We start from the raw sequence: 109251 nt of genomic DNA on the forward strand, positions 1-109251 counted from the left end.
CCAGTTCACCAGCCGCTTGTCGCGGTACAGCAGCCCCTGCCGATGCAGCTCGACGAACACCTTCAGCACCGCCTTGCTGAAGCCCTCGTCCATCGTGAACCGCTCGTTGGCCCAGTCCATCGAACAGCCGAGCCGGCGCAGCTGGCGCGTGATCTCGCCGCCGCTCTCGGCCTTCCAGTCCCACACCTTCGCGACGAACGCCTCGCGCGCGAGGTCGGTGCGCTTCTCGCCCCTTGACGCCATCTGCCGCTCGACGACCATCTGCGTCGCGATGCCGGCGTGATCGGTCCCGACCACCCACAGCGCGTCCTTGCCCTTCAGCCGCGCATGCCGCGTCAGGATATCCTGCAGCGTGTTGTCGAGCGCATGGCCGATGTGCAGCGAGCCGGTGACGTTGGGCGGCGGGTTGACGATCGTCCACGGCTCCGCCCCCGGCCGGTCGGGGCGGAACAGCCCCTGCGTTTCCCAATGGTCGTACCAGCGGGTCTCGATAGCGGCGGGGTCGAAGGTCTTGGCGAGCTCGGTCATGCCCGCCCCTTAGCGGGGGTGCGTGCGGTTCGTCACCCCCCGCGCACGGATCACTTCGCGCCGGTCCAGCGGTCCATCCAGCCGAGCACCTCGCCATACCATTGGCGCGAGTTGCGCGGCTTCAGCACCCAGTGGTTCTCGTTGGGATTGACTAGCAACCGCGACGGAATGCCACGGCGCTGGAGCGCGGTGAAGGTCGCCAGCCCCTGCGTATAGGGAATGCGGAAGTCCTTTTCGCCGGTGATGACCAGCATCGGCGTCTTCCAGTCCTGGACGTAGTTGACCGGGTTCCACTTTTCGTACGCCGCGGGGTCCTCGAAATAGGCCTTGCCGCCATGTTCCCATTCGTCGAACCACAATTCCTCGGTTTCGTACGCCATCGCGCGGGCATCGAAGACGCCGTCGTGCTGGACGATGCACCTGAAGCGGTCGGGCCAGCGCCCCTCGATCCAGTTCATCATATAGCCGCCGTAGGAGGCGCCGAGCGCGCAGGCGCGGTTGCCGTCGAGCCAGCCGAACTTGTCCGTCGCCGCCTTCAACCCCGCCTTCAGGTCGTCGAGCGGCCAGCCGCCCCAATTGTTGCTGATCGCGTCGGTGAACGCCTGGCCGTAGCCGGTGCTGCCGTGGAAATCGACCGCGACCAGGCCATAGCCCGCGCCGGCGAACACCGCCGGGTTCCAGCGGTACGACCAGCTGTTGTCGCTCGATCCCTGCGGGCCGCCATGGACCATGAAGGCGACCGGCACCTTGCCGGTGCTGCCCGCCGGCTTTACCGCATAGCCCCAGACGGTATCGTTGTTGGCGCCGGTGAAGCTGAACCGCGTCACTGCCGGCATGTCGATCCCGGCGAGCCTGGCGGCGTTGACCTGCGTCAGCCGCGCGGGCCTGCCCCTGGCCGTCACGGCGTAGAAATCATCGGGCGCGGTCAGGCTGTTGAGCGCGACGATCGCGCCCTTCGGCGTCGGCGCCACCGCCGACACATGCCCCAGCTGCGTGAGTCGCGTCACCTTGCCGCTCGTCGGGTCGACCGCGAACAGCGGGTTTTCCTGCACATCCTGCGCGGTGACGTAGATGCGCTTCGAATCGGGCGACCAGGCGATCGAGCCGACCGACCGGTCCCACCCCTCGGTCAGCGCACGGACGCGGCCGCTGGCAAGGTCGCGCAGCATCAGCACCTGCCGGTCGGCTTCGAAGCCGGGCCGCTTCATCGCGAACCAGGCGAGGCTGCGCCCGTCCGGCGACACGGTCGGCAGATTGTCGGTCGCGCGGTTGGCGGGGGTCAGGTTCACCGGCGCTGCCGACCCGTCGGCGGGCGCCGACCAGATGTCGAGGTTGGTCGACAGCGGCTCGGTCGTGCCGGCGACGCGCAGCGCGAAATAGACCGTCCGGCCGTCCGCGCTCCACGACACCTCCTCGCCGCCGCCGAACGGGCGCGAGGGGGCATCGCCGTCGAGCCCGTGGCCGATCGCGACGCCGTCGCCCGGCGCGCCCGCCGCGGTCAGCGGCAGCACGAACAGCTGCGAATGCGTGCCGTCGACCCAGCGATCCCAGTGTCGCACGAACAGCTTGTCGTAGACGCGCCCCTCGCCGGCGTTCGGGTCCTTCTTGTCCAGTGCGGGCGCGAGCGTCGGTGCATTCGGCCGGCGGTCCGCCCAGACGAGGATCCGGTCCGCGGTCGGCGCGACCTTGAACCCGCCGAAGCCGCCCTGGAAGCCGGTGAGCTTGCGCGGTTCGCCACCCGTGACGGGAATCGACCAGATCGCGTCGTCCCCGCCCTTGTCGGATGAAAAATAGATCGTCGATCCGACGACCTGCGGATCGTTCTCGTTGACGTCGGCCTCGTTCAGGAGCGGCTCGGGCTTCGCACCCCGGCGCGACAGGTCGAGCCGCCAGAGGTCATAGCGGCCGCGATTGGCGGCAAGATCGGTTTCGCGTTGCGCCCATACCAGCCATCGGCCGTCCGCGGATACGGCGGGCGCACCGACGCGGCTCAGCATGGTCACGTCGTCGATGGTCAGCTGGCGGGCGGCGGCGGGGGCGGCGATCGCCGCGACGGTGGCGAGCAGGCTCGCGGCAAGGATGTGCTTCATGGGCCGAGGATAAGCAGATCGCATGCGCGGCGGCAACGGCGACGCGCCCTATCGCGCCGGGGTTGGGGGCGCGGTGCGCGCGCCCCCCCCCCCGCGGCGTCAGCGCATCTGCGACGTGATCTTGGCGATCTCGCGCGCGACCATCGTCTCGACCATCTCGGGCAGATGCGCGTCGAGCCATTCGCGCAGCATCGGCCGCAACATTTCGCGGACCAGTCCTTCCAGCGTCCCGTCGCTGTCGGGCTCAGGCCGGACGAGCAGCTTGCTCAACGTTTCCAGCGAGCCGAGGCTGGCGGCGGCGGTACGTTGCGACAGGATCGGTTCCTCGGTCATCGCGGGTTGGGCGGGCGCCGGACGCGCCGGCTGCGGCTGGGGTGGCATTGGCCGCTGCGGCGGCTGGGGCTGGGGCTGCATCCGCGGTTGGGTTTGGGGTTGGGGTTGCGGCTCGGGCTGGGCCTGTGCGGTCGGTTGCGGCTCGGGCGCGGGCTGGAACGCCGCGGGCTGCGGTGCCGGCACGGGTGCAGGCTCCGGTGCGACCGGCATCGGATCGCTCAGTTCGAGCACCTCTTCGGGTCCCGGTTCGATCGGCGGCGGCGCGGATCGGGTGCGACGGCCACGCGCCTGCGTGCTCTCACCTTCCTCGGCGATGATCCGTTTGATCGACGACAGGATTTCCTCCATCGACGGTTCGACGCTCATATCCCCCATAATTCCGACGCCCCTGCCCTGATTCCCGGCCTGCCGTCATCACTGACGGCTCGGCGCAGATGCACCTGTGGTTAACGCCGGGCTCCTGTCAACCGGCGTATCGAGCATCGGATCGCTCGGACGCGCGACGGCCGCGGTCTGCGGCGGCGTCTGCGCGGTCGTCACCGCCGTCGGCACGGGCTCCGAATCGCTGTCGAAATCGTTGATCCGGTTGCGCACGCGCTTGTAGTTGACCGCGGGATCGTACAGCACACCGCCGTCCAGACCCAGGTCGCGCGCCTCGGCATTGCCCATCGCCGCCAGCAGCGCGAAGCCCGCGACATAGGCATCGCGCCGCGCGGTCACCAGCGTCACCTGGCTGTTCAGCAATTCCTGCTCGGCGTTGAGGATGTCGAGGATGGTACGCGTGCCGACGCTGTTCTCGGCGCGCACGCCCTCCAGGCTCAGCTTGTTGGCGTTGACCGCGGTTTCGGACGAGGCGATCACCTGTTGCGAGGATTGCCAGATCGCATAGGCGGAGCGCGCCTGCGAGATGACGGCGCGCTCGGTCGCGGTCACGTTCTCCAGCGCCTGACTGCGCTGCGCCTGCGCCTGGCGGACCTGCGCGGCGGGGCGCCCGCCCTGGAACAGCGGCAGCGAGAATTGCAGCCCGGCCTGCGCCGCGGTGCCCGAATTGTTGATCCCCTGGTTGAGGCTGGCGGGGGGCAGCGATCCCAGATAGTTGAAATAGGTGCCGCCGGTCACCGCCGAGACGCGCGGCAGCCGGTTGGCGCGGGCGACGCCGACGTCGTAGCGGGTCGCATCCGCCTGCCGCCGCGCGGCGATCAGGTTCGGGTTGTTTTCCAGCGCGACGCTGACCGCGGTGGTCGGCGAATTGGGCAGATTGGGCAGCAGCGGCGGCTGTTCGAGCGCGACCGGCGGCGAGCCCACCACCGCGATATAATTCTCGCGGCTCGAGATCAGCTGCGCCTCCGCCTGCTGCAGCTGCGCACGGGCGAGCGCGAGTCGCGCCTCGGACTGGGCGACGTCGGTGCGGGTCAGGTCGCCGACCTGGAACCGGTCGCGGCTGGCGCGCAGGTTGACGTCGAGCACGCGCACGTTCTGCTGGTTGAGCGAGGTGATCGCCTCGTCGCGGATCACGTTCATATAGGCCGCGACGACGTTGGTGAACGTGGTCGCCTCCGTCCCGCGCAGCTGTGCGCGGCCGGCATCGACGCGCGTCTCGGCGGCGCGCACGGCATTCTTTACCGCACCCCCCTGGAACAGCGGCACCGTCAGGTTGAGCTGGCCGTTGCCGGAGCGTTCGGGATTGAGGAAATTGTTGTTCGCCTGCAACAGATTGTCGGTGACCGATCCGGTCGCGGCGACGCCAGGCAGCCCGCTGGCGCGCGCGATCGGCACGCCCTCGTCGACCGCGCGCTGCGCGGCGCGCTGCCCGGTGATCGTCGGGTTGGAGGCATAGGCCTTGGCCAGCGCCTCGCGCAGCGTCTCGGCCCCCGCCGGCGCGGCACAGCACGCCAGCATCGCCCCGCCCAGCAACAATCCCCGCATCGTCCCCCCGTTACGCATGACTAAAACCTGAAACCCTGCGGCGTGGCGAAGCCCGGCAGGACGACGCAATCGCTGTCCATGAACGGCGACAGGCCGAACCCGCCGTCGGTCTTGCGACCGCTTGCCAGCCGCGTCACGCCGCGCTCCACCAGTCCGGCGACGACACGCCCGCCGGCCCTGACCTGATGCACCAGCGCGTCGGGGACATGCTCGATCGCGCCGTCGACGATCAGCACGTCATAGGGCGCGCCGCCGGGATGGCCCGCGGCGAGCGGCCCGTCGACCAGCGTGACGTTCGGCGTCGCGCCGAGGGCGCCGCGCGCGAGGGCGACGAGCGCCGCATCCTCCTCGACCGCGACCACCTCTGCGGCGATCTGCGCCAGGATCGCGGCGGTGTAGCCGCCCGCCGCACCGATCAGCAGGACGCGGTCCTTGCGTTCCAGATAGGCTTCGGTGAGCAGCCGGCCGGTGACCATCGGCAGGTTGATCGCCCGCCCGCCCGCCACCGGCAGCGCGGTGTCGCGATAGGCGATGTCGCGCACGTCGGCGGGCACGAACGCCTCGCGCGGCAGCGTGTTCATCGCCACCAGCACGCGCTGGTCGCTGACCGCATTGGTGCGCAACTGGCTGGCGACCATCGCGTGGCGCATCGCTTCCGTCGTAGGACGCTGATTATCGAGGCTGATGTTCATGATACCCCTCTCGCACAACCGTATTAGCTGCGCCATACACTAACTGTCAGACCGGCTTGTACCGTGCACGGCCGCCCGCGCCAAGCAGCGGAACGCGGCGGCCGTCGCGTTTCGCCGATTGGCCTCGACCGCATCGGGCGCCTATGGACGCGCGATGATCCCCGGCACCTATCACAAGTTCATCGACTGGATCGGCGACGGCACCGGCCTGCCCGACACGATCCTCCACATCCACGCCGGCATGGCGGTGCTGATGCTCGGCCGCGTGCTGACCCGGCGCTCGCTCGGCAGTTTCGTCCCATGGTCGCTGGTGGTGCTCGCCGAGGCGTTCAACGAGGTGATGGACCGGCTGCACTTCGGCTCATGGCGCTGGCCCGACACGACCGCCGACATCGTCAACACGCTGTTCTGGCCGACGGTCATCTGCATCGGCATCCGCCTGCGCCCCATGCTCCTTCCCCGCGACGCCGCCCGCGTCGAAACGCGCGCGCCGGCCGTGGTGGTGGAGGATCACGGCGCGGCGTGACGCCTTGCGTGACGGCGCGATACCGTCGACGCGCGTTCAGCACGGCATGCCGGCGCGCGCGGGATTGTAACGTCCGCTATTGCGTGGCCGCCTACGCCCGAAAGCCGCCGACCCGGGTCACGGGGCGGCGGCTTCTTGAAGCCCGACAAGGGAAAAGCGGGCGACGATCGTCAGGCTGCGTACTTTACCGTCGTCGTAACGGTCTTCTGGCGGCGGCGCATCGCAAAGCCGACAGCGCCCATGCCCAGGATCATCATCGCCCACGTCGCAGGCTCTGGCACGGCGCTCGGCGCGGCTGCAACCGTGCCGGAAACGCGCAAGCCAACCTTCAGATAGTCGAAGAAGTTTGCCCCACGGTTTTCGAACGAGCTCGATGTATGTTGCGCATATTCGGCCAGCGGCGACGGAGCGCCCCCTCGCCAGTTGCCGCTAATGTTAGCGTCGGGCGCGAACGACAGCCAATAGCTGCCGGCAGTGACATTCCAGTCGAGATTGCTGACGCCGTACCAATTGTCCGCAGCACCTGCCGCCAGGCTGAAGGACTTCGAAAAGAGCAGGGCACCCGGCACGTTGCCGCCATCACTGAACAACTGGGCGGTAACCGTGCCTGTTTCACCATAGGAATTGCTGAAGTAGCCCGAGACGCTGTCGATCTGATACGCCTTGCTGACAGCAAATTCCCCAGCAAAATACTGGAAGCTTCCGAAGCTCCACTGCGTACCGCTGGATGAGGCACCAGTATCCACGATCACGTCAGCAGAAGCGCTGCCGACAGACATTGGACCGGCGACGATCAACATTGCCGAAGCTACAAGAAACCTCAATTTCATGTTTGATTCCCACGCTCTGCCACGCACCAAAGCGGGGCTGACGTCGTGTTAATTGACTATTCATCTGAATCACAACATGAAATAATGGTTAAAAGGGACGTGTATTGTAATGGCGCATTAACTGTATTATTGACGCCTAAGAGTATGGAAAGCGGGAAGAGTATCTTTCTCCCACTAACGGCGCCGTGGCTCGGGTATTATGCCGGATGACGGCCTATGGCGAAGTAGACAGGACCATCCACGGATATGGGAGGGGCCGGTCGATTATCGCGCGACGATGCTCGACGACGTTGAAACCGCCCGGGGATGGTGGATCGACCGCAAGCGAATGGCCGAAAATCCCCAGATCAGGACGACAGGCCCGACCGGGCAGCCGTGAAGACCTTCAAGAGCCCGGTCTTCCGATTAGCCGCGTGCCCGCGCCATTTCCGCGTTGCGCCATCCGCTGGAGGCCCGACCGGGAATCGAACCCGGGTGCAAGGATTTGCAGTCCTCTGCGTCACCACTCCGCCATCGGGCCTCGATGCGGGAGCGGCGCAGATGGTCGGTTTTGGCCGACCCGTCAACCGTCGAATCCATCCAGACGGCACAGCATCGCTACCAGCGGGACGTCGGCGGGCGGCATCGGCAACGCCGCCATATCCGCCGGACGGACCCAGGCGAGCGCACTCGCCTCGAGCGGCTGCGGCGTGCCCTGCCACGCCCGCACCACGTAGAGCAGCAGTAACAGGTGCCGGTCGCCCAGCCCGGCGCTGGCGAAGGTGACCGCGGTCAGCGCGGCCGGGTCGACGCGGATCGCCAGTTCCTCCGCCAGCTCGCGGACCAGCGCGGCCTCCGGCGTCTCGCCCGGCTCGACCTTGCCGCCCGGAAACTCCCACAGGTCCGCCAGCTGCTTGCCGGGCGGGCGACGCTGCAACAGCACGCGCCCCGCGGCGTCGACCAGCGCGCCCGCCACCACCGGCATCAGCGCGACATGGGGCGCGTTCGCGACGGTCGGATCGTCAGCCATTCCTTAAGCCTTCTTGTCTACGCCGTCCGGCATGATCCTGCGTCCGCACCTCCGCCGCCTCGCCGGCCGGTTGAAGCCCCTCGCGCGCAACGCGCGCGGCGCCACCGCCGTGGAATATGGGTTGATCGTGGCGCTCATCGTCATCGTCATGGTGGTCGCGTTGAAGCAGGTCGCCAACGCCAACACCAACATGTGGCGCAACGTCAGCGACAAGGTCGTCGCCGCATCCTGACCGCGCACCGCCGGTCGCCGCAGAATTCGCCATCCGGCTTAAATCTTTAGCAACCTTGCCCCCGTACATCTGCCGTCGCTGCTCCGGGTCACCGGTTCAGCCGGGTGACTGAAGTATCGAACATGGAGACCGGAATGCAGACCATTCGCAAGTTCATCAAGAACAGCAAGGGCGCGACCGCGATCGAGTACGGCCTGATCGCCGCGCTGATCGCCGTTGCCGCCATCGCCGCCATGCAGGGCCTGGGCAACAAGCTCAAGACCACCTTCAACAACGTCTCGTCGAACATGACCGCGTCGTAAGACGACCGCAGTTCGACGTGAAGACGAAGCGGGCGGCGGGACCATGGTTCCGCCGCCCTTTTCGCGCCGCCTAGAGCCGCCCCATCGCCAGGAACTTCTCGCGACGATCCCGCCGCAGCGTGGCACCGTCACGATGCCCGAGCGACTCGAGCGCAGCTGCCAAAGCGTCACCCAGCGCCACGATCGCCCCCGCGGGATCGCGATGCGCGCCGCCCAGCGGTTCGGGGACGATCGTATCGATGACGCCGAACGCCTTCAGGTCCTGCGCGGTGACGCGCATCGCTTCCGCCGCATCGGCCGCCTTGTCGGCGGTGCGCCACAGGATCGAGGCGCAGCCTTCCGGGCTGATGACCGAATAGATCGCGTGTTCGAACATCAGCACGCGATTGCCCGCCGCCAGCGCCACCGCGCCGCCCGAGCCGCCCTCGCCGACGATCGCGGCGACGACGGGCACGCCGGCTGCGAGGCACGCCTCGGTCGAGCGCGCGATCGCCTCGGCCTGGCCGCGCTCCTCCGCCTCGATGCCGGGGAAGGCGCCCATCGTGTCGACCAAAGTGACGACCGGCAGTCCGAAACGATCGGCCAGTTCGACCAGCCGGATCGCCTTGCGATAGCCCTCGGGCTTGCCCATGCCGAAATTGTGACGCAGCCGCGTCGCCGTGTCCGAGCCCTTTTCGTGGCCGAGCACCATGACCTTGCGGCCGCGGAACGTCGCGAAGCCGCCCATGATCGCCTGGTCGTCGGCGAAGGCACGGTCGCCCGCCAGCGGCACGAATTCGTCGAACAGGCCGGCGACGTAATCCTTGAAATGGGGCCGTTCGGGATGTCGCGCGACCTGCGTCTTCTGCCACGGCGTCAGCCTGGCGAACGTATCGCGCAGCAGCTTGTCGGACTTGGCCTGCAACCGCGCCAGATCGGCCGCGATGTCGATCGTGCCGTCCGCGGCGGTCGCCCGCAGTTCGTCGATGCGGCCTTGCAGTTCGGCAATGGGTTTTTCGAATTCGAGGAAGCTCGCCATGGCCGCGGGTTACGGGCGGAGGCGCGGTACGTCAACGCGGTGGCGTATGGCCGCGATGCGGGTCGGCGAGCGGATGGCGGGTGTTGACCAGCTCGACCAGCCGGCTGGCATCGACATGCGTGTAGATCTCGGTGGTCGCGATATCGGCATGGCCCAGCATGGCCTGGAGGGCGCGCAGGTCCGCTCCCCCCGCCAGCAGGTGCGTCGCAAAGGCATGGCGCAGCACGTGCGGACTAACCCGGTCGGGCGGGATCCCCGCCTCCGCCGCCAGCGCCTTGACGAGCTGGTACAGGCGGATCCGTGACAAATGCGTGCGGCCCGACGGGAACAGCCAGGCTCGGTCCGCGGCGACATGCGCGCGCCACGCCGCCACCGCCGCGCGCGCGCGGTCGGACACGGGCACCAGCCGTTCGCGCCCGCCCTTGCCCTTCAGGATCAGGTACGGCCGGTCGGCCTGCACCGCGTTGCGCGGAAGGCCGACCAGCTCGGTCGCGCGCAGCCCGGACCCATAGAGCAGCTCGACGAGCGCCGCGAGCCTGAGGTCGTTGGGCAACGGCCGCTCGATCGCGCAGCGGTCCGCGATCGCCGCGAACAGCCGATCGACGTCGGCGATGCCGAGCACCTTGGGCAGCGCGCGCGCCGTACCGGGACGGGGCAGCACCGGACCCGGGTCGTCCTGCCGGTGCCCCTCGTCCGCAAGGAAGGCGTAGAAGCGCCGCAGCGCCGCGGACTTGCGCGCGACGGTGCTGCGCGCGAGCGACTGCCATCCGGCGGCGAGCGCCTGCAACCGGTCGGCCGTGGCGGTCACCAGCGCGCCGTCGAGCGCCGCGGAGGCGAGCGTCAGGTCGCTGCGATAGGCGGCGAGCGTGTTGGCCGCCGCCCCCGCCTCCGCCGACAGCATTTCGAGGAAGCGGTCGATCAGCGCGCGATCCTGCCCGCCAGCCATCGTCAGACGCGCGCCAGCGCCTCGGCCGCGATCATGCGGGCTTCGCCTTCCAGCCCGACCGCGCGCAGCGCGCTAACGATGCGATAGAGCATCGCCGGCGGCACGCCGCGCCAGTTCGGCGTCTGCATGCCAATCGCGGCGAGCACGACCACGGTGCCGCGCTGTCCGTCGGCGGCGGCGCGCTCGATCGCGCGGGTCCAGCTGTTCTGCATGCCGATCCGCACGTCCAGCGCCTGCGCGGCGCGTTCGATATCCTCGGGCGACAACCGGCCGAGACCGGCGAGGCCGGCGAAGAACAGCCGCTGCTTCAGCGCCGCATCGCCGCGACCAGTGTAGGACGACAGCTGGCGATAGCTCATCCGGCCGCCCATGTCGGGATCGGCGAGCGCGATCATCGCCCAGGCGTCGCCGCCCTCCTCCACCGCATTGCGCCAGCGCGCGGCGCTGCGGTCGAGCCCGGCGGTCAGCATCGATGCGACGAGGAAGCGCGCATCCTCGACCCCGAGCCGCGCCGGCAGCCGCGCCGCCGCGCGCGACGTCAGCACCAGCCGCCCGACCGATGGCGCCTTGTCCGCGTCGTTGCGCGCATTGCCCCACAGGCTGCGCATCGCCGACAGCCGCGCCTCCGCGTCGCCGCCGACATAGGCGGTGCGCAGGTCGTTGGCGGTCGCGGTGGCGGCGCCCGGCATGTCGCTGGCGGCGTCGACCGCGCCATAGACGTCGATCAGGGCGGCGGCGGACAGGACGCCCTGCCCCGCCGCGATCTCGGCCGACGGCAGCCGGTCGGCAAGCGGGATACCCGGCGACTGCGCGTACCACGACCGCGCCTGCGGCCCGACCGTTGCGAACAGCGGATCGGGAATGGGGACGCCGGTCGCGGTCGCAAGGCCGAACCGCCAGGCGGTGAGGTCGCCGACCCCCGCCCATTCGATCGTCACCGCCTGGCCGCCGCCCGGCCCCGCGCCGACGACCTTCTGCGCCAGTTGCAGGTCGATACCGGTGGCGACGTTGCGTCGCCGCGCCGCCGTCACCAGCGCCTTGGCGCGCGCGGGCTCCGCGGACAGGCCGGCGCACATCGCCTGCGCCAGCGTCCAGCCGCGCTCGCGCGTCGTGGCGAGGCCGGCGTCGGCGATCGGGCACAGGGCGGCGGGATCGCCGGTCGCCAGTGCCGCGTTCATCGCGACCTGATACAATTTGGGGGTGTAATTGGCGTTGTCGACGCTTTGCACCAACGCCCGCGCCGCGACCGATTCGCCCATCCGGAGCAGCAGCCACGCGCGCTCCGCGGCGAAATCGGCGCCGTTGACGTGGCCGGGCGTATCGACCTGCGCGACCAGCGCGCGCCGCAGCACGATCGACAGCCACCGCGACGGGAGCGGCGCGGCGACGCGCCGCATCAGCGCCTCGACATAGGGACCGTCGGCGCCGGCAAAGGCGTCCGCACCGAACGCGCCCTCGCGCGGGCCCGCCGGGCCGACGCTGGCCAGCGAGCGGCGCGCGGACGCTGGCATCTCATATTGCGCGAGGACGGCCGGATCGATCGTCGGCGTCGCGGTCGGCGTCGCGCTGGCCAGCGGCGTCGGGGTGGACGACGGCAAGGGCTGGACCATCTCGCCCGACGTCGCGGCGGTCGGGGCCGCGCCGGGCGTCGTCGCTGCGGCGGTCGTGCCGGGTCGGGGCGTCGCGGTCGCGCGCGGAGAAGGCTGTGCGGCGGGTTCGCCGAACCCCGGCGGCAGAATCGACTCCGGGCGCTCCTGCCCGGTCGCGGGACCGTAGGCGGTCAGCGCCGCGACCGCCGCCAGCGTCACGCCGGCGCCGATCCGCGCGGCCAGCAGGCGCCGCGACCCCTTAGCTGAGGTTGGCAAGCGTCACGGCCTTCTCGACATGGGTCTGCGGCCGCTCCGACGCCCGGCCGGCGAGCAGGAACAGGCCGCCGACCACCACCACGAGGAGCACGATGACGGAGAGCAGCAAGCGGGACATAGCGGACCTTGAGAAACCTAAACGCGCAGCGGAGCTTTTGCCCTGCCCTGACCCGCTGTATAGCGGCCCCGCCCATGTTGCAAAGCGCTCATCCCCAGACGCCCGGTCCAGACGGGTCCGAAACCGGTCGTGCCGCGGGCCCGCGTCCGATCGTGCTCGTCGGCCTGATGGGCGTCGGCAAGTCCACCGTCGGTCGCCGCCTCGCCAGCCGGCTGCGGCTGCCCTTCGTCGATGCCGACCACGCGATCGAGGAAGCCGCCGGCATGACCGTGGCGGAGATCTTCGACCGGTTCGGCGAACCCTATTTCCGCGACGGCGAGCGCCGTGTGATCGCGCGGCTGATGGACGGCACGCCGAAGGTCATCGCGACCGGCGGCGGCGCGTTCATCAATGCCGACACGCGCGCGCTGATCCTCGCGGAATCGGTCGCGATCTGGCTCGACGCCAATCCCGATGTCCTCGCCGAGCGCGTCGGCCGTCGCGACACCCGCCCATTGTTGCGCGGCCGCAATCCGCGGCAGGTGCTCGCCGAACTCGCCACCATCCGCAATCCGATCTACGCCGAGGCGCATATCCACATCACCAGCAACAAATCGCCGCACGAAACCACGGTCAACGCCATCCTGAAGGCGATCGGGCGGGGCCGGGCGGACGCATGACGACGCGCATCACGGTCGCGCTGGGCGACAGGAGCTACCCGATCCTGATCGAGGCAGGGCTGCTCGACCGGGCGGCGGATCACCTCGCGCCGCTCGCGCGGGGGCGGACGCTCGCGATCGTCACCGACGCCAACGTGGAAGGGCATGCGACGGCGCTCCATGAGACGCTGGCCGCGGCGGGGGTGCGCAGCGAGGCGATCGTTCTGCCGCCGGGCGAGTCGACGAAGAGCTGGGACCAGCTCGCCGCCCTGTGCGACCGGCTGCTCGCGCTGGGCGTCGAGCGCGGCGACCATGTCGTCGCGCTGGGCGGCGGCGTGATCGGCGACGTGGTCGGCTTCGCCTGCGCGATCCTGAAGCGCGGTTGCCATTTCGTGCAGATCCCGACGACGCTGCTCGCGCAGGTCGACAGCTCGGTCGGTGGCAAGACCGCGATCAACACGCGCGCCGGCAAGAATCTGATCGGCGCGTTCCACCAGCCGGCACTGGTATTGATCGACCCCGACGTGCTCGACACGCTGCCCGACCGCGAGTTGCGCGCGGGCTATGCGGAGGTCGTCAAATACGGCCTAATCGACGATCCCGCCTTCTTCGCCTGGTGCGAGGCGCATGGCGATGCGTTGATCGCGGGCGACCGCGACGCGAGGCTGTACGCGATCGCGCATGCGGTCGCGGCGAAGGCGCGGATCGTCGCCGCCGACGAGCATGAGACGAACGGCACCCGCGCGTTGCTCAACCTCGGCCACACCTTCGGCCACGCGCTGGAGGCGGAGGCGGGCTTCTCCGGCGCGCTGATCCATGGCGAGGGCGTCGCCGCCGGCTGCGCGCTGGCCTTCGCCTTTTCCGCCGCGCACGGGCTTTGCCCGACGGAGGATGCCGCGCGGGTCGCCGTCCACTGGCGCAGCGTCGGCCTGCCCGACGGGCTCGCCGCCGCCGGCATCGGCGCATCGGGCGCGCGGCTGGTCGACCACATGCGGCACGACAAGAAGATGGCGGCGGGAACGCTGCCGTTCCTGCTCGCGCGCGGGATCGGCGCGACGTTCCTCGACAGGACGGTCGACCTCGCCGATGTCGCCGCCTTCCTCGACGCGCAGCCGCGCTGATGCCCAACGGCGTCGCCAAGCAGAACCTGCCCACCAAGGTCTGCCCCGCCTGCGACCGGCCGTTCGCCTGGCGCAAGAAATGGGCGCGGGACTGGGACAGCGTCGTCTATTGCTCGGACGCCTGCCGCAAGAAACGCTAGGCCCGGCGCGCGACGAACGGATGCGGACCCGATCCCCGCCGCGCTATTCGTGCTGCGATCCCGCATCGCGGGTGTAGGCCAGCCGCGGGCGCCCCGCCCCGAAGGACAGCGCGATGGCCAAAAGCCAGCAGAAGTCGAACAAGGAAGTCCGCAAACCCAAGGCGGAAAAGGTCAAGACGATCGCCGCCAACGCATCGACCAAGGACAATCCCGTGGCGATGGTCACGCTGCGCAAGTGACGCATGGCGGGCCGCGATCCGGCACGATGCCGGTCACGGCCCGCTCTTACAAAGCGGCGCGATCCCCGCTATATGAGGCGCATCGCGGACAACCGATCGTAGGCGCCCGTGACTGAGAGACCCAGTGTGCTCCCGCTTACAGCAGGGAGCGTCGTCATGGACCCCAAGTATCTGTCCCGCCGCCCGTCGCTCGCGGCGGCCATGCGTCACGCTTCGAAGGCACGCGTGCTTTGAGCGACGAGACCGAGTTGGCGCCTGCCGCTCCCGCGGACGAAGCGCAGCCTGCCCCCAAGCGTGGCCGGACCTTCCGCAAGTCGCGCCCGCCGATGCTGCAGGCGGCCGCCGCACGCCAGGCGCGCATTGCCTCGCTTGCGTGGACGACGCTGGGCAACCGCGAACGCGTGATGGCGTTCCTGAACGCCGATCACGCCGAACTCGGCGCGCGCCCCCTCGATCTCGCGATCGCGAGCGATGCCGGCCTCGCCCGCGTCGAACATGTCCTGCTCGCGATGGCCGACGCGCCCCGGTCCGAGGGCTGACCCGAGATGACGACGGCAGACGCGGCGACGGCGACGCAATCGCTGGTCCGCGAGCGGCGGCGATGAGCGGGCCGTTCCCGGTCGCCGAGGTCCATCGTCGCTGGACCCAGGGCGACATTACCGCGCTGCGGACGGCAACCGGAGCAGGCGAGACGCTGGACGGCATCGCCGTCGCGCTCGACCGCTCACCCGAGGCGGTCACGATGATGATGAACCGTTTGCGCCTGCGCTGCGGCTGACCGCCGGCCGGTGCCTCAGCCGCGCATCGACCAGGCGAGCCACAGCCAGCCGGCGATCAGCGCGGCCCCGCCGATCGGCGTGATCGCGCCCAGCCAGCGCGGCGCACCGATCGCCATCAGGTAGAGCGTCGCGGCGAACAGGCCGCCGCCCGCCACGAACAGCCACGCAGGCCCGCGCGCCTCCATCCGCAGCGCGACCAGCGCCGCGACCGCATGGATCAGCTGATAGTGCGCGCCGGTCTTGAGCCATTCGATCGCCGGGCCGCTCGCGCCGTGCGCACCGAATGCGCCCGCGGCGACCGCGATCGCACCCGACAGCGCGGCGAGGATGGCAAGGATCATCGCGGGTCGTTCCCCCAGGGCTGTTGCTCCGCCACCATCGTGCGGGCGGCGCGAATGTCGCCCGCCTCGATCTGGATGCGCAGCCGCTCCTTGTCGCGCGAGCGATAGCTGTCCTCCGCCCGGTCGATGTCGGCGCCGGCGATGCCGAGGTCGCGCATCGCGGTCCGTGCCATCTTCACCGCGGATTCGAGCACCTCGCGCACGACATAGACCGCCGAGGACTTCTTCAGCTTGACGAGCGCGCGCCGGTCATAGGCGCGGACGTAGAGCGCGGCGTTCGGAAACGCCTCGTGCACCCCCTCAAGCGTATCGGGCTCGATCTGGTCGCCGTCGATGCAGAACAGGATCAGCTCCGCCTCCGCCGCGCCCGCCTGTCGCAACAGGTCGATGCGCGTGCCGTCGCCGTAATAGACCTTGGCGCCGAATTCGCCGGCGATGTCGATCATCTCGATATCGGTGTCGATCAGCGTCACCGGGATGTTCTGCGCCAGCAGCATCTGCCCGACCGTCTGGCCGAACCGTCCGTAGCCGACGATGATGGCGTTCGCGCCGTCCGCCTGCGGCCCGGCGCGCGCCTGGTTCTTGGCGACCGGTTCCTCGCGGAAGCGGCGGGTCGCGCCCATCAGGAACGGCGTCGTCGCCATCGACACGGTGATGATCGCACCGAACAGGCTCGCCGCCTCGGGCGCGACGAGGAATCCGGACTGCGCCTGCGCGAACAGCACGAAGCCGAACTCGCCGCCCTGGCTCAGCAGCAGGCCGAGCGCGAGCGCGCTGCGCCACGTCATGCGGAAGGCGAGTCCGATCAGCGTGATGACCAGCGTCTTGGTCGCGATCAGCGCGAGCGCCATACCCGCGACGAACAGCGGGCGCTCGGCGATCGCATGCAGGTTGAGCATCATGCCCACCGCGAGGAAGAACAGGCCGAGCAGGATCGACCGGAACGGCTCGACGTCCGCCTCCAGCTCGTGGCGATAGGGGCTGTCCGCCAGCATCACGCCGGCGATGAACGCGCCCAGCGCGGTCGACAGGCCCAGATATTCCATGATCGCCGCGCTGGCGATGACGGTGAACAGCGCCGCGAACACGAACATCTCGCGCTCGCCGAGGTTGCCGATCAGCCGGAACAGCGGGCGCAGCAGGAACCGCCCGGCAAGGATCAGCCCCGCCACCGCGATCACGGTATAGACCGCCAGCAGCCACCCCGGCGGACCGTTGGCGTCGGCGGGGTTGCGGCTCATCGCCGCGACGATCGTGATGAGCGGGACGATCGACAGATCCTGGAAGAGCAGGATCGAAAATGCCCGTTCGCCGAACGGCGTGCGCATCCGCCCGGAGGATTGCAGCATCGGCAGCACCTGCGCGGTGGACGACAGCGCCAGCGGCAACCCGAGCGCGAAGGCGGCGGGGACGGAGAAGCCGGCGATGCCCCACACCACCGCGGTGATGGCCAGGCCGCAGGCGACGACCTGGATCAGCCCCAGTCCGAATATCTCCTGCTTCATCCGCCACAGGCGCGTCGGGTTGAGCTCCAGCCCGACCACGAACAGCAGCAGGGTGATCCCCAGCTCGGCGATCCCCATCTTCGATTCGGCATCGCCGACCAGCCCGAGCAGATGCGGCCCCACGACCGCACCGGCGACGAGGAACCCCAGCGTTGCGCCGAGCCCCAGCTTGCGGAACAGCAGCACGAACGCCAGGCCGGAGCCGAGCAGGATCATCCCGTCGCGCAGCATCGACACGCCCTCTGCGGCGTCATGCATGGGCGCGCGCCTCGCGGGCGGCGAACGCCGCCTCGGCCGCGGCCTCGAACGCCAGCCGGATCGACGGATGCCGCGCGGTATAGCCGAGGGCCGGCTCGAACACCGTCATTCCGGGCCAGTCGGGCGCCGCCCCCTCCCCCGCCAGCCATGCCGTCAGCGCGTCGCGCGCCGCCGCCAGCTGCTCGGGCGTCTTGCCGAGGATGTCGGCGGCGAGCAGCGATGCGGACGCCTGCCCCAGCGCGCAGGCGCGGACCAGCAGCCCGACCTCGTGCACCCGGCCATCGTCGTCCATGCCGACGTCCACCGTCACCCGGCTGCCGCAGACCGGCGAGCGCTTCTCCGCGGTGGCGGCGGCATGGTCGAGCCGCGCGTGGTGGGGGATCGACGCGGCGAGTCGCAGGATCTCGGCATTGTACAGGGGGGCGTTCATCGGCTGTTACTCATGGTGTCGCGCTGGTCGTCGTCCGGTCGATCCAAGGCGGATCGCGACCCGAACACGGGCTGGCCGCGGCGGCGGCGATCGACGAAGTCGGCGATGCCGGCGCTGGTGGCGTTGAGCAGCGGATAGGTGCGCGATGTCGTCATCCAGTCCGGACGCCGCGCCGGTCCGCCTCGCGCGGTATCGACCAGCAACGCCGCGACCAGAAAGCCGAGGCTGGCGATGATGAGCCCCTTCAGCGCGCCGAAGCCCAGCCCCAGCGCGCGGTCGATCGGGCCCAGGATCGATTGGCGCGTCCGCTTGCCGATCGCATTGGCGACCAGCTTGCCGCCGGCATAGGTGCCGCCGGCGATCACCACGAACGCCGCCACGGCGGCGCCCGACGGCGTGCCGATCACCGTCGACAGCTTGGCGGCGAGCGCGACGTGGAACAGCTTCAGCATCGCGACGATCGCGATCCAGGCGAACAGCGACAATACCTCGGTGACGAAGCCACGCTTCAGTCCGAGCAGCGCCGCGCCGATCACGGCGACGAGTACGATGGTGTCGAGTGCGGTCAGCGCCATGTCAGGGGGAATAGGGATGCACGGCCCCCGCCGCTAGTGGCACGTGCGCAGATCGCCGCCGCGGTGCACGTCACCCCCGCCCCAGCATATGGTCGACGAACTGCCCCAGCGTCCGAAATCCCGTCAGGCGCAACGGGCTGTCGTCCTTCGCCACCGCCGCGGGGACCAGCGCGCGTTCGAACCCCAGCTTCGCCGCCTCCTTCAGCCGCAGCGCGCCGTGCGCGACCGGCCGCACCTCGCCCGACAGCGCGACCTCGCCGAACGCCACCGCGTCGACCGGTACCGGCCGTTCCGACAGCGCCGATACCAGCGCCGCCGCCACCGCCATGTCCGCCGCCGGATCCTGCACGCGATAGCCGCCGGCGATGTTCAGATACACTTCCGCACTGGAAAAGCTGAGCCCGCACCGCGCCTCCAGCACGGCGAGGATCATCGCCAGCCGGCCGCTGTCCCAGCCGACGACCGCGCGCCGCGGCGTCGCGCCGCTCGCCAGCCGCACCACCAGCGCCTGGATTTCGACCAGCACCGGCCGCGTCCCCTCCAGCGCGGGGAACACCGTCGTGCCGGTTACGCCCTCGTCGCGCTGGGTCAGGAACAGCGCGGACGGGTTGGCGACCTCTTCCAGCCCCTCGCTCTGCATCGAGAAGACGCCGATCTCGTCGGTGCCGCCGAACCGGTTCTTGATCGCGCGCAGGATGCGATACTGGTGGCTGCGCTCGCCCTCGAACGCCAGCACGGTATCGACCATATGTTCGAGCACGCGCGGCCCGGCGATCGATCCGTCCTTGGTGACGTGGCCGACCAGCACCAGCGCGGTGCCGCGCTCCTTGGCGAAGCGAATCAGCTCCTGGCTCGACGCGCGCACCTGGCTGACGGTGCCGGGCGCGCCCTCGATCAGGTCGGAATGCATCGTCTGAATCGAATCGATTACCAGCAACGCCGGCGGCGGCCCCAGCGACAGCGTCGTCAGGATGTCGCGCGTCGAGGTCGCCGCCGCCAGCTGCACCGGCGCATTGCCAAGCCCCAGCCGGCGCGCGCGCAGCCGCACCTGATCGGCCGCCTCCTCGCCCGAGACATAGGCGACACTGCGCCCCGCCAGCGCCAGCTTCGCCGCCGCCTGCAGCAGCAAGGTCGACTTGCCGATCCCCGGATCGCCGCCGATCAGCGTCGCCGACCCCTCGACGAAGCCGCCGCCCAGCGCGCGGTCGAGTTCGGCGATGCCGGTCGCCATCCGTTCGGGCAGGACGATGTCTGCGTCGAGCCCGACCAGCTGCACCGACCGGCCGCCGGTACGCAGGTCGTGCTTCGCCTGGAACGGCGTGACGACCGCCGCCGTCTCCTCGACCAGCGTGTTCCATTCGGCGCAATCGCCGCATTGTCCCGCCCAGCGGTGCGAGACGGATCCGCACGCCTGACACACGTAACGCTTCTGGGGTTTCGCCATGCCGGCCACCCTAGCGACGTCGGAACGATTGGGGAACAAAAATCCTGGCGCGTACCGGGCGGGATCAGGCGGGGATCGTCAACCCGCGCTGCACCGCCGGCCGCGCCAGACCCCGCTCCAGCCATGCGCGCACGTTGGCGAACCGGTCGAACCCGACGAGGTCGCCCGCGCCATAGAAGCCGACGAGGGCGTTGACCCAGCCGACCATCGCGATGTCGGCGATCGTATAGTCTTCGCCAAGGAACCACGGCCCCTTCGCCAGTGCGGCATCCATCACGCCGAGCAACCGCACGGCCTCGGCGACGTAGCGGTCGCGCGGCCGCTTGTCCTCATAGTCGCGCCCGGCGAACTTGTGGAAGAAGCCGAGCTGCCCGAACATCGGGCCGACGCCGCCCATCTGGAACATCACCCACTGGATCGCCTGCCAGCGGCCGACCGGATCGGCGGGTACGAACCGCCCCGTCTTGTCGGCGAGGTAGAGCAGGATCGCGCCGCTTTCGAACAGGCCGAGCGGCCGGCCGCCGGGGCCGGCGGGATCGATGATCGCGGGGATCTTGCCATTGGGGTTGAGCGACAGGAACTCCGGCGACTTCTGGTCCTCGCGCGCGAAATCGATCCGGTGCGCCTCATAGGGCAGGCCGGTTTCCTCCAGCATGATCGACACCTTGACGCCATTGGGAGTCGGCATCGAATAGAGTTGCAGCCGGTCGGGATGTTCGGCCGGCCAGCGGCGGGCGATCGGAAAGGCGGCTAGGTCGGTCACGGTCAAACCTCCGTCGTTGGGCCCCGCGACATAGTCACGCCGCATTCGCGACGCTATGGCCGCGCCAGCATGCGTCCCACCCAGCTCCGTGTCGCCCTGTTCAGTGGCAACTACAATTACACGCGCGACGGCGCCAATCAGGCGCTGAACCTTCTCGTCCGCCATCTGCTCGACCATGGCGTCGCGGTACGTATCTATTCGCCGACCACCGCGCGCCCCGCCTTCGCGCCGACCGGCGATCTGGTGCCGGTGCCCGCGATCCCGTTGCCGGGCGGACGCGACGAATATCGCGTCGCGCGCTATCTTCCCGCCGCGACGCGCGCCGATCTCGAGGCGTTCGCGCCGAACATCGTGCACGTTTCCGCGCCCGAATTCCTGAACCACGGCGCGGTCAGCTGGGCGCGCCGCCATGGCGTCCCCAGCGTCGCCTCGTTCCACACCCGGTTCGAAACCTATTTCCGCTATTATCGCATCGGCTTCGTCGAACCGGTCATCAAGGCGATCATGACGCGCTTCTACAACCGGGTCGATCGCGTCATGCCGCCCAGCCCCAGCATGGGGGCGCTGCTGCGCGAATGGGGCGTCACCACGCCGATCACGATCTGGTCGCGCGGCATCGACCACGACCGCTTCCGCCCCGATCGCCGCAGCCTCGCGTGGCGGCGCAGCCTCGGCATCGCCGATCACGAGGTCGCGATCGGCTTCCTCGGCCGGCTGGTGAAGGAAAAGGGGCTCGACGTCTTCGCCGACGTCGTCAAGGAACTGACCCGGCGCGGCGTGCCGCACAAGGTGCTCGTCGTCGGCAAGGGGCCGGCGCAGGACTGGTTTGCCGCGCAGGCCCCCGGCGCGATCTTCGCCGGCTTCCAGTCGGGGGACGACCTCGGCCGTGCGGTCGCGTCGATGGACGTGTTCTTCAATCCGTCGATCACCGAGACCTTTGGCAACGTGACGACCGAGGCGATGGCGGCCGGCGTGCCGGTCGTCGCGGCGCGGGCGACCGGCGCGGTCGATCTGGTCGAGGACGGCGTCACCGGCTTCCTCGTCGAACCGACCGACGTCGCCGGCTATGCCGATGCGATCGCGCGCATCGTCGCCGATCCGGCGCTGCGTGCGGCGATGGCGGAGGCGGGCGTCGACCGCGCCGCCGCCTATCGCTGGGATACCGCGAACCAGGCCGTGCTGGACACCTATTTGGACCTGCACGCCGACGGCTAGCCCAGCCACTCAAGCGGGACGGTCCCCCACCTCGGCGTCACCCCGGAGAGACATCGGCCCGCCGTCTCGCCGCCCGGTGGATCCCGGAGCCAGTCCGGAATGACGATGTGCATGGGGCTCTCTCCTCTTCCTGCGCCCATGCAGAAAGCCTGACCGTTTACCGGTCCTGTCCCCCTTATCCCGCCTGCCAGTCGAACGTCAGCGGTGCCTCGCGGAACGCGAAACGGTCGAGGTGGCTGGCCACCACGCCGCGCATCCGTTCCGCGTCTTCGCCTTCCGGCACCGTCAGGACGACGTCGAGCGTCTCGCTGTCCGCCTTCATCTCCAGCACCGATCCATTCGGGAACGCGATGCGTCCCGATTCGGCGGTATAGTCGACCGTCATCTTGTGGCTCCAGTGCTTGGCGAGCTGCTGGAGATACCGGCTCGCCGACGCGGTCGGCACGCGTGCGACCGAGACGCTCACTTCAGGCGCTCCACCTTCTGCGCCGCCTCGTCGATCAGCGCGACGATGCGATACAGCGCGTCCTCGTCGAGGTCGCCGTGCATCACCCGGTTCTGGACGGCATGGCGCAGGTTGTGCATCGCGCGGCGAACCGGTGCGTGATCGCCACGGTTGCGCTCCACCCCCAGCCCGGTCAGCCGCGCGACCAGCGCCGCCACCGCTTCGGCATGCTCGGCAAGATGGGCCTGCCCCGGCGCGGTGATCGCAAACCGCTTGCGCGCGCCTTCGCTCGCCTGTTCCTCGATCAGCTCCATGTCGTTGAGCATCGTCAGCGCCGGATACACCATGCCCGGGCTCGGCGCATAGGCGCCGCCGGTCAGTTCCTCGATCGCCTTGATGAGCTCGTAGCCGTGGCGCGGTTCGTCCGCGATCAGCCTGAGCAGCACCAGCCGCAACTCGCTGCCGTCGAACATGCGCCGCCGGCCGCCGCCGCCGCGCTGCGCCTCGTCCCAGCGGCCGGCGAACGCCTCGGCGAACTGGTCCCAGCCGCCCCGCGGTCCGCGCGGACCGCATCCCCGCTCGCCGCCATGCCGTCCGTGACGGCCGTGCATCTGTCCAAACATCGTCGTCTCCATTTCCTCGATGCGCTCAAGATATATCTTGGTCGCCGAACGATCAAGATGCCTTGAGATATATCTTGGCGAGGCACTCATTGTGGGGCTTTTGTGACCTTCCGGCCGTGACGCAGCCGCCCGCGCGCCCTATCTAGACAGGATGGCAGACCTGCTGACCGGGCTCGAACCGGAGCCGACCCCTTCCGTGCCCGGCCCGGACGCCCCGCTGGCCGACCGCCTGCGCCCGGCGGTGCTGACCGACGTCGTCGGGCAGGAACATCTGACGGGCGCGGACGGCGCGATCGGGCGGATGGTCGCGGCCGGGCGGCTGTCGTCGATGATCCTGTGGGGGCCGCCGGGCACCGGCAAGACGACGATCGCCCGCCTGCTCGCCGCCGCGGTCGACCTGCGCTTCGTGGCGATCTCGGCGGTGTTCTCGGGCGTCGCGGAGTTGAAGAAGGCGTTCGCCGAGGCGCGCGATCATGCCCGCATCGGCCAGCGCACGTTGCTGTTCGTCGACGAGATCCATCGCTTCAATCGCGCACAGCAGGACGGCTTCCTGCCCTATGTCGAGGACGGAACGGTGACGCTCGTCGGCGCGACCACCGAGAATCCGTCGTTCGAACTCAACGCCGCGCTGCTCAGCCGCGCGCGGGTGCTGATCCTCGAACGCCTCGGCCGCAGCGCGCTGGAACGGCTGATGGACCGCGCGGAGGCGCTGGAGGCGCGGCCGCTGCCGCTCACCCCGCCTGCCCGCGACGCGCTGATCGCCAGTGCCGACGGCGACGGGCGCTTTCTGCTCAACCAGGCGGAGACGTTGTTTTCGGTCGACCTGCCCGAACCGCTCGATCCTGCCGGGCTGTCGCGCTTTCTCCAGCGGCGCGTCGCGGTCTACGACAAGGACCGCGAGGGCCATTACAATCTCATCAGCGCGCTGCACAAATCGATCCGCGGCTCCGACCCGCAGGCGGCGCTCTACTATCTCGCGCGGATGCTGACCGCGGGGGAGGAACCGCTCTACCTGTTGCGCCGGCTGACACGCGCCGCGGTCGAGGATATCGGCCTCGCCGACCCGCAGGCGCTGGTGCAGTGCATCGCCGCCAAGGACACCTACGACTTCCTCGGATCGCCCGAGGGCGAACTGGCGATCGCGCAGGCGTGCCTGTACCTCGCCACCGCCCCCAAATCGAACGCCGCCTATATGGCGCAGAAAAAGGCATGGCGCACGGCGAAGGAGACGGGGTCGCTGATGCCGCCCGCCAACATCCTCAACGCGCCGACGAAGCTCATGAAACAGATCGGCTATGGCGCCGACTACGCCTATGACCACGATGCCGAGGGCGCGTTTTCCGGCGCGAATTACTGGCCGGACGAGCTGCCCCCGCAGACCTTCTACGAGCCGACGGGCCGCGGGTTCGAGGCGCGGCTGGCGGAGCGGCTGGCGCATTGGGACGCGCTGCGCCGCGACCGCCGCGGCTGACCCCTCTGGACTAGCCGGCCAAGCTGTCGCATGGGGGCGCGACGCCGGTTTAGCTCAGCTGGTAGAGCAGCGGTTTTGTAAACCGAAGGTCGCGGGTTCGATTCCTGCAACCGGCACCACATATTCCGTCACAATCTCGCGCTGTCCGCGACCTGACGCGCCGCCGCCACGCTGCGATCGTAATAATGCAGCGCCGGTGCCTCGTAGGTGACGAGGTACAGCCGGCCGCCGACGATCGCGCCGCGTGCCTCGCCGCGACGGTGCAGCGTCTCGTTCTGCCGGACGAAGTCATAGGTGAAGCGCACGCCCCTCGCTCCCGCGAAGCTCGCCGGCTCGACTGTGCCGATCGCCATCGTCGCGGTGCCGAGCGCGATGCGATAACTGTTTTCCAGCAGCACCGGAATGTCGGTGACCAGCATCGTCGCGGCGACACGGGGCAGCGGCCGGTCCTTCTTCGACACCTCGCGGAACAGCGGCTTGCCGCTCTCGATCCCGCCGTAGAAGGTCAGGTCGTTGAGGCCGTCGCCGTCCAGCGTCCAGGTTTCGGCGTTGCGGCCCGGCCGGGCGCTCAGCCGATTCCATTCGCTGTCGGGCTGGACGGTCAGCGCCGATTTGGCGACCGAAATGCGCTGGCCGGGCACGATCAGCGCGTTGCCGGCGAACGCGGGCGCGGCGATCAGCAGCGCGAACATGGCGAAGCGGGGCACGAACATGGCGGTCCTCATGGGGCTGCGAGGGTGGAGATCAGCGCGGCATCGCCGGCATCGGGCTTGCGGCGCAGATAGTCGCGCAGCGCGGTCCTGCCGGCGTCGACCTGCTGCCCCCGCAGCAGTGCGAGGCCGAGGCCACGGTGCGCCTCGGGCGGCGCGTCGCCGCGCGCGATCGCCGCCTGATAGAAACCGGCGGCGCTGGTGAGATCGCGGGGATTGCCGCGCTCGCGGTACAGTTCGCCGCGCGCGAACAGCAGCGGCGTGCTCCAGCCCGTCGCCGCCAGCTGGCCGAGCAGGTATTCGCTGCCGCCGAAGTCGTTCAACTTCATCTGGTCGGCGAGAAAGGTCGGCAGCCATGGCGCCAGCGCCGCGCGATAGCGCTCGCCCTCCCCCGACCCGCCGTCGCCGACCGCATCCGCGAAGCTGCGCAGATAGGTGGCGCGCGCGAGGCTGGTGGGGTGGCTGGCGAAGAACCCCGCCGTGTATCTCTGGTCCGCCTTGCGGCGCCGGCCGATCGCGGTGGCGTCCGCCTCGCCCATCATCCGGTCCCAGACGTCGGCGGCGCTCGACGACGGATAGGCAGACGCCGCGAGATAGCGTGCGCCGATCATGTCGGCGGCGCGCTCCTGCTCGCGATCGAAGCGATAGAGGCCGCCGAGGATGTCGACCTGCAGCGCCGTGCTGTTGGCGATCAGCACCGACGCCCATGTCATCACGTCGCTGCCGCTGCGCCGGTTGCGGAAGCCCGCGAGCGTATGGCGCAGCTCGAAATGACCGAATTCATGCCCCAGCACGGCGCCGAGCTCCGCCTCGTCGCGCAGGCGCAGCAGCGCACCGGACCAGATCGTCATCGTGCCGTTGGCGGTCATCGTCGCGTTGAAGGCGGGGATGTGGAGGATGTAGAGCCGCACCGCCTTGCAGCGATCCTCGCCGACGGTGCGGCACAGCACGCCGCGGACATAAGCGTTGAGCGCGGGATCGCGGATCACCTCCGGCGCATCGCGCAGATGGCGCTCGCTCTCGTCCGCCATCATCCACGCGCCGCGTTCGTCGACGCCCGTCGGCTGGTAGGCGGCGACATAGGGCGGCAACGGCGACGGCCTTTCCGCCAGCGGAGCCGCGGCGGCCGCGAGCGCGACGAGGAACGGCAGCACGTCAGCGTGCCGCGGTGGCGACCGTCGCCGCGCCCGCGGGTTCCGCCGGCTTGCCGGGGAACCCTTCGAGCAATTGCCGCACGCGCTTGTCCGCGCCCTCGGCGTCGCGCACGTCGCCGCCCATCTGGAGGTCGGCGTTGAGCCAGACGAGTTCCCCGGTGCGCAGGTCGACCAGCCCGGCGAACCCCTTGTGGACGCCGGCGACGACGGGAACGCGGGCGAGCGCCGCAAAGATCTGCAAGACCTTGCGCCCGGTCGATCCGAAATGATCCTCGGTCGTGACGAACAGCGCGTAATCGGCGTCGGCAAGGCCGGGCACGCGCGCGATCCCGTCGCCCAGCCCCCATTCGAACTGGCCCTTGCGCTTCTTGGTGGGCAGGCGATTGCCGGGGAAGAACTGGAATTCGATCACCGATTGCGCGACGGCGTCGAACAGATCCTGATATTCCGCAAGTTGCGGCGCAGAGACGCCCGCCGGCTCGACATAGTCGACGACCCTGTTGCCGAGGCCGGCCTGCGCCCGGGCAAGCGACCGGCCGATGTTCTCGCGCGCCTGCTGCGTCCAGTCGGCGTTGGGCTCGAACATCCCGGCCGTCGATTGCGCACCGACCTTTATCGACGGGCGCAGCAAGACGATGCGGGCGGTGCCGGGACCGAGCGTAAAGCCCGGCTTGATGCCCGTCTTCTCCTGCGCCTGTGCACTGCCCGCGCCGATCAGGGCCAACAACAGCATCGCGAGAAGCGAACGCACGATCGCAACCATGAATATCCCCCCGTCGGATGCCCCCATCCGATTCGCGGGCGACGATATCACAAACCGGTCCGCTGCCAAGCCGCGCCGCGCCGACCATTACTGTACCACGACTTCGGCCGCCCGGGTCGCCGTGCCACCTGTTCTCTGGGCACATGCTGCGACGGGTGACGGCACCAAATCGCGCGGACGGGCGTTACGCCGTCGCAATGGTTTCTCGCCCCCTCAAGGTCGCCAGCTATAACATCCACAAGGGGATCGGCCTCGACCGCCGGCGCAACCCCGAGCGCGTGCTGGAAGTGCTGCGCGAGCTGGATGCGGATATCATCGCCCTGCAGGAGGCCGACCGCCGCTTCGGCACGCGCGAACCGGTCCTGCCCGCGCACCTGATCGAGGAGCACAGCGACTGGAAGCCGGTGGATTTCGGCATCCGGGCGCTGTCGATGGGCTGGCACGGCAACGTCATCCTCGTGCGCAAATCGGCGCGGGTCGTCGACCGCGGGCCGATCCACCTGCCCTCGCTCGAACCGCGCGGCGCGGTGATGGCCGATGTCGAGACCGATGCCGGCGCCATCCGTGTCGTCGGCATGCACCTCGACCTGTCCGGACTGTGGCGGCGGCGACAGGCGGCGGCCGTGATCGCCCATGTCGACGCGTCGACACGGCGCCTGCCGACGGTCCTGATGGGCGACCTCAACGAATGGACCGCGGCGGCCGGGTGCCTGCGCGATTTCGGCCGCGACTATCGCATGGCCGCGACCGGCCCCAGCTTCCATTCGCGCCGGCCGGTCGGGCGACTCGACCGGATCATGGTGTCGCAGGACCTGACCGTCGCCGATTGCGGCGTCCACGCCACGCCGGCGGCGCGCAAGACGTCGGACCATCTGCCGATCTGGGCATCGCTGAGCGCGGCATGACGGCGCCGGACCCCGCCGCCTGATGCGCGAGAAGGAGCTGCGCCTCGCGCTGGTCTGCTACGGCGGGATCAGCCTTGCCGTCTACATGCACGGCATCACCAAGGAGGTGTGGCGGCTGGTCCGGGCCAGCCGCGCCTATCACGCCGGCGAACCCGATGACGGCGGCAGCCAGGGCGTCTATCGCGCGCTGATCGGCGAGATCGAGGCGCTGGCCGGGCTGCGCGTGCGCGTGCTCGCCGACATCGTCGCCGGCGCATCGGCGGGCGGCATCAACGGCATCTTCCTGGCGCAGGCTATCACCACCGGGCAGAGCCTGGAGCCGCTCACCGACCTGTGGCTGGCATCCGCCGACGTCGAGGCGCTGATCGATCCGGACGCCGCGCCGTCGAGCCGCTTTTCGAAGATGTGGGCGTTGCCGCTCGCCTGGGTCGCCGCGGGGCGCAGCGCGGAGAAGGTGGAGGCGCTCGACGAGGCGACGCGGGACGAGGTGCGCGCGAAGCTGTCGCACTTCGTCCGCTCGCGCTGGTTCGAACCGCCGTTCGGCGGCGCGACCTTCACCGGCATGCTGCTCGACGCGTTCGACGCCATGGCGGCGAGCGAGACGGGTCCGCGCCTGTTGCCGGACGGCCAGCCGCTCGACCTGTTCGTCACCGTCACCGACTTCACGGGCCATCCCGAACGGCTGCGCCTCAATTCGCCGCCGGAAGTGCTGGAGACGGAGCATCGCATCGTGCTGGGCTTCTCCGATCACGGGGCGGACGGGCGGCTGGGCGCGATCCCCGACCTCGCCTTCGCGGCGCGCGCCACGTCGAGCTTTCCCGGCGCCTTCCCGCCGTTCACCGTGGGCGAGCTGGACGAGGTGCTGCGCACGCGCGGGATCGCCTGGCCCGAACGCGCCGGCTTCCTGCGGCGGGCGCTGCCGCGCCAGTTCGCCGCGAACCAGGCGGACAAGGCGGTGCTGATCGACGGATCGGTGCTCGCCAACGCGCCCTTCCGCCCGGCGATCGAGGCGCTGAAGGAGCGCCCGGCTCGGCGCGAGGTCGACCGTCGGTTCGTCTACATCGATCCATCGCCCGGCACCAAGATCCGGCTGGGATCGGGCGCGGACAAGCCGGGCTTCTTCCAGACGATCCTCGGCGCGCTCAGCGACCTGCCACGCCAGCAGCCGATCCGCGACAATCTGGAGGCGATCGCCGAACGTTCCGCACGCATCGACCGGATGCAGGCCATCGTGACCGCGCTGCGCCCCGCGGTGGAGGAGGAGATCGGCCAGCTGTTCGGACACACGCTGTTCCTCGATCGGCCGACGCCGTCGCGGCTGATCGCATGGCGCCGCCGGGCCCAGGCTGCGGCGACGACGCGTGCCGGCTACAGCTATGCCGCCTACGGCCATCTGAAGCTGAGCGGCGTCGTCGAGACGATCACCGCCCTGCTCTACCATGTCGGCGGCGAGCCGGGGCAGCAACGCTGGCGGCGGATCCGCACCGCGATCGAGGCGGCGATCGCCGCGCGCGGCTTCGGCGGGGTCGCGCCCTCGTTCGCCGGCAAGGAAAGCGCGGCGACGATCGACTTCCTGCGCACGTTCGACATCGGTTTCCGCATCCGCCGGCTGCGGCTGATGGCGCGGCGACTGAGCGAGATCGAGGCGGAGGGCGCCGAGGCGAGCGTCATGCGCAACGCGATCTATGCCTCGCTCGCCGCCTATCTGGAGCGGCAGCGCGCCGACGACCATCCGCAGCTGCGCCAGCAGGTCCGGCGGTTGCGCGGCGAGGATGCGGGGCCGCTGCTCGATGCGCTGGCGCAGGCGCTGGACCTGACGACACTGGACGCGGACGCCGACCGGCGGCTGGCGGAGGCGTTCGCGACGCTCGATCGGGCGACGCGGCGGGCGCTGCTGCTCGCCTATCTGGGCTTTCCCTACTTCGACACCGCGACGCTGCCGCTGCTCCAGGGCGAGGGGCTGGACGAATTCGATCCGATCAAGGTCGACCGGATCGCCCCAGACGATGCGGTCTCGATCCGGTCGGGCGGTGCCGAGGCCACGTTGAAGGGGATCCAGTTCAACAGCTTCGGCGCCTTCTTCAGCCGCGCCTATCGCGAGAACGACTATCTGTGGGGCCGGCTGCACGGCGCCGAACGGATGATCGACATCTGCGTGTCGACGCTGCCGCCGACGGTGCGGATGAAGCCGGGCCGCGTCGCCGCGATCAAGCGCGCGGCGTTCCGTGCGATCCTCGACGAAGAGGAACCGCGGCTGACCGCGATCCCGGCGCTGATCGCCAGCCTGCGCGTCGAGGTGGGCTGAGCCGCTGGGGGCGCCGAGCGTGCCTCTGGCCATCCGCCCCCTGCCCCGCTACCCTCGTCCGCCTTCGGGAGTGTCGCATGCAGTTTCTCAAGATCCTGTTCTGGTTCCTGCTCGCGTTCGTCGCGGCGCTGTTCACCTATGGCAATTGGGCCAGCATCCAGATCAAGCTGTGGGGCGATCTGATCGCGGACGTGAACCTGCCGCTCCTGATGCTCGTCACGTTCCTCGTCGGGTTCCTGCCGACCTATCTGTATCTCGGCACGGTGCGCTGGCGGCTGCGCCAGCGGCTGGCCTCGTGCGAGCGGATGCTGGCGGAGAGCCGCACGCTCGCCGCAGCGCCCGCCGCCCCCGTCGCGACGCCGATCCTTCGCGAGGGCGATCCGGTCCCCGGCGAGCGGGTCGAGGGCCGGCTGATATGAGCCCGATCTACGTCGCCATCGACACGCCCGATATCGCGCGGGCGAAGGCGATCGCGACGCGCACCCGCGCGCATATCGGCGGCATCAAGCTCGGGCTCGAATTCTTCTGCGCGCACGGCCAGCCCGGCGTGCGCGAGATGGCGGAGCTCGGCCTGCCGATCTTCCTCGACCTCAAGCTCCACGACATCCCCAACACCGTCGCCAAGGCGGTGCAGGCGCTGAGCCCGATCGAACCGGCGATCCTGACGGTGCACGCCAGCGGCGGACGCGCGATGCTGGAGGATGCCAAGGCCGCCGCGCCGGTGCATACGCGGGTGGTGGCGGTGACGATGCTGACCAGCCTCGATGCCAGCGACCTCGCCGCCACCGGGATCGGCGGCAGCGCGCACGATCAGGTCCTGCGGCTGACCGACCTTGCGCACGAGGCGGGGATCGACGGCATCGTCTGTTCGGGTGCGGAGGTGGCGGCGGCGCGGGCGGCCTGGCCGAAGGGGTTCTTCGTCGTCCCAGGCGTGCGTCCCGCCGACGGGCCGGCCGGCGACCAGAAGCGCGTCGTCACCCCGCGCGCCGCCCTCGACGCGGGTGCCTCGATCCTCGTGATCGGGCGCCCGATCACGCTGGCCGACGATCCCGACGCCGCGGCCCGGGCGATCGGCGCGACGCTGTAGCCGACCGACGGCGGGATGCCCGGACTGTCGATCCGTGCGGCGGCGCCCGCCGACCTGCCGGCCGTGCATGCGGTCATCGAACGGGCCTATCGCGGCGACAGCGCGCGCGCCGGCTGGACGCACGAGGCCGATTTGCTGTCCGGTGCGCGTACCGATCGCGAGACGCTCGCCGCCATCGTCGCGGACCCGGCGCAGCGGTTGCTGACGATCCGGGACGCCGACACGCCGGTCGGCTGCGTCAACGTCGCCGACCGGGGCGGCGGCATCGCCTATCTGGGCCTGTTGTGCATCGATCCGCAGCGGCAGGCGGCGGGACTCGGCGCGCGGATGATCGCCGCCGCCGAAGCCGCGGCACGCGCGGTGTTCGGCTGCACGCGGATGGAGATGACCGCGATCGCGTTCCGCACCGAACTGATCGCCTATTACGGGCGCCGCGGCTACGCCCCGACGGGCGAGGTCCGGCCGTTTCCGATCGCGGTGGATCCGCCGCTCGTCATGACGGTGCTGGCCAAGCCGCTCGTCTGACGGCAAAGGGCGGGCATGCCCCTTCTCGCCAAAATCTGCGGCCTGTCGACGCCCGCGACGCTCGACGCCGCGCTCGCCGGCGGCGCCAGCCATGTCGGCTTCGTGTTCTTTCCGCCTAGTCCCCGGCATCTGTCGTTCGACCAGGTCGCGCCGCTCGCCGCGCGGGTGCCGGCGTCGGTCGCTCGCGTGGGCGTGTTTGTCGACCCCGACGATGCGACGGTCGAACGGGCGGTCGCCACCGGCGGGCTGGATGCGCTGCAATTGCACAAGACCGCGCCGGGACGCGCCGCGGCGATCCGCGCGCGCAGCGGGCTCGAAACCTGGGCCGCCGTCGCGGTGAAGACGCGCGCCGACCTCGGCGCCGCGCGCGGCTTCGCGGGGGCGGCGGACCGCATCCTCTACGATGCCAAGACGCCGGACGGCGCGAGCCTGCCCGGTGGCATGGGGCTGCGCTTCGACTGGTCGCTGCTCGACGGGTTCGACCATCCCCTGCCCTGGGCATTGTCCGGCGGGCTCGATGCGGGCAACGTCGCCGAGGCGATCCGGCGGACGGGCGCGCCGCTGGTCGACGTCTCGTCGGGGGTCGAGCGCGCGCCGGGGAGCAAGGATGTGGACAAGATCGCCGCCTTCCTTAAAGCGGCGCAGCTATGAACGCCCCCATCCCCGCCCCCAACACGTTTCGCGCGCAGCCCGACGAGCGCGGCCATTTCGGCGCGTTCGGCGGCCGCTATGTCGCCGAGACGCTGATGCCGCTGATCCTCGATCTGGAGCGCGAATATCGCGCCGCCAAAGCGGATCCCGCGTTCGCCGCGCAGTTCGACGACCTGATGGAGCATTATGTCGGCCGGCCGAGCCCGCTCTATCACGCCGAACGGCTGAGCGACGCGGTACGCGAAGGCCAGCCCGCGGGCATGGGCGCGCAGATCTGGTTCAAGCGCGACGAGCTGAACCATACCGGCGCGCACAAGATCAACAATTGCATCGGCCAGATCCTGCTCGCGATCCGCATGGGCAAGACGCGGATCATCGCCGAGACGGGCGCCGGCCAGCACGGCGTCGCGACCGCGGCGGTCTGCGCGCGCTTCGGCTTGCCCTGCGTCATCTACATGGGGGCCAAGGACGTCGAGCGGCAGCAGCCCAACGTGTTCCGCATGAAGCTGCTGGGGGCCGAGGTCCGCCCCGTCACCAGCGGTGCGGCGACGCTGTCTGATGCGATGAACGAGGGCCTGCGCGACTGGGTCGCCAACGTCCACGACACCTTCTACATCATCGGCACCGCCGCGGGCCCGCATCCCTATCCGGAGATGGTACGCGACTTCCAGAGCATCATCGGGCGCGAGGCGCGCGCACAGATGCTCGCCCGCACCGGCCGCCTGCCCGACCTGCTGGTCGCGGCGATCGGTGGCGGATCGAACGCGATCGGGTTGTTCCACCCCTTCCTCGACGACGCCGACGTCAGCATGCTGGGCGTCGAGGCGGCGGGCCACGGACTGGACGGCAGCGAACATGCCGCCAGCCTCGCGGGCGGTTTCCCCGGCGTGCTCCACGGCAACAAGACCTATCTGCTCCAGGACGACGACGGCCAGATCGCGGAGGGGCATTCGATCTCCGCCGGGCTCGACTATCCCGGGATCGGGCCGGAGCATGCCTGGCTGCGCGATATCGGCCGGGTCGAATACACCCATGCGACCGACCGGCAGGCGCTCGATGCGTTCCAGCTGCTCTGTCGCACCGAAGGCATCATCCCCGCGCTCGAACCCGCGCACGCGATCGCCGCGGTCGCCGAGCACGCGCGGACGATGCGCGACGACCAGATCATCCTCGCCAACCTGTGCGGTCGCGGCGACAAGGACATCTTCACCGTCGCCGAGGCGCTGGGGGTGGCGATATGATCTCCGTCCGCAACCTGCTGACCGGGATCGTACTGGGCGCGATCGTGTCCGTGCTGGTGCGCCAGATCGCCGCGCACGGGCTGGAGGTGCGCGCCTGGGCGTTCGCGGGAACGCAGACGGGCGAGGCGCTCGTCACCGGCGCGCTGGTCGGCGCGATATCGCAGATGTTCGGCCAGACGCGGGGGCGGCGATGAGCCGCCTCTCGGCCGCCTTCGCCGGCGCGCGGCCCGCGCTGGTGACGTTCGTCACGGCGGGCGATCCGACGCCGGGCGCGACGGGCGCGATCCTCGACGCCCTGGTCGCGGGCGGCGCCGACGTGATCGAACTCGGCATGCCGTTCACCGACCCGATGGCGGACGGGCCCGCGATCCAGGCGGCGAACATCCGCAGCCTTGCCGCCGGCACGCGCACCGCCGACATCCTCGCCATCGCCACCGCCTTCCGCGCGCGGCATCCCGCGGTGCCGCTCGTGCTGATGGGCTATGCCAATCCGATGCTGCGTCGCGGGCCCGACTGGTTCGCGGAGGCCGCCGCCGCCGCCGGGGTCGACGGCGTGATCTGCGTCGATATCCCGCCCGAGGAGGACGATGCGCTCGGCCCCGAACTGCGCGCGCGCGGCATCGATCCGATCCGGCTGGCGACGCCGACCACCGACGCCGCACGCCTGCCGCAGGTGCTCGATGGCGCATCCGGCTTTCTCTATTACGTCTCGGTCGCGGGCATCACAGGGCTGCAACAGGCGGCGCAGGGCTCGATCGACCAGGCGGTCGCGCGACTGAAGGCGTCGACCGACCTCCCCGTCGCGGTCGGATTCGGGGTGCGCACGCCCGCGCAGGCGGCGGCGATCGGCGCGGTCGCCGACGGCGTGGTGGTGGGGTCGGCGATCGTCGAACTCGTCGCGCGCCACGGTGCCGATGCACCCGACGCCGTCCGCACCTATGTCCGGTCGCTGAGCGATGCCCTGCCGCATCGACCGTCCACGCCAGAGGGTAACGCATGAGCTGGATCACCAACGTTCGCAACGCCTTGCCGTTCGTCGCCAAGCGGGAATCGTCGGACGAGAATCTGTGGCACAAGTGTAAGGGCTGCGGCCAGATGATCTTCACGCGTGAGCTCGAGGAGAATCTGTACGTCTGCCCCAAGTGCGACCATCACGAGCGGATCGGCCCCAAGGACCGCTTCCGCCAGATCCTCGACGAGGGCAGCTGCAGCGAATTGCCGTCGCCCAGGGTCCCCGAGGACCCGCTCAAGTTCCGCGATTCGAAGCGCTATACCGACCGGCTGAAGGCGGCACGCACGTCGGCGCAGGAGCAGGATGCGCTCATCAACGCGCGGGGCACGATCCTGGGGCGGCGCGTGGTGATGGGCGTACAGGACTTCGGCTTCATGGGCGGATCGATGGGCCTCGCGGTCGGCGAGGCCTTCGTCCGCGGGGTCGAGGCGGCGATCGCCGACAAGGTGCCCTATGTGATCTTCACCGCCGCGGGCGGGGCGCGCATGCAGGAGGGCATCCTCAGCCTGATGCAGATGCCGCGCAGCACCGTGGCGATCCAGATGCTGCACGACGCGGGCCAGCCCTATGTCGTCGTGCTGACCGACCCGACGACGGGCGGCGTCACCGCCAGCTATGCGATGCTGGGCGACGTTCAGATCTCCGAACCGGGCGCGCTGATCGGCTTCGCCGGGCAGCGGGTGATCGAGAGCACGATCCGCGAAAAGCTGCCCGAGGGATTCCAGCGGGCGGAATATCTGCTCGATCACGGCATGCTCGACATGGTCGTGCACCGCCGGGACCTGCGCGAGCAGCTGGCGACGGTCATCGGCTATCTGACCGCGGCGCGCGCCGCGGCCTGATCGCGGTTCGCGCCGGCCGTCGTTTCCGTCGCGCCGTCGCAACCGCTGGGGTGAGAAATCGCTGACGATGCCGGACCATGCCACCTCGTCCGACCCTGCGGTGCAGGCGCAGCTCGACCGGCTGTGGGCGCTGTCCCCCGGTGCCGACGTGCTCGGGCTGGAGCGGATCACGCGCCTGCTCGCGCGGCTGGGCGATCCGCACCTGTCGCTGCCGCCGGTGTTCCACGTCGCCGGCACCAACGGCAAGGGATCGACCTGTGCCTTCCTGCGCGCGGCGATCGAGGCGGCGGGCCATTCGGTGCACGTCTTTTCCAGCCCGCATCTGGTGCGGTTCAACGAACGCATCCGCATCGCCGGGCGGCTGGCCGATGATGCGACGCTGGCTGCCTTGCTGGAGGAAGTGCTCGACCGCAGCGACGGGATCGGCGCGAGCTTCTTCGAGGTGACGACCGCGGCGGCCTTCCTCGCCTTCGCCCGCACGCCCGCCGCCGCCGCGATCGTCGAGGTGGGGCTCGGCGGCCGGCTCGACGCGACCAACGTCCTTGTCCGGCCCGCCGCGACCGGCATCGCCGCGCTGGGGATGGATCACGAGGCGTTCCTCGGCAACCGCCTCGCCGACATCGCGGCGGAAAAGGCGGGAATCGCCAAGCGCGACGTGCCGCTGGTGACGATGAACTATCCCGTGGCGCTGCGCCGCCGCATCGCCGATGTCGCGGCCGGGGCAGGCGCGCCGGTGATCGCGCGCAACGCCGACTGGTGGAGCGAAACCGCGCGCACGACGATGCGCTATCGCGACGCGGGGTTTTCGGTGGTCAGCCACCGCCCGCGACTGGTTGGCCCGCACCAGTCGCGCAACCTGGCGCTGGCGATCGCGATGCTGCGCCATCAGGGTGCGGTGACGGTGCCGGAGGCCGCGTTGCGCGCCGCGGCGGACTGGGCGCGCTGGCCGGCACGCATGCAGCGGCTCGGACGCGGGCCGTTGCGGGACCGATTGCCCGACGATGCCGAATTATGGCTGGACGGCGCGCACAACCCGTCCGCGGCCCAGCCCGTCGCGCGTGCGCTGCGCGACATCGCGAGGGGGCGGCACGTCACGCTGGTGATCGGCATGCTCGCCAACAAGGATGCGACCGGCGTCCTGCGCATATTGGCGCCCTCGCTGGCGCGGGTGATCGCGGTGCCCGTGGCGGGTCACCAGCCGCATGACCCGGCGACGCTGGCGCGCATCGCCGCCGAACTGAGCGTTGCCGCGGAGATCGCGGACGCGCTGCCCGACGCGGTCGATCGCGCGGCGGCAGGCGGTGCGGAGGTCGTCCTCATCGCCGGATCGCTATACCTCGCGGGCGAAGCGCTCGCGCTGAACGACGAGGCGCCGGACTGAGCATTAATTGCGATTGACTTGCAATAGCGCATTTCCGATGGTCGCCGGCGCACCCTGGAGTCGCCGACATGACCGATCTAACCGCCACGATCGCCGCCCTTCCCCACGCTCTTCCCGCCTGCCCCAATGCGGGGATCGCCCTGTTCGCGCTGCGCCGGATGGGGGCGCACGGCCTGCATGACGCGCGGGCCAGCCACGTCTTCCTGACCGTCTTCGGCGCGGATTTCCGCCGGCCGCTGGTGCTGATGCGCGCGCTGATGGCGCAACTGGCGGAGGCTGCGGCCGGCACGATCGCGATCGCGCCATGTTGCTGCGCCCGGATGACCCCGGCGGAACGGACGATGCTGACCATCCTGTCCCGCGTGGACACCGCGCCCGACCTCGCGCGCCTGCTGCTGACCGACCTGCTCGGCGTGCGCCGGGTCGATGCGGTGCTGGCGAGCGTCGCCGTCGTCGCCGCCGCCTTCGCCGACGAGGGGCGGCCGATCTGCGGCTAGGGCGCCCCTATGCCTCGACCGACCCCGGCTGGCGGATCGTCGCCACCACGAAGCCGCGCCGCCACAGCACCCACAGCAGGATCAGGCCCGGCAGCGCCACGACCATCGTCAGCATCCAGAACCCCGGCCAGCCCAGCGCCTCGGCGGCATAGCCCGAAGGCGTCGACAGCCACGTCCGTCCCATCGCCGCGAAGGACGACAACAAGGCGAATTGCGTCGCGGTATAGGCGAGGTTCGACAGGCCGGACAGATAGGTGACGAACACCGTCAGGCCGATGCCGCTCGTCACCTGCTCGGTCGCCACCGCGATCGTCAGCCACAGCGTCGAATGCCCATGCCAGGCGAGGATGACGAAGGCGAAGTTGCTGACCATCATCAGCACGCCGGACACGAACAATGCCCGCCCCATGCCGAGCCACGCCATGAACGGCGCCGCCAGCGCGGTGCCGACGATCAGCCCCCAGAAGCCGACGACCTTGTTGATCGCCAGGAATTCGCCGTCGCTGAAGCCCAAGTCGACGATCATCGGGTTGAGCATCACCTGCCCCATCGCATCACCCAGCTTGTAGATCAGGACGAAGAGCAGGATCAGCATCGCACCGCGGCGTCCGAAGAATTCGCGGAACGGGCCGACGACGGTATCGGCAAGCCACGCACCCATGCCGCGATCGCCGATCGTCGTCAGTGCCCGCTCGTGCAGCCCGGGGCCGGCCATCAACGCCGCAACGACCGCGGGCAGGACGCACAGGCCGGTCAGGCCATAGCCCAGCGCCCAGCCAAGGTTCAGCCCCTGCGGCGACGCGACCGCGATCGTGCCGACGCCGGCCGCGAAATTGCCCAGCCGATAGCCGAACTGGTTGTTCGCGGTGCCATGGGGCAGTTCCGCCTCCGGCAGGATCTCGATACGATAGGCGTCGATCACGATATCCTGCGTTGCCGACAGGAACGCGGTGACGATCGCCCAGAAGGCGAACAGTCCCAGGTGCCGCGCCGGATCGCTGGAGCCCAGCATCCAGACCGCGCCGAACAGCAGCGCCTGAATCAGGAACAGCCACGCCCGTCGCTGGCCGAACAGCCCGGCGAGTAGCGGCAGCCGGACGCGATCGATGAACGGCGCCCACAGGAACTTGAGGGTATAGGGCGTCGTCAGTCCGACGGCGAACCCGATCGTCTTCTTGTCGATGCCCTCCCGCGCGAGCCAGAAGGTCATCGTGCCGAGCAGCAGGGTCAGCGGAAAGCCGCTCGATATGCCCAGCGCGAGCGCCGCGAGCGGCCGCGGGCGCAGATAGGGCGCGAGCGTCGCGAGGAAGCCGGATCGTTGGTCGGTGCGCGTGTCGGACATCGGCCGACCATAGCGCGAAGCCCGGCGGGGGAAAGACGCTACGGCGGCGCGTCAGCCCGCGGGCGGCGCGAACAACCGGAACCCGGTCGGCAGGCGCCGGGGCTTGCGTCCCGCGATCTGTGCCTCGATCGCCTCGATCGCGCCGATCAGGTCGCGCTGCTGATAGGGCTTGTCGAGGCAGCCGGCAGCGAGCTCTTCCGCCTCGCCCGGGAAATTGCCGGTGACGAACAGCACCGGTACGCCGGCACCACGCGCCGCACGCGCGACGTCGAGGCCCGATCCGTCGGCCAGCCGCACGTCGACCAGCACGAGGTCGATCTCCGCCGTCGATCCCAGCACCGCGACGGCATCGGCCACGCGATCCACCGTCGCGACGATCTCATAGGATGCGTCGGTCAGCAGATGCTCGGTATCGAACGCGATCAGCGGCTCGTCCTCGACGACGAGCAGGCGCACGATCAGCCGCTTCTTCCTCCCGAACAGCATCAGCCCGCTCCCCGGCGCACGAAGATTGTTACGCCTCCGCGACATAACGCGCGCGGACGGCTTCGGGCGCAAATATTTTCGCCTGCGCGACGAATGCGCGGTATGGGCGCGGGATGGCCCAGACCCAAGAACCCCGCACCGGCGACCGGATCGCCAAATTGCTCGCCCGCGCCGGCGTGGCCAGCCGGCGCGAGGTGGAGCGGATGATCGACGAAGGCCGCGTCGCGCTGAACGGCAAGGTGCTCGACACGCCGGCCACCGTGCTGAAGTCGTTGCAGGGCGTGACCGTCGACGGCCAGCCCGTGGCGCTGCCCGAACCGACGCGGTTGTTCCTGTATCACAAGCCGACCGGGCTGCTGGTGACCGAGCGCGACCCCAAGGGGCGCACCACGATCTACGACCGGTTGCCGCACGACCTGCCGCGGCTGGTGCCGGTCGGGCGGCTCGACCTCAACACCGAGGGGCTGCTGTTGCTCACCACCGACGGCGGCTTCAAGCGGCAGCTCGAGCTGCCCTCGACGGGGGTGGAGCGCAGCTATCGCGCGCGCGCCTACGGCAACGTCACGCAGCAGCAGCTCGAGGCGCTGGCCGAGGGCGTGGAGATCGAGGGCATCCGCTATGGTTCGATCGACGCCAATATCGAACGGCGCACCGGCGCCAACGTCTGGATCGAGATCACGATCACCGAGGGCAAGAACCGTGAGGTGCGGCGGGTGCTCGAACATCTGGGTTTGCAGGTCAGCCGGCTGATCCGCACCCGCTACGGCCCGTTCGTGCTCGGCGATCTGCCGGTCGGCGGCGTCGGCGAGGTCAAGCAGCATGAGGTGGTGGCGTTCCGCCGCACGCTGAAGGGCGGAGCCCCCGACGAACCGCCGATGCCGGATGGACCGCGCGACGGCTTCCGCACCGCACCGACGGTCGACCGGACCGCCCGCGTGCGCACCCGGGCCGACGCGCCGGTGCCACAGGAACGCCCGGCACGCCCCCGCGTCGAGCCGGAGGGCCGCCGTGGCGCGCGACCGGCACGGGCCACCGCCGCCGTCCGGCCGCCGCGGGCCGACCGCGCCGAGGGGCGACCGGCCGGCGCGGGCCGCAGCGACGATCGCGCCGAACGTCCTGCCCGGAGCGGCAGCGGCTTCGCCGGCCGCAGCAATCGCGGCGAGACCCGCACCGTCGCGGCGCCGCGAAGCGACGAGCGCGGCAAGCCCGGCGGCGACCGCAGCCGCACCGGCGATCGTCCTGCGCGTGCCGGCGCGGCGACGGCGGACCCGCGCGGCGATCGCGGGGCAGGCCGCGCGGCATTCGCCGCGCGCGCCGACGAGCGGTCGCGGGGCGGGTCGAGGGCCGAACGCGGCGATGACCGCCCCGCCCGTCCGCCACGCGGCAACGCCCCGACGAAGGGCCCGGCCGGCGGTCGCGGGTCGCCGCGCCCGAACTCACCGGGCGGGTCGCGCCCGACCGGGGCCGGGCCGAAGGGCCGGCGGCCATGAGGGTCGTCGCCGGGCAATGGCGCGGGCGCCCGCTGCTGGCGCCGAAGGGCGATGCGACCCGCCCCACCGCCGACCGTACGCGCGAGGCGCTGTTTTCGATGCTGACCAGCCGGCTGGGCAGTTTCGACGGGCTGGCGGTCGCCGACCTGTTCGCCGGTTCGGGCGCGCTCGGGATCGAGGCGCTGTCGCGCGGTGCCGCATCCTGCCTGTTCGTCGAACAGGACGGCGCGGCGCTGGACGCGCTCAAGGCCAACCTCGCCAGGCTCGGCACGCGCGCCGACGTGCGCGCGGGGTCGGTCATGGCGCTGGGCCCGGCGCCGCGCGCGCTCGACCTCATCATGATGGACCCGCCCTATGGCACCGGTGCGGGGCTGGTCGCGCTCGACAAGCTCGCGCGGCTCGGCTGGACGGGCCCGGCAACCTGGGTGAGCATCGAGACGGCGAAGGCCGAAGAGGTCGCGCCCGCGGGTTTTGTCGTCGACGTCAGCCGCGTCCACGGCAAGGCGCGCGTGACGCTGCTGCGCCCGGCCTGACGCAAGCCGCTTTCCACGCCGGCTTTTCTTCGTCGCCGCGGTGGGGCACGATCGCGGTGACCAGCGGAAGGACGGCGATCGAGATGGCACGCGACGACGACGGGGCTTCGGCCGAACCGCGCCCCGAGGCTCGCAACCGTGCCGGCGCGGTGATCGGCTGGGTCCACCACCCCCTGCCCCACGGCATCGCGCTGGAGGTGCAGACCGCGGCCTCGGCGGCGGCGCTCGACGACGGGCGGGTGGATACGACGCGGCTGGTGCTGACCCGCAACCAGGCGTTGCTGCTGGCCAGCTTCCTGCTGCGCGTCACCGGCCATACCGCCGACGACGTGCCCGACGCCCGCCGCCCGGCGTGGCGGCGCTGGTTCAGTCGGCGCTAGCCCCGCGCAGCACCGCCAGCCCGACGAGGCTCAGGATGCCGGCCCCGACCAGATACAGCCCGACCCACGCCAGCCCGCGCGGCGCAAGCGCCTCCGCCGCCATCGGCGCGAGTGCGCCGCCGACGATCCCGCCGAGATTGAACGTCATCGACACGCCGGTGTAGCGTACCCCCGCCGGGAACAGGCCGGGCAGCCAGCCGCCGAGCGGGCCATAGGCAAAGCCCATGACGAACAGCGCGAAGGCGAGCCACAGGAATATGACCAGCAGCGATCCGGCGCCGAGCATCGGCCCCATCAGCGCGCCCGCGACGATGCAGCCGGTGAAACCGATCACCAGCATCCGCCCCGCGCCGGTGCGGTCCGCGACGACGCTGGCGACGATCACCCCCGCGGCGAGGAACAGGATCGCGGCGAGCTCGACGCCCAGCATCGCCTGCCGGCCGTAGCCCAGCGTCTTGGTGCCGTAGCCGAGCGTGAAGGCGGTCGCGAGATAGAAGAGCGCGAAACACGCGACGACCGCGCCGGTCCCCGCGATCAGCGCGCGGCCATGGTGCCGGACCAATGTCGCGATCGGCACCTTCGGCAATGCCTCTGCCTCCGCCGCCTCGAGGAACGCCGGGGTCTCGGTCAGCTTCAGCCGCACCCACAGCCCGAGCGCGACGAGCACCGCGCTGACGAGGAACGGCAACCGCCAGCCCCAGTCGCGGAACTGCGCGTCGTCGAGCGCGAGGCCGAGGATCAGGAACAACCCGTTGGCCATGATGAAGCCGACCGGTGCACCGAGCGGCGGGAACATGCCCCAGGTGTTGCGTCGGTGCGGCGGGGCGTTCTCCACCGCGAGCAATGCCGCGCCGCCCCATTCGCCGCCCAGCCCCAGCCCCTGCCCCAGCCGCATGACGCACAGGAGCAAGGGCGCTACCCAGCCGACCTGATCGTAGGTCGGCAGGAAGGCGATCGCAACGGTCGATCCCCCCATCAGCATCAGGCTGGCGACGAGCGTCGACTTGCGCCCGACACGGTCGCCGAAATGACCGAAGACGATCGCGCCGACCGGCCGCGCGACGAAGGCGAGGCCGAAGCTCGCATAGCTCGCCAGCTGCTGCGCCGAACTGCTCTCCGCCGGAAAGAACAGGGCGCCGAACACCAGCGCCGCAGCGGTCGCATAGATATAGAAATCGTAGAATTCGACCGCGGTGCCGACCAGGCTGGCGGTCAGGATGCGGCGCGGCGACGGTTTTGCGACGGATGGAGTCATGATGGCCCTTTAAGCGCGAAATAATCGTGTCGGGCAATATGAGTGAAATGTGTCCGCAACAAACCGTGCCTAGATGGGTCGTGTCGCTGCTCCTCTCCCCCCTGTGGGTAGCGACGTGCCGATCGCCTCCCCTGTCGATCGGCTCTCCCTGAACTACGGGGCGGTCGCATCGCGGCTGCCCCGATTTTTCATGGGGTCCGCCGCCGGAGCGCGCGTGCGCGTTCGGACTTGCCCGGATCGTCCCCGTTCCCTACCTGTTCGCCGGTGACCGACACCGCCTCCTCCCTGCAAGATCCGCCCTATCTCAAGGGCCTGAACCCGCCGCAGCGCGAAGCCGTGCTGACCACGGAAGGCCCCGTGCTGATGCTGGCGGGCGCGGGCACCGGCAAGACGGCGGCGCTTACCGCGCGGCTCGCGCACCTGCTGTGGACGCGGAAGGCGTGGCCGTCGGAGATCCTCAGCGTCACTTTCACCAACAAGGCCGCGCGCGAGATGCGCGAGCGCGTCGGCCGGCTGGTCGGCGACGCGGTGGAGGGGATGCCCTGGCTCGGCACGTTCCACGCGATCGGTGCCAAGATGCTGCGCCGCCATGCCGAGCTGGTCGGGCTGCAATCCAATTTCTCGATCCTCGACACCGACGACCAGCTGCGTCTGCTCAAGCAGCTGATTTCCGCCGCCGACCTCGACGAGAAACGCTTTCCCGCCCGCAGCCTCGCCGGGCTGATCGACGACTGGAAGAACCGCGGGCTGGTCCCCGCCGACATCGACGCCGGCGAGAGCGAGCGCTACGCCAACGGTCGCGGCGGCGAACTGTACGCTGCATACCAGGCACGGCTGAAGGCGCTGAACGCCTGCGACTTCGGCGACCTGCTGCTGCACATGCTGACGGTGCTGAAGACGCACCCGGACGTGCTGCGCATGTACCAGGATCGCTTCAAATACATCATGGTCGACGAATATCAGGACACCAACGTCGTCCAGTACCTCTGGCTGCGACTGCTCGCGCAGGCGCGCCGCAACATCGCCTGCGTCGGCGACGACGACCAGTCGATCTATTCCTGGCGCGGCGCGCAGGTGGAAAACATCCTGAAGTTCGAGAAGGACTTTCCGGGCGCGAAGGTCATCAAGCTCGAACAGAATTACCGCTCGACGCCGCATATCCTGGGCGCCGCGTCGGGCGTCATCGCCAACAACGGCGGGCGGCTCGGCAAGACGCTCTGGACCGAACTCGACGCGGGCGAGAAGGTCCGCGTGCTGGGCGTGTGGGACGGCCCCGAGGAAGCGCGCCGCGTCGGCGAGGAGATCGAGGCGGCACAGCGCAACGGCCGGAACCTCGACGATGTCGCGATCCTGGTACGCGCCCAGCACCAGACCCGCGAGTTCGAGGATCGCTTCATCGCGATCGGCATGCCCTATCGCATCGTCGGTGGCTTCCGCTTCTACGAGCGGGCCGAGATTCGCGACGCGCTCGCCTATCTGCGGATCGTCAACCAGCCGTCCGACGACCTGGCATTCGAACGGATCGTCAACGTTCCCAAGCGCGGGCTGGGCGACAAGGCGCTGGCGAAGATCCACCAGCTCGCGCGCAGCGAGGGCGTGCCGCTGACCATCGCCTCGGCACGGATCCTCGACACCGACGAGCTGACGCCGCAGGCGCGGCGCGCGCTCGGCAATCTGGTCGGCGACATCGCGCGCTGGCGCGACATGGCGCGCGATCTGCCGCATGCGGAACTCGCCCGCCAGCTGCTCGACGAGAGCGGCTATACCGCGATGTGGCAGTCCGAAAAGTCGGTCGAGGCCGCCGGTCGGCTGGAAAATCTGTCCGAGCTGGTCCGCGCGATGGAGGAATATGAATCGCTCGGCGCGTTCCTCGAACATGTCAGCCTGGTGATGGACCGTGACGGCGGCGCGCAGGACCCGCAGGTCACGATCATGACGATCCACGCCGCCAAGGGGCTGGAATATGACACCGTCTTCCTCGTCGGCTGGGAAGAGGGCCTGTTCCCGTCGCAGCGCGCGCTCGACGAGGGCGGCACGCGCAGCCTCGAGGAGGAGCGCCGGCTCGCCTATGTCGCGATCACGCGGGCGCGGCGGCGCGCGGTCATCCTGCATGCCGCCAATCGCCGCATCTACGGTCAATGGACGTCGAGCATCCCCAGCCGCTTCGTCGGCGAACTGCCGACCGAGCATACCGATGCCGAAACGACGATGTCGGGCGGCGAAAGCCTGTGGCGCGCGAACTGGAGCGAGCGCGCCGACCCGTTCGCCGACGTCGGCCGCGGCACCGGCCGTGGCCCCGGCTGGCAGCGCGCGGCGGGATCGGGATCGGGCTTCACCACCGCGCCGACGCGGCTGGTCGAAAGCCGGTCGAGCGCGGTCAGCATCGGCAACAAGGGGCGCAGCGACCTGTCGGTGGGTCAGCGCGTGTTCCACCAGAAGTTCGGCTATGGCGCGATCGCCGAGATCGAGGGCAACAAGCTGGAGATCGACTTCGAGGCGGCGGGCCGCAAGCGCGTGATGGACACGTTCGTCACCTTCGGCTGACGGATCGTCCGCGCACGGTCGCCCCGTTCAGGAACCGCCAGGGCGGTTGCGGAGTACAACCGTTGCGGTCCCGGTTCGTCGGGCCATGACGAGGAATTTGCGATGTTCAAATCCATGATGTCCGCCGCCGCGCTGGGCGGCATGCTGCTCGCGGCGGTCCCCGCGGTGGCACAGTCCGCCGCGGACGAGGCGCGCTTCACCGCCGCGCAGCAGCGCTTCGACGCCGAACTGGCGCGCTATCGCGCCGAATTCGACCGCTATCGCGCGATGCGCGGCAACGGCGGTCCCGGTGGCTATCGCCAGGCACCGGTGCCCAACGGCTACGACCCGCGTGGCGGCGATCCGCGCTACGACGACCGCGGCGACGATCGCTACGAGAACGGGTACGACGCCGCACGCGACTATCGCACCGGATCCAATTATCGCGAGCGCGTGCTGTCGCCCGACGAGCGAGTCTATGCGGGCAACGACGGGCGCTATTATTGCAAGCGCGGCGACGGCACCACCGGCCTGATCGTCGGCGGCGCGGCCGGCGGCATTCTGGGCAACGTGATCGACGGGGGCCATAGCCGCATCGTCGGTACCCTGCTGGGCGGTGCGGTCGGCGCGATCGCGGGCCGGTCGGTCGATCAGAGCCAGTCGCAGGTGCGCTGCCGCTAGGCGCGGGGACGCGGTCGGGCGATCAGGCGCGCTCGACCGCCATCAGCGTCACGCCCTCGTATTTCTCGGCGGCGGGTTCGAACAGGGCGCTGGGGACGAAGCGTCGGTCGGTGATCGCGGGATTGCCGAGGCCGTCGAGCTTGAAGGTCCCGACCTTTTCCTCGCGCGGCGGCTTGCCGTCCCGCTCGAGCGTCGTGGCGTCGACGTAGATCTCGTCGTGACGCGTGTAGAGGACGTGCGGCGCAAGCAACACCGTGCCCTTGTTGTAGGTGGCGGTCACGGCCAGCTGGCGGACGATGGCTTCGAACATCGTCGGGACCGGCCCGGACGGTGCGGCCGTCGCGGCTTGGGATTGGGTCATCGCGCATAGCATAGCCCGGCATGCTGCATCGCAGCAACCGTGCATTCGTATGCGGGATGTGCCGAAATCGTCAGCGGTTCAGTTCGACCAGACGTTCGAACACCGCCATGTCCAACGGCTGGCGAAACTGGCACCCGGCGGCGAAGTCGTCCGCCCAGCGCACACGCGCGGCGACCGAGCCCGCGTGGGGCAATGTCAACCAGATCATGCTGTTCCGGGTCAGCGCCGAATAGGTCTGGAGCCGTGCGCCATGGATCGAGATATCGACCACGCGGCAAAGCGTACGGATGCCCTTGCCGATCTGCGCGTCCAGCGACACCGGCGCGCGCGGGGCGCGCCGGTCATCGGGATCTGCTGGTTCGAACTCCGCGGCGAACATCCTCCAACGCCTAAACGGCGATGGTAAAGGCCGGGTATACGAACCCGCCGGGGATCAGCCCTTGCGGAGGGTGAGACCGCCGCCGAACCGCTTGTTGAAGCGCGCAACCTGGCCACCGGCGTCGAGCATCGTGCCGCGACCGCCGGTCCACGCCGGATGCGCCAGCGGATCGATGTCGAGCGTCATCGTGTCGCCTTCCTTGCCCCAGGTGGAGCGGGTTTCGAACACGGTGCCGTCGGTCATCTGGACCTTGATCGTGTGATAGTCGGGGTGGGTATCTTTCTTCACGCTATGCGCTCCTGATGCGGCTGGTTCCGACCAGCCTGGACGGGAAGCGGCGCCCGTAGAGGAGCGCCGCGGGAAAGTCAAAGTACGCGAACGGCCGGGTCAGGACGCGGGCTTCGGCGGATCGGCGATCATTGCGGTGAAGTTCGCCTCCGCCACGACCTGTCCGTCGATCTTCGCGACGCCGGCGAACTTGCATACCGAACTGCGCTTCTGGACGAACGTCGCCTCCAGCCGCAGCAGCACGCCCGGTTCCACCGGCTTGCGGAACTTGGCGCCGTCGATCGCCATGAAATAGACGAGCTTGCCCGATCCGGCGAGGCCCAGGCTCTCCACCGCGAGGATGCCGGCGGCCTGCGCCAGCGCCTCGACGATCAGCACGCCTGGCATGATCGGCCGACCGGGAAAATGCCCCTGGAAGAAGCCTTCGTTGATCGTCACCGCCTTGATCGCCGCGATCGACCGGTCGAGGATCAGTTCCTCGACACGGTCGACCAGCAGCATCGGGTAGCGATGCGGCAACGCCGCCATGACCCGCCCGATATCGAGCGGTCCCATGGTCTTCGGTGCGTCCTCGGTCACCCGATCGGCGCCTTAGCGGCCCTGCGGCGTGGTGCGCGGCGCCGTCGCGGGTGCGGCGGGCGTGCCGGCGGCCGGAGCCGGACCGGCCTGCGCGCGGCGCTGCGCATTCGCATACACGAGCTGGCGATACTGCTGGAGCAGCTCGACCGTCTGCTGCTGCGGCTGCCAGTTCGCGGGCGGGGTGATCGTCACGGTCGGGGCGGTGCGATCGAGCTCGGCGATGATGTCGCGCGTGATGTCGGTCGCGGGCGGTGCATACTGGATCGCGTTGGGCGCGAGCACGATGCTGATCTTCTTCGCGGCGACGACGGCGCGCAGCGCGGGATCGTACTTCTGCACGATCTGCTCCAGCGCATAGGCCTGCGCCTTGATCGCGGGGCCCTGCTGCGCCTCGATGTTCGGCTGGGCCTTCTGCTGCGCTGCACGGACCTGGCTGCCGATCGCGCTGTTGGGCGCCTCGGCGGCCTGCGCCTCGGCCTGGCTGACCTGGCCGTCCTTGTTGGTGTCGAGCAAGGTGCGCAGCTGCGTGTTGAGCGCGGTCTGCGCCGCAGCGGCGGCGTCGAGCTGCGTCTTGTAGGTCGTCGAGATCTGCTGGTTGGCGGCGTCGAACGCCTTGGCGCTGAAGATCGCCGCATCGGCCTGTGCGGTGGCGATGCCGGCGGTCTGGGCCGAAGCCGCACCGGCGAGCAGCGCGACGGAGGCGCCGGCGATCGCCGCGGCGCAAGTCTTGGTCATGGTCTTCATTAGAACTGCGTCCCTACGTTGAAGGTAATGAGCTTGGGGTCGTCGCCCTTCTGCTTGACCAGCGCCTTGGCGAGGTCGATCCGCAGCGGGCCGAACGGCGAATTCCAGTTGACGCCGACGCCGATGCTGACGCGCGGGGTGGCGGAGCTGCCGTAATAGGTTTCCTTGAACGGCGATACCGGGTTGTCGTATCCGATCGTGTTCGTCGTGGCGCCCGAGCACGCGCCGCCAGCGGTTGCGGCATAGCCGATCGCGCACGTCGTATATGCGCCGGCGTTCGCGGCCGCATCGCTGGGTACGATATACAGCTGCCGCCCTGCCGAATCGGTCAGCAGCCGCTGGATCGGCAGCACCGTGACGTTGCCCGCCGCATCGGTGATCGTCGGGAAGGTCGCGGTCGGCAGCGGCTTGGTCAGCCCGAACAGGCTGCCCGCCTGCACATAGACCGACGGTCGCAGACCCAGCTCGCGCGCACCGGCACCCAGCGGGATCTCCAGCTCGGCGCGAACCAGATAATAGGCGCGACCGCCGAGCGCATCGTCGACCAGCTGGTCGCGATTGGTGACCAGCACCTGCTTGCCCGTCGTCGGGTCCGGCTGGTAGAACTGGCGCTGCACGCGCGGGCCGATACCGCGGATGTCGAAGCCGCGGAACTGCGGCTCGCCGAGGTAGAAGCGGTCGGTGATGCGGATCCGGTCGACGCCCGGCCCGCGGCTGCCCTCCAGCGACTTGATGTAGCCGGCCTCGCCGACCAGCGAGGCGATGAAGCCCGAACCGATGTTCTTGAACTTCGACCCTTCCAGCCGGGTCCGGATGTATTTCACGTCGCCGCCCAGCCCGGCGAAGTCCTGGCTGAAGCTCAGGCGCGAGCCGGCGGTCGGGCGCAGGCGGCTGTTGAGGCTGTCGTAGATCAGCGAATAGCCGACCGTCGACGTCCAGCGATTGCCGATCGCCTCGCACAGGTAGCGACCCGCCTTGAGCGGATCGCAGACGCCGTTGGTGAAATAGGTGCCCTGGTCGAGCCCGACCTCGTCGTACGACAGGCCGTAGCGGCCGGCGAGCGACCAATATTCCGTCAGCGGCACGCCGGTGCGGACCTGGAAGCCGGTCGACACCTGCGAATAGGTCGTCTGGCGCTGCGTGCCGATATAGTTGAACGAGTTATAGTCGCGACGGAACACGTCGACGCCGATCGCGACGTTCTTGTCGAACAGATACGGCTCGGTGAAGCCCAGTTCGACCGACTTCGAATAGGTCGAATAGTTCACGCCGGCGCGCAGCACCTGGCCCTTGCCGCGGAAATTGTTCTGCGTGATGTTCGCCTGCACGATGAAGCGTTCGAGGCTGGAATACCCGACCGACAGCTGGAGCTCGCCGGTGCTCTTTTCCTCGAGCGTGGTTTCGAGGACGATGCGATCGGGCGCGGAACCGGGGTTCTGCTTGATCTCCATCTTGTCCTGGAAGAAGCCGAGCGAATTGATGCGATCCTGCGACCGCTTGACCTGGAAGCTGTTGAACGCGTCGCCTTCGGCGAGGCGGATCTCGCGACGGACGACCTTGTCCTGCGTCTGGGTGTTGCCGTTGATGTCGATCCGCTCGACATAGGTGCGCTGCGCCTGCGCGATGTGGAAGTTCATCCCCATCGTCAGCGTCTCGGCATCGCGCGCGTAATCGGGCTGGACGTCGGTGAAGGCATAGCCGAACAGGCCGGCGGCCTCGCTCAACTGGTCGATCGAACTCTCGACCAGCTTGGCGTTGTACCAGTCGCCCTTCTTGATCGGCAGCGACGATGCCAGCCGCTTGTTGTCGAAGTCGCGGATCTCGCTGTCGACGGTGATGTCGCCGAACTTGTAGCGCTTACCTTCCTCGACGACATAGGTGATGATGAAGTCGCGCTTGTCGGGCGTCAGCTCGGCGACCGCGCTGGTGACGCGGAAATCGGCATAGCCTTCGGTCAGGTAGAACTGGCGCAGCTTCTGCTGGTCGTAGTTCAGCCGATCCTGGTCGTACGACGTGTTCGACGACAGCAGGCGGAACCAGCGCGATTCCTTGGTGACCATCTCGCTGCGCAGCTTGCCGTCGTTGAACACCTCGTTGCCGAGGATGTTGATCTGGCGCACCTTGGATTTCGGCCCCTCGGTGATCTCGAAGACCACGTCGACGCGGTTCTGGTCGAGGCTGACCATCTTGGGGTTGATGACCGCGGCGAAGCGGCCCTGCCGGCGGTAGAGCTCGATGATCCGCGACACGTCCTGGCGGACCGCGGTGCGCGTGAAGATCTGCCGCGGCGCGAGCTTGATCTCCTTGGTGATCTTGTCGCTTTTGAGTGCCTTGTTGCCCTCGAGGATCACGCGGTTGATGATCGGGTTCTCGCGGATGCGCAGGACGATGTCGCCGGTCTGCACGCCATCGATCTGATATTGCACGAACAGGTCGGACGCCTGCAGGTCCTTCAGCGCCTGGTCGAGCGTCTCGGGCGTGTAGGGAATGCCGACGCGCAGCTTGGTGTAGGACAGCACCGTCTCCGGCTCGATCCGCTGCGATCCCTCGACGCGCAGCGTCTTGATCGTGCGCACCTCCGCCGGCGCGGGCGTCGCGGCGGGCGCACCCGATTGCGCCGCGGGGGCGGGACGCGCGGGCGTCGCACCGCGCGGCGCGGGGGTCGCGCTGCGGGGGGCGGCGGGCGCGGGCGCAGGCGCCGCCTGTCCGGGCGCAGCCTGAGCCGGGGTCGGCGCGGTCTGGGCCATGGCGGGCACGCCCGACAGGATGGTGCCGGCCAGCAGCGCGGCGCCCATCGGCACGTATCTGGAACTCTTCATCGCTGTCACTCAACCCACCCCAAATACGTCAGGATACTCACATGCACCGGGAGACGCAGAACGCTGCCCTGCCCCAACCCGGTCAGCCGATCAACCCGGCCAGCCGCTGCCACAGGCCGACGGCGCTCAAATCGTTGAAGGTCACGACCAGCATCAACGCCAGTACCGCGGCGAGTCCGCCGCGAAACGCCCATTCCTGCACCCGGGGTTCGAGCGGGCGGCGGCGGATCGCCTCGATCGCGTAAAAGAACAGGTGGCCGCCATCCAGCATCGGTACTGGCAGCAGGTTGATGAACCCCAGATTGATCGACAGCATCGCCACCAGCCAGACGAAGGCGGACACGCCCAGCGCCATCTGCTCGCCGGAGATCTTGGCGATGCGGATCGGGCCGCCCAGTTCGTCGATCGAGCGGCGGCCGCTGATGATCTGGCCCAGCGTCTCGAGCGTGCCGCCGATGATCTCGCCGGTCATCCGCACGCCCGCGGCGGGTGCCGCGGCGAGGCCGACCGGTGCCAGCACCGGATCGCCGCTGCCGATGCCGATGCGACCGATGCGATAGTCGTTGCCGAAGCGGTCGCGCTGGCGGACGACGCCGATCGCGAGCGGCAGGTCGACGCCGCGCCCCGCGCGCTCGATCCGCACGACCGCCTGCTGGCCGGGCCGGATCAGCGCATAGCGGGCGACGTCGCTGAACGTCTCGATCGCATCGCCGTCGATCGCGACGATGCGGTCGCCGGCGCGCAGCCCCGCGTTCGCCGCGGGACCGCCGGCGACGACGGTGCCGATCACCGCGGGGGTGCGATCGACGCCATAGGTGTGCGCGAAGCCGGCGAGGATCAGCACGGCGAGGATCAGGTTCACCGCCGGCCCCGCGCCGACGATGATCGCGCGCTGCCACAACGGCTTCGCCTGGAAGGTGCGGGCGCGCTCGTCGGCGGGCAGCGCGAGCCACGCCGCGTCGGGCTGGCTGGCGGGGTTCATGTCGCCGGCGAAGCGGACGTAGCCGCCGAGCGGCAGCCAGCCGAATTTCCAGCGGGTGCCGCGCCGGTCGGTGAACCCCGCGATCTCGCGGCCGAAGCCGATCGAGAACGCCTCCGCCTTCACGCCGAACAGGCGGCCGGCCAGATAATGGCCCATTTCATGGATGAAGACGAGCGGGCCGATCGCGCACAGGAAGGCGAGGATGGCCATCGGAACGCCGGGGGACTGGATCAAGCCTGGAAATCCTTCACGCATGCACCCCTGCACGCTTCTGAGCACGTCCCTGTACCTGTTCGTCCGCCATTCGTCGCGCCTCGCCATCGACGGCGAGGACCGCCTCCACGTCGCGGGGAGCCGGCGGATCGTACCGTGCCAGCGTATCGGCGACGATTGCGGCAATTTCGAGGAAGCCGATCCGGCGCGCGAGGAACGCGGCGACCGCGACCTCGTTGGCGGCGTTGAGGATCGCCGGGCGGGCGCCGCCCGCCTCCAGCGCCGACCGGGCCAGCGCCAGCGCCGGAAAGCGGACCGGATCGCACGCCTCGAAATCGAGCCGGCCGATGCCGACGAGGTCGAGCGGCGCCATCGGCGTCGCCATCCGCTCGGGCCACGCCAGCGTGTGCGCGATCGGCACGCGCATGTCGGACGGTCCCAGCTGCGCGAGCATCGATCCGTCGACGTAATCGACCATCGAATGGATCACCGACTGGCGGTGCAGCACGATCTCGATCCGCTCGTGCGGCACCGGGAACAGCCGCGCCGCCTCGATCAGTTCCAGCCCCTTGTTCATCATCGTCGCGCTGTCGACGCTGATCTTGGCGCCCATCGACCAATTGGGGTGCGCCACCGCCTGTTCGACGGTCACGTCGGCCATGCGGTCCAGCGACCAGTCGCGGAACGGCCCGCCGCTGGCGGTCAGCACGATACGGCGCACGCCCTCCGGTCGGGCGAAGTCGAAGCATTGGTAGACCGCATTGTGCTCGCTGTCCGCGGGCAGCAGCGTCGCGCCCGACCGCGCGGCGGCGGCGAGGATCACCTCGCCCGCCGAAACGAGCGGCTCCTTGTTGGCGATCACCACCGTGCCGCCATGCGCGATCGCGGCCATGACGGGCTCCAGCCCCGCGCAGCCGACGATCGCGCCCATCGTCCAGTCGGCACCCGCCGCCGCGTCGCAGATCGCGCGGCGCCCGCCGGTCGCGACCGTCCGCGTGCCCGCCAGCGCGTCGCGCAGTGCGGGAAGGCAGGTCTCGTCGGCGACGACCGCGATCTCCGCCCGCGTCCGGATCGCCGCGGCGGCGAGGCTGGCGACGTCGCAATTGGCGGTGAGCGCGCGGACGCGGAAGCGTTCGGGCTCGCGCTCGACGAGGTCGAGGGTGGAGGTGCCGACCGAACCGGTCGCGCCGAGGATCGTGACGCTTTTCATGTCAGAAGGCGAGCGGCACGACGACGAGCAGCGCGGCGAGCGGCAGCACCGGCACGACCCCGTCGAGCCGGTCGAGGACGCCGCCATGGCCGGGGATCACCGATCCTGAATCCTTGACGCCGGCGCGGCGCTTCAGGTGGCTTTCATACAGGTCCCCGCCCTGCGCGAGGATCGCGAGCAACGGGCTCGCGACAACATAGGAGAGCGGCAGCAGGTAGAAGACGTGCATCAGCACCGCGACGATCGTCGCGAGGACGATGCCACCGATCAGGCCCGCCCAGGTCTTGTTGGGGCTGATCCGCGGGGCGAGCTTGGGGCCGCCGATGCCGCGGCCGGCGAAATAGGCGCCGATGTCGGTCGCCCAGACGAGGCTCAGCGCCCAGAGCGCGTTGCGGATGCCGTCGGGCTCGTGCCGGATCAGCAGCAGCGCATAGACCGGCAGGCCGCAATAGAGCACGCCCAGCCCGAGCTGCGGGCGGCGGGTGACGATCGTCAGGAAGAAGAACGCCCCGACCAGCAGGCCCAGCGCGAAGAAATTGGGACCGGCGGCGAGCGGGCACATGATCGCGAGCGGCACCGACAGGACGTACTGGCCGAACCGCTTGGTCTTGGCTTCGGCGGCGTGCAGGTCGCTCCATTCCGCCATCATGAAGACGCCGGCGACGACCGCGAGCAGCCACAAGGCGAACCCGCCGAGCGCCAGCGCGACGAGCGCGACGGCGATCATGCCAAGGCCCGCCAGCGTGCGGACGGCGAGTTCCGGGGAACGCCCGGCCGGCGGCCCGCCGGTCACGACGCGGCGCTCACAGGCCGCCGTAACGCCGTTGGCGCTGACCGAAGGCGGCGATCGCATCGGCCAGCGTGTCGCCGGTGAAATCGGGCCACAGCGTGTCGACGAACAGCAGTTCGGCATAGGCGGCCTGCCACAGCAGGAAGTTCGACAGCCGCTGTTCGCCCGAGGAGCGGATGACGAGATCCAGCGGCGGCAGGTCGGCGGTATCGAGCTCCGCCTCGATATGGCCGGGGGTGATCGCGGCGGGATCGATCTCGCCCGCGGCGGCGCGCGCGGCGAGCCGCTGCGTCGCGGCGACCAGTTCGGCCTGCGAGCCGTAATTGAGCGCGATCACCAGGATCGGCCCGGTATTCGCGGCGGTCCGCGCCACCGCATCGTCGACCAGCGCAACGAGGTCGGGCGCGAACCGCCGATAATCGCCGATCACGCGCAGCCGGACGTTCTCCTCGACCAGTTCGGCAAGGTCGCTGCGGATGAACAGCCGCAGCAGCCCCATCAGCGCGCCGACCTCGTCCTCCGGCCGGCGCCAGTTTTCGCTGGAAAAGGCGTACAGGGTCAGCGCCTCGACGCCCATCGCGCGCGCGGCGCGGGTGACGCGGCGCACCGCCTCCACCCCCGCCTTGTGCCCGGCGACGCGGGGCAGCATCCGCGCCTTCGCCCAGCGCCCGTTGCCGTCCATGATGATGGCGACGTGGCGCGGCACCGGCCCGGTATCGGGAACCGCGGACAGGATCGGGGCCGTACTCATAGCCATACCTCACGAAGAGCGACGGATCGCCCGTGCGCCCGGCACGAGCCGGACAGCATGCGCTGCCCGTCCGTCACTTGCCGAGGATTTCCTTTTCCTTGGCGGCGGCCGCCGCGTCGAGATCGGCGATCGTCGCGTCGGTCAGCTTCTGCACCTCGGTTTCGTGGCGCTTGCGCTCGTCCTCGGCGATCACGCCCTTCTTTTCGTCGGTCTTGAGATTGTCCATGCCGTCGCGGCGGACGTTGCGGACCGCGATGCGCGACGCCTCGGCATATTTGCCGGCGAGCTTGGCGAGTTCCTTGCGGCGCTCCTCGGTCAGGTCGGGGATCGGCAGGCGCAGCGTCTGGCCGTCGTTGATCGGGTTGAGGCCAAGGCCGGCGGAGCGGATCGCCTTTTCGACGGGGCCGACGTTCGACTTGTCCCAGACCTGCACCGACAGCATCCGCGGTTCGGGGACGGAGACGGTCGCGACCTGCGTCAGCGGCATGTGGCTGCCATAGACCTCGACCGTCACCGGATCGAGCAGCGCGGTCGACGCGCGCCCGGTGCGCAGGCCGTTGAGGTCGTGCTTCAGCGATTCGACGGCACCGGCCATCCGGCGTTCGAGATCGGCCTTGTCATAGGCTGCCATGGTCTACTCCTGTTCTTTCTGGACGACCGTCGATACGCCCTCACCGCTCAGAACCGCGGCGAAATTGCCATGTTCGCGGATGTTGAAGACGACGATCGGGATATCGTTGTCGCGGCACAAGGCGATCGCGCTGGCGTCCATGACCTTCAGGTCGTCGGACAGCACGGTCGAATAGCTGACCGTGTCGTAGCGGGTCGCGGTCGGCACCTTCTTGGGATCGGCATCGTAGACGCCGTCGACCGAGGTGCCCTTGAACAGCGCATCGCACTTCATCTCGGCGGCGCGCAGCGCGGCGCCGGAATCGGTGGTGAAGAAGGGGCTGCCGACGCCCGCGGCGAAGATCACGACGCGACCCTTTTCCAGATGACGTTCGGCGCGGCGGCGGATGAACGGCTCGCAGACCGACTGCATCGGGATCGCCGACTGGACGCGCGTGTCGACGCCGATCTGCTCCAGCGCGTTCTGCACCGCGAGCGCGTTCATCACCGTCGCCAGCATGCCCATGTAATCGGCGGTCGCGCGCTCGATGCCCTTCGCCGCGGCGGACAGGCCGCGGAAGATGTTGCCCCCGCCGACGACGACGCACAGCTCATACCCCTGCGCCCGCACGCCCGCGATCTCCTCCGCGACGCGTGCGGTGATCGCGGGATCGATCGCGAGCCCGCCCTCTCCCATCAGCACTTCGCCGGAGAGTTTCAACAGGATACGTTTGAAGCGGGGGCCGGCGGTCATGGGGTCCTGACGGTCATGGGGAAGCGGCGCGGACCTTAGGGGGCGCGTGGCGGAGGGGCAACCTCGGCTGGACGCGTCCACGCGGACTGCACGGGAATTTGTCGGTGGATGGACGTGACGTGGCAGCAGGCGCGCCGGGCCGACCCCCTACCCGACAAAGACATCCCCGCGAACGCGGGGGACCATGATCGCGACGGTCGACGAAAGGGCCGGGCGGTCAGCGAATATGCCCCCCCGGCTACGCGGGGATGATGGGGAGGCGCAGGTCGGGTGCACCCACCTCATGCCCGTTGGGAACGGCCCCTCGCCGGATCGCTCCGACAGAGGGGCCGGCAACCCTACTTCTGGGCGACGCCCGAGGCGGCCGCGACTTCCGCCGCGAAGTCCGACGCTTCCTTCTCGATGCCCTCGCCGAGCTGGAAGCGGACATAGTCCACCAGCTTGATCTCGGTGCCGGCATCCTTGGCCGCCTTGGCGACGACGTCGCTGATCTTGGTCTTGCCGTCCATCACGAATAGCTGGCTGACCAGCGCATGCTCCTTGCGGTACTTGGCGATGCTGCCCTCGACCATCTTGGCGATGATGTCGGCGGGCTTGCCCGATTCGCCGGCCTTTTCGGTGGCGATCGCACGCTCGCGCTCGATCTCGCCCTCGTCGAGGTCGTTCTCGTTCAGCGCCTTGGGGAAGGCGGCGGCGATGTGCATCGCCAGCTGCTTGCCCAGACCCTGCAGCACGTCGTCCGCCGCATCCGATTCGAGCGCGACGAGCACGCCGATCTTGCCGAGGCCCGGCGAGGCCTGGTTGTGGACGTAGGACACGACCGCGCCCTTCGGCACTTCGAGCCGCTTGGCGCGACGCAGCGACTGGTTCTCGCCGATCGTGGCGATGTTGTTGGTCAGCACCTCGGCGACCGTCGTGCCCGACGGCATCGCCTCGGTCTTCAGCGCCTCGACGTCGCCACCGGTGGCGAGCGCGATCTGCGTGACTTCGCGGACGAACTGCTGGAACTGGTCGTTCTTGGCGACGAAGTCGGTTTCCGAATTGACCTCGACCGCGGCGCCCGTGGTGCCGGCGGTGGCGACGCCGACGAGGCCCTCGGCCGCGGTGCGGCTCGACTTCTTCTGTGCGGCCGCGAGGCCCTTGGTGCGCAGCCAGTCGAGCGCGGCGTCCATGTCGCCGGCGGTCTCGTTGAGCGCCTTCTTGCAGTCCATCATGCCTGCGCCGCTCTTCTCGCGCAGATCCTTGACCATCGCTGCGGTGATGTCCGCCATGTGCGTAATCCTTTTACTCGAATGTGATTGCGGGCGAGGCAGGGTACGACACCCTACCCCGCCCGCATGACGGTTCGACGACGTGCGTTACGCGTCGATCTGGCGCTCGGTTTCCGCGCCGGCACCCTCGACGTTGGTCGCCGCCTGCGCTTCCGGCTCGGCGGCCGGGGTCGGGACGGTCAGCGCTTCCTCGGCCGGCGCGACGTCCTGCGCACCCAGGTCGACGCCGCGGCGCGACTGCTGCTCCTGGTTGCCGCGGGTCGCGGCGATGGCGATCGCCTCGCAATACAGGCGGATGGCGCGGCTGGCGTCGTCGTTCGCGGGCACCGGGAAGGCGATGCCGTCCGGCGACACGTTCGAATCGAGGATCGCGACGACGGGGATGCCGAGCGTGTTGGCTTCCTTGATCGCCAGCTCTTCCTTGTTCGCGTCGATCACGAACATGACGTCGGGCACGCCGCCCATGTCGCGGATGCCGCCGAGGCTGAGTTCCAGCTTGTCCTTTTCACGGGTCAGCTGCAGCACTTCCTTCTTGGTCAGGCCGTGCGTGTCGCCCGACAGCTGCTCCTCGAGGCTCTTGAGGCGCTTGATCGAATTGCTGATCGTCTTCCAGTTGGTGAGCATGCCGCCCAGCCAGCGGTGGTTGACGAAATGCTGGCCCGAACGGCGCGCGGCATCGGCCACGGCGTCCTGCGCCTGGCGCTTGGTGCCGACGAACAGCACCTTGCCGCCGCCGGCGACCGACGACGAGACGAATTCGAGCGCGCGCGCGAACAGGGGAACGGTCTGCGACAGGTCCAGGATGTGAACGCCGTTGCGGTCGCCGAAGATGTAGGGCTTCATCTTCGGGTTCCAGCGATGCGTCTGGTGGCCGAAGTGCGCACCAGTCTCAATGAGCTGCTGCATGGTGACGACGGGAGCCGCCATAGGATGAGTCCTTCCGGTTGAGCCTCTGGGAAGCGGATGACGTCGGCCATGCGGCCGGCGCACCGGGCTATGATGCTTCCCATGCGGGGTTGAGGGGCGCGCCATTAGACCCGGACGACGCGAAACGCAAGCCGTTCCGGCGGCAGGCCCGCCCCACCGACGGGAACGGACACGGAACATCGCTTGACATCAGGAACATGGATGGAACATACGGCGTCCAGACAGTGGACGACGGTGTCGCCTTCCTCGCCAACGGCATTTCGGGCCGGAACGGGAAAAGTGGAACCTGTCGGGAACGCACTGACGGATCATTGGTTCAGCGAGTTATCCACAGGTTACTCGCGACCTGCGAGGGAGTTGGTTCGATGATTGCAACGGTGGTTTCGGTGCTGGGTGTTGTGCTGTTCGGTGGAGCGTTCCTGTGTGCGGTCGGCGTGATCGCGGCGAGCATCGTCCCGCAATGGCAACGCATCGCCCGCCTCGCCTCGGGCCAGGTCGAAACCGCCTTCTCGCCGCTGTCGGAACTCGCCTCGGCCGAGCGCCGCATCGCCGTCAGGCGCTGGGCGTCGGCTCCGGTCCCCGCGGGCGTTCGCCGGTTGCGCGCAGTCGCTTGATCCGGGCGTAGCTCGCGACGCTGAACGGGATCGTGACTAGGTAACCGACGCAGATCGCGCTGAGCGTGTGCCAGGGCGCCGATACCAGTGCGGCGCCGAGGAAGACGACCAGAGCGATCGCCTCGAAGCGCACGGTCCGCCGCAGTTTTAGCGACGACCATGAGAAGGTGGCGACGCTCGATACCATCAGCAGCGCGATGAACGCGACCCATGGCGCGACCAGCCATGGCGAGGCGAAGACCGGCTGATCGGTCCAGAACCAGAAGTACATCGGCAGCATGGCGAGTCCCGCACCGGCCGGGGCGGGCACGCCGGTCAGGAAGCCGGCGGATTTGTGCGGCTGATCGGTTTCGTCGATCTTCGCATTGAACCGGGCGAGGCGCAGGGCGCAGAAGACCGCGAGGATAAGGCTGCTGATCCAGCCGAGCCGCGGCAGCGCCGCCAGCGACCACAGATACAGGATCAATGCCGGCGCGACGCCGAACGAAATGGCGTCGGACAGCGAATCGAGCTCCGCGCCGAACCGGCTCTCGCCATGCAGCATCCGGGCGATGCGGCCGTCGAGGCCATCGAGAACACCCGCGACCATAATCATCGCAACCGCGCTCTGCCAATCGCCGCCGATCGCGAAGCGCACGCCGCTGAGCCCCGAGCACAAAGCGAGCGCGGTGACCGCGTTCGGCGCGACCGCACGCAACGGCAGGCCGCGGGGCCGGCGTGGCAACCGGCGCCGGACGGGCTCGTCGCCGTCGAGCGAATCGTCGGTGGCGTCGCCGATGATGCCGGGGATCATTGTGCGATCCCGCTCACGGGGGTGCCGCCGACGCGGCCGATGATCGTCTCTCCGGCGATGCTCCGCTGGCCGAGCACGACCTGCGGCACGATGTCGTCGGGCAGGAACACGTCGACGCGGCTGCCGAAGCGGATCAGGCCGACGCGCTGGCCGGTCGCGACCATGTCGCCCGGCTTGACGAAGGGCACGATGCGCCGCGCGACGAGGCCCGCGATCTGGGTGAAGCCGATGCGGCGCCCGTCGCGGCCCTCCACGACGATATGCTGGCGCTCGTTCTCGTCGGACGCCTTGTCGAGGTCGGCGTTGAGGAACTTGCCGCTGATATAGACGACCTGGCGGATCGTGCCCGCGATCGGCGTGCGGTTGATGTGGACGTCGAACACCGACATGAAGATCGACACCCGGGTCAACGGCGCCTCGCCGAGGTCGCCGACCAGTTCACGCGGCACCGCGACCTTCTGGATCATCGTCACCAGCCCGTCGGCGGGCGCGACGATCAGCCCGTCGCCGACCGGGGTGGTCCGCACCGGATCGCGAAAGAAGGTCAGCACCCAGACGACGACACCGATCAGCGGCCAGAACAGCACCTTGGTGACGATCGTAGCGATCAGCGTGATGCCCAGCGCGATGGCGGCGTATTTGTGACCTTCGGGATGGACGGACGGGAAGCGCCACTTGACCGTCGTCGTCGGCAGCGGTGTGTGGGGAGGCTTTTCGAGCGATGGCATAACCACGCGGTGTACCCGTGCCTTTCGTGCAACACAATCTTCGCGGACCGCGACGGTTGATCCCCTGCCCGCTTGTGCCTAGACGCAGGCGCAAATTCCCTCCCGCAGGAAGAGCGCATGGCCAAGATTCAGGTGAAGAACCCGATCGTCGAGATCGACGGCGACGAGATGACGCGGATCATCTGGGAATGGATCCGCGAACGCCTCATCAAGCCCTATCTCGACATCGAGCTCGACTATTACGACCTCGGCATCGAGCATCGCGACGCGACCGAGGACCGCGTGACGGTGGATGCGGCCAGGGCGACGCAGAAGCACGGCGTCGCGGTCAAGTGCGCGACGATCACCCCCGACGAACAGCGCGTCGAGGAATTCGGCCTCAAGAAGATGTGGAAGTCGCCCAACGGCACGATCCGCAACATCCTGGGCGGCGTGGTCTTCCGCGAGCCGATCGTCATCAAGAACGTGCCCCGCCTGATCCCCGGCTGGACGCACCCGATCGTCGTCGGCCGTCATGCGTTCGGCGACCAGTACAAGGCGACCGATTTCCGCGTGCCCGGCCCCGGCAAGCTGCGCCTCGTCTTCGAAGGCGACGACGGCACGCTGATCGACGAGGAGGTGTTCCAGTTCCCTTCGTCGGGCGTCGCGATGGGCATGTACAACCTCGACGATTCGATCCGCGACTTCGCGCGGGCGTCGATGCACTACGGCCTCAACCTCAAGTGGCCGGTCTACCTCAGCACCAAGAACACGATCCTCAAGGCCTATGACGGCCGCTTCAAGGACCTGTTCGCCGAGGTGTTCGAGGCCGAATTCAAGGACAAGTTCAAGGAAGCGGGCATCGTCTACGAACATCGCCTGATCGACGACATGGTCGCATCGGCGCTGAAGTGGAACGGCGAGTTCGTGTGGGCGTGCAAGAACTACGACGGCGACGTCCAGTCCGATCAGGTCGCACAGGGCTTCGGCAGCCTCGGCCTGATGACCTCGGTCCTGCTGACCCCGGACGGCAAGACCGTGGAGGCCGAGGCCGCGCACGGCACGGTCACGCGCCACTTCCGCCAGCATGAACAGGGCAAGGCGACGTCGACCAATCCGATCGCGTCGATCTTCGCCTGGACCGGCGGCCTGAAGTATCGCGGCAAGTTCGACGAGACGCCCGACGTGGTGAGGTTCGCCGAGACGCTGGAACGGTGCTGCATCGAATGCGTCGAGAACGGCCAGATGACCAAGGACCTCGCGATCCTGATCGGCCCGGAACAGCCGTGGATGACCACCGAGCAATTCTTCGAGGCGGTCCGCGCCAACCTCGAAGGCAAGATGGCGAACTGGGGCTAAGCCTTTCGGTTCAGATGGTTTCGGGGCCTGGAAACGCCGTTTCCGGGCCCCGTCTCTTTTCGCGCTTGCACACGAGCATCGGTTCGGGCCAGCTTGCGCGATGGCCGATGCCGAACCGATCCTGCGCACCGGCGCCGACGAACGTCGCGCCGTCACCCTCCCCGCCAGGCCGGAGGCGCTGCGGCTCGACCCCGCCGAAACCGCGGTCGTCGTCATCGACATGCAGAACGCCTATGCCAGCGAAGGCGGCTACGTCGATCTCGCCGGGTTCGACATCGCCGGATCGGCGGCGGTCATCGGCCGGATCGCCACCGTGCTCGACACCGCCCGCGCGGCCGGCATGCCGGTCGTGTTCCTTCAGAACGGTTGGGATGCGGACTATGCCGAGGCGGGCGGTCCGGGATCGCCCAACTGGCATAAGTCCAACGCGCTGAAGACGATGCGCGCGCGGCCCGACCTGAAGGGCAAGCTGCTGGCGCGCGGCGGCTGGGACTATGAACTGGTCGACGCGCTCCAGCCAAGGCCCGGCGACATCCGCGTCCACAAGACGCGCTATTCCGCCTTCTTCAACTCGCAGCTGGACAGCGTCCTGCGCAGCCGCGGCATCCGCAACATCGTTTTCGTCGGGATCGCGACCAACGTCTGCGTCGAATCGACGCTGCGCGACGGCTTCCACCTCGAATATTTCGGGGTGATGCTGGAGGATGCGACGCATCATCTCGGCCCGCCGATGATGCAGGAGGCAAGCGTCTACAATATCGAGAAATTCTTTGGCTGGGTCAGCAATGTCGCCGATTTCTGCGGCAGCTTCGGCCAGACCCCGGGAGAATGACAGGATGCCGTTCGACGCGATCAACCCGCCCGAATTCCCCACCCCGATCGCACCCTATTCGGCGGGCGCGAGGGCCGGCAACACCGTCTATGTCTCGGGCGTGCTGGCATTGGGCGAAGGCGGCGTCGTCCTCCACCCCGGCGATGTCGCGGCACAGACACGCGCCGTGCTCGACACCATCGCGACGACGCTCGCCGCCGCCGGCGCGACCCTCGCAGACGTCGCGATGAACCACATCTTCCTCAAGGATTTCGCCGATTATGCCGCCTTCAACGCGGTCTATGCCGACTATTTTCCTGGGGCGAAGCCCGCCCGCTACTGCATCCGCGCGGACCTCGTGAAGCCCGACTGCCTGGTCGAGATCGCCAGCGTGGCGCACCTGGCCTGATGCCCGACGCGGGCGGCCTCCATTACGAGGTGCACGGCCCGCACGACGCGCCGGTGCTGTTGCTGTCGTCGGGGCTCGGCGGTCTGGCACACTATTGGACGCCCAATCTCGCGGCGCTGGCGCGGCGCTATCGCGTCGTGACCTACGATCATCGCGGCACCGGGCGGTCCGACCGCACGGTGCCGGGCGACCTGACGCTGGAGGCGGTCGGGCGCGACATGGTGCTGCTGCTCGATACGCTCGGCATCGCGCGCGCGACGCTGATCGGCCACGCGATCGGCGGCATGGCCGGCCTCGCGGTCGCGCTGGCGCAGCCCGAACGGCTCGAACGGCTGGTCGTCATCAACGGCTGGTCGCGGCTCGATCCACACACCGCCCGTTGCCTCGACACGCGGCTGGCGCTGCTGCGCGACAGCGGGCCGCGCGCGTTCCTGCATGCGCAACCCCTGTTCCTGTATCCCGCGCAATGGATCTCCGACCATCACGACGCCTTGCAGGCGGAGGAAGAGGCGATGCTGGCGCATTTCCCGGGGGCGGAGATGGTGCAGCGGCGGATCGCGGCGGCGCGGCGCTTCGACGTCGACGGGAGGCTTGGCGCGGTGCGCGTGCCCACGCTGGTCGTCGTGAGCGAGGACGACATGCTGGTGCCGCCGGCGCGGTCGGAACGGCTGGCGGCCGGCATTTCCGAGGCGCAGCTCGCGCGGATGGCGACGGGGGGCCATGCCTGCAACGTCACCCGCGCGGATCATTTCAACATGTGGCTGCTCGACTGGCTCGACGGCTGAAACGGGGGAAGCAGGGCATGCAGGTCGGCGTTTTCGTACCCATCAACAACAATGGCTGGCTCATCAGCGAGAACGCGCCGCAGTACAAGCCGAGCTTCGACCTCAACAAGGCGATCGCATTGAAGGCGGAAGAGCACGGGCTCGATTTCCTGCTGTCGATGATAAAACTGCGCGGGTTCGGCGGCAAGACCGAATTCTGGGAATACGGGCTGGAAAGCTTTACGCTGATGGCCGGGCTTGCCGCGGTCACCGAACGGATCAAGATCTATGCGACCTGCCCCACGCTGGTGATTCCGCCGGCGTTCGCCGCGCGCATGTGCAACACCATCGATTCGATCAGCCACGGGCGGTTCGGCCTGAACCTCATCACCGGATGGCAGCCGCCCGAATATACGCAGATGGGCATGTGGCCCGGCGATGAGCATTTTCGCAACCGGTACAAGATGCTGGACGAATATGCTCACATCCTGCGCGAATTTTGGGCGGACGGCGTCTCCGACTTCAAGGGCGACTATTATACGATGGAGGATTGCCGGGTCCGGCCCCAGCCGACCGGGGACATGACGATCATCTGCGCCGGCTCGTCGGACGAGGGCCTGGCATTCTCGGCCAAATGGGCTGACTATGCCTTTTGCCTGGGCAAGGGCGTCAACACCCCCACCGCGTTCGCGTCGAACAATGATCGGCTGGCGCAGGCGACCGCGAAGACGGGGCGCGACGTGTCGGTGTTCGTGCTGGTGATGATTATCGCGGCCGAGACGGACGAGGACGCGATGGCCAAATGGCGGCATTACAACGCCGGCGTCGACATGGAAGCCATCGCTTGGCTCGCCGACCAAGGGGCAAAGGACACGGTCAACGCATCGACCAACGTGCGCCAGCTCGCCGCGCCGGAGGGCGCCGTCAACATCAACATGGGCACGCTGGTGGGCAGCTATGCGAGCGTGGCCCGCATGCTCGACGAGATGGCGGCGGTGCCCAACACCGGCGGCGTGCTGCTGACCTTCGACGATTTCCTGCAGGGCGTGGAGGATTTCGGAACGCGTATCCAGCCGCTGATGACCAGCCGGCAATAGGACGGAACGCAAAACGGGAGCCGCGCGGGCTCCCGTCTCGTCGTCGGATCGCGGTCGGTCAGCGGTTCATGTCGCCCTGCCCGCCACGGTCCGATCCCGCCGCATCGTCACGGCCGGCATCGCCATGGTTGCCATAGCCCGCGCCTGATCCCTGCCCGCCATCCGTGCGGTTGGGGTTCTGGCCGGCGCCCTGGTCGCGGTTCTGCTGGTTCTGCTGGCGATCCATGCCCTGGTCGCGATCCTGATCCTGACGATCGGTATCGTTGCCCTGGCCCATGCCGCCTTGCGTGTTCTGCTCTGCCATCATCATCTCCTGCGTTTTCATCGACCCCGTCTTCGCGGGGCAGGATCACAACGGGAGGGTCGGTCCGAATATCCTCGACTGGTCGCAGCGCTGATCTGCATCAGTCGTTATCTGTCGGTCCGCCCGTAGACGGTGACGCCCAGATCACGCGCGATGGGGCGATAGTGAGCAGCGATCGCCCGGTCGACGAGCGCCGGCGTACGGCCGTTGTCGTCCACCGGGGTACGGCCGGTGACGATCACCGGCGGCGCGGCGCGCAGGATCCGGGCGACCTCGCGCGCCGGATCGACACCGATCGCGCGATATTCGCTCGCCTGGATCAGGTGCGGCGGAAACGGATAGCGCGTCGGCAGGCAGGCCCGCGTCGCGGTGTAGAGTGCGGGCGGCGCCTGGAAGACGAAGGGGCATCCCCCGGCGCGCGCGCGATCGATCACCGCGGCCAGCGCGGCGAGCTTGCGGCGATCCTGCACGGTCTCGCCGGAATGCGGATAGCCGCTGAGCAGCAGCAGGCCGGCGCCGGTGACGGCGGCCAACAGGCGCATCGGCCGGCGCCCCAGCGCCAGCCCCGCCGCAACGGCGATCGGCACCAGCAGCGGCAGCGCGTAATGATTGAAATAGGGCGGGACGAGCAGCCAGCCGATCGTCGCGACGATCAGCCACCCCCCGAGGAACCGGCGTGCATCGCCGGTCGCGGCGGCGAGGCCGCCTGCCGCGATCGCGACCGGCACGAACAGCACGATCGCGCTCCCGAACAGATGGCCGGCGATCGGGTCGCGCGGCGTCGTCCGGCGCAGGAAGATCGATTCGACGTTCGCGAACCACCAGGCATCGCCATGCCCCATGCCCGCATAGACGCCGCAGGCGACGAGCGTCGGCAGGCAGGCGACGCTGGCGTAGAGCAAGGCGTCACCGAACAGCCGGGCCGCGGCCGGGCGCCGGCGCCATGACGCCACCAGCAGCGCGATGCCGAAGACTGCGCCTTCGAACACCACCGTCGGCTTGATCTGCAACGCGAGCCCGACCAGCAGCATCGCGGCGAGCCCGGAACGGCGATCGCCGTCGCGCCCGCGCCACGTCAGCCATGCGGCGGCGGCGACCAGCGCATTGTAGAACACCGGCGACTGGCCGCCCCGCCCGCCGCACAGTTCGAGCCAGACGAGGTAGAGCAGCGCGGCGGGCAGCGCACCCGCGGGCCGGCCCAGGCGCCGGACGCATGCCGCGATCGACCCGGCGGTGGCGACCGCGGCAGCCGTGGCGGCCAGCTGATAGGCGACGATCGCATCGATCGGCAGCGCCTGCGTCGCGGCATAGATCAGGAACAGCCCGATCGGCTTGCGATCCCAGATGTCGACATAGGGGATCGCCCCCTGCCACATCCGCTGGCCGACGAGCAGGTACATCTGTTCGTCGAGGTCGACGAGCGGGTTGCCGATGTCCGGCAGGCGCAGCGCCACCGCCGCAAGGATCAGGACCAGCCAGGTAGCGCGCATGCTCATGCCGCCGCCCTTGTGCCGCAAGATGGTTAGCGAGGCGATAAGGCGGGGTGACCGCCCCCGATCAGAACAATTCGCCCTGCGGCCCCGCCGGCGGCCGGAACAGGTCGCAGCGCAGCGGCGTGCTGCGGCTGGCAAGCCCGTGCTTGCGGATCGCGATGCGGAACCGCGTCCGCAGCAGCTCCGCCCAGGGCCCGGACCCGCGCATCCGGGTGAAGAAGTCGGGATCGTTGTCCCGATCCCCGCGCAGCGACCGGATCGTCGCCATCACCTTGGCGGCGCGATCGGGGAAATGCGTGTCGAGCCACGCGCGGAACAGCGGTGCGACCTCGTGCGGCAAACGGATCGGGATGAAGAAACACCCCCGCGCCCCCGCCTCCGCCGCCCGTTCGACCAGATGTTCGAGCTCATGGTCGGTGATCCCCGGGATGACGGGCGCGATCGAGACGTAGACGGGGACGCCGGCATCGGCGAGCGCCCGCACCGCCTTCAGCCGCCGTTCGGGATGCGGCGCGCGCGGCTCGACCGTCGCGGCGATCCGCGCGTCGAGCGAGGTGATCGACAGCGCCACCCCGGCGAGCCCCTCGGCCGCCATCGGTACGAGCAGGTCGAGGTCGCGCAGCACGCGATCCGACTTGGTGGTGATGGTCAGCGGGTGGCGGGTCTCGGCGAGCACCGCCACGATGTCGCGCGTGATTCGCCAGTCGCTTTCGATCGGCTGATAGGGGTCGGTGTTGGTGCCGAGCGCGATCGGCGCGACCGCATAGCCGCGCTTGCCCAGTTCGGCGCGAAGCAGCGCCGCCGCATCGGGCTTGGCGAACAGCCGCGATTCGAAATCGAGGCCGGGCGACAGGTCGTGAAAGGCATGCGTCGGTCGCGCGAAACAATAGATGCAGCCATGTTCGCAGCCGCGATACGGATTGATCGAGCGATCGAAACCGATGTCGGGCGAGGCGTTGCGGCTGATGATCGTCCGCGGATGCTCGCGCGTGACGCTGGTGCGCAGCGGCGGCGGCGCACCGTCGATCGCGCCCCGCGCATCCAGCCAGTCGCCATCCGCCTCCGTCTGCGGCAGGTTGAAGCGCCGGCTTTCGGCGTTGACGGTGGCTCCGCGGACGGGGCGTCTGGCATGCTGCGGGGCCATTGTGCGACGTTAGGGCGCGACGTAGAACATAGCAAGAACCTTGGAGGGCGAATCGATGGCGGCGCGACTGAACTATCTGGAACTGCCGGTGACCGACACGGCCCGGGCGAAGGCGTTCTACGGCGCGGCGTTCGGATGGGCGTTCAGCGATTTCGGTCCGACCTACGCCGCGACGACGACCGGCGACACCGATGTCGGGTTCCAAGCGGACGATTCGGAAAAATCCGCGGCGGCGCTGCCGGTGATCGGGGTCGACGATCTCGACGCCGCGCTGGCGGCAATCGAGGCGGCCGGGGGCCGCATCACCATGGCCCCGTTCGCCTTCCCCGGCGGCCGCCGCTTCCATTTCGCCGATCCCGACGATCACGAACTGGCGGTGATGCAGCCGGGATAGCCCCCGCGCTCACCGTTCCAGCAGGCGGGGCATCAGCTCGACGAAATTGCAGGGCCGGTGGCGACTGTCGAGCTGGTCCTTCAGGATACCGTCCCAGCCGTCCTTCACCGCGCCGGTCGAGCCGGGCAGCGCGAAGATGTAGGTGCCGCGGGCGACGCAGGCGCAGGCGCGTGACTGGATGGTGGAGGTGCCGATCTTGGCATAGCTCAGCCAGCGGAACAGCTCGCCGAAGCCGGGGATCATCTTGCTCGCGACGCGTTCGACCGCTTCGGGCGTGACGTCGCGGCCGGTGACGCCGGTGCCGCCGGTGGTGACGATGCAGTCGACGTCCGGATCGTCGATCCAGCGGTGCAGCTGCGCGACGATCGCATCGGTGTCGTCGCGCAGGATGACGCGGTCGGCGAGGACGTGGCCCGCCGCCGCGATCCGCGCGACCAGCGTGTCGCCCGACCGGTCCTCGGCAAGTCCGCGGGTATCGGACACGGTCAGGACGGCGATGTTGACGGGGCGGAAGGCGAGGCTGGCGTCGATCGGCATCGCCTTACCCCACCGACCGCAATTGCGAGGCGACGCGGTCGAGCGCGACGTCGCTGATGCCGGGGATCGCCTGGATCGTCTCGACCAGTTCCATGTCGAGCAGGAAGTCGCGACCGAGCAGCAGCGTCGCCTCGCCGTCCGCGGCGGGGACGCGCACGCGGACCTCGCCACGCGCGCCGCGATGATGTGCGAGCAGCCGCGACAGCGCGTCGAAGGCGGCGGGATGCGCCACCTTCGCCTCGATGGTGAAGCGTGCGATCGACGCCAGCGTCTCGAACGGCTGGATGCGCTTGATCGAGACGCGCGGCGTCTCTTCACCCGGCCGCCGGTCGAGTTCGACGGTGACGAGGCCGCAGCCGCCGCAGCGCGCCGCCTCCTCCAGCTCCGCCGCGACCGAATCGTCGAAGCAGGTCGCGACGAACTGGCCGCTGGCGTCGGACACGGTGGCCATCATGTAGCGCTTGCCCCGCGCCGAGGTGCGCCAGCGCGCATCCTCGACCAGCACCGCCATCGTCGCGCCGGCGCGCGTGCCGTCTTCCGGGATGCGCAATTCGGTGAGCGCGACATATTGGCGCGCGCCGTGCATCTTGGCGAGGTGCGCGTGGCGGTCGACCGGGTGCGCCGAGAAATAAAAGCCGAACGCCTCCTTTTCCTGCTCCATCGCCTCCGCCATGGTCCAGCGCGCGGTGGCGGGCAGCTTGATCCGGTCGCCCGCCACGTCCTCGGCGCCGAACAGGCCGTGCTGCCCGCTGGTCTTGCCCTCGTGCGTGCGCGCGGCCACCGCCAGGATCGTCTCGGCGACGGCATGGATGCCCGCGCGGTTGGTGTCGAAGCTGTCGAAGGTCCCGCTCGCGGCGAGCGTCTCCAGCTGGCGCTTGTTGATGAGGCGCGGGTCGACGCGGGTCGCCAGATCGTCGATGTCGCGGAACGGGCCGTTGGCGCTGCGTTCGACGACCAGCCGCTCCATCGCGCCCTCGCCGACCGACTTCAGCGCGGCGAGCGCGTAGCGCACGGCCAGCCCGTCGGCGGTTTCCTCGACGTCGAATTCGGCGTCGCTGCGGTTGACGTCGGGGCCGAGGATGTCGACGCCCAGCCGCCGCATGTCGTCGACGAAGATGCACAGCTTGTCGGTCTGCGCCATGTCGTAGCACATCGAGGCGGCGTAGAATTCGTGCGGGTGATGCGCCTTCAGCCATGCGGTCTGATAGGCGAGCAGCGCATAGGCCGCGGCATGGCTCTTGTTGAAGCCATAGCCGGCGAACTTGTCGATCAGGTCGAACAACGCATTCGCCTCGGCCGCCTTGATGCCGTTGACCGTCAGGCACCCCTCGACGAAGCCGGCGCGCTGGGCGTCCATCTCCGCCTTGATCTTCTTGCCCATCGCGCGGCGGAGCATGTCGGCGCCGCCCAGGCTGTAGCCGGCCAGCACCTGCGCCGCCTGCATCACCTGTTCCTGGTAGACGAAGATGCCGTAGGTTTCGGCGAGGATCGGTTCGAGCAGCCGATGCGGATAGACGATCGGCTCGGTGCCCTGCTTGCGGCGCCCGAAGCTCGGGATATTGTCCATCGGACCCGGTCTATAGAGCGACACGAGCGCGATGATGTCGCCGAAATTGGTCGGACGCACCGCCGACAGCGTACGGCGCATGCCCTCCGATTCGAGCTGGAACACGCCGACGGTGTCGCCCTTCTGGAGCAGTCTGTAGACCGCCTCGTCGTCCCACAGCAGCGCGTCGAGGTCGATCGAAATGCCCCGCTTCGCAAGGAGTTGCACCGCCTTCTTCAGAACCGACAGCGTCTTGAGGCCGAGGAAGTCGAACTTCACGAGGCCGGCGCCCTCGACATATTTCATGTCGAACTGGGTGACCGGCATGTCCGATCGCGGGTCGCGGTACAGCGGCACCAGCTGCGCGAGCGGCCGGTCGCCGATCACCACGCCGGCGGCGTGGGTGGACGAATGGCGCGGCAGCCCCTCCAGCTTGGTGGCGAGGTCGAGCAGCCGGCGGACCTGGTTGTCGTTCGCATATTCCTTGGCCAGCTCCGGCACGCCGTTGAGCGCGCGCTTGAGGTCCCAGGGATCGGTCGGATGGTTCGGCACCAGCTTGGCGAGGCGATCGACCTGACCGTAGCTCATCTGGAGAACGCGGCCGGTGTCCTTCAGCACGGCGCGTGCCTTCAGCTTACCGAAGGTGATGATCTGCGCGACCTGATCGCGGCCGTATTTTTCCTGGACGTAGCGGATGACCTCGCCACGCCGGGTTTCGCAGAAGTCAATGTCGAAATCGGGCATCGACACGCGTTCCGGGTTGAGGAAGCGTTCGAACAGCAGGCCGAGCTTGATCGGGTCGAGATCGGTGATGGTCAGCGCCCAGGCGACGACCGAGCCCGCGCCCGATCCGCGCCCCGGCCCGACCGGAATGTCATGGTCCTTCGCCCATTTGATGAAGTCGGCGACGATCAGGAAATAGCCGGGGAAGCCCATCTGGACGATCACGTCGACCTCGAACGCGAGGCGCTGGCGATAGGCGTCGCGCCAGGCGGGATCGTCCGCGGGCTGCGTGCCGAGCTGTTCGATCCGGTCGAGCCGCGCCTCCAGCCCCGCCGCGGCGTCGTCGCGCAGCATCTGCGCCTCGCCGGCCAGATCGCCGGCGAGCGTCGGCAGGATCGGCTTGCGATAGGGCGCCATCACCGCGCAGCGCTGCGCGACGACCATCGTGTTGGCGATCGCCTCGGGCAGGTCGGCGAACAGCTGGATCATCGTGTCCGCCGGCTTCAGCCACGCATCGGGGCAGCTGCGGATCCGGTCGACGCTCTCGACATAGGTCGAATTGGCGATGCACAACATGGCATCGTGCGCATCGAGGAAGGCGCTGTCGGAAAAGCAGCAGGGGTTGGTCGCGACCAGCGGCAGGCCGCGGTCGTAGGCGAGGTCGACCAGCGCCTGTTCCGCCGCCTCCTCCACCGGATCGCTGCGGCGTGCGAGCTCGACGTACAGCCGGTCGGGGAACAGCGCCTGCAACCGGTCGGCATAGGCCAGCGCGCGCGCCGGCTGATCCTCGTGGAACAGGCGCGCGAGCGCCCCCTCGCCGCCCGCGGTCAATGCGATCAGCCCGTCGGTCCGGCCTTCGAGCGCGGCGAAATCGACATGCGCAGGCAATTCGATCGGCCGGTCGAGATGCGCGAGGCTGACGAGCGCGCACAGATTGTCGTAGCCGCGCATGTCCTGCGCGTAGAGCGCGATCCAGTCGAGTGGCGCGGCCACGCCGTCGGGCATGCCCGGCCGCGCGACGCACAGCATCGTCCCGATCACCGGCTGAACGCCTTCTTTCTTGGCGGCGTCCGAAAAGGCCATGGCGGCGTACAGCCCGTTGCGATCGGTCAGGCCAGCCGCGGGGAAGCGCATCGCCTTCGCCCGGGTGGCGATCGCCTTGGGCTCGATCGCCCCGTCGAGCATCGTGTAGGACGAGAATATGCGGAGCGGCACGAAACCGGAATGAACCATCCGAAGGCGTTAGCCCAAGGCGCGCGATTCGAACAGGCGAAGGGTGGAACCGGCGGTGGATAACTCCGTTACCGCGGCTCGACGAAGGAGCCCGGACATGACCGACAGCCGCATGTATGCCGCCCCATCCGCGACCCCGGCCACCGGCGCCGGATGGGCGTGGATGCTCGCCTATGGCCTGCTGTCGGTCGGGCTCAGCGTGCTCGCCTTCCTCGATCCGTTCGCGGCCACCTATGCCGCGACGATGGTGGTCGGTGCGCTGTTCATCGCCGCAGGGCTGGTGTCGCTCGTGGCCGGCTGGGCGGGACGAGGGCATGAGGGGCGCGGCTACGCGATCGGCTTCGGCGTCCTGTCGCTCGTCGTCGGATTGCTGATGGCGTTCAACCCGGTGTCGGGCGCGGTGTCGCTGACGGTGATGGTCGCGGTCTGGCTCGGGGTGCGCGGGGCGCTGGAGATCGGCCTCGGCGCGCGCTTCCGGCGGGGCCGCGGGCTGATGATCGCACTCGGCGTCGTCAACCTGCTGCTGGCGGTGTACGTGTTCGCCACCCTTCCCTGGTCCGCCGCGACGCTGCCCGGCTATATCCTGGGGATCAGCTTCGTGTTCGGCGGCGTCGCATCGGTGGCGTCGGCGCTGAACCATCGCAAGGGCGCGCCGGCGTTCGCCGTGCCGGAATCGTAAGGCAGGCCGCGTCCTACAACAGCGCCGCGATATCCGCGGCGAGCTGTTCGGGCTTGGTGGTCGGCGCGTAGCGGTGCACGACCTCGCCGGCGCGGTTGACGAGGAACTTGGTGAAGTTCCACTTGATCGCCTTCGACCCCAGCAGGCCGGGCGCGCCGGACTTGAGCCGGTCGAACAGCGGCTCCGCACCGGCGCCGTTGACGTCGACCTTCGCGAAGACGGGAAAGGTGACGTCGTAGGTGAGCGAGCAGAAATTCGCGATCTCCGCCGCGTCGCCCGGTTCCTGCGCCCCGAACTGGTTGCAGGGAAAGCCGAGCACCGCGAAGCCGCGGTCGGCATAGCGGCGGTGCAGCGCCTCCAGCCCTTCATATTGCGGTGTGAAGCCGCATTTCGACGCGGTGTTGACGATCAGCAGCACCTGCCCCGCCCAGCGATCCAGCGCCACGGTCGCGCCATCGGCACCCTGTACGGCCAGATCGGTGATCGCGCTCATGCGTGTCGCTCCAACAGATAGCGCAGATTGGCCTTCACTCCCGGCCATTCGCGGTCGAGGATCGAATAGACGACGCTGTCGCGCAGCCGCCCGTCGGCCATCTGCTGATGCCCGCGCAGGACGCCGTCCTTCTTCGCGCCGAGCCGCTCGATCGCCGCCTGGCTGCGCGCGTTCAGCGCATCGGTGCGGATCTGCACGCACTGGACGTCCATCGTCTCGAACGCATGGGTCAGCAGCATCAGCTTGGCTTCGGTATTCACGCCGGTCCGCTGCACCGCCTTTGCATAGAAGGTCCCCCCGATCTCCAGCCGGCGATGCGCGGACGCCATCCGCATGTAGCGGGTCGTGCCGACGACCCGGCCGTCCGGCGTCTCGACCGCGAACGGCCGCGCCCGGCCGAACGCCTGCTCGCGCGACGCCGCCGCCCACCAGCGTTCGGGCGTGCGCATCATCGATACGTTGGCGTAGAAGATATTCCACAGGTCGCCGATCCGCGCCGCCTCGACGAGTGCCGGCAGGTCGCCCTCGACCAGCGGTCGCAAGGTGACGTGACGGCCGACGAGCGTCGGCGTCGCGTCCCATCCGGTCACGACAGCACGCCCTCGTGCAGGCGGACGACGCGGTCCATCTTCTGCGCCAGCCGCTCGTTATGCGTCGCGATCAGCGCGGCCGACCCTTCGCCGCGGACCAGCCGCAGGAATTCGGCGAGGACGATGTCGGCAGTGTGTTCGTCGAGGTTGCCGGTCGGCTCGTCCGCCAGCACCAGCGCCGGGCGGTTGGCGAGCGCGCGCGCGACGGCGACGCGCTGCTGCTCGCCGCCCGACAGCTGGCTCGGGCGGTGCGTCAGCCGATGCGCCAGCCCCAGCGCGCTGAGCAGCCCGGTGGCCCGGGCATCCGCCGCCTTGCGCTCGGCACCATGGACCAGTTGCGGCAGCACGACATTCTCGGTTGCGTTGAAATCGGGCAGCAGGTGATGAAACTGGTAGACGAAGCCCAGATAGTCGCGGCGCATCACCGTGCGTCCGTGCGCATCGAGCTGCGCCGCCTCCGTGCCGGCGATGCGGATCGAGCCCTGGAAGCCCCCTTCGAGCAGGCCGACTGCCTGGAGCAACGTCGACTTCCCCGACCCCGACGGGCCGACCAGCGCGACGATCTCTCCGGGCGCCACCGACAGGTCGATGCCGCGCAGGACGTGGATCGTCTCGCCACCCTGCGTGAAGCTGCGGGTCAGGCCCGTGGTGCGCAGCACCGCGACATCGTCCGCCGGTACCGGCCCGCGCCGCAGGACACCGCCGCCACCGGTCGCGTCGGGACTATTCATAGCGCAGCACCTGTACCGGATCGGTGCTCGCCGCCTTCCACGCCGGATAGAGCGTGGCGAGGAAGCTGAACACCAGCGCCATCAGCGCGATAATGACGATCTCCACGGGGTCGGTCTTCGACGGCAGCTCGGTCAGGTAGCGGATCGAGGGGTCCCACAGATTCTGTCCCGTGACGAGCTGGACGAGGTTCACCACCGCCTGGCGATAGAAGAGGAAGATGAAGCCGAGCACCAGTCCGGCGAGCGTTCCCAGCGCGCCGATCGTCGTGCCGACCACCATGAAGATCCGCATCAGCCCGCCGCGCGTCGCCCCCATCGTCCGCAGGATCGCGATGTCGCGCGTCTTGGCGCGGACCAGCATGATGAGCGAGGACAGGATGTTGAACACCGCCACCAGGATGATGATCGACAGGACGGTGAACATCGCGACGCGCTCCACCTCCAGCGCCTGGAACAGCTGTGCGTTCATGCTGCGCCAGTCCGCGATCACCGCATTGCCGCCCAGCCTGTCGGCGAGCGGGGCTAGGATCGGGCCGACCTTGTCCGCGTCCACCGTCTGCAATTCGACCATCCCGACGTTGTCGCCGAGCAGCAGCAGCGTCTGCGCGTCCTCGATCGGCATGATGACATAGGATTTGTCGTAGTCGTACAGCCCGATCTCGAAGATCGCGCCGACCTTGTAGCTGACGATGCGCGGGACGGTGCCGAACGGCGTCGTCTGCCCCTGCGGGCTGAACAGCGACACGTCGCTGCCGACCTGCGCGCCGAGCGCCTCCGCCAGCCGCGATCCGATCGCGATGCGGCCGCTGCCCGGATTGATCCCCGCGAGGGTGCCCATGACGAGCTTGCCCGCGATCATCCGGCGCAGGTCCGGCGTCGCGAGGCCGCGGACCAGCACCGCCTCGGCGCGGCCGTTGTAGGTCGCGGCGAGCGGTTGCTCGACCATCGGCACCGCGGAGGTGACCCCGGGCGTGCGCCGCGCCTCCGCCACGATCTCGCGCCAGTCCGGCAGGCGCCCCCCCGCCCCCTGTACGACGGCATGGCCGTTCAACCCCACGATCTTGTCGAACAGTTCGGCGCGGAAGCCGTTCATCACGCTCATCACGATGACGAGCGCGGCGACGCCCAGCATCACCGCGACGAGGCTGATCGAGGCGACGAGGAAGATGAACGCCTCTCCCTTGCCCGGGAGCAGGTAGCGCCGGGCGATCATCCGTTCGTAGGCTGAGAGAAGCATGGCCCGAGGCTCTAGGAGAGGCTTCGGCTACAAGCAACAAATGTTGCGGATTCGACACAGGGTGGCATCAATCGATGCCCGCCCCCCACATTCGCGGTGACAAAGTCCGTGCGACTGCCTAGCCAATACTCATCTGGGACACAGGCAACGGCCGTGGTTCGGGGAATAGCCGATTGGTAGCGCAGCGAAATACGCGCGCACCGGGAGGCGACCTAAGGGGGCTGACGGGTTTTCTCGTCACGCAGGCGCCCGGATCGGCAACGGTCCGGGCGTTTGCCGTTTCCGACCCGGCGGCGAAGCGCCGGGCAGAGGGAGGGAGCTTCCAATTCGCGCCCCCTGTCCGGCAGTCCCGGTTATTCCAGATCAATCCTGAACGCCGCGATAACGCGCGCCGCGAAATCGTCGGCGGCCCCGCGAAGGTTCAGGCCATCGTCGCGATGCGACGATGGTCCCGATCCGGTCAGAAGCTTTTCGACAGCGTCAGGCCATAGGTGCGCGGGTCGCCGGGCTGGCCGACGATCAGCCCGGTGCTGCCCGACTGGGTCGCCAGCACCTCGTAATAATCGGTATCGAAAGCGTTGCGCAGCCAGCCGAAGACGTTCCACGCCCCTTCCCTGCGATAACCGAGGCGGAAGTTGGTCAGCGCATAGCCGTCGATGTCCGTATAGGCCGAGCGCGACGGATTGGACGAGAAGCGCGAGCGGTAACTGCCGTCGACGCCGGCGTAGAATTGCCCGTCCACCCCGAATATCCGCGCCGGCAGATTGTATTCGGCGCCGTAGGAGAAGGCCCATTTCGAGACGCCCGGCAGCGCCTGTCCGGAGATGTCGCAATAGGGCGGCGAATTGCCCGGCGTACCCGCCGCCGCCGGCGTGCCCACGATCTGGCCGTTGACCACGGGCAAGGCGGTGCCGCCGGACAGTTCGGGCGGGCATGGCGCATTGGCGAAGCGGACGTATTTCGCGTCCGTGTAGGCGGCGTTGCCATAGATGTTGAGGCGGGCGGTCGGACGAAAGGCGGTGTCGAGTTCGAACCCGCGGGTTCGGACCTTGGGCGCATTGGCGAGATAGCCGCGCAGCACGTTGACCTGGAGGTTGTTGACCGTGGTCTGGTAATCCTCGATCTCGGTCCAGAAGGCGGCGAGGTTCACCGTCGCGCGCCGGTCGGCGAACTGCGTCTTCAGCCCCAGTTCGAAATGGTTGACCTTTTCCGGTCGCACCGTCGCGGTCGCGAGGATCGGCGCATTGTTCGCATCGAGCGGCAGGCCCGACAGGTTGATCCCGCCCGATTTGTAGCTGCGCGCATAGGTCGCGTAATAATGCACCGTATCGCTGACATCATAGGCGACGGTGAGGTCGCCCGACAGGTTCCAGTTGTCGAAATCGGGGCGATAGCTCTGCGGGGCGAGCACGCCGCAACGATCGCGCGCGACGCCGCTCGCCGCCTGCGCCGCCGCCGAACAGTCCAGCGTCGCGCCACTGCCCGTCGTCACCAACGAGACGTAGCTGCCTTCCTTCTTGTCGTAGTTGAGGCGCAGGCCCGGCGAGATCGACAGCCGCTCGTCGGCATGCCAGGTCAGCTTGCCGAACAGCGCCGCCGACGTATTCTTGAACCCGATCGTGTTGCGCGAGGCGAGCCCGTTCAGCACCGCCGGGTTGCAGGCGTTGGCGGTCAGCGTCGAACAGCCGTTGGCGAGGAACGGCGGATTGCCCGGATTGAGCAGGAAGCGGCTCGCCGCGGGCCCCTGCACCTGCAAGCCCTGCGTATCGATCGTCTGATAGAAATAGAAGGCGCCGGCGACATAGTCGAGCGTGCGGGTGCCGTTGGAGGCGATGCGGATTTCCTGGCTCGCCTGGCTCTGCTGCGACGGGTTGGCAGACACCGGCGTCACCGCGAGGCCGATGAAATCGCGGTCGTTCGACGGGTTCCAGTGCCAGAAGCGCCACGCCGATACCGACGTCAGCGTCGCGCCGCCGAGGTCGAGGTTGCCGACCAGCGACAACCCGCCCAGTTCCTGTTTCGCGCGCAGGTCGGTATCGACGTCGGTCACCCGGTCGAACGCGTCGGTGGACGGCACCGCATACCCCTGCGCCGCGGCGAGCGCGGCATATTGCCGGCTCAGCGGCCGCTGCGTCGCGCCGACCCGCGCGTAATATTGCACGCAACAGTTCGGATCCTGCCGGTTATAGTCGCCATAAAGCGTCCAATCGAGCGCCTCGCTCGCCTTCCAGTAGATCTGCGCGCGCAGCGACTGGTTGTCCTGGCTGTTCTGCCATTCGTCCTGGCGGACGTTGCGGATCGTGCCGCGTCGGGTGGTGATCGACGTCGACAGGCGGATGGCGACCTTGTCCTCGACGAGGGGTCCGGACACCGATGCCTTGCCCTGGAAGAAATCGAGATTGCCGCCGGTCAGTTCCACCCGCGCCTCGGGCGTGAAGCTCGGCTTGCGCGTCGTGACGTTGATCGCGCCGGCGGTCGTGTTCTTGCCGTACAGCGTCCCCTGCGGCCCGCGCAGCACCTCGATCCGCTCGGTATCGGTGAAGTCGAACGTCGCGGAGGCGATGCGGCTGTAATAGATCTGGTCGACATAGATGCCGACGCCCTGTTCGATGCCGTCGTTGGTCAGCCCGAACGGCGCGCCGAGGCCGCGGATATTGGCGGCGGAATTGCGCGGATTGGTCGAATAGAATTGCAGCGAGGGTTGCAGCTGGGTCAGCCGGTTGACGTTGTACGTCCCCGTCTCGGCGAGCGCGGTGCCGCCGATCACCGACATCGCGATCGGCACGCGCTGGACCGATTCGGCACGGCGGCGCGCGGTGACCAGGATGTCGCCACCGGCGTTGCTCGCGGCGGGTCCGGTCCGGCCGGTCGTCGCCTGGTCGTCCTGCCCCGCGGGCGCGGCCTCCTGCGGCGCGGTCGCCGGGCCCGTCGCGGGCACGGGCGGAACGGCGGCCTGGCCGGCGAGAAGAAAGGCTAGCGTCCACGACATGATGAGCTCCCTGTGGTCTTTTGCCGGCAAACTCTACTGTCGCAGTGGATATTCAAAGATGGAGAAGCTTGGGGCGCGCAAAGCCGCGCTTCGGAGCCGGGATCGGACCGACATTTTTCCCGAGGACACCGTCTTGAACCCGTTCGGGCGCGAACCAGATTGGCGTCGCACGGTGCCGATGACGGGCCGTGCACCGGCATCGCACCCCGCGTGGATGCCGTCGTTCAACTCGCTTCTATCGGAGGATTTGACATGCGACTCGACCTTACCCCCTATCGCCGCTCGACCATCGGTTTCGACCGCCTGTTCGACATGCTGGAAAGCAACGCCCGGGCGCCGACGGCGGAAAACTATCCCCCCTTCAATCTCGAGCGGCTTGCCGAGGACCGCTATCGCATCACGCTGGCCGTTGCCGGCTTCGCGCGCGACGAGATCGAGATCACCGCACAGCAGAACCTGCTGCTGGTCGCGGGAAAGAAGGACGACCGCGCCGCCGGCGCGAGCTTCCTGCACGTCGGCATCGCGAACCGCAGCTTCGAGCGGCGCTTCGAACTCGCCGATTTCGTCTTCGTCGAGGATGCGCGCCTCAACGACGGCCTGCTGGTGATCGACCTGGTCCGCGAGGTGCCCGAGGCGATGAAGCCCAAGAGCATCGCGATCAAGACCGGCGCCCCGCTCGCCGCGGTCGAACCCAAGACCGACGTGGCCGAAGCCGCCTAAGACACCGATGGGGCGCCCGGCATCCGGCCGGGCGCCCTTCTGCTCAGACCTTCGCGGGAGAGGCCGAGATGAGCCGTACGCTCGTCTCGCCGGCAGCCTGAAGCCAGATCGTAATGATGCACGGTTGGCGCCCATCGGGCGCGATCAGAGTGCAGCGCACCTCGTGCTTGATGCCGAAATCGTTGGTACGGATGCCAACGACCGGGCGGGTGGCGCCGTGCTGATCGATCGCCGCCGCCAGACCGACCGCATCCGTCAGGGTGAAACCGAAACTCCGGAAGAATGCCGCCTTGGCTCTTCCGGTGGGGTGCGAGTCACTGAGCAGGTAATCCCGGATCTTCGCCATCTCGACGATGCGCGGTCCCGGCAGGTCCGTCATTCGGCCGGCGATACGTCTTCGGCATGCAGCGTGATAACCTGCGCGACTGGATCGGTGAATTCCACCTCGTAACTGTTGCCGTCGGCATGCCGGTACACGATCGTACCGATCGCATTCGGCAACAGGATGCCAGCGTCGGTGCCGACCAGCGACCGAAGTCGAACGACGGCGTGGTCGTCCGGCACCGGCCGTGCCATGGCATTGGGTAGGGGTGTCGCCATAACGGACATGATAGCGCGCGACCGACGCGCCGCACAAGACCCGCCAGCCGCTAGCAGCGCAACCGCCGATGACGTCAGACCAGCCGGCTCTTCGTCAACGCCGCCTGGATGAAGCTCGCGAACAGCGGATGCGGGTCGAACGGCTTGCTCTTGAGCTCGGGATGGAACTGGACGCCGACGAACCAGGGGTGGTCAGGCCGCTCGACGATCTCGGGCAGCGTGCCGTCGGGCGACATGCCGCTGAAGACCAGCCCGCCCTTTTCCAGCGCGTCCTTGTAGCCGGTATTGACCTCGTAGCGGTGACGATGGCGCTCGTGGATCGTCGTGCCGCCGTAGATCGAGGCGACGACGCTGTTGCCGTCGAGCGCCGCCTCATAGGCGCCGAGCCGCATCGTGCCGCCCAGGTCACCCTGCTCCTCGCGCTTCTCGAGGCCGTCGCGCCCCATCCATTCGGTGATGAGGCCGACGACCGGTTCGTCGGTCGGGCCGAATTCGGTCGACGACGCCTGCGCGATGCCGGCGGTGTCGCGCGCGCCCTCGACGCACGCCATCTGCATGCCAAAGCAAATGCCGAAATAGGGGATCTCGCGCTCGCGCGCGAACCTGACCGCCTTGATCTTGCCCTCCGCGCCGCGTTCGCCGAACGCGCCGGGAACGAGGATCGCGTCGCACGGTTCCAGCTGGCTGACGATCTCGCCGCCGTCGTTCTCGAAAATCTCGGCATCGATCCAGCGGACGTTGACCTTGACCCGGTTGGCGATGCCGCCATGCACCAGCGCCTCGTTCAGCGACTTGTACGCGTCCTGCAGGCCGACATATTTGCCGACGACGCCGACCGTCACCTCGCCCTCCGGGTTGGTCAGACGGTCCATGATGTCGGTCCAGCGCGACAGGTCGGGCGCGGACGACGGCGTGATGCCGAACGCGCGCAGCACTTCCGAATCGAGGCCCTCGCCGTGATATTGCAGCGGCACGGCATAGATGCTCTTGGCGTCGAGCGCCGGGATCACCGCGGTTTCGGGGACGTTGCAGAACAGCGCGATCTTGGCGCGATCCGACGGCGGCAGCGGATGTTCACAGCGGCACACCAGCACGTCGGGCTGCACGCCCAGCGCGGCGAGTTCGCGCACCGAATGCTGCGTCGGCTTGGTCTTCAGCTCGCCCGCGGCGGCGATATAGGGGACCAGCGTCACGTGGATGCTGATCGCGTTGCCGCGGCCGACCTCGTTCTTCAGTTGGCGGATCGCCTCGATGAACGGCAGCGATTCGATGTCGCCGACGGTGCCGCCGATCTCGCACAGCACGAAGTCGAGATCGTCCGTCTCGGCGCGCGCGAACGCCTTGATCGCGTCGGTGACGTGCGGGATCACCTGCACCGTCGCGCCGAGATAGTCGCCGCGCCGTTCGCGCTCGATGATCGTCTTGTAGATCCGGCCCGACGTCACGTTGTCCGACTGGCGACTCGCCACCCCGGTGAAGCGTTCGTAATGGCCGAGGTCGAGGTCCGTCTCCGCGCCGTCGTCGGTCACATAGACCTCGCCGTGCTGATACGGGCTCATGGTGCCGGGATCGACGTTCAGATAGGGATCGAACTTGCGGATGCGGACGCGATAGCCGCGCGCCTGCAACAGGGCCGCGAGGGAGGCCGCCATGAGGCCCTTGCCGAGCGACGAGACCACGCCGCCGGTGATGAAGATGTACCGCGCCATGGGAGAAATCGCCTAGCGTGTTAAGGGGTCGAACGACAAGAGCGCGCGGGGGCCACCCGCGCGCGATTTACGATAAACGGTGTAGCGGCTTAGCGCTGAAGCGGGACCGAGCCGTTGTCGGCGGGCGCGTTCGGCACCGCATCCTGCGCCGGCGCGAGCGGCGCCGCGGCCGGGGGCGTGCGGGCGAGCGAGGTGTCGATCGTCTGCGACTGACGGTGCGCCGCGATGAACGCGAGGGCGATCGACATGCAGACGAACACCGTCGCCAGGACCGACGTCGCCCGCGTCAGGAAGTCCGCCGCGCCGCGCGCCGACATCAGGCCCGACGGGCTGCCGCCCATGCCGAGGCCACCACCCTCCGACTTCTGCATCAGGATCACCGTCACGAGCGCCGCGGCGATGATGGCATGAACGACGAGGAGGAAGGTGAACATCGATGGCCTTGGGTTTCGGATGAAGGCGCGCACATAGGCGAGCGGGGTCCGGCGATCAACCGTCCGCGGTCCGACGCGGCGTTCAGGGTGCAGCGCAGCGGAATCGGACCGTTTATGAATATTCACGAAACTCGCGTCGCGCGGGGGCGTTATGACCGCGAAACAAAGCCCCGAAATCGGTGCAGAAACGGAAATTTGATCGTGGGTACAGCCGCGCAATCGCTTGCTACCTGGATGAGCGCCCTCGTCGACTATGTGCGGTCGGGGGAGCCCGACCTGACCAATCGTCAGATGGCGCTGCTCCTCCTCGTCTACCTCAATCCCGGCCCCCATACGGTGCGCGGGCTGGCGCGGGCGCTCAACGTGTCGAAGCCCGTCGTCACGCGCGCCTTGAACAGGCTGGGTGCGCTCGGCTATCTGCGCCGGCAACGCGACGACAGCGACAAGCGCAACATCTTCGTCGCGCGTACTTCCGAAGGGGCAGAGTTTCTTGAAGAGTTCGGGCAATTCCTCGGCGAAGGCGACGCTGGACAGCGCCAGCCAGCCCTCGCGTAGGGCGTTCGCGCTCACCGGCCCCTCGATCACGCTCGACCCGCGGATGGACGCCGTGCGCGGCGATCTCGCCGACGTGCGCCTCGCCGATCGCGTCTTCGCGCCGCATTATGCGGCGCCGATGCCCGCGGTAGCGATCAGGGCGGTGTCCGTCTTCGCCGATCGCAACCTGGCCGATCCGATCGCGGACCTTGCCGAGGGTGCATCGTTCGATGTGCTGGAGCTGGCGGGCAACCATGCCTGGGGCATGGTGACGGGATCGGGTCCGGTCGGCTATGTCGACCGCACCGCGCTCGACAAGGCGGCACCGCTGCCCGACGCGCCACCAGCGGCGGACGCGGCATGAGCGTCTTGGTCTTCATCGACGGCGCCGTCGGCACCACCGGTATCGACATCCGGGAGCGGCTGGGCGGACGCGGCGACATCGCGCTGATCGCGCTCGACGAGGCACGCCGCAAGGATCCGGCGGCACGCGCCGAGGCGCTCAACGACGCCGACATCGCGATCCTCTGCCTTCCCGACGACGCCGCGCGCGAGGCGGCGGCGCTGGTCGCCGGCGGCACGACGCGGATCATCGACGCCTCGTCCGCGCACCGCGTCGCCGCGGGCTGGACCTACGGTTTTCCCGAACTCGGCGCGGGCCAGGCGGAGCGGATCGCCACCGCCCGGCTGGTGTCGAACCCCGGCTGCTATCCCACCGCCTTCCTCGCGCTCGTCGCGCCGCTCGTCCGCGCCGGGCTGGTGCCGGCGGACTGGCCGCTGACGTACAATGCCACCTCGGGCTATTCGGGCGGCGGCAAGGCGATGATCGCCGAATTCGAGGGAGGCGGCACCGACACGGCGTTTCGCGCCTACGCGCTCGGGCTTGCCCACAAGCATTTGCCGGAGATGCAGGCGCATGCGGGGCTCGCGCATCCGCCCGTCTTCGCGCCCGCGGTCGCGCGGCTCAATCGGGGCATGCTCGGCGAGGTGCCGCTGGCCCTCCGGCAGCTGCCGGGCCGGCCGGAGATCGCGCGGATCGAGGACACGCTCGCCGCCGCTTATGCCGACAGCGCGCTCGTCTCGGTCGCGCCCGGCGATGCCGCCACGATCGCGATCGAGGAGAATGCCGGCACCGACCGCATGACGCTGCGCGTGTGCGGCAATGCCGACAGCGGTCACGTCCGGCTGGTCGCGACGCTCGACAACCTCGGCAAGGGTGCCGGCGGCGCCGCCGTGCAGAATCTCAACATCATGGCCGGGCTCGATCCGCTCGCCGGCCTCGTCCTCTAAGATCGAAGGATCGTCATGCAGCGCAATCCCGTCGGCAAACTGCTCCTGTTCGGAGCGACCGGTGACCTCGCCAAGCGCATGTTGCTGCCCTCGCTGTACGGCCTGCACGCCGACGGCCTGTTGCCGGACGGGCTGACCATCACCGGCTCGGCGCGCGGCGACATGGACGACGACGGCTATCGCGACGTCGTCAAGAAGGCGCTCGAGGAATTCCTGCCCGACGACCGCAAGGACGAAGGTGCGCTCGGCACCTTCATGCAGCGCATCCAGTTCCAGCCCGCGGACCTGTCCGATCCCGACAGCTTCCGGCCGCTGGCCGAAAAGATCGGCGACATCGCCGGCGGCCTCGCCATCTATCTGTCGACCGCGCCGTCGCTGTTCGAATCGGCGGTGCAGGGCCTCGAAAAGGTCGGCCTGACCGGCCCGTCGGTGCGGATCGCGCTCGAAAAGCCGCTCGGCTACGACCTCGCTTCCTCGAAGGAGATCAACGACACCGTCGCCGCCGCCTTCCCGGAGGATCGCACGTTCCGGATCGACCATTATCTGGGCAAGGAGACGGTACAGAACATCCTGGCGCTGCGCTTCGGCAATTCCATGTTCGAGCCGATCTGGAACGCGCAGGGGATCGACAACATCCAGATCACGATCGCCGAGACGGTCGGGCTGGAGGATCGCGCCGGCTATTACGAGGGCGCGGGCGCGCTGCGCGACATGGTCGCCAATCATATGCTCCAGCTCGTCGCGCTGATCGCGATGGAGCCGCCGGCGCTGTACGACGGCACCGCGATCCGCGACGAAAAGGCCAAGGTGTTCCGCTCGCTGCGCAAGATCACGCCGGAACAATCGCCGCAATGCACCGTCACCGGCCAGTATGAAGAGGGCGCGGTCGGCGGCAAGGTCGTCAAGGGCTATGACGACGAACTGGGCTATGACAGCAACGTCGAAACCTTCGTCGCGATCAAGGCGCACATCGACAATTGGCGCTGGCAGGGCGTGCCCTTCTACCTGCGCACCGGCAAGCGGATGGCGAAGCGGCGCAGCGAGATCGCGATCCAGTTCAAGCCCGTACCGCATTCGATGTTCTCGGGGCGCGGCGGCCTGCTCCAGCCCAATACGCTCGTCATCCGCCTGCAACCGGAAGAATATGTCCAGCTGCTGGTGATGACCAAGGAGCCCGGGCTCGACCGCGAGGGCGTCCGCCTGCGCGAGGTGCCGCTGAACCTCAGCATGGACGCCGAATTCGCCGGATCGCGCCGCCGCATCGCCTATGAGCGGTTGCTGCTCGACCTGATCGAGGGCGACCAGACGCTGTTCGTGCGCCGCGACGAGGTGGAGGCGCAGTGGACCTGGATCGACGCGATCCGCGCCGGCTGGGACGCGAACCAGACCAAACCCAAGCATTACACCGCCGGCACCTGGGGCCCGGCAGGGGCGATCGGGCTGACCGAGCGCGACGGGGTGACCTGGCAGGACGATTGATGTTCGAGCGCCCTAAATTTTTCGCACGCCGTCATTCCCGCGAGGGCGGGAATCCATACCGGGCGACCCTGCGGCTCCAGCGTTAGGTCATGGGTTATGGATCCCCGCCTTCGCGGGGATGACGGCGTGGTTGGATGACAATATCGCGCCTGACGCACTATTCTGTCCCCCATACGTATGCGGGGACACTTACCTTGCGCGTGTCGCTCCGCTAAGCGGGCCCGCGCCGATATGAAGAGGCTTGACCCATGACCGAGATCGAATGGTGGGAATATGACGACGCGGGCGAGCTCGCGGACGCCATCGCCGGCGACATCCAGTTCGTCATCGAAAGCGCGATCGACGCGCGCGGTTCGGCCGTGGTGGCGCTGGCCGGCGGCAAGACCCCCTTCCCCGCCTATCAGAAGCTCGCCGCCGCCAAGCTCGACTGGAAGCGGGTGACGATCGTCCCCGGCGACGAGCGGATCGTGCCGCTGGGCGACCCGCTGTCGAACGTGACGCAGCTCGGTAAGCTGTTCATCCCCAAGGGCGCGCGGGTGATCCCGGTCGTGCCGCAGGCGAACGCCGACTATAAGAGCGCGGGCCGGTCGGCGGACGCACTGATGCAGGACCTCCACTGGCCGCTCGACCTGTGCCTGCTCGGCATGGGTGGCGACGGGCACACGGCCTCGATCTTCCCCGGCCCCGACTTCGACGAGGCGCTGAACGGCCCGAAGGAGCGCCGCATGCTGGGCGTGATGCCCGATCCGCTGCCGCCCGAGGCGCCGGTCGCGCGCGTCACGCTGTCGCGGCAGGGCATCGTTACCGCACGGGCGCTGATGATCGCGCTGACCGGGGCGGACAAGCGCAAGGTGCTCGAACAGGCGATTTCGGAGGGGCCGTCGTCGCCCTATCCGATCGGCCGCGTGCTCGCCGACGCGGAACTGCCCGTCGACATCCACTGGGCGCCCTGACGCCGCCGGCCCCAACGCTCCCTCCCCAGGACCCCGCGCCATGCATCCCGAAGTCTCCGCCGTCACCGACCGCATCGTCTCGCGATCGAAGGACAGTCGCGACGCCTATCTGGCGCTGATCGCGCGCGAGCGCGACACCGGCGCGCGGCGGCCGCAGCTCGGCTGTGCCAACCTCGCCCATGCCTATGCCGGGACCGAGGAGGATCGCGACACGATGCGCGCCGGACAGGCGATGAACATCGGTATCGTCACCGCCTATAACGACATGCTGAGCGCGCATGCGGTCTATTACCGCTATCCCGAACTGATGAAGGTCTGGGCGCGCGAAGCCGGCGCCACCGCGCAGGTGGCGGGCGGCGTGCCGGCGATGTGCGACGGGGTGACGCAGGGCTATCCCGGCATGGAACTGTCGCTGTTCAGCCGCGACACGATCGCGCTCAGCACCGCGATCGCGCTCAGCCACGGCACGTTCGAGGGCGCGGCGCTGCTCGGCATCTGCGACAAGATCGTGCCGGGGCTGCTGATGGGCGCGCTGCGCTTCGGCCATCTGCCGATGGTGCTGATTCCCGGCGGGCCGATGCCGTCGGGCCTCGCCAACAAGGCGAAGGCGGCGGTGCGCGAGGCCTATGCCGAGGGCAAGGCGGGCCGCGAGGAACTGCTCGACGCGGAAATCCAGGCCTATCACGGCAAGGGCACCTGCACCTTCTACGGCACCGCCAACACCAACCAGATGATGATGGAGGTGATGGGCCTGCACATGCCCGGCGCCGCCTTCGTCAATCCGGGGACCAAGCTGCGTCAGGAACTGACCCGCGCCGCGGTCCACCGGCTCGCTGAAATCGGGTGGCGCGGGCAGGATTACCGACCACTCGGGCTGTGCGTCGACGAACGGGCGATCGTCAACGCCGCGGTCGGGCTGCTGGCGACCGGTGGGTCGACCAATCATTTGCTTCACGTGCCCGCGATCGCGCGCGCGGCGGGCATCGTCATCGACTGGGAGGATTTCGATCGCCTCAGCCGCGCGGTGCCGCTGATCGCGCGCGTCTATCCCAACGGTTCGGCCGACGTGAACGCGTTCGAGGCGGCGGGCGGCATGCCCTTCGTGATCCGGGAATTGCTGTCCGCCGGCCTGCTGCACGGCGACATCACCACGGTCAGCGGCGACAGCCTCGCCGCCTATGCGCGCAAGCCCGCGATCGTCGACGACACGCTCGACTGGGAACCGGTCGGCGACAGCGGCGATACCACGATCCTGCGCCCCGTCGCCGAGGCCTTCTCGCCCGACGGCGGCATGCGCATCCTGGCGGGCAATATCGGCCGGTCGTGCATCAAGGTGTCCGCCGTCGATCGCGATCGCTGGGTGATCGAGGCACCGGCGCTGGTCTTCCACGACCAGCTCGACGTGATCGAGGCGTTCAAGCGCGGCGAGCTGGACCGCGACGTCGTCGTCGTCGTCCGCTTCCAAGGGCCGCGTGCGAACGGCATGCCCGAACTGCACAAGCTGACCCCGCCGCTCGGCGTGCTCCAGAACCGCGGCTTCAAGGTGGCGCTGGTCACCGACGGCCGGATGTCGGGGGCGAGCGGCAAGGTGCCCTGTGCGATCCATTGCTCGCCCGAGGCGCTGGGCAACGGCGCGATCGGCAAGATCCGCGACGGCGACGTCATCCGGGTCGATGCGGTCAACGGCAGGCTCGACGCGCTGGTCGATGCCGCCGAATGGCTCGAGCGGCCGCTGTGCGACGCGCCGGGCGCGGCGACGGGCATGGGCCGCGAACTGTTCGGCATGTTCCGCGGTCTGGCGGACGAGGCGGAAAAGGGTGCATCGGGGATGCTGGCGGCGGCGGGATTATAAGGGCGCCGCACCCTCACCCTTCCGGCGCTGCGCGCCTCCCTCCCTCTCCCACCGGGAGAGGGAAGAGACGGCGAAGCCGGCGACAGGGTGAGGGCGGGCGCGAAACGACGAGAGGGGAATAGCATGCAATTGGTCAGCGTAGACATCGGCGGCACCCACGCCCGCTTCGCCATCGCCGAGGTCGAGGGCGGCCGTGTCGTCTCGCTCGGCGAGCCGGTGACGCTGAAGACCGCCGAACATGCCAGCCTCCAGACCGCGTGGCAGCATTTCGCGACGATCCACGCCGCCCCCCTGCCGAAGGCGGCGGCGATCTCGGTCGCGTCGCCGATCACCGGCGACATCATCCGGCTGACCAACAATCCCTGGGTGATCCGCCCGTCGCTGATCCCCGAGCGGCTGGGTGCCGACGTCTACACCGTCATCAACGATTTCGGCGCGGTGGGCCATGCCGTCGCGCAGCTGCCGGCGGAGGATTTCGAACACCTCTGCGGCCCCGACACGCCGCTGCCGACGCAGGGGGTCACCACCGTCTGCGGCCCCGGTACGGGGCTAGGCGTCGCGCAGGTGTTCAAGACCGGCGGCGGCTATCACGTGCTGCCGACCGAGGGCGGGCATGTCGATTACGCGCCGCTCGACGGAATCGAGGATGCCTTCGTCAAGCGGCTGCGCCGGTCGTTCACGCGCGTGTCGTCGGAGCGGATCTGCTCCGGGCCCGGCATCGTCGCGATCTACGAGACGCTCGCCGAGATGGAGGGCCGCGCGGTGCCCAGCCGCGACGACAAGACCATCTGGACCGAGGCGATCGAGGGCACCGATTCGATCGCGCTCGCCGCGCTCGACCGCTTCTGCCTGGCGCTGGGCGCGGTCGCCGGCGACCTTGCGCTCGCGCACGGCGCCAAGGCGGTGGTGATCGCTGGCGGCCTCGGCCTCAGGATCAAGGACAAGCTGATCCGATCGGGGTTCGACCAGCGCTTCGTCGCCAAGGGGCGCTTCCAGACGCTGATGGCCGGTATCCCGGTCAAGCTCATCACCCATCCGCAGCCCGGCCTGTTCGGCGCCGCGGCCGCCTTCGCCCAAGAACACGCATAAGGTAGAATAGCGCATGACAGACATCGCCACCATCATGCAGACCAGCGCCGTCATCCCGGTGCTGGTGATCGACGACGCCGCCACCGCGCGCCCGCTCGCCGAGGCGCTGGTCGCCGGCGGCCTGCGCGTGCTGGAGGTGACGCTGCGCACCCCTGCCGCGATGGAGGCGATCGCCGAGATGAAGCGCGTGCCCGGCGCGATCGTCGGCGCCGGGACCGTCGTCAACGAGGCGCAGGCGAAGGCGGTGATCGACGCCGGCGTCGAATTCATCGTCTCGCCGGGCCTCACCGAACGGCTCGCGCGCCCCATCCTCGACGCGGGCGTCGCCTACCTGCCCGGCACCGCGACCGCGGGCGACATCATGCGCGGCCTCGACCTCGGGCTGACGCACTTCAAGTTCTTCCCCGCCGAGACGTCGGGCGGGCTGAAGGCGCTGAAGGCGCTCGCCGCCCCCTTCTACCAGTGCCGCTTCTGTCCGACCGGCGGGATCACCGAAGCGTCCGCCCCCGCCTGGCTGGCGTTCGACCCGGTCCTGTGCGTCGGCGGCAGCTGGGTGACCGGCGGCACGATGGCGGAGGTGGAGGCAAAGGCGCGCGCCGCGGCGGCATTGCGCGGCTGATACCCGCACATCGGCACGATCGGTCCGTTCACGACATTGTCGCTTAACCGTTTCCGCCTAGATGGCCGGGAATGAGAGCAAGCAACAGCTATGGATGGATGCGGACGGACGACACGCACGCGTCGCCGTCGCCCGCACCCTATACGGTCAGCGTGACGGACGATGGCATCCTGTCCCTGCGGATCGACGGCGTCCTCGATGCCGCGGACGTCGAGGGTTTCTTTGCGGCGCTGACGCCCGTCCATGCACGGATACGCCGGACGACGGGCACCGTGCGGGCGCTGCTCGAAACGACGCGGGTCCAGTCGCCGGTCGTCGCGATGCAGATCCGCAGCCGGACGATGGCGCTCGCCGACCCTGCGGATCGGGTCGGCATCGTGTTCGCCACCATTCTGGCGAAATTCCAGATCCAGCGGCTGATCGGGGGCGAGATGTTCGCGATCTTCACCGATCGCAACGCGGCACTCGCCTGGCTCAGACGCGGCTGACGATCACATCTCGCCGCGCTGGCGGCGGATGGCGTACCATTTGCGCACGTTGGCGTTATGCTCGGCCAGCGTGTCGGCGAAAACGTGCCCGCCGGTGCCGTCCGCAACGAAATACAGCGCCTTCGATGACGCGGGGTCGAGCACGGCGTCGATCGACGCGCGCCCCGGGTTGGCGATCGGCCCGATGGGCAGGCCCGCCTCAGCATAGGTGTTGTAGCCGTTCCTGGCCTGCAATTCGGAGCGCAGGATGCGGCGGCCGAGCGGGCGCCCCCTGGTGATCGGGTAGATCACGGTCGGATCCGCCTGCAACGGCATGCCGTTGCGCAGCCGGTTGCCATAGACCGCCGCGACGGTGCGTCGTTCGGACGGCTTGCCGGTTTCCTTCTCGACGATCGAGGCGAGGACGATCGCCTGTTCGGGCGTCGTCACCGCGATCCCCGGCTTGCGCGCCTTCCATGCCTTGGCGAGATACGTCCGCATCGCCGCCTGCATCCGCGCGACGATCGCCGCACGCGTATCGCCGCGCTGGAACGCATAACTGTCGGGCAGCACCGATCCCTCGGCCGGCACGGGCGCCGTCCCGGTCAGCCCGTCCGCCTTGGCCAGCGCATCGTGGACCATGACCGACGGATAGCCCTCCGGCACCACGACCAGCCGTTGCAGCACCTTGCCGCCCTGGAGCATCTTCAGGATGTCGGCGGGGCTGGCGTGCGGCGGGATGCGATATTCGCCCGCCTTGATCGCCTCGCCCGAGCCGAACACGCGCGCCAGCATGCGGAACCGGTTGGCGGACCGGATCGCCCCCGCCTGTTCCAGCGCGCGGGCGGCGGCGGCAAGGCTGCTGCCCTCCGCCACCTGCACGGTCAGCGCGCGCGGTGCCGGGCCGCTGCCGCCCCAGCCCTGAAAGACGAGGAACGCCGCGACCAGCGCGACGAGGCCGATCGCCGCGCCGATGCAACCGACCCTGCGCACCGGCTCAGACCGCCTTCATCACCAGCGACGCATTGGTCCCGCCGAAGCCGAACGAATTGTTCAGCACGGCCTTTACCGACCGCTTCTTGGCGACATGCGGCACCAGGTCGACGCCGACGCAATTGTCGCTCGGATTGTCGAGGTTGAGCGTCGGCGGCACGATCCCGTCGCGCATCGCGAGGATGCAGAAGATCGATTCGACCGCGCCGGCACCGCCGAGCAGATGCCCGATCGCCGATTTGGTCGACGACATCGACACGCCCTCCAGCGCGCTGCCGAACAGCCGCCGCACCGCGCCCAGTTCCAGCTCGTCGCCGAGCGGCGTCGAGGTGCCGTGCGCGTTGACATAGTCGATGTCTTCCAGCGCCAGCCCCGACTTGCGCAGCGCCATCTCCATCGACCGGAACGCCCCCGACCCTTCGGGATGCGGCGCGGTGACGTGATAGGCGTCGCCCGACAGGCCGTAGCCGATCACCTCGGCATAGATGGTGGCGCCGCGCGCCTTGGCCCGCTCATATTCCTCGAGGCAGACGACGCCCGCGCCCTCGCCCATCACGAAGCCGTCGCGGTCCTTGTCCCACGGCCGGCTCGCGCGCCACGGCTCGTCGCGGAAACCGGTCGACAATGCGCGGGCCTGGCCGAAGCCGGCGATGCCGATCGGGCAGACCGTGCTCTCGGCGCCGCCCGCGAGCATGACGTCGGCATCGTCCATCGCGATCATCCGCGCGGCATCGCCGATCGAATGCGCGCCGGTCGAACAGGCGGTGACGACCGCATGGTTGGGCCCCATCAGGCCGTATTTGATCGAAACCTGTCCCGAGATCAGGTTGATGAGGCGGCCGTGGACGAAGTGCGGGCTGACGCGCTTGGGGCCCTTGGCGGCGAGCACGAGCGATTCGCTCTCGATCCCCGGCAGGCCGCCGATGCCCGAACCGATCGAGCAGCCGGCGCGGAACCGCTCCGCCTCGCTCATGTCGGTCAGGCCCGCATCCTCGAGCGCCTGTCCGGCGGCGTCGATGCCGTAGACGATGAACGGATCGACCTGGCGCTGGATCTTGTGGTCGACGCGCCGCGACGCGTCGAAGCCATATTCGTGACCCGCCGGCTTCACTTCGCAGGCATAGTTCGAATGGAAATCGGTCGCGTCGAAACGGGTTATCGTGCCCGCCCCCGACTTGCTCGCGATGATATTGGCCCAGGCCGTCTCGACGTCCGCACCGAGCGGCGTCACGAGGCCCAATCCGGTTACGACAACGCGCCGCATACCCTTCACTCCATCCAGTCCAAACACGCCGCCACCCGCCGATGCCGGGGGTGGCCTTTACGAAAAACGGCCCCCCGCCCTCTTAGCCCGGGGACGGGGAGCCGTTCGAATCCGGCCCTGACGGGCACGGGCAAGGCGCGAGCCAAGCCCCAGGATTTAGGCCTTGTGCTCGTCGATATAGGTGATCGCGTCCTTCACGGTCGTGATCTTCTCGGCGGCATCGTCGGGGATCTCGACCCCGAATTCTTCCTCGAACGCCATGACGAGCTCGACGATGTCGAGGCTGTCGGCGCCCAGGTCGTCGATGAAGCTCGCGTCCTCGGTCACCTTGTCGGCTTCGACGCCGAGATGCTCGACGACGATCTTCTTCACGCGGTCGGCGGTCTCGCTCATGGTATAGTCCCTCTTCACGTTGGGGGGTGTTTGTTGTTCCCGACCGCCCGTAGAACGGGCGGGTTCGGGTGGCAAGCGTCTGTTAAGGGTCGGCACGGCGGCCGTCCCGAACGCCCTAGATCATGGCCATGCCGCCGTTGACGTGCAAGGTCTGTCCGGTGACATACCCCGCTTCCCGGCTGGCCAGATAGACGACGGCGGCGGCGATGTCCTCCCCCGTGCCCAGGTCGCCCGCGGGAATCCGGCCGAGCAGCGCGGCTTTCTGCGCCTCCGGCAGGCCGCCGGTCATCGCCGAGCGGATGAAGCCGGGGGCGACGCAATTGACCGTGATGTTGCGGCTGGCGAGCTCCTGCGCCAGCGCCTTGGACATACCGACCAGCCCCGCCTTCGACGCGGCATAGTTCGCCTGGCCGGGGTTGCCCGTCTGCCCGACGACCGAGGTGATCGAGACGACGCGGCCGAAGCGCTGCTTCATCATCGGCTTGGCGGCGGCGCGGACCAGCCGGAACGCGGCCTCCAGGTTGACGCGGATCACCTGGTCCCATTCGTCGTCCTTCATCCGCATCGCGAGATTGTCGCGGGTGACGCCGGCGTTGTTGACGAGGATGTCGATCCGCCCGCCCAGCGCCGCCACCGCCTGCGGTACCAGCGCGTCCACCGCGGCCGCATCCGACAGGTCGCACGGCACCGCGACATGATCGCCGCCCAGCCCGGCCCGGAACGCCTCGAGCTTCCCCGCATTGCTCCCCGACACCGCGAGCCGCGCCCCCTGCCCCGCCAGCGCGGTCGCGATCGCGGACCCGATACCGCCCGAAGCACCCGTCACGAGCGCGGTCATGCCTGTAAGATCGAACATCGTTAACTCTCCCATTCAGCTAGATTGTTCGCGCAGAGGCGCAGAGGACGCAGAGGGGCGGTAGTTGTTGACCAGCCGTCGGACGCCTTCCTTGAGTGTTTCACCGCCAAAGTTGATGAGCAGCCCCACGGGCTGCGCCGTCAATCGCAGATAGGTGAGCAACTGTTTGGCATGGACCGGCAGCAAGCGCTCGACCGACTTGATCTCCACGATCAATCGCGAATCGACGATGAGATCGATCCTGAACGCGCCAGCGATACGGACGCCCTCGAATTCGATATCGACGGGTTGCTGCCGTGCCACGGAATAGCCCATCTGGCCCAACCGCTTCGCCAGGACGGCTTCATAGACGCTTTCAAGAAGGCCCGGCCCTAGGTCGCGATGCAGGCGAAGAGCGACATCAAGGACATCGCCGCTGATCGCATCGATATCCCGCACGCTGCCTTCCTCTGCGCTCTCTGCGCCTCCGCGCGCTAAAATACTTCCGCCCGCCCTCGCGTGACCATCACACCCTCTTAAGCAAATCCTCGATGTCGTCCATCGTCACGACGCTCGTGGCGGCGACGTCGGGGGCGATGCGCTTGACCATGGGGGCGAGGACCTTGCCGCCGAACTCGACGAACTCGGTCACGCCCGCGTCGACCATCGCCAGCACCGATTCGCGCCAGCGGACCATGCCGGTGACCTGCTGCACCAGCGCGACGCGGATCGCGCCGGGGTCGGCGATGGCGACGGCATCGACGTTGGCGAATACCGGCACGAGCGGCGCGGCGATGCGGGCCTCGGCCAGTGCCGCGTCCATCGCGTCGGCGGCGGGCTGCATCAGCGGGCAGTGGAACGGCGCCGACACCGGCAGCAGGACCGCCCGCTTCGCGCCGAGCTCCTTCGCCAGCGCCACCGCGCGCTCGATCGCGAGGCGGTGGCCGGAGATCACCACCTGAGACGGATCGTTGTCGTTGGCGACGGTGCACACCAGCTGCTCGCCGCCCTCCGCCAGGATCGAATCGACCGCGGCGCCGGCGATCGTCCGCGCCCTGTCGAGGTCCGCGCCCAGCAGCGCCGCCATCGCACCCTCGCCGACCGGCACCGCCGCCTGCATCGCCTGCCCGCGCAGCCGCAGCAGCCGCGCGGTGGTGGCGAGGTCGAACGCCCCCGCCGCGCACAGCGCGCTATATTCGCCCAGGCTGTGGCCGGCGACATAGTCCGCCTTGTCCGCCAGCCGCACGCCGCCCTCTCGCTCCAGCACGCGCAGCGTCGCGATCGCATTGGCCATGATCGCGGGCTGCGCATTCTCGGTCAGTAACAGGTCGTCGGCGGGCCCATCGGCCATCAGCCGGAACAGATGCTGCCCCAGCGCCTCGTCGACCTCGCCGAACACCTCGCGCGCGACCGGGCTCGCCGCGGCCAGCGCCTTGCCCATGCCGACCGCCTGGCTTCCCTGGCCCGGAAAGATGAATGCCCGCATCCCGCGTCTCCTCTCATATCAGGAGCGCGCCCCTAGGACCGCTGCGGCCCTCACGCAACCTGAACGGACCTTGCGGGGTTGCGACACCTTGCGACCGTTTACCGGTATCGATGAAAGAGGTGTGCGACATGTCGCTCCTATCTCTGTTCTCGACGCCGCACGAACGGCGCCCGTAACCGAATGGGAGTTCGAACATGAAGAAGCCGATCCTGAGCGCGATCGCCGCCACGCTGGTCGCCGGCCCGATGGCGGTCGCCGCCGCCGATGCCGCACCGGTCCAGCGCGAGCGCACCGTGACCACCGTCAAGGAGCGCCCGAACGGCCGCACCGTCGTGACGCAGCGGACCACCGTCAACCGCAACGGTCCGCGCGCATGGCGCACCGGCCAGCGCTTCGACCGCCGCTATGCCACCAACTATCGCGTCGTCCGCGACTATCGCACCTATCGCCTCGCCGCACCGGGCCGTGGCCAGTATTGGGCGCGTTCGGGCAACGATGCGATCCTGGTCCGCGACAACGGCACGGTCGTCCGGGTGATCCAGCGCTCGTTCCGCTGACGCCTGCGAGGCTTGCATTTTCGGGGTGACCCGATAAGGAGCCGGCAACCGGGGTGGAGAGCCAGTCTCTCCGCCCCGGTTCGTTATTGCTGAGAAGACAGCCGGAGGGGCGTCGCATGGGGCGGCGTCAGCGATCGGCCAACGAAGGACAAGGCATGGCTCTGTACGAGCACACGTTCCTTGCGCGCCAGGACCTGGCACAGGCGCAGGTGGACGCGCTGGCGGAAAACGCCACCAAGATCATCGAAGACAATGGCGGCAAGGTCGTCAAGACCGAGAGCTGGGGCCTGCGCAGCCTCGCCTATCGCATCGCCAAGAACCGCAAGGCGCATTACGTCATGCTCGAGATCGACGGTCCCGGCACCGTCATCGCCGAGCTGGAGCGCCAGACCCAGATCAACGAGGACGTGATCCGCTACATGACCGTCAAGGTCGATGAGCTGGAAGAGGGTCCGACCGTGATGATGCGCAAGCAGGAGCGCGATCGCGAGCGTCGTGGCGATCGCGAGGGCGGCCGTGACGGCGGACCGCGCGGCGACCGTGGCGATCGTCCGGACCGTGGCCCCCGTCGTGACCGTGAAGAGGAGGCCGCATAATGGCTCGCCCGTTTTTCCGCCGCCGCAAGTCCTGCCCGTTCAGCGCCAAGGATGCGCCCCGGATCGACTATAAGGACGTGCGCCTGCTGCAGGGCTTCGTGTCCGAGCGTGGCAAGATCGTGCCGTCGCGCATCACCTCGGTGAGCGCCAAGAAGCAGCGCGAGCTGGCCCAGGCCATCAAGCGCGCCCGTCATCTGGGCCTGCTGCCCTACGTCGTTAAGTAAGGAACGGACACATGGACGTTATTCTGCTGGAACGCGTCGAGAAGCTCGGCGCCATCGGCGACGTGGTGAAGGTGAAGGACGGGTTCGCCCGCAACTTCCTGCTGCCGAACAAGAAGGCGCTGCGCGCCAACGAGGCCAACCGCAAGGTGTTCGAGGCGAACCGCGCCCGCATCGAATCGGACAACGCCAACCGTCGCGGCGAAGCCGAGAAGGAAGCGGGTTCGTTCAAGGACGCGTCGGTCACGCTGATCCGCCAGGCGTCGAACACCGGCCAGCTGTACGGCTCGGTCGCGGTGCGCGATCTGGTCGAGGCGCTGGTCGCCGACGGTCACAAGGTCGCCAAGAACCAGGTCGTCCTCGACAAGCCGATCAAGTCGATCGGCGTCTACGACGTCCGCGTCGCGCTGCATCCGGAAGTCGCGGTGACCGTCAAGGTCAACGTCGCCCGCTCGCCCGAGGAGGCCGAGATGCAGGCGTCGGGCGTGGACGTCATGGCGTCGATGTTCGAGCGTGACGAGGCCGGCTTCATCGAGGATTACGATCCCAACGCCGAGCCGGGCGCGACCGCCGAAGTGCAGTCGGACGAGGAGCCGGCGCAGGGCTGATCCCCCGCGCCGCTTCGGCCCGACACGAAAAAGGCCGCCCGGATCGTCTCCGGGCGGCCTTTTTGCGTCTGGCGACCGGGCTTTGCCGTCAGGGGCAGGCGACGCAGGCGCCGACGACCGCGGCGAGCGGAATGAGGGCGAGGACGATCGGGAAAATCTGTTTCATGGCACCGGCGATCCTGTGGCTGTCGAGGTTTCAATGCGCGGCCGGGACGAAGGTTTCCGTACGCTGAACGGATCGGTGCGGCGACGCCCGGCCGGGCCGCTTAACAAACACGTAACATCTTGTCCGTATTGAACCTTTCATGTCAGCATATTATGACGTTCGCGCCGATCCGGACCGGGATCTGATCCGGATCACGGCCTCCGGATTCTTCACGGCCAGCGACGTGGTCGCGCTCGAACGGGCGGTGCGACAGGCACAATCGCAGTTGCGCTGCGGGCGGAACCGGCACGTGACGTTGTGCGACGCGAGCGGGATGCGCATCCAAAGCCAGCAGGTCGTCGCCGACTTCGCCCGCATCGCGCGCGATCGATCCTTGCGCTCGCGCAGCATCGCGTTCGTGCTCGGCTCATCGCTTGCGCGGACGCAAACGCGCCGGATCTCGGATCCGGAACGCGTCAGCGTCGGCTATTTCGAGGAGGTGGAAGCCGCCGAGGCCTGGCTATGCGGCGGCGCGGTCAGCGCCGGCCGAACAGTTTCTCTATATCCCCATGCGCCAGCTTCACCCACGTCGGGCGACCATGATTGCATTGGCCGGAGTGCGGCGTGACCTCCATCTCGCGGAGCAAGGCGTTCATTTCCGCGACGCCGAGCACGCGCCCGGCGCGCACCGATCCGTGACAGGCCATCGTCCCCGCCACCGAATCGAGCCGCTCGCGCAGGCTCAACGCCTGGTCGAACGCGGCGAGTTCGTCCGCCAGGTCGCCGACCAGCCCGGCCGGATCCGCCTGACCCAATAGCGCCGGCGTCGCCCGGACCAGCATCGCCGCCGGCCCGAAACGCTCCAGCTCCAGCCCCAGCTCGGCGAGTTCGGAGAGGCGGCTTTCGAGCCGGTCGCAGGCGGGCTCGTCCAGTTCGACGACCTCCGGGATCAGCAGCGCCTGCGCCGCGACCCGGCCGCCGGCGAGCGCCGCCCGCATCCGTTCCAGTACCAGCCGCTCGTGCGCGGCATGCTGGTCGACGAGCACCAGCCCGTCCTCCGCCTCGGCGACGATATAGGTCCTGGCCACCTGCCCGCGCGCGACGCCGAGCGGGTGCGCCCCGGTCTGCGGCGGCGGCGCCCATGCCGGTTCGGCGCGTGCCGCAGGTGGCGGGGTGAGGAAGGTCGGACGGCGATCGAACAGGCTCGTGCCGCCCCCGGCCGGATGTGCCGCCGCAGGCGGATAGGCGACGGGCGCCGCGGTGCCGGCGACGGGCTCCGCCTGCCACATCTGCAACGCCGATTCGGCGGGCCGCTGCATGCTGCGATGTCCGGCCGCGTCGAGCGCGCGGCGCAGCCCCGACACGATCAGGCCGCGGACCAGCGCGGGGTCGCGGAACCGCACCTCGGTCTTCGCCGGGTGCACGTTCACGTCGACCTCGCCCGGCGGCATGTCGAGGAACAGCGCCACCACGGCATGACGATCGCGCGGCAGCATTTCTGCATAGGCGCCGCGGATCGCACCCATCAGCAGGCGGTCGCGGACCGGCCGGCCGTTGACGAACAGATACTGGTGATCCGCGACCCCGCGATTGTAGGTGGGAATGCTGGCGACCCCGCCCAGCACCAGCCCGTCGCGTTCCAGGTCGATCGGCACGGCGTTGTCGGCGAGCGCGCGGTCGGTCAGCGCCGCGACCCGCGCCGGCCGGTCCTCCGCCTGCCCCGCCGCCAGCGCACGCCGGCCGTCATGCTGCAGCGTGAAGGCGATGTCGGGCCGGGCCATCGCCAGCCGCCGCACCGCATCGAGGCAGGCGGCATATTCGGCGCGCGCCGACCGCAGGAACTTGCGGCGCGCCGGCACCCGCCCGAACAGATCCTCGACGATCACCCGCGTGCCGGGCGGCAGCGCGGCCGGCCCCTCGCGCACCAGCACGCCGTTGTCGACGACCCGCGCCCAGCCCTCCGCGCCGCGCACGCGCGATTCGACGGTCAGCCGCGCGACGCTCGCGATCGACGGCAGCGCCTCACCGCGGAAGCCCAGCGTCGCCACCATCTCGATCGCCCCCTCGTCCCCGACGAGGGTTTCGGGGAGCTTCGAGGTCGCGTGCCGTTCGAGCGCCAGCGCCATGTCGGCGGGCGTCATGCCGCAGCCGTCGTCGGCCACCTCGACCCGCGACAGCCCGCCTTCGGACAGCGTCACGGCGATGCGAATCGCGCCCGCGTCGATCGCATTCTCCACCAGCTCCTTCAACGCGCTGGCGGGCCTTTCCACCACTTCACCGGCGGCGATACGATTGACGAGATGTTCGGGAAGACGGCGTATTGACACGCCGCAAGCTCTATACCAAGCGAACGCATCCCGCGAGCCTTCCGCATTACGTGACGAACTTCATGGCCGACACGGTCTGCGGCGGATCATGCGGAGCTTTTTTGCGTCCCGAAAACGGAACCCAGCGCCCGATGGCATTTCCATTCCCCCGCTTCTTCAAGTTCATGTCGCACGACATGGCGATCGATCTCGGCACCGCGAACACGCTGGTCTACGTCCGCGGTCGCGGCATCGTGCTGAACGAACCGTCGGTGGTCGCGGTGGAGACGATCAACGGCGTCAAGCGCGTGAAGGCGGTCGGCGACGACGCCAAGCTGATGATGGGCAAGACGCCGGGGTCGATCGAGGCGATCCGTCCGTTGCGCGACGGCGTCATCGCCGACATCGACGTCGCCGAAGAGATGATAAAGCACTTCATCCGCAAGGTGCACGGCCCGCGCAAGTTCGCGCGCTGGCCGGAAATCGTGATCTGCGTGCCGTCGGGATCGACCAAGGTCGAACGGCGCGCGATCCGTGACGCCGCCTCCAACGCCGGCGCCAGCCAGGTCTATCTGATCGAGGAGCCGATGGCCGCCGCGATCGGTGCCGACATGCCCGTCACCGAGCCGATCGGCAGCATGGTCGTCGACATCGGCGGCGGCACGACCGAGGTCGCGGTGCTGTCGCTGCGCGGTCTCGCCTACACCACCAGCGTCCGCGTCGGCGGCGACAAGATGGACGAGGCGATCGTCAGCTACGTCCGCCGCAACCACAACCTGCTGATCGGCGAGGCGACCGCCGAGCGGATCAAGCAGGAAGTCGGCATCGCCCGCCCGCCCGCCGACGGGATCGGCAAGATCATCTTCATCAAGGGCCGCGACCTCGTCAACGGCGTGCCCAAGGAGATCCAGATCAACCAGGGCCAGATCGCCGAGGCGCTGAGCGAGCCGGTGGCGACGATCGTCGAGGGCGTGCGCGTCGCGCTCGAGAACACCGCCCCCGAACTCGCCGCCGACATCGTCGATCAGGGCATCGTCCTGACCGGTGGCGGCGCCCTGCTCGAAGGGCTCGACGAGGTGCTGCGCGACGAGACCGGCCTGCCGGTGACCGTCGCCGAGGATCCGCTGACCTGCGTCGCGCTGGGCACCGGTCGCGCGCTCGAGGATCCGATGTTCCGGGGCGTGCTCCAGACCGGCTGATGACGGCGCAGCTTCTCTAGAGACGGAGGGACCGGCGCATGGCGCCTGCCCGCGACCGTCGCACGGGCTTTTCGCGGCGACGGCAATATTCGGCGTTTATCGGCTACGTGCTCGCGGTGGCGGGCGCGGTGGTGGGCGTGGTGCTGATCGTCGTGTCGACGTTCAATCCCCCCGCGTTCAGCGCGCTGCGCATGGGCGTCGCCAGCGTCACCGCCCCGGTCGCGACCGGACTGGACGCGATCGCCGGCGTGGCGCGGTCCGTGCCCGACGCGATCGGCGGCTGGTTCCGCGTCCATGGCGAGAATGCCGATCTGCGCGCCGAGGTGAAGCGCAATCGCGCGCTGCTGACCCGGGCCCGCATCATCGCGTACGACAATCGCCGGCTGCGCGGGCTGCTCGCGGTGCGCGAGCGCACGCCCGAAGCGGTGGTGAGCGCGCGGCTCGTCGGATCGACCGCATCGAGCGGCCGCCGCTTCGCGCTGCTCAACGCCGGCCGGCTCCAGGGCGTCCGGCCGGGCATGCCGGTGCGCGGGCCCGACGGGCTCGTCGGCCGGGTGCTGGAAACCGGCCCGATCGCGGCGCGCGTACTGTTGGTCACCGATCCCGAAAGCCTGGTGCCGGTCCGCCGCACCCGCGACGGACTGCCCGCCATCGTCGCGGGACGCGGCGACGGCCGCGTCGACGTTCGTTCGGTCAACGCCACCAACGTCCGCTTCGCCGCGGGTGACATGTTCGTGACGTCGGGCACGGGCGGGCTCTATGCGCCGGGGGTGCCGGTGGCGAAGGTCGAGCACAACGGTTCCGACAGCGTCGTCGCGATCCCGCTCGCGGCACCCGATTCGCTCGATTTCGCGCTTGTCGAGCGGCCGTTCATGCCGCTGCCGGCGCCGCCCCCGCCCCGTCCCGCCGCGCCCTGATCCGGTGGACCGGAGCACGATCGACTATCGGCCGTTCGAGCCGTCGCTGCCGCCGGGGCGCGCCCGCGCGTTGCCCTGGGTCACCGTGCTCGGCGGATCGGCGCTGACCGCGGCGATCCCGGTGGTGGCCAGCCTGCCGCTGATGCCACCGTTCGGGCTGATCCTGCTGCTCACCTGGCGGCTGCTCGCCCGGTTCGCGCTGCGCCCCTGGGCGGCGGCGCCGCTCGGCCTGTTCGACGATCTGGTCAGCGGCCAGCCGCTGGGGTCGGCGGTGCTGCTGTGGTCGGTGTGCTTCATCGTCATCGACCTGATCGAGCAACGGCTGGTCTTCCGCGATTTCTGGCAGGACTGGCTGATCGCCAGCGGCGCCATCGCCTTCTGCCTCGCGGTCGGTCGCTGGCTCGCACTGCCGATCGGCGCGCACGTCGATACCGTGCTATTGGCGCAGATCATGATCGCGGTGATGCTCTTTCCCCTGTCGGCGCGGCTCGTCGCGTGGATCGACCGCAAGCGCGGTCCGGCGGCATGATGCGGCGATCGCCCCGGATCGTGACCGAAGCGATGCAGACGTACAGCTTCTCGCGCCGTGCCTGGCTGCTGGGGACGGCGCAGGCGGCGGTCGGCGTGATGCTCGCCGGCCGCATGGGCTGGCTGGCGATCGCGCAGAACGAGAAATACAACCTTCTCGCCGAGAGCAATCGCGTCAACCTGACGATGATCCCGCCACGGCGCGGCTGGATCGTCGATCGCCACGGCGCGCCGATCGCGAACAATCGTACCGATTTCCGCGTCGACATCATCCCCGACCGGCTGGAAGGCGGCGACGCCGGTCGCGACCATGTGCTGGCCCTGCTCGCCGCCCTGCTCGCGCTGCCGCCCGAGGAGGTCGAGCGGATCAAGATCGACCTGAAGGGCGCCGCCGGCTTCCAGCCGGTGCAGGTCGCGGAAAATATCAGCTGGGACCGGTTCGCCGCGGTCAGTCTGCGCCAGCCCGAACTGCCCGGCGTCGCTCCGACCCGCGGCTTCGCGCGCCATTATCCCGCGGGCGCTGCGGTCGCGCACCTGACCGGCTACGTCGGCGCGGCCAATGCCGAACAATATAAGAAGACGCACGACCCGCTGCTCGTCACCCCCGGCTTCAAGATGGGCAAGGACGGACTGGAAAAGCAGCTCGAGACGGCGCTCCGCGGCACCCCCGGCGCCAAGCGGGTCGAGGTGACCGCGCGCGGTAAGGTGGTGGCCGAACTGCCCACCCGCGCCGACGTGCCGGGCCGGACGCAGCGGCTGACGATCGACGCAGGCCTGCAGGATTACGCCGCGCGACGGATCGGCACCAATTCGGGCTCCGCGGTGGTCATGGACTGCCGCACCGGCGAGATGCTGGCGATGGTGTCGATGCCCGCCTACGACCCCAACAGCTTCTCCGACGGGATCAGCCATCTCGAATGGGCGATGTTGTCGCAGGACGATCACGTGCCGCTGATGAACAAGGTCACGCAGGGGCTGTATCCGCCCGGATCGACCGTCAAGCCGATGAACGGCCTCGCGCTGCTCACCGCCGGCGTCGGCGCGCACGACCGCGTCGTCTGTTCGGGCGCGATGCGCGTCGGCACCGGTGTCTTCCACTGCCACAAGCGCGGCGGCCACGGTCCGCTCGATCTCAAGGGCGCGATCGAGCAGAGCTGCGATATCTACTTCTACGAGATGAGCCGGCGCCTTGGCTACGATCGCTTCGCCCCCATCGCGCGCATGCTCGGACTGGGCGAGAAATTCGACCTGCCGCTCGCGACGCAGCGCTACGGCACGGTGCCCGATTCGGCCTGGAAGCTCAGGAAATACAAGACCAAGTGGACCATCGCCGATGGTCTCAACGCCTCGATCGGCCAGGGCTATGTGCTGGCCAACCCGTTGCAGCTCGCCGTGATGGCGGCGCGGCTCGCGTCCGGTCGCGCGCTCCAGCCGAGCCTTCTCGCCGACCGCGTCCGGCTCGACGCGCCCGCGTTGCCGGTCGCGTCCGAACATCTCGCGATCGTCCGCGACGCGATGTACGGCGTCGTCAATCAGGGTGGCACCGGCGGCGCGGCCCGGATGCTGGTGCCGGGCGTCAGCCTGGCGGCGAAGACCGGCACCGCGCAGGTCCGCCGCATCACCATGGCGGAACGACGCGGCGGCGTGCTCAAGAACGGCCAATTGCCCTTCAAGCTGCGCGACCATGCGCTGTTCGTGTGCTTCGCGCCGGCCGACAATCCGCGCTATGCCGCCGCGGTGGTGCTGGAACACAACGGCCATACCGTCCGCAACCTCGACACGCCGATGATCGGCCGCGACATCATGACCTGGCTGTTCGATCGCGACCGCGCGCTGAAGAGCCTGGCGGAGGTGGAGCCGACCTGGGGCGGCGACATACCGACGCGCATGGCGGCCCAAGAGGCCGCCTATCGCGCCGCGCAGACGCCGCAACCGGCTGCGATCGCCACCAAGACCGACGGGGTCGTGCCCAGCGATTCGGACGCGGTGGAGGCCGCCACCGATCTCGCCAATCGGACGCAGGCCGCGCTCGCGCCCGAAAGCCCGCTCGGCAACAGCATCGCCGAGGACGGGTCGACCGAGCGGAGCGAGCCGTGAACCGCGGCGGCGTCATCCCCGAACCGATTGCGCGCCTGCCCTGGCGCGTGCTCGCGCTGCTCGTCGCGATCGGCGTCTTCGGCCAGGTCGTGCTCTATTCCGCCGCAGGCGGGGCGCTACAGCCCTGGGCGCTGTCGCAGGGGGTGCGCTTCTTCGTGCTGCTCGGTGCCGCGCTGGCGCTGTCCTACGTGCCGGTGCGCGTGTGGCGTTCCGCGGCGCTGCCGACCTATGCCGTCATCGTCGTCGCGCTCGTGCTCGTCGAACTGGTCGGCGCCGTGCGCGGCGGCAGCCAGCGCTGGCTCGACGTCGGCATCCGGTTGCAGCCGTCCGAATTCATGAAGCCGGCGATCGTGCTCGCCTGCGCGCGCTTCTACGACATGCTGCCCCCCAACGAGACGCGGCGCTTCGGTGCGATCTGGCCCGCCTGCCTGCTGATCGGCATCCCCGCCGCGCTCATCATGAAGCAGCCCGATCTCGGCACCGCGCTGATGGTCTGCGGCGGCGGCGTGGTCGTGATGTTCCTGGCGGGGGTGCCGATGCGCCTGTTCGTCGGCGGCGCGCTGAGCCTCGCCATCGCGGCGCCGATCGCGGTCAATTTCCTGCTCCACGACTATCAGCGCAACCGCGTGCTGATCTTCCTCGATCCGGAAAGCGATCCGCTGGGCACCGGCTATCACATCAGCCAGTCCAAGATCGCGATCGGATCGGGCGGGGTCTGGGGCAAGGGCTTCCTCAACGGCACGCAGAGCCACCTCGACTATCTGCCCGAAGGCCACACCGACTTCGTCTTCGCGACGATGGCGGAGGAATGGGGGCTGATCGGCGGCTGCCTGCTGATCCTCGCGTTCCTGCTGGTCACGCGCTGGGGGATCAACGTCGGGCAACAGGCGACGACGCGCTTCACGCGCCTGACCGCGGCGGGGCTCGCCACCACGATCTTCTTCTACGTCGCGATCAACCTGTCGATGGTGATGGGCCTCGCGCCGGTCGTCGGCATCCCGTTGCCGCTCGTCAGTTTCGGCAGTTCGGCGCAGATGACGGTGCTGCTGTGCATGGGCATCCTGATGTCCATCGATCGCCAGAATCGCAGCACCAACCGCTGACGCCACGAAAACGCACGCAGGCGCAAAAAAGGGTTTGCATCCCCCGAAACCACTGCTAATTGGCCGCCTCCCGACGGGGCCGGCGCCTCTCCAAAGCGCCACATACCAGGCCGGTCATGGACGCATAGCTCAGTTGGTAGAGCAGCTGACTCTTAATCAGCGGGTCCTTGGTTCGAGCCCAAGTGCGTCCACCACTTTTTCAATGACTTGGGCCACTACGAACCTAATCGGAGAAGGGCCTAGGTAACAAGCTAGGTATCACCCCGACGTATGGTGTCACTGCACATCTCGCTGGTCGGGACCGGTGATTGCCTTTGCCTCCCGCAGCCTGAGCGGAAACGCTCCTACTCCGATCCGTCTCAGATCCTCCGACAACACGGATGAGATCCGCAGAGAGCGAACTCCAGCGACTGAACCAACCATTGGGACCCTTCCAGGAGCCGTCCGCTTCGCCGGCGGCTAGGCTGGCGGCCCCAAAAGATCGCAAGCCCATCACGGGCATCGAGTTGCACCAGGCCCAATCGGGAAGACCTCGGGCACAGAAAGGTCGCCCCGCCCGTTAGCCACCTATGAGAATCGCATCTTTCCCTGTTTCTGGCCTGCTCGGGTCAATCTCGGTCGCAGCATTTCAGCCGGGCCTTTGCAGCGCCGCGGCCATCGGCGCACCCGATCCGGGCGAGGCGTCGGTTTCTAGATTAGCCGATGCGGGATCTTCGTGGAACGACGCGTCTCGCGCCACGCTCGAGTACGCCCTGAAAGCACGGGTCGAGCATGGCCTTGATCGAGTCACCTTCCTTAGCAAGGGGCCTGAGGGCGAATCGGCGATGGCGCGCGACAAGCGCTATTCGAGCGCCGCGATCGCCTATGCGACCGCGCTCGCGCGAGGCAAGATCGATCCCAAGATGCTTCACGAGGTCTATACGTTGGACCGCCCCGAAGCTGATTTGCGAGCCGAGCTGGAACGAGCGCTTAACCGAGGTGAACTGGACAGCTGGCTTGGCGGGCTCGCCCCGCACGACGACGGCTACGTTCGCCTCTCGAAAGCATACCTCTCGTATCGCGATCTCGCGACCGCGGCTTCACCAGTCGCGAAAATCGCATTGGCCGGGCCGATCCACCTTGGTGAAAGCGACGCTCGCGTGACCGATATCGTGCAGCAACTGGTGGATGACGACTATCTGCCGGCGACTCCGCAAAGTGCTGGTTCAACGGGCTACACTCCGGAAATCGCGAATGCTGTCATAGCCTTGCAAAAGGATTATGGCATCGCTGCCGACGGAATCGTAGGCCCAGACACCTTAGGTGTGCTCAACATGGGGCCTGGTGCCCGTGAGCGGGCTCTGGCGGTGGCGCTGGAACGGCGTCGGTGGTTGTCGCGGACGCCGCCTTCGACCCGTATCGACGTAAACACCGCTGCGGCGCGGCTCCGCTACTGGCGTGACGGCAAGCTGATCGATGAGCGACGAGTGATAGTTGGCGAGCCCGGACGCGAAACGCCGATGCTGGGCTCACCCATATATCGGCTGGTCGCTAATCCGACTTGGACGATTCCAAAATCGATTCAGAACACTGAGATGGCGAATGTGGGCCGTGCTTATCTCCGTGCGCACAACATGGTCCGTCGGGGCGGCTGGATCGTGCAGCGGCCGGGACCGAACAATGCGCTTGGCTTGGTCAAGTTCGACATGCGAAACGGGCACGCAATCTACCTTCACGACACCTCGGCCCGAGCATTGTTCGATCGCAGTCAGCGGCACCTTAGTCATGGCTGCGTGCGCGTCAGCGACGCGCTCGGCTTCGCCAATATGCTCGCTGAGCAGGAGGGAGTTTCAGAAAGGTGGCAGGCAGCGCGCGACTCTGAGAAACACCGCTTCGTGCCGCTGCCGCGCGAGATCCCAGTCCGATTGATTTATGGCAATGTGTTCGTGGATTCAGGTAACCGGATCGTCTTCCGTACGGACCCTTATGGCTGGAACGACAAGGTAGCAGAAGCTCTGGGGTTTACCGGAGCAGCTACTAAACGCGCAGCGGCCCAAGCGATCGACATCGGCCCGTAGCGCAAGCCGTTCAGTTTGCAGCGACTCACCTGATGCCGCTTCCGGTCGTAGGGCGGGTTTGCGGCTGCCAAGCATCACCTGCTGAAGTGCAGAAGCCCGGTCCGAGTTGGGGTGGCCGCAATCGGCTTCCGATCTATAGCTGAGTACTGAGTTTCGGCAGCCAGCGAGCCAAATGAGGAGATGGTGGCTTGGAGCCAACCACCCGCCGCCGCCTGGTCTCATTCCGCACGCGCTGGGTGGGCTCGCGCTTGTGGGGGGTGGGTACCCGCTGGCCAACCCTCACGCTGCCGGGTCCGATCGCCGTCGCTCTCCTCCGTCTGATCATGAAACAGGATTTGCTGAGTCGGGAATGGCAGGTCGATGCCGTCGTCGGCCGCGGCCTGCCAGATCGCAAGGATCACGCGCGCGCGCAGATGGACGACGTCGGTGCGCTTCGATGAACACCACCAACGTGCGCGCAGGGTCACCGAGCTGGCATCCAGCCCCCATGGGAGAACTTCAGCAGCAGGTTCGACCTCGACGCCCTCGACTTTCGTGATCGCCTCATGAAACACCGTCATGGCTCGGTCCGGCTTGTCGCCATAGCCAATGCCAATGTCGAACTGGTCGCGGCGTATCGGGAAGGCCGTGTTGACGACGACAGGCGACGTATAGACGTCCGAATTAGGAATGATGACGCGCCGCCCGTCATAGGTCTTGATGAGCGTCGCG

General features: G+C 68.8%; 120 protein-coding genes and 3 tRNA genes (2 of these 123 only partly in view). 59 read left to right on the forward strand and 64 right to left on the reverse strand.

Annotated elements, in window-relative coordinates:
* The 5 genes from LPN01_RS02080 to LPN01_RS02100 form a co-directional block, all read right to left on the reverse strand.
* Positions 1-528, reverse strand: the 5' portion of a protein-coding gene (locus LPN01_RS02080; RefSeq protein ID WP_262826691.1) for a valine--tRNA ligase. The gene continues 2424 nt to the left of window position 1, outside the view; 528 of the gene's 2952 nt are visible here — the first part of the coding sequence; the start codon lies at positions 526-528; its stop codon lies beyond the left edge, outside the window.
* A gap of 50 nt (positions 529-578) precedes the next feature.
* The gene (locus LPN01_RS02085) at positions 579-2618 is read right to left on the reverse strand and encodes an alpha/beta hydrolase family protein (RefSeq protein ID WP_262826692.1); all 2040 of its coding nucleotides are present in this window, start codon (positions 2616-2618) and stop codon (positions 579-581) included.
* 99 nt (positions 2619-2717) lie between these two features.
* On the reverse strand, positions 2718-3317 hold the full coding sequence (locus LPN01_RS02090; RefSeq protein ID WP_262826693.1) for a DUF2497 domain-containing protein: 600 nt from the start codon (positions 3315-3317) through the stop codon (positions 2718-2720).
* 48 nt (positions 3318-3365) lie between these two features.
* Positions 3366-4877, reverse strand: a complete 1512-nt coding sequence (locus tag LPN01_RS02095; protein WP_262826694.1) for a TolC family outer membrane protein — start codon at positions 4875-4877, stop codon at positions 3366-3368.
* Between the two features lie 20 nt (positions 4878-4897).
* Positions 4898-5569 (reverse strand): protein-L-isoaspartate O-methyltransferase family protein, encoded by a 672-nt coding sequence (locus LPN01_RS02100; protein WP_262826695.1) that lies wholly within the window; start codon positions 5567-5569, stop codon positions 4898-4900.
* Positions 5570-5723: 154 nt separating this feature from the next.
* On the opposite strand from LPN01_RS02100, the gene LPN01_RS02105 reads away from it, so the two are divergent.
* Positions 5724-6095, forward strand: a complete 372-nt coding sequence (locus LPN01_RS02105) for a hypothetical protein (RefSeq protein WP_262826696.1) — start codon at positions 5724-5726, stop codon at positions 6093-6095.
* Between the two features lie 170 nt (positions 6096-6265).
* On the opposite strand, the gene LPN01_RS02110 is transcribed toward LPN01_RS02105, so the two are convergent.
* From LPN01_RS02110 to LPN01_RS02120, 3 genes are all read right to left on the reverse strand, one after another.
* On the reverse strand, positions 6266-6925 hold the full coding sequence (locus LPN01_RS02110) for a PEPxxWA-CTERM sorting domain-containing protein (protein ID WP_262826697.1): 660 nt from the start codon (positions 6923-6925) through the stop codon (positions 6266-6268).
* Positions 6926-7371: 446 nt separating this feature from the next.
* Positions 7372-7445, reverse strand: a tRNA-Cys gene (locus LPN01_RS02115).
* A 42-nt stretch (positions 7446-7487) separates the two neighbouring features.
* The gene (locus LPN01_RS02120) at positions 7488-7934 is read right to left on the reverse strand and encodes a (deoxy)nucleoside triphosphate pyrophosphohydrolase (RefSeq protein WP_316746538.1); all 447 of its coding nucleotides are present in this window, start codon (positions 7932-7934) and stop codon (positions 7488-7490) included.
* A 31-nt stretch (positions 7935-7965) separates the two neighbouring features.
* On the opposite strand from LPN01_RS02120, the gene LPN01_RS02125 reads away from it, so the two are divergent.
* Together LPN01_RS02125 and LPN01_RS02130 are read left to right on the forward strand one after the other, a co-directional pair.
* Positions 7966-8166, forward strand: coding sequence for a Flp family type IVb pilin (locus LPN01_RS02125; protein WP_262826698.1), 201 nt, complete (start codon positions 7966-7968; stop codon positions 8164-8166).
* Between the two features lie 134 nt (positions 8167-8300).
* Entirely contained in the window at positions 8301-8468 is a 168-nt protein-coding gene (locus tag LPN01_RS02130; RefSeq protein WP_230630774.1) for a Flp family type IVb pilin, read from the forward strand.
* A 70-nt stretch (positions 8469-8538) separates the two neighbouring features.
* On the opposite strand, the gene LPN01_RS02135 is transcribed toward LPN01_RS02130, so the two are convergent.
* From LPN01_RS02135 to LPN01_RS02150, 4 genes are read right to left on the reverse strand one after another with little or no spacing between them, the layout of a single operon-like run.
* The gene (locus LPN01_RS02135) at positions 8539-9486 is read right to left on the reverse strand and encodes an acetyl-CoA carboxylase carboxyltransferase subunit alpha (RefSeq protein ID WP_262826699.1); all 948 of its coding nucleotides are present in this window, start codon (positions 9484-9486) and stop codon (positions 8539-8541) included.
* A gap of 31 nt (positions 9487-9517) precedes the next feature.
* Positions 9518-10432: a tyrosine recombinase gene (locus tag LPN01_RS02140; RefSeq protein ID WP_262826700.1), complete on the reverse strand. Its 915-nt coding sequence runs from the start codon at positions 10430-10432 to the stop codon at positions 9518-9520.
* Between the two features lie 2 nt (positions 10433-10434).
* The gene (locus LPN01_RS02145; RefSeq protein WP_262826701.1) at positions 10435-12297 is read right to left on the reverse strand and encodes a hypothetical protein; all 1863 of its coding nucleotides are present in this window, start codon (positions 12295-12297) and stop codon (positions 10435-10437) included.
* Complete coding sequence (locus tag LPN01_RS02150) at positions 12281-12415, reverse strand: hypothetical protein (protein WP_262826702.1); 135 nt, start codon at positions 12413-12415, stop codon at positions 12281-12283. The genes LPN01_RS02145 and LPN01_RS02150 overlap by 17 nt, the downstream gene beginning before the upstream one ends.
* A 74-nt stretch (positions 12416-12489) precedes the next feature.
* Between LPN01_RS02150 and LPN01_RS02155 the strand changes: the two genes are divergently transcribed.
* The 6 genes from LPN01_RS02155 (at position 12490) to LPN01_RS02180 (ending at position 15331) form a co-directional block, all read left to right on the forward strand.
* Complete coding sequence (locus LPN01_RS02155; RefSeq protein WP_262826703.1) at positions 12490-13074, forward strand: shikimate kinase; 585 nt, start codon at positions 12490-12492, stop codon at positions 13072-13074.
* Entirely contained in the window at positions 13071-14174 is a 1104-nt protein-coding gene (aroB, locus tag LPN01_RS02160) for a 3-dehydroquinate synthase (protein ID WP_262826704.1), read from the forward strand. Before LPN01_RS02155 ends, aroB begins: the two co-directional genes overlap by 4 nt.
* Positions 14174-14314: a DUF2256 domain-containing protein gene (locus LPN01_RS02165; RefSeq protein WP_262826705.1), complete on the forward strand. Its 141-nt coding sequence runs from the start codon at positions 14174-14176 to the stop codon at positions 14312-14314. Before aroB ends, LPN01_RS02165 begins: the two co-directional genes overlap by 1 nt.
* Before the next feature lie 113 nt (positions 14315-14427).
* Positions 14428-14553, forward strand: coding sequence for a hypothetical protein (locus LPN01_RS02170; RefSeq protein WP_262826706.1), 126 nt, complete (start codon positions 14428-14430; stop codon positions 14551-14553).
* Positions 14554-14783: 230 nt separating this feature from the next.
* Complete coding sequence (locus LPN01_RS02175) at positions 14784-15092, forward strand: antitoxin Xre/MbcA/ParS toxin-binding domain-containing protein (RefSeq protein WP_262826707.1); 309 nt, start codon at positions 14784-14786, stop codon at positions 15090-15092.
* A 62-nt stretch (positions 15093-15154) separates the two neighbouring features.
* A complete protein-coding gene (locus LPN01_RS02180) occupies positions 15155-15331 on the forward strand; it encodes a hypothetical protein (RefSeq protein ID WP_262826708.1) in 177 nt (58 codons plus the stop codon).
* A 15-nt stretch (positions 15332-15346) separates the two neighbouring features.
* On the opposite strand, the gene LPN01_RS02185 is transcribed toward LPN01_RS02180, so the two are convergent.
* The 6 genes from LPN01_RS02185 to LPN01_RS02210 form a co-directional block, all read right to left on the reverse strand.
* The gene (locus LPN01_RS02185; RefSeq protein WP_262826709.1) at positions 15347-15673 is read right to left on the reverse strand and encodes a DUF423 domain-containing protein; all 327 of its coding nucleotides are present in this window, start codon (positions 15671-15673) and stop codon (positions 15347-15349) included.
* On the reverse strand, positions 15670-17436 hold the full coding sequence (locus LPN01_RS02190; protein WP_262826710.1) for a cation:proton antiporter: 1767 nt from the start codon (positions 17434-17436) through the stop codon (positions 15670-15672). Before LPN01_RS02190 ends, LPN01_RS02185 begins: the two co-directional genes overlap by 4 nt.
* Positions 17429-17866: an iron-sulfur cluster assembly scaffold protein gene (locus tag LPN01_RS02195; RefSeq protein ID WP_262826711.1), complete on the reverse strand. Its 438-nt coding sequence runs from the start codon at positions 17864-17866 to the stop codon at positions 17429-17431. Before LPN01_RS02195 ends, LPN01_RS02190 begins: the two co-directional genes overlap by 8 nt.
* Positions 17863-18441: a CvpA family protein gene (locus LPN01_RS02200; protein WP_262826712.1), complete on the reverse strand. Its 579-nt coding sequence runs from the start codon at positions 18439-18441 to the stop codon at positions 17863-17865. The genes LPN01_RS02195 and LPN01_RS02200 overlap by 4 nt, the downstream gene beginning before the upstream one ends.
* Before the next feature lie 70 nt (positions 18442-18511).
* On the reverse strand, positions 18512-19885 hold the full coding sequence (gene radA / locus LPN01_RS02205) for a DNA repair protein RadA (protein WP_262826713.1): 1374 nt from the start codon (positions 19883-19885) through the stop codon (positions 18512-18514).
* A gap of 64 nt (positions 19886-19949) precedes the next feature.
* Positions 19950-20648: a glutathione S-transferase N-terminal domain-containing protein gene (locus LPN01_RS02210; protein WP_262826714.1), complete on the reverse strand. Its 699-nt coding sequence runs from the start codon at positions 20646-20648 to the stop codon at positions 19950-19952.
* A 69-nt stretch (positions 20649-20717) separates the two neighbouring features.
* Here LPN01_RS02210 and LPN01_RS02215 point away from each other — a divergent pair, with 69 nt between their 5' ends.
* Positions 20718-21863 (forward strand): glycosyltransferase family 4 protein, encoded by a 1146-nt coding sequence (locus LPN01_RS02215; RefSeq protein ID WP_262826715.1) that lies wholly within the window; start codon positions 20718-20720, stop codon positions 21861-21863.
* A 175-nt stretch (positions 21864-22038) separates the two neighbouring features.
* Here the strand turns inward: LPN01_RS02215 and LPN01_RS02220 are convergent, their stop codons facing one another.
* Together LPN01_RS02220 and LPN01_RS02225 are read right to left on the reverse strand one after the other, a co-directional pair.
* Positions 22039-22329, reverse strand: a complete 291-nt coding sequence (locus tag LPN01_RS02220; protein WP_262826716.1) for a DUF2218 domain-containing protein — start codon at positions 22327-22329, stop codon at positions 22039-22041.
* Positions 22326-22931: a PadR family transcriptional regulator gene (locus LPN01_RS02225; RefSeq protein WP_262826717.1), complete on the reverse strand. Its 606-nt coding sequence runs from the start codon at positions 22929-22931 to the stop codon at positions 22326-22328. The genes LPN01_RS02220 and LPN01_RS02225 overlap by 4 nt, the downstream gene beginning before the upstream one ends.
* 151 nt (positions 22932-23082) lie before the next feature.
* Here LPN01_RS02225 and LPN01_RS02230 point away from each other — a divergent pair, with 151 nt between their 5' ends.
* Positions 23083-24402 carry a replication-associated recombination protein A gene (locus LPN01_RS02230; RefSeq protein WP_262826718.1) on the forward strand — a complete coding sequence of 440 codons (1320 nt, stop codon included), beginning with the start codon at positions 23083-23085 and terminating at the stop codon, positions 24400-24402.
* A gap of 43 nt (positions 24403-24445) precedes the next feature.
* A tRNA-Thr gene (locus tag LPN01_RS02235) sits at positions 24446-24521 on the forward strand.
* Between the two features lie 9 nt (positions 24522-24530).
* On the opposite strand, the gene LPN01_RS02240 is transcribed toward LPN01_RS02235, so the two are convergent.
* The 3 genes from LPN01_RS02240 to LPN01_RS02250 are packed head-to-tail and all read right to left on the reverse strand — an operon-like array spanning position 24531 to position 27029.
* Positions 24531-25115, reverse strand: coding sequence for a hypothetical protein (locus LPN01_RS02240; RefSeq protein WP_262826719.1), 585 nt, complete (start codon positions 25113-25115; stop codon positions 24531-24533).
* A gap of 8 nt (positions 25116-25123) precedes the next feature.
* Complete coding sequence (locus LPN01_RS02245) at positions 25124-26266, reverse strand: M48 family metallopeptidase (RefSeq protein ID WP_262826720.1); 1143 nt, start codon at positions 26264-26266, stop codon at positions 25124-25126.
* Position 26267: 1 nt separating this feature from the next.
* Positions 26268-27029, reverse strand: a complete 762-nt coding sequence (locus LPN01_RS02250; protein ID WP_410482775.1) for a hypothetical protein — start codon at positions 27027-27029, stop codon at positions 26268-26270.
* A 197-nt stretch (positions 27030-27226) separates the two neighbouring features.
* On the opposite strand from LPN01_RS02250, the gene LPN01_RS02255 reads away from it, so the two are divergent.
* The 12 genes from LPN01_RS02255 (at position 27227) to LPN01_RS02310 (ending at position 37475) form a co-directional block, all read left to right on the forward strand.
* Positions 27227-27934, forward strand: coding sequence for an endonuclease/exonuclease/phosphatase family protein (locus LPN01_RS02255; RefSeq protein ID WP_262826721.1), 708 nt, complete (start codon positions 27227-27229; stop codon positions 27932-27934).
* Positions 27935-27956: 22 nt separating this feature from the next.
* Complete coding sequence (locus LPN01_RS02260) at positions 27957-30239, forward strand: patatin-like protein (protein WP_262826722.1); 2283 nt, start codon at positions 27957-27959, stop codon at positions 30237-30239.
* Between the two features lie 77 nt (positions 30240-30316).
* A complete protein-coding gene (locus tag LPN01_RS02265; RefSeq protein ID WP_262826723.1) occupies positions 30317-30658 on the forward strand; it encodes a hypothetical protein in 342 nt (113 codons plus the stop codon).
* Positions 30655-31326, forward strand: coding sequence for an orotidine-5'-phosphate decarboxylase (gene pyrF / locus LPN01_RS02270; RefSeq protein WP_262826724.1), 672 nt, complete (start codon positions 30655-30657; stop codon positions 31324-31326). The genes LPN01_RS02265 and pyrF overlap by 4 nt, the downstream gene beginning before the upstream one ends.
* A 24-nt stretch (positions 31327-31350) precedes the next feature.
* Positions 31351-31851 (forward strand): GNAT family N-acetyltransferase, encoded by a 501-nt coding sequence (locus tag LPN01_RS02275; protein ID WP_410482786.1) that lies wholly within the window; start codon positions 31351-31353, stop codon positions 31849-31851.
* 15 nt (positions 31852-31866) lie between these two features.
* Positions 31867-32502, forward strand: a complete 636-nt coding sequence (locus LPN01_RS02280; protein WP_262826726.1) for a phosphoribosylanthranilate isomerase — start codon at positions 31867-31869, stop codon at positions 32500-32502.
* Complete coding sequence (gene trpB / locus LPN01_RS02285) at positions 32499-33743, forward strand: tryptophan synthase subunit beta (protein WP_262826727.1); 1245 nt, start codon at positions 32499-32501, stop codon at positions 33741-33743. Before LPN01_RS02280 ends, trpB begins: the two co-directional genes overlap by 4 nt.
* A complete protein-coding gene (locus LPN01_RS02290; RefSeq protein ID WP_262826728.1) occupies positions 33740-33937 on the forward strand; it encodes a hypothetical protein in 198 nt (65 codons plus the stop codon). Before trpB ends, LPN01_RS02290 begins: the two co-directional genes overlap by 4 nt.
* Positions 33934-34743: a tryptophan synthase subunit alpha gene (trpA, locus tag LPN01_RS02295; protein ID WP_262826729.1), complete on the forward strand. Its 810-nt coding sequence runs from the start codon at positions 33934-33936 to the stop codon at positions 34741-34743. Before LPN01_RS02290 ends, trpA begins: the two co-directional genes overlap by 4 nt.
* Positions 34740-35597, forward strand: coding sequence for an acetyl-CoA carboxylase, carboxyltransferase subunit beta (gene accD, locus LPN01_RS02300; RefSeq protein ID WP_262826730.1), 858 nt, complete (start codon positions 34740-34742; stop codon positions 35595-35597). The genes trpA and accD overlap by 4 nt, the downstream gene beginning before the upstream one ends.
* Positions 35598-35664: 67 nt before the next feature.
* Positions 35665-36978 (forward strand): bifunctional folylpolyglutamate synthase/dihydrofolate synthase, encoded by a 1314-nt coding sequence (locus LPN01_RS02305; RefSeq protein ID WP_262826731.1) that lies wholly within the window; start codon positions 35665-35667, stop codon positions 36976-36978.
* Between the two features lie 68 nt (positions 36979-37046).
* A complete protein-coding gene (locus LPN01_RS02310) occupies positions 37047-37475 on the forward strand; it encodes a DUF6628 family protein (RefSeq protein ID WP_262826732.1) in 429 nt (142 codons plus the stop codon).
* Positions 37476-37482: 7 nt separating this feature from the next.
* Here the strand turns inward: LPN01_RS02310 and LPN01_RS02315 are convergent, their stop codons facing one another.
* Positions 37483-38817 carry an AmpG family muropeptide MFS transporter gene (locus LPN01_RS02315; protein ID WP_262826733.1) on the reverse strand — a complete coding sequence of 445 codons (1335 nt, stop codon included), beginning with the start codon at positions 38815-38817 and terminating at the stop codon, positions 37483-37485.
* Between the two features lie 51 nt (positions 38818-38868).
* Positions 38869-39303: a response regulator gene (locus tag LPN01_RS02320; protein ID WP_262826734.1), complete on the reverse strand. Its 435-nt coding sequence runs from the start codon at positions 39301-39303 to the stop codon at positions 38869-38871.
* A gap of 113 nt (positions 39304-39416) precedes the next feature.
* Between LPN01_RS02320 and LPN01_RS02325 the strand changes: the two genes are divergently transcribed.
* From LPN01_RS02325 to LPN01_RS02335, 3 genes are all read left to right on the forward strand, one after another.
* Entirely contained in the window at positions 39417-40793 is a 1377-nt protein-coding gene (locus tag LPN01_RS02325; RefSeq protein ID WP_262826735.1) for a pseudouridine synthase, read from the forward strand.
* Positions 40790-41326 carry a 16S rRNA (guanine(966)-N(2))-methyltransferase RsmD gene (gene rsmD, locus LPN01_RS02330; protein ID WP_262826736.1) on the forward strand — a complete coding sequence of 179 codons (537 nt, stop codon included), beginning with the start codon at positions 40790-40792 and terminating at the stop codon, positions 41324-41326. The genes LPN01_RS02325 and rsmD overlap by 4 nt, the downstream gene beginning before the upstream one ends.
* 83 nt (positions 41327-41409) lie before the next feature.
* Positions 41410-41706 carry a hypothetical protein gene (locus LPN01_RS02335; protein ID WP_262826737.1) on the forward strand — a complete coding sequence of 99 codons (297 nt, stop codon included), beginning with the start codon at positions 41410-41412 and terminating at the stop codon, positions 41704-41706.
* Here the strand turns inward: LPN01_RS02335 and LPN01_RS02340 are convergent.
* Positions 41693-42961 (reverse strand): MFS transporter, encoded by a 1269-nt coding sequence (locus LPN01_RS02340; protein WP_262826738.1) that lies wholly within the window; start codon positions 42959-42961, stop codon positions 41693-41695. The genes LPN01_RS02335 and LPN01_RS02340 overlap by 14 nt on opposite strands.
* A gap of 264 nt (positions 42962-43225) precedes the next feature.
* On the opposite strand from LPN01_RS02340, the gene LPN01_RS02345 reads away from it, so the two are divergent.
* Both LPN01_RS02345 and LPN01_RS02350 read left to right on the forward strand, forming a co-directional pair.
* Positions 43226-45505 carry an ATP-dependent helicase gene (locus LPN01_RS02345; RefSeq protein WP_262826739.1) on the forward strand — a complete coding sequence of 760 codons (2280 nt, stop codon included), beginning with the start codon at positions 43226-43228 and terminating at the stop codon, positions 45503-45505.
* Positions 45506-45607: 102 nt separating this feature from the next.
* Positions 45608-46165 (forward strand): glycine zipper 2TM domain-containing protein, encoded by a 558-nt coding sequence (locus tag LPN01_RS02350; protein ID WP_262826740.1) that lies wholly within the window; start codon positions 45608-45610, stop codon positions 46163-46165.
* A 22-nt stretch (positions 46166-46187) separates the two neighbouring features.
* On the opposite strand, the gene LPN01_RS02355 is transcribed toward LPN01_RS02350, so the two are convergent.
* The 14 genes from LPN01_RS02355 to rpsB all read right to left on the reverse strand — a co-directional run bounded on the left by LPN01_RS02355 (position 46188) and on the right by rpsB (position 58842).
* Entirely contained in the window at positions 46188-46526 is a 339-nt protein-coding gene (locus LPN01_RS02355) for a hypothetical protein (RefSeq protein ID WP_262826741.1), read from the reverse strand.
* Positions 46527-46596: 70 nt separating this feature from the next.
* Positions 46597-46905 (reverse strand): PilZ domain-containing protein, encoded by a 309-nt coding sequence (locus LPN01_RS02360; RefSeq protein WP_262826742.1) that lies wholly within the window; start codon positions 46903-46905, stop codon positions 46597-46599.
* A 54-nt stretch (positions 46906-46959) separates the two neighbouring features.
* Entirely contained in the window at positions 46960-47193 is a 234-nt protein-coding gene (gene rpmE, locus LPN01_RS02365; RefSeq protein ID WP_254290506.1) for a 50S ribosomal protein L31, read from the reverse strand.
* Between the two features lie 99 nt (positions 47194-47292).
* Positions 47293-47748, reverse strand: a complete 456-nt coding sequence (fabZ, locus tag LPN01_RS02370) for a 3-hydroxyacyl-ACP dehydratase FabZ (RefSeq protein WP_262827051.1) — start codon at positions 47746-47748, stop codon at positions 47293-47295.
* Positions 47749-47784: 36 nt separating this feature from the next.
* Positions 47785-48516 carry an OmpH family outer membrane protein gene (locus tag LPN01_RS02375; protein WP_262826743.1) on the reverse strand — a complete coding sequence of 244 codons (732 nt, stop codon included), beginning with the start codon at positions 48514-48516 and terminating at the stop codon, positions 47785-47787.
* Entirely contained in the window at positions 48516-51335 is a 2820-nt protein-coding gene (gene bamA, locus LPN01_RS02380) for an outer membrane protein assembly factor BamA (RefSeq protein WP_262826744.1), read from the reverse strand. The genes LPN01_RS02375 and bamA overlap by 1 nt, the downstream gene beginning before the upstream one ends.
* Positions 51336-51417: 82 nt before the next feature.
* Entirely contained in the window at positions 51418-52551 is a 1134-nt protein-coding gene (gene rseP, locus LPN01_RS02385; RefSeq protein ID WP_262826745.1) for an RIP metalloprotease RseP, read from the reverse strand.
* Positions 52552-52564: 13 nt separating this feature from the next.
* Entirely contained in the window at positions 52565-53740 is a 1176-nt protein-coding gene (gene dxr, locus LPN01_RS02390; RefSeq protein ID WP_262826746.1) for a 1-deoxy-D-xylulose-5-phosphate reductoisomerase, read from the reverse strand.
* 1 nt (position 53741) lies between these two features.
* Positions 53742-54533, reverse strand: a complete 792-nt coding sequence (locus LPN01_RS02395; RefSeq protein ID WP_262826747.1) for a phosphatidate cytidylyltransferase — start codon at positions 54531-54533, stop codon at positions 53742-53744.
* Between the two features lie 10 nt (positions 54534-54543).
* Entirely contained in the window at positions 54544-55281 is a 738-nt protein-coding gene (locus tag LPN01_RS02400) for an isoprenyl transferase (protein WP_262826748.1), read from the reverse strand.
* A 73-nt stretch (positions 55282-55354) separates the two neighbouring features.
* Positions 55355-55912, reverse strand: a complete 558-nt coding sequence (gene frr / locus LPN01_RS02405; RefSeq protein WP_262826749.1) for a ribosome recycling factor — start codon at positions 55910-55912, stop codon at positions 55355-55357.
* Between the two features lie 3 nt (positions 55913-55915).
* Complete coding sequence (gene pyrH, locus LPN01_RS02410) at positions 55916-56644, reverse strand: UMP kinase (protein WP_262826750.1); 729 nt, start codon at positions 56642-56644, stop codon at positions 55916-55918.
* 338 nt (positions 56645-56982) lie between these two features.
* A complete protein-coding gene (gene tsf / locus LPN01_RS02415; RefSeq protein ID WP_262826751.1) occupies positions 56983-57915 on the reverse strand; it encodes a translation elongation factor Ts in 933 nt (310 codons plus the stop codon).
* A gap of 87 nt (positions 57916-58002) precedes the next feature.
* Complete coding sequence (rpsB, locus tag LPN01_RS02420; RefSeq protein ID WP_262826752.1) at positions 58003-58842, reverse strand: 30S ribosomal protein S2; 840 nt, start codon at positions 58840-58842, stop codon at positions 58003-58005.
* A gap of 17 nt (positions 58843-58859) precedes the next feature.
* Here rpsB and LPN01_RS02425 point away from each other — a divergent pair, with 17 nt between their 5' ends.
* Positions 58860-59456: a hypothetical protein gene (locus tag LPN01_RS02425; protein WP_262826753.1), complete on the forward strand. Its 597-nt coding sequence runs from the start codon at positions 58860-58862 to the stop codon at positions 59454-59456.
* On the opposite strand, the gene LPN01_RS02430 is transcribed toward LPN01_RS02425, so the two are convergent.
* Both LPN01_RS02430 and LPN01_RS02435 read right to left on the reverse strand, forming a co-directional pair.
* Positions 59395-60249 carry a CDP-alcohol phosphatidyltransferase family protein gene (locus LPN01_RS02430; protein ID WP_262826754.1) on the reverse strand — a complete coding sequence of 285 codons (855 nt, stop codon included), beginning with the start codon at positions 60247-60249 and terminating at the stop codon, positions 59395-59397. The two genes, LPN01_RS02425 and LPN01_RS02430, sit on opposite strands and share 62 nt — an antisense overlap.
* Entirely contained in the window at positions 60246-60977 is a 732-nt protein-coding gene (locus LPN01_RS02435) for a phosphatidylserine decarboxylase (protein WP_262827052.1), read from the reverse strand. The genes LPN01_RS02430 and LPN01_RS02435 overlap by 4 nt, the downstream gene beginning before the upstream one ends.
* A 117-nt stretch (positions 60978-61094) precedes the next feature.
* Here LPN01_RS02435 and LPN01_RS02440 point away from each other — a divergent pair, with 117 nt between their 5' ends.
* The 5 genes from LPN01_RS02440 to rutA all read left to right on the forward strand — a co-directional run bounded on the left by LPN01_RS02440 (position 61095) and on the right by rutA (position 65396).
* Positions 61095-62315, forward strand: coding sequence for an NADP-dependent isocitrate dehydrogenase (locus tag LPN01_RS02440; RefSeq protein ID WP_262826755.1), 1221 nt, complete (start codon positions 61095-61097; stop codon positions 62313-62315).
* A gap of 100 nt (positions 62316-62415) precedes the next feature.
* A complete protein-coding gene (gene rutB / locus LPN01_RS02445) occupies positions 62416-63147 on the forward strand; it encodes a pyrimidine utilization protein B (RefSeq protein ID WP_262826756.1) in 732 nt (243 codons plus the stop codon).
* 4 nt (positions 63148-63151) lie between these two features.
* Positions 63152-63535, forward strand: coding sequence for a Rid family hydrolase (locus tag LPN01_RS02450; RefSeq protein WP_262826757.1), 384 nt, complete (start codon positions 63152-63154; stop codon positions 63533-63535).
* Positions 63535-64320 carry a pyrimidine utilization protein D gene (gene rutD / locus LPN01_RS02455; RefSeq protein WP_262826758.1) on the forward strand — a complete coding sequence of 262 codons (786 nt, stop codon included), beginning with the start codon at positions 63535-63537 and terminating at the stop codon, positions 64318-64320. Before LPN01_RS02450 ends, rutD begins: the two co-directional genes overlap by 1 nt.
* A 17-nt stretch (positions 64321-64337) precedes the next feature.
* The gene (gene rutA / locus LPN01_RS02460) at positions 64338-65396 is read left to right on the forward strand and encodes a pyrimidine utilization protein A (protein WP_262826759.1); all 1059 of its coding nucleotides are present in this window, start codon (positions 64338-64340) and stop codon (positions 65394-65396) included.
* Between the two features lie 58 nt (positions 65397-65454).
* Here the strand turns inward: rutA and LPN01_RS02465 are convergent, their stop codons facing one another.
* From LPN01_RS02465 to LPN01_RS02475, 3 genes are all read right to left on the reverse strand, one after another.
* Positions 65455-65721 carry a hypothetical protein gene (locus LPN01_RS02465; protein ID WP_262826760.1) on the reverse strand — a complete coding sequence of 89 codons (267 nt, stop codon included), beginning with the start codon at positions 65719-65721 and terminating at the stop codon, positions 65455-65457.
* Between the two features lie 86 nt (positions 65722-65807).
* On the reverse strand, positions 65808-67196 hold the full coding sequence (locus tag LPN01_RS02470; RefSeq protein WP_262826761.1) for an ArnT family glycosyltransferase: 1389 nt from the start codon (positions 67194-67196) through the stop codon (positions 65808-65810).
* Positions 67197-67257: 61 nt separating this feature from the next.
* On the reverse strand, positions 67258-68337 hold the full coding sequence (locus LPN01_RS02475; protein WP_262826762.1) for a PA0069 family radical SAM protein: 1080 nt from the start codon (positions 68335-68337) through the stop codon (positions 67258-67260).
* Between the two features lie 55 nt (positions 68338-68392).
* Here LPN01_RS02475 and LPN01_RS02480 point away from each other — a divergent pair, with 55 nt between their 5' ends.
* Entirely contained in the window at positions 68393-68731 is a 339-nt protein-coding gene (locus LPN01_RS02480; protein ID WP_262826763.1) for a VOC family protein, read from the forward strand.
* Positions 68732-68740: 9 nt separating this feature from the next.
* Here LPN01_RS02480 and moaB read toward each other — a convergent pair whose 3' ends face one another.
* Positions 68741-69268 (reverse strand): molybdenum cofactor biosynthesis protein B, encoded by a 528-nt coding sequence (gene moaB, locus LPN01_RS02485; protein ID WP_262826764.1) that lies wholly within the window; start codon positions 69266-69268, stop codon positions 68741-68743.
* A gap of 4 nt (positions 69269-69272) precedes the next feature.
* Positions 69273-72770 carry a DNA polymerase III subunit alpha gene (gene dnaE, locus LPN01_RS02490; RefSeq protein ID WP_262826765.1) on the reverse strand — a complete coding sequence of 1166 codons (3498 nt, stop codon included), beginning with the start codon at positions 72768-72770 and terminating at the stop codon, positions 69273-69275.
* A 97-nt stretch (positions 72771-72867) separates the two neighbouring features.
* Here dnaE and LPN01_RS02495 point away from each other — a divergent pair, with 97 nt between their 5' ends.
* Complete coding sequence (locus tag LPN01_RS02495; protein WP_262826766.1) at positions 72868-73449, forward strand: HdeD family acid-resistance protein; 582 nt, start codon at positions 72868-72870, stop codon at positions 73447-73449.
* A gap of 13 nt (positions 73450-73462) precedes the next feature.
* Here LPN01_RS02495 and LPN01_RS02500 read toward each other — a convergent pair whose 3' ends face one another.
* The 5 genes from LPN01_RS02500 to LPN01_RS02520 form a co-directional block, all read right to left on the reverse strand.
* On the reverse strand, positions 73463-73942 hold the full coding sequence (locus tag LPN01_RS02500) for a glutathione peroxidase (protein ID WP_262826767.1): 480 nt from the start codon (positions 73940-73942) through the stop codon (positions 73463-73465).
* Complete coding sequence (locus tag LPN01_RS02505) at positions 73939-74532, reverse strand: GNAT family N-acetyltransferase (protein ID WP_262826768.1); 594 nt, start codon at positions 74530-74532, stop codon at positions 73939-73941. Before LPN01_RS02505 ends, LPN01_RS02500 begins: the two co-directional genes overlap by 4 nt.
* Complete coding sequence (locus LPN01_RS02510; RefSeq protein ID WP_262826769.1) at positions 74529-75263, reverse strand: ABC transporter ATP-binding protein; 735 nt, start codon at positions 75261-75263, stop codon at positions 74529-74531. Before LPN01_RS02510 ends, LPN01_RS02505 begins: the two co-directional genes overlap by 4 nt.
* Positions 75256-76500: a lipoprotein-releasing ABC transporter permease subunit gene (locus tag LPN01_RS02515; RefSeq protein ID WP_262826770.1), complete on the reverse strand. Its 1245-nt coding sequence runs from the start codon at positions 76498-76500 to the stop codon at positions 75256-75258. The genes LPN01_RS02510 and LPN01_RS02515 overlap by 8 nt, the downstream gene beginning before the upstream one ends.
* A gap of 460 nt (positions 76501-76960) precedes the next feature.
* The gene (locus LPN01_RS02520; RefSeq protein WP_262826771.1) at positions 76961-79489 is read right to left on the reverse strand and encodes a TonB-dependent receptor; all 2529 of its coding nucleotides are present in this window, start codon (positions 79487-79489) and stop codon (positions 76961-76963) included.
* A gap of 252 nt (positions 79490-79741) precedes the next feature.
* On the opposite strand from LPN01_RS02520, the gene LPN01_RS02525 reads away from it, so the two are divergent.
* A complete protein-coding gene (locus tag LPN01_RS02525) occupies positions 79742-80209 on the forward strand; it encodes an Hsp20 family protein (protein ID WP_262826772.1) in 468 nt (155 codons plus the stop codon).
* Positions 80210-80252: 43 nt separating this feature from the next.
* On the opposite strand, the gene LPN01_RS02530 is transcribed toward LPN01_RS02525, so the two are convergent.
* The 4 genes from LPN01_RS02530 to secG all read right to left on the reverse strand — a co-directional run bounded on the left by LPN01_RS02530 (position 80253) and on the right by secG (position 82952).
* Positions 80253-80588 carry a DUF6883 domain-containing protein gene (locus LPN01_RS02530; protein WP_262826773.1) on the reverse strand — a complete coding sequence of 112 codons (336 nt, stop codon included), beginning with the start codon at positions 80586-80588 and terminating at the stop codon, positions 80253-80255.
* A complete protein-coding gene (locus LPN01_RS02535) occupies positions 80585-80773 on the reverse strand; it encodes a DUF4926 domain-containing protein (protein WP_262826774.1) in 189 nt (62 codons plus the stop codon). Before LPN01_RS02535 ends, LPN01_RS02530 begins: the two co-directional genes overlap by 4 nt.
* 110 nt (positions 80774-80883) lie before the next feature.
* Positions 80884-82518 carry a CTP synthase gene (locus LPN01_RS02540; RefSeq protein WP_262826775.1) on the reverse strand — a complete coding sequence of 545 codons (1635 nt, stop codon included), beginning with the start codon at positions 82516-82518 and terminating at the stop codon, positions 80884-80886.
* Between the two features lie 89 nt (positions 82519-82607).
* Positions 82608-82952, reverse strand: a complete 345-nt coding sequence (gene secG, locus LPN01_RS02545; RefSeq protein ID WP_262826776.1) for a preprotein translocase subunit SecG — start codon at positions 82950-82952, stop codon at positions 82608-82610.
* A 234-nt stretch (positions 82953-83186) separates the two neighbouring features.
* Between secG and LPN01_RS02550 the strand changes: the two genes are divergently transcribed.
* The 9 genes from LPN01_RS02550 (at position 83187) to LPN01_RS02590 (ending at position 91256) form a co-directional block, all read left to right on the forward strand.
* Positions 83187-83507: a MarR family transcriptional regulator gene (locus LPN01_RS02550; RefSeq protein WP_262826777.1), complete on the forward strand. Its 321-nt coding sequence runs from the start codon at positions 83187-83189 to the stop codon at positions 83505-83507.
* Entirely contained in the window at positions 83443-83850 is a 408-nt protein-coding gene (locus LPN01_RS02555) for an SH3 domain-containing protein (protein WP_262826778.1), read from the forward strand. Before LPN01_RS02550 ends, LPN01_RS02555 begins: the two co-directional genes overlap by 65 nt.
* Positions 83847-84776 (forward strand): N-acetyl-gamma-glutamyl-phosphate reductase, encoded by a 930-nt coding sequence (gene argC / locus LPN01_RS02560; RefSeq protein ID WP_262826779.1) that lies wholly within the window; start codon positions 83847-83849, stop codon positions 84774-84776. The genes LPN01_RS02555 and argC overlap by 4 nt, the downstream gene beginning before the upstream one ends.
* A gap of 15 nt (positions 84777-84791) precedes the next feature.
* Positions 84792-86255, forward strand: coding sequence for a glucose-6-phosphate dehydrogenase (zwf, locus tag LPN01_RS02565; protein ID WP_262826780.1), 1464 nt, complete (start codon positions 84792-84794; stop codon positions 86253-86255).
* Positions 86256-86503: 248 nt separating this feature from the next.
* Positions 86504-87208, forward strand: coding sequence for a 6-phosphogluconolactonase (pgl, locus tag LPN01_RS02570; RefSeq protein ID WP_262826781.1), 705 nt, complete (start codon positions 86504-86506; stop codon positions 87206-87208).
* A 40-nt stretch (positions 87209-87248) separates the two neighbouring features.
* Entirely contained in the window at positions 87249-89060 is a 1812-nt protein-coding gene (gene edd, locus LPN01_RS02575) for a phosphogluconate dehydratase (RefSeq protein ID WP_262826782.1), read from the forward strand.
* 123 nt (positions 89061-89183) lie between these two features.
* Positions 89184-90149 (forward strand): glucokinase, encoded by a 966-nt coding sequence (gene glk, locus LPN01_RS02580; RefSeq protein WP_262826783.1) that lies wholly within the window; start codon positions 89184-89186, stop codon positions 90147-90149.
* Between the two features lie 13 nt (positions 90150-90162).
* On the forward strand, positions 90163-90768 hold the full coding sequence (gene eda, locus LPN01_RS02585; protein WP_262826784.1) for a bifunctional 4-hydroxy-2-oxoglutarate aldolase/2-dehydro-3-deoxy-phosphogluconate aldolase: 606 nt from the start codon (positions 90163-90165) through the stop codon (positions 90766-90768).
* A gap of 71 nt (positions 90769-90839) precedes the next feature.
* Positions 90840-91256 carry a hypothetical protein gene (locus LPN01_RS02590; protein ID WP_262826785.1) on the forward strand — a complete coding sequence of 139 codons (417 nt, stop codon included), beginning with the start codon at positions 90840-90842 and terminating at the stop codon, positions 91254-91256.
* Between the two features lie 3 nt (positions 91257-91259).
* Here LPN01_RS02590 and mltG read toward each other — a convergent pair whose 3' ends face one another.
* From mltG to fabD, 6 genes are all read right to left on the reverse strand, one after another.
* The gene (mltG, locus tag LPN01_RS02595; protein ID WP_262826786.1) at positions 91260-92228 is read right to left on the reverse strand and encodes an endolytic transglycosylase MltG; all 969 of its coding nucleotides are present in this window, start codon (positions 92226-92228) and stop codon (positions 91260-91262) included.
* Positions 92229-92232: 4 nt separating this feature from the next.
* Complete coding sequence (gene fabF, locus LPN01_RS02600) at positions 92233-93492, reverse strand: beta-ketoacyl-ACP synthase II (RefSeq protein ID WP_262826787.1); 1260 nt, start codon at positions 93490-93492, stop codon at positions 92233-92235.
* Positions 93493-93648: 156 nt separating this feature from the next.
* On the reverse strand, positions 93649-93885 hold the full coding sequence (locus tag LPN01_RS02605; protein ID WP_017979028.1) for an acyl carrier protein: 237 nt from the start codon (positions 93883-93885) through the stop codon (positions 93649-93651).
* 115 nt (positions 93886-94000) lie between these two features.
* Positions 94001-94741, reverse strand: coding sequence for a 3-oxoacyl-[acyl-carrier-protein] reductase (fabG, locus tag LPN01_RS02610; protein WP_262826788.1), 741 nt, complete (start codon positions 94739-94741; stop codon positions 94001-94003).
* 15 nt (positions 94742-94756) lie between these two features.
* Positions 94757-95179 carry a GxxExxY protein gene (locus tag LPN01_RS02615; protein ID WP_262826789.1) on the reverse strand — a complete coding sequence of 141 codons (423 nt, stop codon included), beginning with the start codon at positions 95177-95179 and terminating at the stop codon, positions 94757-94759.
* A 67-nt stretch (positions 95180-95246) separates the two neighbouring features.
* A complete protein-coding gene (fabD, locus tag LPN01_RS02620; RefSeq protein WP_262826790.1) occupies positions 95247-96206 on the reverse strand; it encodes an ACP S-malonyltransferase in 960 nt (319 codons plus the stop codon).
* A 194-nt stretch (positions 96207-96400) separates the two neighbouring features.
* On the opposite strand from fabD, the gene LPN01_RS02625 reads away from it, so the two are divergent.
* From LPN01_RS02625 to LPN01_RS02645, 5 genes are all read left to right on the forward strand, one after another.
* Positions 96401-96763 carry an RcnB family protein gene (locus tag LPN01_RS02625; protein ID WP_262826791.1) on the forward strand — a complete coding sequence of 121 codons (363 nt, stop codon included), beginning with the start codon at positions 96401-96403 and terminating at the stop codon, positions 96761-96763.
* A gap of 155 nt (positions 96764-96918) precedes the next feature.
* Positions 96919-97359 carry a 30S ribosomal protein S6 gene (gene rpsF, locus LPN01_RS02630; RefSeq protein WP_262826792.1) on the forward strand — a complete coding sequence of 147 codons (441 nt, stop codon included), beginning with the start codon at positions 96919-96921 and terminating at the stop codon, positions 97357-97359.
* Positions 97359-97583, forward strand: a complete 225-nt coding sequence (gene rpsR / locus LPN01_RS02635; protein ID WP_007403456.1) for a 30S ribosomal protein S18 — start codon at positions 97359-97361, stop codon at positions 97581-97583. The genes rpsF and rpsR overlap by 1 nt, the downstream gene beginning before the upstream one ends.
* An 11-nt stretch (positions 97584-97594) precedes the next feature.
* Positions 97595-98188: a 50S ribosomal protein L9 gene (gene rplI / locus LPN01_RS02640; protein ID WP_262826793.1), complete on the forward strand. Its 594-nt coding sequence runs from the start codon at positions 97595-97597 to the stop codon at positions 98186-98188.
* A gap of 305 nt (positions 98189-98493) precedes the next feature.
* On the forward strand, positions 98494-98961 hold the full coding sequence (locus LPN01_RS02645; protein WP_262826794.1) for an STAS/SEC14 domain-containing protein: 468 nt from the start codon (positions 98494-98496) through the stop codon (positions 98959-98961).
* Here the strand turns inward: LPN01_RS02645 and mutL are convergent.
* Positions 98870-100660, reverse strand: a complete 1791-nt coding sequence (gene mutL / locus LPN01_RS02650) for a DNA mismatch repair endonuclease MutL (protein ID WP_262826795.1) — start codon at positions 100658-100660, stop codon at positions 98870-98872. The two genes, LPN01_RS02645 and mutL, sit on opposite strands and share 92 nt — an antisense overlap.
* A gap of 131 nt (positions 100661-100791) precedes the next feature.
* On the opposite strand from mutL, the gene LPN01_RS02655 reads away from it, so the two are divergent.
* From LPN01_RS02655 to LPN01_RS02685, 7 genes are all read left to right on the forward strand, one after another.
* Positions 100792-101838 (forward strand): rod shape-determining protein, encoded by a 1047-nt coding sequence (locus LPN01_RS02655; RefSeq protein WP_277998318.1) that lies wholly within the window; start codon positions 100792-100794, stop codon positions 101836-101838.
* A gap of 38 nt (positions 101839-101876) precedes the next feature.
* Positions 101877-102755, forward strand: a complete 879-nt coding sequence (gene mreC, locus LPN01_RS02660; protein WP_262826796.1) for a rod shape-determining protein MreC — start codon at positions 101877-101879, stop codon at positions 102753-102755.
* A 4-nt stretch (positions 102756-102759) separates the two neighbouring features.
* Positions 102760-103284, forward strand: a complete 525-nt coding sequence (locus tag LPN01_RS02665; RefSeq protein ID WP_262826797.1) for a rod shape-determining protein MreD — start codon at positions 102760-102762, stop codon at positions 103282-103284.
* Positions 103284-105380: a penicillin-binding protein 2 gene (gene mrdA, locus LPN01_RS02670; protein WP_262827053.1), complete on the forward strand. Its 2097-nt coding sequence runs from the start codon at positions 103284-103286 to the stop codon at positions 105378-105380. The genes LPN01_RS02665 and mrdA overlap by 1 nt, the downstream gene beginning before the upstream one ends.
* Positions 105377-106483: a rod shape-determining protein RodA gene (gene rodA / locus LPN01_RS02675; RefSeq protein WP_262826798.1), complete on the forward strand. Its 1107-nt coding sequence runs from the start codon at positions 105377-105379 to the stop codon at positions 106481-106483. The genes mrdA and rodA overlap by 4 nt, the downstream gene beginning before the upstream one ends.
* 118 nt (positions 106484-106601) lie before the next feature.
* Positions 106602-106677, forward strand: a tRNA-Lys gene (locus LPN01_RS02680).
* A 375-nt stretch (positions 106678-107052) separates the two neighbouring features.
* Positions 107053-108540, forward strand: a complete 1488-nt coding sequence (locus LPN01_RS02685; RefSeq protein WP_262826799.1) for a L,D-transpeptidase family protein — start codon at positions 107053-107055, stop codon at positions 108538-108540.
* A gap of 218 nt (positions 108541-108758) precedes the next feature.
* Here LPN01_RS02685 and LPN01_RS02690 read toward each other — a convergent pair whose 3' ends face one another.
* Positions 108759-109251, reverse strand: partial view of a mechanosensitive ion channel family protein gene (locus tag LPN01_RS02690; protein ID WP_262826800.1) — the 3' portion only. Its footprint extends 464 nt past the window's final position; only the last 493 of its 957 coding nucleotides appear in the window; the start codon falls outside the window, past its right edge; its stop codon occupies positions 108759-108761.

The organism is Sphingomonas sp. A2-49, from assembly GCF_025548555.1.
Lineage (GTDB): Bacteria > Pseudomonadota > Alphaproteobacteria > Sphingomonadales > Sphingomonadaceae > Sphingomonas.

Excerpts from the sequence above, each read along its gene's own strand:
- dnaE (WP_262826765.1), bottom strand. The coding sequence starts at position 72,770 with ATGGTTCATTCCGGTTTCGTGCCGCTCCGCATATTCTCGTCCTACACG.
- dxr (WP_262826746.1), bottom strand. The coding sequence starts at position 53,740 with ATGAAAAGCGTCACGATCCTCGGCGCGACCGGTTCGGTCGGCACCTCC.
- LPN01_RS02125 (WP_262826698.1), top strand. The coding sequence starts at position 7,966 with ATGATCCTGCGTCCGCACCTCCGCCGCCTCGCCGGCCGGTTGAAGCCC.
- fabZ (WP_262827051.1), bottom strand. The coding sequence starts at position 47,748 with ATGGGACCGCTCGATATCGGGCGGGTCATGGCGGCGTTGCCGCATCGC.
- LPN01_RS02180 (WP_262826708.1), top strand. The coding sequence starts at position 15,155 with ATGAGCGGGCCGTTCCCGGTCGCCGAGGTCCATCGTCGCTGGACCCAG.
- LPN01_RS02655 (WP_277998318.1), top strand. The coding sequence starts at position 100,792 with ATGGCATTTCCATTCCCCCGCTTCTTCAAGTTCATGTCGCACGACATG.
- LPN01_RS02465 (WP_262826760.1), bottom strand. The coding sequence starts at position 65,721 with ATGAAAACGCAGGAGATGATGATGGCAGAGCAGAACACGCAAGGCGGC.
- LPN01_RS02685 (WP_262826799.1), top strand. The coding sequence starts at position 107,053 with ATGAGAATCGCATCTTTCCCTGTTTCTGGCCTGCTCGGGTCAATCTCG.
- LPN01_RS02540 (WP_262826775.1), bottom strand. The coding sequence starts at position 82,518 with ATGGCGCGGTACATCTTCATCACCGGCGGCGTGGTCTCGTCGCTCGGC.
- LPN01_RS02605 (WP_017979028.1), bottom strand. The coding sequence starts at position 93,885 with ATGAGCGAGACCGCCGACCGCGTGAAGAAGATCGTCGTCGAGCATCTC.
- LPN01_RS02290 (WP_262826728.1), top strand. The coding sequence starts at position 33,740 with ATGATCTCCGTCCGCAACCTGCTGACCGGGATCGTACTGGGCGCGATC.
- pyrF (WP_262826724.1), top strand. The coding sequence starts at position 30,655 with ATGAGCCCGATCTACGTCGCCATCGACACGCCCGATATCGCGCGGGCG.
- LPN01_RS02165 (WP_262826705.1), top strand. The coding sequence starts at position 14,174 with ATGCCCAACGGCGTCGCCAAGCAGAACCTGCCCACCAAGGTCTGCCCC.
- rutA (WP_262826759.1), top strand. The coding sequence starts at position 64,338 with ATGCAGGTCGGCGTTTTCGTACCCATCAACAACAATGGCTGGCTCATC.
- LPN01_RS02625 (WP_262826791.1), top strand. The coding sequence starts at position 96,401 with ATGAAGAAGCCGATCCTGAGCGCGATCGCCGCCACGCTGGTCGCCGGC.
- LPN01_RS02450 (WP_262826757.1), top strand. The coding sequence starts at position 63,152 with ATGCCGTTCGACGCGATCAACCCGCCCGAATTCCCCACCCCGATCGCA.
- rutB (WP_262826756.1), top strand. The coding sequence starts at position 62,416 with ATGGCCGATGCCGAACCGATCCTGCGCACCGGCGCCGACGAACGTCGC.
- LPN01_RS02185 (WP_262826709.1), bottom strand. The coding sequence starts at position 15,673 with ATGATCCTTGCCATCCTCGCCGCGCTGTCGGGTGCGATCGCGGTCGCC.
- LPN01_RS02255 (WP_262826721.1), top strand. The coding sequence starts at position 27,227 with ATGGTTTCTCGCCCCCTCAAGGTCGCCAGCTATAACATCCACAAGGGG.
- rplI (WP_262826793.1), top strand. The coding sequence starts at position 97,595 with ATGGACGTTATTCTGCTGGAACGCGTCGAGAAGCTCGGCGCCATCGGC.
- accD (WP_262826730.1), top strand. The coding sequence starts at position 34,740 with ATGAGCTGGATCACCAACGTTCGCAACGCCTTGCCGTTCGTCGCCAAG.
- LPN01_RS02250 (WP_410482775.1), bottom strand. The coding sequence starts at position 27,029 with ATGGTTGCGATCGTGCGTTCGCTTCTCGCGATGCTGTTGTTGGCCCTG.
- trpB (WP_262826727.1), top strand. The coding sequence starts at position 32,499 with ATGAACGCCCCCATCCCCGCCCCCAACACGTTTCGCGCGCAGCCCGAC.
- zwf (WP_262826780.1), top strand. The coding sequence starts at position 84,792 with ATGCAGCGCAATCCCGTCGGCAAACTGCTCCTGTTCGGAGCGACCGGT.
- LPN01_RS02480 (WP_262826763.1), top strand. The coding sequence starts at position 68,393 with ATGGCGGCGCGACTGAACTATCTGGAACTGCCGGTGACCGACACGGCC.
- LPN01_RS02310 (WP_262826732.1), top strand. The coding sequence starts at position 37,047 with ATGACCGATCTAACCGCCACGATCGCCGCCCTTCCCCACGCTCTTCCC.
- LPN01_RS02320 (WP_262826734.1), bottom strand. The coding sequence starts at position 39,303 with ATGCTGTTCGGGAGGAAGAAGCGGCTGATCGTGCGCCTGCTCGTCGTC.
- LPN01_RS02280 (WP_262826726.1), top strand. The coding sequence starts at position 31,867 with ATGCCCCTTCTCGCCAAAATCTGCGGCCTGTCGACGCCCGCGACGCTC.
- LPN01_RS02095 (WP_262826694.1), bottom strand. The coding sequence starts at position 4,877 with ATGCGGGGATTGTTGCTGGGCGGGGCGATGCTGGCGTGCTGTGCCGCG.
- LPN01_RS02475 (WP_262826762.1), bottom strand. The coding sequence starts at position 68,337 with ATGGCCCCGCAGCATGCCAGACGCCCCGTCCGCGGAGCCACCGTCAAC.
- LPN01_RS02325 (WP_262826735.1), top strand. The coding sequence starts at position 39,417 with ATGGCCCAGACCCAAGAACCCCGCACCGGCGACCGGATCGCCAAATTG.
- LPN01_RS02590 (WP_262826785.1), top strand. The coding sequence starts at position 90,840 with ATGAGAGCAAGCAACAGCTATGGATGGATGCGGACGGACGACACGCAC.
- LPN01_RS02090 (WP_262826693.1), bottom strand. The coding sequence starts at position 3,317 with ATGAGCGTCGAACCGTCGATGGAGGAAATCCTGTCGTCGATCAAACGG.
- LPN01_RS02645 (WP_262826794.1), top strand. The coding sequence starts at position 98,494 with ATGTCAGCATATTATGACGTTCGCGCCGATCCGGACCGGGATCTGATC.
- LPN01_RS02440 (WP_262826755.1), top strand. The coding sequence starts at position 61,095 with ATGGCCAAGATTCAGGTGAAGAACCCGATCGTCGAGATCGACGGCGAC.
- fabF (WP_262826787.1), bottom strand. The coding sequence starts at position 93,492 with ATGCGGCGCGTTGTCGTAACCGGATTGGGCCTCGTGACGCCGCTCGGT.
- LPN01_RS02150 (WP_262826702.1), bottom strand. The coding sequence starts at position 12,415 with ATGTCCCGCTTGCTGCTCTCCGTCATCGTGCTCCTCGTGGTGGTGGTC.
- LPN01_RS02360 (WP_262826742.1), bottom strand. The coding sequence starts at position 46,905 with ATGTTCGCCGCGGAGTTCGAACCAGCAGATCCCGATGACCGGCGCGCC.
- LPN01_RS02355 (WP_262826741.1), bottom strand. The coding sequence starts at position 46,526 with ATGACCCAATCCCAAGCCGCGACGGCCGCACCGTCCGGGCCGGTCCCG.
- LPN01_RS02430 (WP_262826754.1), bottom strand. The coding sequence starts at position 60,249 with ATGATCCCCGGCATCATCGGCGACGCCACCGACGATTCGCTCGACGGC.
- LPN01_RS02225 (WP_262826717.1), bottom strand. The coding sequence starts at position 22,931 with ATGTTTGGACAGATGCACGGCCGTCACGGACGGCATGGCGGCGAGCGG.
- fabG (WP_262826788.1), bottom strand. The coding sequence starts at position 94,741 with ATGTTCGATCTTACAGGCATGACCGCGCTCGTGACGGGTGCTTCGGGC.
- pyrH (WP_262826750.1), bottom strand. The coding sequence starts at position 56,644 with ATGACCGCCGGCCCCCGCTTCAAACGTATCCTGTTGAAACTCTCCGGC.
- LPN01_RS02110 (WP_262826697.1), bottom strand. The coding sequence starts at position 6,925 with ATGAAATTGAGGTTTCTTGTAGCTTCGGCAATGTTGATCGTCGCCGGT.
- rpsF (WP_262826792.1), top strand. The coding sequence starts at position 96,919 with ATGGCTCTGTACGAGCACACGTTCCTTGCGCGCCAGGACCTGGCACAG.
- LPN01_RS02550 (WP_262826777.1), top strand. The coding sequence starts at position 83,187 with ATGAGCGCCCTCGTCGACTATGTGCGGTCGGGGGAGCCCGACCTGACC.
- LPN01_RS02260 (WP_262826722.1), top strand. The coding sequence starts at position 27,957 with ATGCGCGAGAAGGAGCTGCGCCTCGCGCTGGTCTGCTACGGCGGGATC.
- LPN01_RS02400 (WP_262826748.1), bottom strand. The coding sequence starts at position 55,281 with ATGAGTACGGCCCCGATCCTGTCCGCGGTTCCCGATACCGGGCCGGTG.
- LPN01_RS02520 (WP_262826771.1), bottom strand. The coding sequence starts at position 79,489 with ATGTCGTGGACGCTAGCCTTTCTTCTCGCCGGCCAGGCCGCCGTTCCG.
- LPN01_RS02140 (WP_262826700.1), bottom strand. The coding sequence starts at position 10,432 with ATGGCTGGCGGGCAGGATCGCGCGCTGATCGACCGCTTCCTCGAAATG.
- LPN01_RS02350 (WP_262826740.1), top strand. The coding sequence starts at position 45,608 with ATGTTCAAATCCATGATGTCCGCCGCCGCGCTGGGCGGCATGCTGCTC.
- LPN01_RS02100 (WP_262826695.1), bottom strand. The coding sequence starts at position 5,569 with ATGAACATCAGCCTCGATAATCAGCGTCCTACGACGGAAGCGATGCGC.
- LPN01_RS02120 (WP_316746538.1), bottom strand. The coding sequence starts at position 7,934 with ATGGCTGACGATCCGACCGTCGCGAACGCGCCCCATGTCGCGCTGATG.
- LPN01_RS02240 (WP_262826719.1), bottom strand. The coding sequence starts at position 25,115 with ATGTTCGTGCCCCGCTTCGCCATGTTCGCGCTGCTGATCGCCGCGCCC.
- LPN01_RS02155 (WP_262826703.1), top strand. The coding sequence starts at position 12,490 with ATGTTGCAAAGCGCTCATCCCCAGACGCCCGGTCCAGACGGGTCCGAA.
- secG (WP_262826776.1), bottom strand. The coding sequence starts at position 82,952 with ATGTTCACCTTCCTCCTCGTCGTTCATGCCATCATCGCCGCGGCGCTC.
- LPN01_RS02340 (WP_262826738.1), bottom strand. The coding sequence starts at position 42,961 with ATGACTCCATCCGTCGCAAAACCGTCGCCGCGCCGCATCCTGACCGCC.
- fabD (WP_262826790.1), bottom strand. The coding sequence starts at position 96,206 with ATGCGGGCATTCATCTTTCCGGGCCAGGGAAGCCAGGCGGTCGGCATG.
- mrdA (WP_262827053.1), top strand. The coding sequence starts at position 103,284 with ATGCGGCGATCGCCCCGGATCGTGACCGAAGCGATGCAGACGTACAGC.
- bamA (WP_262826744.1), bottom strand. The coding sequence starts at position 51,335 with ATGAAGAGTTCCAGATACGTGCCGATGGGCGCCGCGCTGCTGGCCGGC.
- LPN01_RS02315 (WP_262826733.1), bottom strand. The coding sequence starts at position 38,817 with ATGTCCGACACGCGCACCGACCAACGATCCGGCTTCCTCGCGACGCTC.
- LPN01_RS02530 (WP_262826773.1), bottom strand. The coding sequence starts at position 80,588 with ATGACGGACCTGCCGGGACCGCGCATCGTCGAGATGGCGAAGATCCGG.
- LPN01_RS02105 (WP_262826696.1), top strand. The coding sequence starts at position 5,724 with ATGATCCCCGGCACCTATCACAAGTTCATCGACTGGATCGGCGACGGC.
- LPN01_RS02470 (WP_262826761.1), bottom strand. The coding sequence starts at position 67,196 with ATGAGCATGCGCGCTACCTGGCTGGTCCTGATCCTTGCGGCGGTGGCG.
- eda (WP_262826784.1), top strand. The coding sequence starts at position 90,163 with ATGACAGACATCGCCACCATCATGCAGACCAGCGCCGTCATCCCGGTG.
- LPN01_RS02500 (WP_262826767.1), bottom strand. The coding sequence starts at position 73,942 with ATGAGCGCGATCACCGATCTGGCCGTACAGGGTGCCGATGGCGCGACC.
- rpsR (WP_007403456.1), top strand. The coding sequence starts at position 97,359 with ATGGCTCGCCCGTTTTTCCGCCGCCGCAAGTCCTGCCCGTTCAGCGCC.
- moaB (WP_262826764.1), bottom strand. The coding sequence starts at position 69,268 with ATGCCGATCGACGCCAGCCTCGCCTTCCGCCCCGTCAACATCGCCGTC.
- LPN01_RS02230 (WP_262826718.1), top strand. The coding sequence starts at position 23,083 with ATGGCAGACCTGCTGACCGGGCTCGAACCGGAGCCGACCCCTTCCGTG.
- LPN01_RS02525 (WP_262826772.1), top strand. The coding sequence starts at position 79,742 with ATGCGACTCGACCTTACCCCCTATCGCCGCTCGACCATCGGTTTCGAC.
- LPN01_RS02085 (WP_262826692.1), bottom strand. The coding sequence starts at position 2,618 with ATGAAGCACATCCTTGCCGCGAGCCTGCTCGCCACCGTCGCGGCGATC.
- argC (WP_262826779.1), top strand. The coding sequence starts at position 83,847 with ATGAGCGTCTTGGTCTTCATCGACGGCGCCGTCGGCACCACCGGTATC.
- LPN01_RS02195 (WP_262826711.1), bottom strand. The coding sequence starts at position 17,866 with ATGAACGCCCCCCTGTACAATGCCGAGATCCTGCGACTCGCCGCGTCG.
- LPN01_RS02200 (WP_262826712.1), bottom strand. The coding sequence starts at position 18,441 with ATGGCGCTGACCGCACTCGACACCATCGTACTCGTCGCCGTGATCGGC.
- LPN01_RS02495 (WP_262826766.1), top strand. The coding sequence starts at position 72,868 with ATGACCGACAGCCGCATGTATGCCGCCCCATCCGCGACCCCGGCCACC.
- LPN01_RS02515 (WP_262826770.1), bottom strand. The coding sequence starts at position 76,500 with ATGCTTCTCTCAGCCTACGAACGGATGATCGCCCGGCGCTACCTGCTC.
- LPN01_RS02265 (WP_262826723.1), top strand. The coding sequence starts at position 30,317 with ATGCAGTTTCTCAAGATCCTGTTCTGGTTCCTGCTCGCGTTCGTCGCG.
- tsf (WP_262826751.1), bottom strand. The coding sequence starts at position 57,915 with ATGGCGGACATCACCGCAGCGATGGTCAAGGATCTGCGCGAGAAGAGC.
- frr (WP_262826749.1), bottom strand. The coding sequence starts at position 55,912 with ATGGCAGCCTATGACAAGGCCGATCTCGAACGCCGGATGGCCGGTGCC.
- LPN01_RS02510 (WP_262826769.1), bottom strand. The coding sequence starts at position 75,263 with ATGAATAGTCCCGACGCGACCGGTGGCGGCGGTGTCCTGCGGCGCGGG.
- glk (WP_262826783.1), top strand. The coding sequence starts at position 89,184 with ATGCAATTGGTCAGCGTAGACATCGGCGGCACCCACGCCCGCTTCGCC.
- LPN01_RS02130 (WP_230630774.1), top strand. The coding sequence starts at position 8,301 with ATGCAGACCATTCGCAAGTTCATCAAGAACAGCAAGGGCGCGACCGCG.
- trpA (WP_262826729.1), top strand. The coding sequence starts at position 33,934 with ATGAGCCGCCTCTCGGCCGCCTTCGCCGGCGCGCGGCCCGCGCTGGTG.
- rsmD (WP_262826736.1), top strand. The coding sequence starts at position 40,790 with ATGAGGGTCGTCGCCGGGCAATGGCGCGGGCGCCCGCTGCTGGCGCCG.
- LPN01_RS02215 (WP_262826715.1), top strand. The coding sequence starts at position 20,718 with ATGCGTCCCACCCAGCTCCGTGTCGCCCTGTTCAGTGGCAACTACAAT.
- LPN01_RS02375 (WP_262826743.1), bottom strand. The coding sequence starts at position 48,516 with ATGAAGACCATGACCAAGACTTGCGCCGCGGCGATCGCCGGCGCCTCC.
- LPN01_RS02170 (WP_262826706.1), top strand. The coding sequence starts at position 14,428 with ATGGCCAAAAGCCAGCAGAAGTCGAACAAGGAAGTCCGCAAACCCAAG.
- edd (WP_262826782.1), top strand. The coding sequence starts at position 87,249 with ATGCATCCCGAAGTCTCCGCCGTCACCGACCGCATCGTCTCGCGATCG.
- LPN01_RS02305 (WP_262826731.1), top strand. The coding sequence starts at position 35,665 with ATGCCGGACCATGCCACCTCGTCCGACCCTGCGGTGCAGGCGCAGCTC.
- radA (WP_262826713.1), bottom strand. The coding sequence starts at position 19,885 with ATGGCGAAACCCCAGAAGCGTTACGTGTGTCAGGCGTGCGGATCCGTC.
- mreC (WP_262826796.1), top strand. The coding sequence starts at position 101,877 with ATGGCGCCTGCCCGCGACCGTCGCACGGGCTTTTCGCGGCGACGGCAA.
- LPN01_RS02135 (WP_262826699.1), bottom strand. The coding sequence starts at position 9,486 with ATGGCGAGCTTCCTCGAATTCGAAAAACCCATTGCCGAACTGCAAGGC.
- pgl (WP_262826781.1), top strand. The coding sequence starts at position 86,504 with ATGACCGAGATCGAATGGTGGGAATATGACGACGCGGGCGAGCTCGCG.
- rutD (WP_262826758.1), top strand. The coding sequence starts at position 63,535 with ATGCCCGACGCGGGCGGCCTCCATTACGAGGTGCACGGCCCGCACGAC.
- LPN01_RS02190 (WP_262826710.1), bottom strand. The coding sequence starts at position 17,436 with ATGCATGACGCCGCAGAGGGCGTGTCGATGCTGCGCGACGGGATGATC.
- rpsB (WP_262826752.1), bottom strand. The coding sequence starts at position 58,842 with ATGGCGGCTCCCGTCGTCACCATGCAGCAGCTCATTGAGACTGGTGCG.
- LPN01_RS02435 (WP_262827052.1), bottom strand. The coding sequence starts at position 60,977 with ATGCCATCGCTCGAAAAGCCTCCCCACACACCGCTGCCGACGACGACG.
- aroB (WP_262826704.1), top strand. The coding sequence starts at position 13,071 with ATGACGACGCGCATCACGGTCGCGCTGGGCGACAGGAGCTACCCGATC.
- LPN01_RS02335 (WP_262826737.1), top strand. The coding sequence starts at position 41,410 with ATGGCACGCGACGACGACGGGGCTTCGGCCGAACCGCGCCCCGAGGCT.